The organism is Amycolatopsis sp. CA-161197, assembly GCF_050942255.1.
In the GTDB taxonomy this organism is placed as follows: Bacteria; Actinomycetota; Actinomycetes; order Mycobacteriales; family Pseudonocardiaceae; genus Amycolatopsis.
Genome location: NZ_CP192059.1, coordinates 8,387,952 through 8,498,526, shown reverse-complemented (window position 1 = coordinate 8,498,526; position 110,575 = coordinate 8,387,952). Strand labels below are relative to the sequence as shown.

At 70.8% G+C, this 110,575-nt stretch carries 112 protein-coding genes and 1 tRNA gene (2 of these 113 only partly in view); 61 read left to right on the top strand and 52 right to left on the bottom strand.

Features of this window, described 5'->3' with window-relative positions:
• On the top strand, positions 1–18 hold the end of the coding sequence (locus tag ACQPXB_RS40090; protein ID WP_432846979.1) for a hypothetical protein. 540 nt of this gene lie to the left of the window's left edge; the window shows 18 of its 558 coding nt (coding positions 541–558); its start codon lies off the left edge, out of view; the stop codon is at positions 16–18.
• A gap of 208 nt (positions 19–226) precedes the next feature.
• Here the strand turns inward: ACQPXB_RS40090 and ACQPXB_RS40085 are convergent, their stop codons facing one another.
• Positions 227–805 (bottom strand): TetR/AcrR family transcriptional regulator, encoded by a 579-nt coding sequence (locus ACQPXB_RS40085; protein WP_432846977.1) that lies wholly within the window; start codon positions 803–805, stop codon positions 227–229.
• 90 nt (positions 806–895) lie between these two features.
• On the opposite strand from ACQPXB_RS40085, the gene ACQPXB_RS40080 reads away from it, so the two are divergent.
• Both ACQPXB_RS40080 and ACQPXB_RS40075 read left to right on the top strand, forming a co-directional pair.
• Entirely contained in the window at positions 896–1,342 is a 447-nt protein-coding gene (locus ACQPXB_RS40080; protein WP_432846975.1) for an anthrone oxygenase family protein, read from the top strand.
• A gap of 82 nt (positions 1,343–1,424) precedes the next feature.
• The gene (locus ACQPXB_RS40075) at positions 1,425–1,775 is read left to right on the top strand and encodes an antibiotic biosynthesis monooxygenase family protein (protein WP_432846973.1); all 351 of its coding nucleotides are present in this window, start codon (positions 1,425–1,427) and stop codon (positions 1,773–1,775) included.
• A 324-nt stretch (positions 1,776–2,099) separates the two neighbouring features.
• On the opposite strand, the gene ACQPXB_RS40070 is transcribed toward ACQPXB_RS40075, so the two are convergent.
• Positions 2,100–2,576: a DIP1984 family protein gene (locus ACQPXB_RS40070; RefSeq protein WP_432846971.1), complete on the bottom strand. Its 477-nt coding sequence runs from the start codon at positions 2,574–2,576 to the stop codon at positions 2,100–2,102.
• A gap of 24 nt (positions 2,577–2,600) precedes the next feature.
• On the opposite strand from ACQPXB_RS40070, the gene ACQPXB_RS40065 reads away from it, so the two are divergent.
• Together ACQPXB_RS40065 and ACQPXB_RS40060 are read left to right on the top strand one after the other, a co-directional pair.
• A complete protein-coding gene (locus tag ACQPXB_RS40065) occupies positions 2,601–2,786 on the top strand; it encodes a hypothetical protein (RefSeq protein WP_432846969.1) in 186 nt (61 codons plus the stop codon).
• Between the two features lie 9 nt (positions 2,787–2,795).
• Complete coding sequence (locus tag ACQPXB_RS40060) at positions 2,796–4,025, top strand: FG-GAP repeat domain-containing protein (RefSeq protein ID WP_432856978.1); 1,230 nt, start codon at positions 2,796–2,798, stop codon at positions 4,023–4,025.
• On the opposite strand, the gene ACQPXB_RS40055 is transcribed toward ACQPXB_RS40060, so the two are convergent.
• Positions 3,985–4,058: transfer RNA gene (locus ACQPXB_RS40055), tRNA-Leu, on the bottom strand. The two genes, ACQPXB_RS40060 and ACQPXB_RS40055, sit on opposite strands and share 41 nt — an antisense overlap.
• 122 nt (positions 4,059–4,180) lie before the next feature.
• On the opposite strand from ACQPXB_RS40055, the gene ACQPXB_RS40050 reads away from it, so the two are divergent.
• Positions 4,181–4,402: a DUF3618 domain-containing protein gene (locus ACQPXB_RS40050; protein WP_285972933.1), complete on the top strand. Its 222-nt coding sequence runs from the start codon at positions 4,181–4,183 to the stop codon at positions 4,400–4,402.
• A gap of 68 nt (positions 4,403–4,470) precedes the next feature.
• Here the strand turns inward: ACQPXB_RS40050 and ACQPXB_RS40045 are convergent, their stop codons facing one another.
• Positions 4,471–4,905, bottom strand: a complete 435-nt coding sequence (locus tag ACQPXB_RS40045; protein ID WP_432846967.1) for a hypothetical protein — start codon at positions 4,903–4,905, stop codon at positions 4,471–4,473.
• 220 nt (positions 4,906–5,125) lie between these two features.
• Positions 5,126–5,719, bottom strand: a complete 594-nt coding sequence (locus ACQPXB_RS40040; protein WP_386946990.1) for a TetR/AcrR family transcriptional regulator — start codon at positions 5,717–5,719, stop codon at positions 5,126–5,128.
• Between the two features lie 70 nt (positions 5,720–5,789).
• On the opposite strand from ACQPXB_RS40040, the gene ACQPXB_RS40035 reads away from it, so the two are divergent.
• Positions 5,790–7,250, top strand: a complete 1,461-nt coding sequence (locus ACQPXB_RS40035) for a flavin-containing monooxygenase (protein ID WP_432846965.1) — start codon at positions 5,790–5,792, stop codon at positions 7,248–7,250.
• Between the two features lie 223 nt (positions 7,251–7,473).
• On the opposite strand, the gene ACQPXB_RS40030 is transcribed toward ACQPXB_RS40035, so the two are convergent.
• The 5 genes from ACQPXB_RS40030 to ACQPXB_RS40010 all read right to left on the bottom strand — a co-directional run bounded on the left by ACQPXB_RS40030 (position 7,474) and on the right by ACQPXB_RS40010 (position 15,657).
• The gene (locus ACQPXB_RS40030) at positions 7,474–7,968 is read right to left on the bottom strand and encodes a helix-turn-helix transcriptional regulator (protein ID WP_432856975.1); all 495 of its coding nucleotides are present in this window, start codon (positions 7,966–7,968) and stop codon (positions 7,474–7,476) included.
• A gap of 183 nt (positions 7,969–8,151) precedes the next feature.
• A complete protein-coding gene (locus ACQPXB_RS40025) occupies positions 8,152–9,579 on the bottom strand; it encodes an LCP family protein (RefSeq protein WP_432856972.1) in 1,428 nt (475 codons plus the stop codon).
• Between the two features lie 452 nt (positions 9,580–10,031).
• Positions 10,032–12,191 (bottom strand): phospholipase A2, encoded by a 2,160-nt coding sequence (locus tag ACQPXB_RS40020; protein ID WP_432846963.1) that lies wholly within the window; start codon positions 12,189–12,191, stop codon positions 10,032–10,034.
• A gap of 238 nt (positions 12,192–12,429) precedes the next feature.
• Positions 12,430–13,656: a GGDEF domain-containing protein gene (locus tag ACQPXB_RS40015; protein WP_366588222.1), complete on the bottom strand. Its 1,227-nt coding sequence runs from the start codon at positions 13,654–13,656 to the stop codon at positions 12,430–12,432.
• 786 nt (positions 13,657–14,442) lie between these two features.
• Positions 14,443–15,657, bottom strand: a complete 1,215-nt coding sequence (locus ACQPXB_RS40010) for an MFS transporter (RefSeq protein ID WP_366588225.1) — start codon at positions 15,655–15,657, stop codon at positions 14,443–14,445.
• 390 nt (positions 15,658–16,047) lie between these two features.
• Here ACQPXB_RS40010 and ACQPXB_RS40005 point away from each other — a divergent pair, with 390 nt between their 5' ends.
• On the top strand, positions 16,048–16,941 hold the full coding sequence (locus tag ACQPXB_RS40005; protein ID WP_366588227.1) for an SDR family NAD(P)-dependent oxidoreductase: 894 nt from the start codon (positions 16,048–16,050) through the stop codon (positions 16,939–16,941).
• A gap of 46 nt (positions 16,942–16,987) precedes the next feature.
• Here the strand turns inward: ACQPXB_RS40005 and ACQPXB_RS40000 are convergent, their stop codons facing one another.
• A complete protein-coding gene (locus tag ACQPXB_RS40000) occupies positions 16,988–18,835 on the bottom strand; it encodes an AMP-dependent synthetase/ligase (protein ID WP_432846960.1) in 1,848 nt (615 codons plus the stop codon).
• A gap of 199 nt (positions 18,836–19,034) precedes the next feature.
• Between ACQPXB_RS40000 and ACQPXB_RS39995 the strand changes: the two genes are divergently transcribed.
• The 7 genes from ACQPXB_RS39995 to ACQPXB_RS39965 all read left to right on the top strand — a co-directional run bounded on the left by ACQPXB_RS39995 (position 19,035) and on the right by ACQPXB_RS39965 (position 25,662).
• On the top strand, positions 19,035–19,700 hold the full coding sequence (locus ACQPXB_RS39995) for a transcriptional regulator (RefSeq protein WP_432846958.1): 666 nt from the start codon (positions 19,035–19,037) through the stop codon (positions 19,698–19,700).
• Complete coding sequence (gene kynU, locus ACQPXB_RS39990; protein WP_432846956.1) at positions 19,697–20,878, top strand: kynureninase; 1,182 nt, start codon at positions 19,697–19,699, stop codon at positions 20,876–20,878. The genes ACQPXB_RS39995 and kynU overlap by 4 nt, the downstream gene beginning before the upstream one ends.
• A 217-nt stretch (positions 20,879–21,095) precedes the next feature.
• Positions 21,096–21,419 (top strand): hypothetical protein, encoded by a 324-nt coding sequence (locus tag ACQPXB_RS39985; RefSeq protein WP_366588239.1) that lies wholly within the window; start codon positions 21,096–21,098, stop codon positions 21,417–21,419.
• A 461-nt stretch (positions 21,420–21,880) separates the two neighbouring features.
• Positions 21,881–24,301, top strand: coding sequence for a nitrate- and nitrite sensing domain-containing protein (locus ACQPXB_RS39980; RefSeq protein ID WP_432846954.1), 2,421 nt, complete (start codon positions 21,881–21,883; stop codon positions 24,299–24,301).
• Complete coding sequence (locus ACQPXB_RS39975) at positions 24,301–24,717, top strand: roadblock/LC7 domain-containing protein (RefSeq protein WP_220243702.1); 417 nt, start codon at positions 24,301–24,303, stop codon at positions 24,715–24,717. The genes ACQPXB_RS39980 and ACQPXB_RS39975 overlap by 1 nt, the downstream gene beginning before the upstream one ends.
• Entirely contained in the window at positions 24,714–25,085 is a 372-nt protein-coding gene (locus ACQPXB_RS39970; protein ID WP_432846952.1) for a DUF742 domain-containing protein, read from the top strand. Before ACQPXB_RS39975 ends, ACQPXB_RS39970 begins: the two co-directional genes overlap by 4 nt.
• Positions 25,066–25,662, top strand: a complete 597-nt coding sequence (locus tag ACQPXB_RS39965; protein WP_366588243.1) for a GTP-binding protein — start codon at positions 25,066–25,068, stop codon at positions 25,660–25,662. Before ACQPXB_RS39970 ends, ACQPXB_RS39965 begins: the two co-directional genes overlap by 20 nt.
• Here ACQPXB_RS39965 and ACQPXB_RS39960 read toward each other — a convergent pair.
• A complete protein-coding gene (locus tag ACQPXB_RS39960; protein WP_432846950.1) occupies positions 25,656–26,123 on the bottom strand; it encodes a DoxX family protein in 468 nt (155 codons plus the stop codon). The genes ACQPXB_RS39965 and ACQPXB_RS39960 overlap by 7 nt on opposite strands.
• 124 nt (positions 26,124–26,247) lie before the next feature.
• Here ACQPXB_RS39960 and ACQPXB_RS39955 point away from each other — a divergent pair, with 124 nt between their 5' ends.
• Positions 26,248–26,703, top strand: a complete 456-nt coding sequence (locus tag ACQPXB_RS39955) for an NUDIX domain-containing protein (RefSeq protein WP_366588247.1) — start codon at positions 26,248–26,250, stop codon at positions 26,701–26,703.
• Here ACQPXB_RS39955 and ACQPXB_RS39950 read toward each other — a convergent pair.
• From ACQPXB_RS39950 to ACQPXB_RS39935, 4 genes are all read right to left on the bottom strand, one after another.
• Entirely contained in the window at positions 26,700–27,353 is a 654-nt protein-coding gene (locus tag ACQPXB_RS39950) for an HAD family hydrolase (protein ID WP_432846948.1), read from the bottom strand. The genes ACQPXB_RS39955 and ACQPXB_RS39950 overlap by 4 nt on opposite strands.
• A gap of 32 nt (positions 27,354–27,385) precedes the next feature.
• A complete protein-coding gene (locus ACQPXB_RS39945; protein ID WP_432846947.1) occupies positions 27,386–28,186 on the bottom strand; it encodes an alpha/beta fold hydrolase in 801 nt (266 codons plus the stop codon).
• 16 nt (positions 28,187–28,202) lie between these two features.
• Positions 28,203–28,772 (bottom strand): DUF998 domain-containing protein, encoded by a 570-nt coding sequence (locus ACQPXB_RS39940; protein WP_432846945.1) that lies wholly within the window; start codon positions 28,770–28,772, stop codon positions 28,203–28,205.
• Between the two features lie 1,004 nt (positions 28,773–29,776).
• The gene (locus tag ACQPXB_RS39935) at positions 29,777–30,910 is read right to left on the bottom strand and encodes a metallophosphoesterase (protein WP_432846944.1); all 1,134 of its coding nucleotides are present in this window, start codon (positions 30,908–30,910) and stop codon (positions 29,777–29,779) included.
• Positions 30,911–31,103: 193 nt separating this feature from the next.
• Here ACQPXB_RS39935 and ACQPXB_RS39930 point away from each other — a divergent pair, with 193 nt between their 5' ends.
• The gene (locus ACQPXB_RS39930; protein ID WP_432846942.1) at positions 31,104–31,367 is read left to right on the top strand and encodes a hypothetical protein; all 264 of its coding nucleotides are present in this window, start codon (positions 31,104–31,106) and stop codon (positions 31,365–31,367) included.
• Between the two features lie 1,011 nt (positions 31,368–32,378).
• Here ACQPXB_RS39930 and ACQPXB_RS39925 read toward each other — a convergent pair.
• From ACQPXB_RS39925 to ACQPXB_RS39900, 6 genes are read right to left on the bottom strand one after another with little or no spacing between them, the layout of a single operon-like run.
• Entirely contained in the window at positions 32,379–33,740 is a 1,362-nt protein-coding gene (locus tag ACQPXB_RS39925) for an FAD-dependent oxidoreductase (RefSeq protein ID WP_432846940.1), read from the bottom strand.
• Positions 33,737–34,426 carry an isochorismatase family protein gene (locus tag ACQPXB_RS39920; RefSeq protein WP_366588262.1) on the bottom strand — a complete coding sequence of 230 codons (690 nt, stop codon included), beginning with the start codon at positions 34,424–34,426 and terminating at the stop codon, positions 33,737–33,739. Before ACQPXB_RS39920 ends, ACQPXB_RS39925 begins: the two co-directional genes overlap by 4 nt.
• The gene (locus ACQPXB_RS39915) at positions 34,423–35,835 is read right to left on the bottom strand and encodes a dihydroorotase (protein WP_386947015.1); all 1,413 of its coding nucleotides are present in this window, start codon (positions 35,833–35,835) and stop codon (positions 34,423–34,425) included. The genes ACQPXB_RS39920 and ACQPXB_RS39915 overlap by 4 nt, the downstream gene beginning before the upstream one ends.
• Entirely contained in the window at positions 35,832–36,719 is an 888-nt protein-coding gene (locus ACQPXB_RS39910) for an isocitrate lyase/PEP mutase family protein (protein WP_432846938.1), read from the bottom strand. Before ACQPXB_RS39910 ends, ACQPXB_RS39915 begins: the two co-directional genes overlap by 4 nt.
• 5 nt (positions 36,720–36,724) lie before the next feature.
• Positions 36,725–37,441 carry a GntR family transcriptional regulator gene (locus tag ACQPXB_RS39905; protein WP_386947018.1) on the bottom strand — a complete coding sequence of 239 codons (717 nt, stop codon included), beginning with the start codon at positions 37,439–37,441 and terminating at the stop codon, positions 36,725–36,727.
• Positions 37,442–37,467: 26 nt separating this feature from the next.
• On the bottom strand, positions 37,468–38,787 hold the full coding sequence (locus ACQPXB_RS39900; protein ID WP_366588272.1) for an MFS transporter: 1,320 nt from the start codon (positions 38,785–38,787) through the stop codon (positions 37,468–37,470).
• Positions 38,788–39,039: 252 nt separating this feature from the next.
• Between ACQPXB_RS39900 and ACQPXB_RS39895 the strand changes: the two genes are divergently transcribed.
• A complete protein-coding gene (locus tag ACQPXB_RS39895; RefSeq protein ID WP_432846935.1) occupies positions 39,040–40,902 on the top strand; it encodes a CocE/NonD family hydrolase in 1,863 nt (620 codons plus the stop codon).
• Here ACQPXB_RS39895 and ACQPXB_RS39890 read toward each other — a convergent pair.
• Positions 40,892–41,296, bottom strand: coding sequence for a DUF1992 domain-containing protein (locus tag ACQPXB_RS39890; protein ID WP_432846933.1), 405 nt, complete (start codon positions 41,294–41,296; stop codon positions 40,892–40,894). The genes ACQPXB_RS39895 and ACQPXB_RS39890 overlap by 11 nt on opposite strands.
• Positions 41,297–41,424: 128 nt before the next feature.
• On the opposite strand from ACQPXB_RS39890, the gene ACQPXB_RS39885 reads away from it, so the two are divergent.
• Entirely contained in the window at positions 41,425–42,243 is an 819-nt protein-coding gene (locus ACQPXB_RS39885) for a TetR/AcrR family transcriptional regulator (protein ID WP_366588279.1), read from the top strand.
• On the opposite strand, the gene ACQPXB_RS39880 is transcribed toward ACQPXB_RS39885, so the two are convergent.
• Together ACQPXB_RS39880 and ACQPXB_RS39875 are read right to left on the bottom strand one after the other, a co-directional pair.
• Positions 42,209–43,366: an acyl-CoA dehydrogenase family protein gene (locus tag ACQPXB_RS39880; protein ID WP_432846931.1), complete on the bottom strand. Its 1,158-nt coding sequence runs from the start codon at positions 43,364–43,366 to the stop codon at positions 42,209–42,211. The genes ACQPXB_RS39885 and ACQPXB_RS39880 overlap by 35 nt on opposite strands.
• On the bottom strand, positions 43,366–44,424 hold the full coding sequence (locus ACQPXB_RS39875) for an alcohol dehydrogenase catalytic domain-containing protein (RefSeq protein WP_432846929.1): 1,059 nt from the start codon (positions 44,422–44,424) through the stop codon (positions 43,366–43,368). Before ACQPXB_RS39875 ends, ACQPXB_RS39880 begins: the two co-directional genes overlap by 1 nt.
• A 115-nt stretch (positions 44,425–44,539) precedes the next feature.
• Here ACQPXB_RS39875 and ACQPXB_RS39870 point away from each other — a divergent pair, with 115 nt between their 5' ends.
• Entirely contained in the window at positions 44,540–46,528 is a 1,989-nt protein-coding gene (locus ACQPXB_RS39870; protein ID WP_432846927.1) for an alpha-ketoacid dehydrogenase subunit alpha/beta, read from the top strand.
• 13 nt (positions 46,529–46,541) lie between these two features.
• Entirely contained in the window at positions 46,542–47,102 is a 561-nt protein-coding gene (locus ACQPXB_RS39865; protein ID WP_366588291.1) for a hypothetical protein, read from the top strand.
• 18 nt (positions 47,103–47,120) lie between these two features.
• On the opposite strand, the gene ACQPXB_RS39860 is transcribed toward ACQPXB_RS39865, so the two are convergent.
• Positions 47,121–47,780: a TetR/AcrR family transcriptional regulator gene (locus tag ACQPXB_RS39860; protein WP_366588293.1), complete on the bottom strand. Its 660-nt coding sequence runs from the start codon at positions 47,778–47,780 to the stop codon at positions 47,121–47,123.
• A gap of 32 nt (positions 47,781–47,812) precedes the next feature.
• Entirely contained in the window at positions 47,813–48,589 is a 777-nt protein-coding gene (locus ACQPXB_RS39855) for an enoyl-CoA hydratase/isomerase family protein (protein WP_432846924.1), read from the bottom strand.
• A gap of 136 nt (positions 48,590–48,725) precedes the next feature.
• On the opposite strand from ACQPXB_RS39855, the gene ACQPXB_RS39850 reads away from it, so the two are divergent.
• Genes ACQPXB_RS39850 through ACQPXB_RS39815 form a run of 8 tightly spaced genes read left to right on the top strand, consistent with a single transcriptional unit; the run spans position 48,726 to position 57,201 of the window.
• Positions 48,726–48,992 carry a hypothetical protein gene (locus ACQPXB_RS39850; RefSeq protein ID WP_366588297.1) on the top strand — a complete coding sequence of 89 codons (267 nt, stop codon included), beginning with the start codon at positions 48,726–48,728 and terminating at the stop codon, positions 48,990–48,992.
• A 29-nt stretch (positions 48,993–49,021) separates the two neighbouring features.
• Positions 49,022–51,052, top strand: coding sequence for a hydantoinase/oxoprolinase family protein (locus tag ACQPXB_RS39845; protein WP_366588299.1), 2,031 nt, complete (start codon positions 49,022–49,024; stop codon positions 51,050–51,052).
• Positions 51,053–51,055: 3 nt separating this feature from the next.
• Complete coding sequence (locus tag ACQPXB_RS39840; RefSeq protein ID WP_366588301.1) at positions 51,056–52,984, top strand: hydantoinase B/oxoprolinase family protein; 1,929 nt, start codon at positions 51,056–51,058, stop codon at positions 52,982–52,984.
• A gap of 9 nt (positions 52,985–52,993) precedes the next feature.
• Positions 52,994–53,389 carry a carboxymuconolactone decarboxylase family protein gene (locus ACQPXB_RS39835; RefSeq protein ID WP_220243675.1) on the top strand — a complete coding sequence of 132 codons (396 nt, stop codon included), beginning with the start codon at positions 52,994–52,996 and terminating at the stop codon, positions 53,387–53,389.
• Positions 53,386–54,144 carry an SDR family NAD(P)-dependent oxidoreductase gene (locus tag ACQPXB_RS39830; protein WP_432846921.1) on the top strand — a complete coding sequence of 253 codons (759 nt, stop codon included), beginning with the start codon at positions 53,386–53,388 and terminating at the stop codon, positions 54,142–54,144. The genes ACQPXB_RS39835 and ACQPXB_RS39830 overlap by 4 nt, the downstream gene beginning before the upstream one ends.
• 23 nt (positions 54,145–54,167) lie before the next feature.
• Positions 54,168–54,956, top strand: coding sequence for an SDR family NAD(P)-dependent oxidoreductase (locus tag ACQPXB_RS39825; RefSeq protein WP_432846919.1), 789 nt, complete (start codon positions 54,168–54,170; stop codon positions 54,954–54,956).
• Positions 54,956–56,461, top strand: coding sequence for an acyl-CoA synthetase (locus ACQPXB_RS39820; protein ID WP_432846917.1), 1,506 nt, complete (start codon positions 54,956–54,958; stop codon positions 56,459–56,461). Before ACQPXB_RS39825 ends, ACQPXB_RS39820 begins: the two co-directional genes overlap by 1 nt.
• Positions 56,458–57,201 carry an SDR family NAD(P)-dependent oxidoreductase gene (locus ACQPXB_RS39815; protein ID WP_432846915.1) on the top strand — a complete coding sequence of 248 codons (744 nt, stop codon included), beginning with the start codon at positions 56,458–56,460 and terminating at the stop codon, positions 57,199–57,201. The genes ACQPXB_RS39820 and ACQPXB_RS39815 overlap by 4 nt, the downstream gene beginning before the upstream one ends.
• Here the strand turns inward: ACQPXB_RS39815 and ACQPXB_RS39810 are convergent.
• On the bottom strand, positions 57,173–58,507 hold the full coding sequence (locus ACQPXB_RS39810) for a carboxypeptidase regulatory-like domain-containing protein (RefSeq protein ID WP_432846913.1): 1,335 nt from the start codon (positions 58,505–58,507) through the stop codon (positions 57,173–57,175). The genes ACQPXB_RS39815 and ACQPXB_RS39810 overlap by 29 nt on opposite strands.
• A 50-nt stretch (positions 58,508–58,557) precedes the next feature.
• Here ACQPXB_RS39810 and ACQPXB_RS39805 point away from each other — a divergent pair, with 50 nt between their 5' ends.
• Complete coding sequence (locus ACQPXB_RS39805) at positions 58,558–59,145, top strand: TetR family transcriptional regulator (RefSeq protein WP_386947041.1); 588 nt, start codon at positions 58,558–58,560, stop codon at positions 59,143–59,145.
• A gap of 160 nt (positions 59,146–59,305) precedes the next feature.
• Here ACQPXB_RS39805 and ACQPXB_RS39800 read toward each other — a convergent pair whose 3' ends face one another.
• Entirely contained in the window at positions 59,306–60,214 is a 909-nt protein-coding gene (locus ACQPXB_RS39800; protein WP_432846911.1) for an SDR family NAD(P)-dependent oxidoreductase, read from the bottom strand.
• A gap of 163 nt (positions 60,215–60,377) precedes the next feature.
• The gene (locus ACQPXB_RS39795; RefSeq protein ID WP_366583001.1) at positions 60,378–61,229 is read right to left on the bottom strand and encodes an NAD(P)H-binding protein; all 852 of its coding nucleotides are present in this window, start codon (positions 61,227–61,229) and stop codon (positions 60,378–60,380) included.
• A 114-nt stretch (positions 61,230–61,343) separates the two neighbouring features.
• Here ACQPXB_RS39795 and ACQPXB_RS39790 point away from each other — a divergent pair, with 114 nt between their 5' ends.
• Positions 61,344–61,724 (top strand): winged helix-turn-helix transcriptional regulator, encoded by a 381-nt coding sequence (locus ACQPXB_RS39790; protein WP_386947046.1) that lies wholly within the window; start codon positions 61,344–61,346, stop codon positions 61,722–61,724.
• Between the two features lie 577 nt (positions 61,725–62,301).
• Here ACQPXB_RS39790 and ACQPXB_RS39785 read toward each other — a convergent pair.
• Positions 62,302–63,549 carry a lytic transglycosylase domain-containing protein gene (locus ACQPXB_RS39785; RefSeq protein ID WP_432846908.1) on the bottom strand — a complete coding sequence of 416 codons (1,248 nt, stop codon included), beginning with the start codon at positions 63,547–63,549 and terminating at the stop codon, positions 62,302–62,304.
• 147 nt (positions 63,550–63,696) lie between these two features.
• Positions 63,697–64,203, bottom strand: coding sequence for a GNAT family N-acetyltransferase (locus ACQPXB_RS39780; RefSeq protein WP_432846906.1), 507 nt, complete (start codon positions 64,201–64,203; stop codon positions 63,697–63,699).
• A gap of 68 nt (positions 64,204–64,271) precedes the next feature.
• Here ACQPXB_RS39780 and ACQPXB_RS39775 point away from each other — a divergent pair, with 68 nt between their 5' ends.
• A complete protein-coding gene (locus ACQPXB_RS39775; protein WP_432846904.1) occupies positions 64,272–64,856 on the top strand; it encodes a TetR/AcrR family transcriptional regulator in 585 nt (194 codons plus the stop codon).
• 405 nt (positions 64,857–65,261) lie between these two features.
• Here ACQPXB_RS39775 and ACQPXB_RS39770 read toward each other — a convergent pair whose 3' ends face one another.
• Complete coding sequence (locus ACQPXB_RS39770) at positions 65,262–66,227, bottom strand: helix-turn-helix domain-containing protein (RefSeq protein ID WP_432846902.1); 966 nt, start codon at positions 66,225–66,227, stop codon at positions 65,262–65,264.
• A gap of 52 nt (positions 66,228–66,279) precedes the next feature.
• On the opposite strand from ACQPXB_RS39770, the gene ACQPXB_RS39765 reads away from it, so the two are divergent.
• The 5 genes from ACQPXB_RS39765 (at position 66,280) to ACQPXB_RS39745 (ending at position 69,501) form a co-directional block, all read left to right on the top strand.
• On the top strand, positions 66,280–66,675 hold the full coding sequence (locus tag ACQPXB_RS39765; protein WP_366583007.1) for a cupin domain-containing protein: 396 nt from the start codon (positions 66,280–66,282) through the stop codon (positions 66,673–66,675).
• Between the two features lie 52 nt (positions 66,676–66,727).
• Positions 66,728–67,240 carry a winged helix-turn-helix transcriptional regulator gene (locus ACQPXB_RS39760; RefSeq protein ID WP_386947052.1) on the top strand — a complete coding sequence of 171 codons (513 nt, stop codon included), beginning with the start codon at positions 66,728–66,730 and terminating at the stop codon, positions 67,238–67,240.
• 89 nt (positions 67,241–67,329) lie between these two features.
• Positions 67,330–67,842, top strand: a complete 513-nt coding sequence (locus ACQPXB_RS39755; protein ID WP_366583009.1) for an SRPBCC family protein — start codon at positions 67,330–67,332, stop codon at positions 67,840–67,842.
• Entirely contained in the window at positions 67,842–68,879 is a 1,038-nt protein-coding gene (locus tag ACQPXB_RS39750; RefSeq protein ID WP_386947054.1) for an LLM class flavin-dependent oxidoreductase, read from the top strand. Before ACQPXB_RS39755 ends, ACQPXB_RS39750 begins: the two co-directional genes overlap by 1 nt.
• A gap of 70 nt (positions 68,880–68,949) precedes the next feature.
• A complete protein-coding gene (locus ACQPXB_RS39745; RefSeq protein ID WP_366583011.1) occupies positions 68,950–69,501 on the top strand; it encodes a dihydrofolate reductase family protein in 552 nt (183 codons plus the stop codon).
• Here the strand turns inward: ACQPXB_RS39745 and ACQPXB_RS39740 are convergent.
• Together ACQPXB_RS39740 and ACQPXB_RS39735 are read right to left on the bottom strand one after the other, a co-directional pair.
• The gene (locus tag ACQPXB_RS39740; protein ID WP_432846898.1) at positions 69,498–71,024 is read right to left on the bottom strand and encodes an AMP-binding protein; all 1,527 of its coding nucleotides are present in this window, start codon (positions 71,022–71,024) and stop codon (positions 69,498–69,500) included. The two genes, ACQPXB_RS39745 and ACQPXB_RS39740, sit on opposite strands and share 4 nt — an antisense overlap.
• 91 nt (positions 71,025–71,115) lie before the next feature.
• Positions 71,116–71,925: a response regulator transcription factor gene (locus ACQPXB_RS39735; protein WP_432846897.1), complete on the bottom strand. Its 810-nt coding sequence runs from the start codon at positions 71,923–71,925 to the stop codon at positions 71,116–71,118.
• Between the two features lie 110 nt (positions 71,926–72,035).
• Here ACQPXB_RS39735 and ACQPXB_RS39730 point away from each other — a divergent pair, with 110 nt between their 5' ends.
• Positions 72,036–72,932 (top strand): hypothetical protein, encoded by an 897-nt coding sequence (locus ACQPXB_RS39730; RefSeq protein ID WP_432846896.1) that lies wholly within the window; start codon positions 72,036–72,038, stop codon positions 72,930–72,932.
• Here the strand turns inward: ACQPXB_RS39730 and ACQPXB_RS39725 are convergent.
• On the bottom strand, positions 72,902–73,741 hold the full coding sequence (locus ACQPXB_RS39725; protein WP_432846894.1) for an LLM class F420-dependent oxidoreductase: 840 nt from the start codon (positions 73,739–73,741) through the stop codon (positions 72,902–72,904). The two genes, ACQPXB_RS39730 and ACQPXB_RS39725, sit on opposite strands and share 31 nt — an antisense overlap.
• Before the next feature lie 54 nt (positions 73,742–73,795).
• Positions 73,796–74,488, bottom strand: coding sequence for a TetR/AcrR family transcriptional regulator (locus ACQPXB_RS39720; protein WP_432846892.1), 693 nt, complete (start codon positions 74,486–74,488; stop codon positions 73,796–73,798).
• A gap of 36 nt (positions 74,489–74,524) precedes the next feature.
• Between ACQPXB_RS39720 and ACQPXB_RS39715 the strand changes: the two genes are divergently transcribed.
• Positions 74,525–75,622 carry a DNA alkylation repair protein gene (locus tag ACQPXB_RS39715; protein ID WP_432846890.1) on the top strand — a complete coding sequence of 366 codons (1,098 nt, stop codon included), beginning with the start codon at positions 74,525–74,527 and terminating at the stop codon, positions 75,620–75,622.
• Between the two features lie 25 nt (positions 75,623–75,647).
• Here ACQPXB_RS39715 and ACQPXB_RS39710 read toward each other — a convergent pair whose 3' ends face one another.
• The 3 genes from ACQPXB_RS39710 to ACQPXB_RS39700 form a co-directional block, all read right to left on the bottom strand.
• Positions 75,648–76,379, bottom strand: coding sequence for a pyrimidine reductase family protein (locus tag ACQPXB_RS39710; protein WP_432846889.1), 732 nt, complete (start codon positions 76,377–76,379; stop codon positions 75,648–75,650).
• A complete protein-coding gene (gene folP, locus ACQPXB_RS39705) occupies positions 76,379–77,248 on the bottom strand; it encodes a dihydropteroate synthase (protein WP_432846887.1) in 870 nt (289 codons plus the stop codon). The genes ACQPXB_RS39710 and folP overlap by 1 nt, the downstream gene beginning before the upstream one ends.
• 117 nt (positions 77,249–77,365) lie before the next feature.
• Positions 77,366–77,665, bottom strand: coding sequence for a YciI family protein (locus ACQPXB_RS39700; protein WP_432856969.1), 300 nt, complete (start codon positions 77,663–77,665; stop codon positions 77,366–77,368).
• Positions 77,666–77,879: 214 nt separating this feature from the next.
• Here ACQPXB_RS39700 and ACQPXB_RS39695 point away from each other — a divergent pair, with 214 nt between their 5' ends.
• Positions 77,880–78,773, top strand: a complete 894-nt coding sequence (locus ACQPXB_RS39695) for a hypothetical protein (RefSeq protein WP_432856966.1) — start codon at positions 77,880–77,882, stop codon at positions 78,771–78,773.
• Here ACQPXB_RS39695 and ACQPXB_RS39690 read toward each other — a convergent pair.
• Complete coding sequence (locus tag ACQPXB_RS39690; protein ID WP_432846885.1) at positions 78,749–79,312, bottom strand: TetR family transcriptional regulator; 564 nt, start codon at positions 79,310–79,312, stop codon at positions 78,749–78,751. The genes ACQPXB_RS39695 and ACQPXB_RS39690 overlap by 25 nt on opposite strands.
• A gap of 72 nt (positions 79,313–79,384) precedes the next feature.
• Here ACQPXB_RS39690 and ACQPXB_RS39685 point away from each other — a divergent pair, with 72 nt between their 5' ends.
• Positions 79,385–80,008 carry an SDR family NAD(P)-dependent oxidoreductase gene (locus ACQPXB_RS39685; RefSeq protein ID WP_386947067.1) on the top strand — a complete coding sequence of 208 codons (624 nt, stop codon included), beginning with the start codon at positions 79,385–79,387 and terminating at the stop codon, positions 80,006–80,008.
• Here ACQPXB_RS39685 and ACQPXB_RS39680 read toward each other — a convergent pair.
• On the bottom strand, positions 79,983–81,533 hold the full coding sequence (locus ACQPXB_RS39680; protein WP_432846883.1) for a helix-turn-helix domain-containing protein: 1,551 nt from the start codon (positions 81,531–81,533) through the stop codon (positions 79,983–79,985). The genes ACQPXB_RS39685 and ACQPXB_RS39680 overlap by 26 nt on opposite strands.
• Positions 81,534–81,699: 166 nt before the next feature.
• Between ACQPXB_RS39680 and pucL the strand changes: the two genes are divergently transcribed.
• The 8 genes from pucL (at position 81,700) to ACQPXB_RS39640 (ending at position 90,022) form a co-directional block, all read left to right on the top strand.
• Complete coding sequence (pucL, locus tag ACQPXB_RS39675; protein WP_432846882.1) at positions 81,700–82,572, top strand: factor-independent urate hydroxylase; 873 nt, start codon at positions 81,700–81,702, stop codon at positions 82,570–82,572.
• 14 nt (positions 82,573–82,586) lie between these two features.
• On the top strand, positions 82,587–83,471 hold the full coding sequence (locus ACQPXB_RS39670; protein ID WP_432846880.1) for an FAD binding domain-containing protein: 885 nt from the start codon (positions 82,587–82,589) through the stop codon (positions 83,469–83,471).
• On the top strand, positions 83,462–83,932 hold the full coding sequence (locus ACQPXB_RS39665) for a (2Fe-2S)-binding protein (RefSeq protein ID WP_366583026.1): 471 nt from the start codon (positions 83,462–83,464) through the stop codon (positions 83,930–83,932). The genes ACQPXB_RS39670 and ACQPXB_RS39665 overlap by 10 nt, the downstream gene beginning before the upstream one ends.
• Positions 83,929–86,238, top strand: a complete 2,310-nt coding sequence (pucD, locus tag ACQPXB_RS39660) for a xanthine dehydrogenase subunit D (protein ID WP_432846878.1) — start codon at positions 83,929–83,931, stop codon at positions 86,236–86,238. Before ACQPXB_RS39665 ends, pucD begins: the two co-directional genes overlap by 4 nt.
• A 22-nt stretch (positions 86,239–86,260) precedes the next feature.
• Complete coding sequence (locus ACQPXB_RS39655; RefSeq protein ID WP_366583028.1) at positions 86,261–86,743, top strand: nucleoside deaminase; 483 nt, start codon at positions 86,261–86,263, stop codon at positions 86,741–86,743.
• A gap of 179 nt (positions 86,744–86,922) precedes the next feature.
• The gene (locus tag ACQPXB_RS39650) at positions 86,923–88,365 is read left to right on the top strand and encodes an NCS2 family permease (protein ID WP_432846877.1); all 1,443 of its coding nucleotides are present in this window, start codon (positions 86,923–86,925) and stop codon (positions 88,363–88,365) included.
• 35 nt (positions 88,366–88,400) lie between these two features.
• The gene (locus ACQPXB_RS39645) at positions 88,401–88,778 is read left to right on the top strand and encodes an allophanate hydrolase-related protein (RefSeq protein WP_432846875.1); all 378 of its coding nucleotides are present in this window, start codon (positions 88,401–88,403) and stop codon (positions 88,776–88,778) included.
• Positions 88,775–90,022 (top strand): glycerate kinase, encoded by a 1,248-nt coding sequence (locus tag ACQPXB_RS39640; protein ID WP_432846873.1) that lies wholly within the window; start codon positions 88,775–88,777, stop codon positions 90,020–90,022. Before ACQPXB_RS39645 ends, ACQPXB_RS39640 begins: the two co-directional genes overlap by 4 nt.
• Before the next feature lie 553 nt (positions 90,023–90,575).
• Here the strand turns inward: ACQPXB_RS39640 and ACQPXB_RS39635 are convergent.
• The 5 genes from ACQPXB_RS39635 to ACQPXB_RS39615 form a co-directional block, all read right to left on the bottom strand.
• On the bottom strand, positions 90,576–90,965 hold the full coding sequence (locus tag ACQPXB_RS39635) for an NUDIX hydrolase (protein ID WP_432846871.1): 390 nt from the start codon (positions 90,963–90,965) through the stop codon (positions 90,576–90,578).
• Positions 90,966–91,037: 72 nt separating this feature from the next.
• Positions 91,038–91,760 (bottom strand): SDR family oxidoreductase, encoded by a 723-nt coding sequence (locus ACQPXB_RS39630; protein WP_432846869.1) that lies wholly within the window; start codon positions 91,758–91,760, stop codon positions 91,038–91,040.
• Positions 91,750–92,454, bottom strand: a complete 705-nt coding sequence (locus ACQPXB_RS39625; RefSeq protein ID WP_432846867.1) for an RraA family protein — start codon at positions 92,452–92,454, stop codon at positions 91,750–91,752. Before ACQPXB_RS39625 ends, ACQPXB_RS39630 begins: the two co-directional genes overlap by 11 nt.
• Positions 92,455–92,459: 5 nt before the next feature.
• Positions 92,460–92,816 (bottom strand): VOC family protein, encoded by a 357-nt coding sequence (locus ACQPXB_RS39620; RefSeq protein WP_432846866.1) that lies wholly within the window; start codon positions 92,814–92,816, stop codon positions 92,460–92,462.
• 375 nt (positions 92,817–93,191) lie between these two features.
• Positions 93,192–93,488, bottom strand: a complete 297-nt coding sequence (locus ACQPXB_RS39615; protein WP_432846864.1) for a hypothetical protein — start codon at positions 93,486–93,488, stop codon at positions 93,192–93,194.
• Positions 93,489–93,534: 46 nt separating this feature from the next.
• Between ACQPXB_RS39615 and ACQPXB_RS39610 the strand changes: the two genes are divergently transcribed.
• From ACQPXB_RS39610 to ACQPXB_RS39565, 10 genes are all read left to right on the top strand, one after another.
• Positions 93,535–94,710: an EfeM/EfeO family lipoprotein gene (locus tag ACQPXB_RS39610; protein WP_432846862.1), complete on the top strand. Its 1,176-nt coding sequence runs from the start codon at positions 93,535–93,537 to the stop codon at positions 94,708–94,710.
• Positions 94,707–95,945: a Dyp-type peroxidase gene (locus tag ACQPXB_RS39605; protein WP_432846860.1), complete on the top strand. Its 1,239-nt coding sequence runs from the start codon at positions 94,707–94,709 to the stop codon at positions 95,943–95,945. The genes ACQPXB_RS39610 and ACQPXB_RS39605 overlap by 4 nt, the downstream gene beginning before the upstream one ends.
• Positions 95,946–96,004: 59 nt before the next feature.
• On the top strand, positions 96,005–97,645 hold the full coding sequence (locus ACQPXB_RS39600) for a phospholipase C (protein WP_432846858.1): 1,641 nt from the start codon (positions 96,005–96,007) through the stop codon (positions 97,643–97,645).
• A gap of 172 nt (positions 97,646–97,817) precedes the next feature.
• Complete coding sequence (locus ACQPXB_RS39595) at positions 97,818–98,201, top strand: hypothetical protein (protein WP_386947094.1); 384 nt, start codon at positions 97,818–97,820, stop codon at positions 98,199–98,201.
• A gap of 89 nt (positions 98,202–98,290) precedes the next feature.
• Positions 98,291–98,869 carry a GNAT family N-acetyltransferase gene (locus tag ACQPXB_RS39590; RefSeq protein ID WP_432846856.1) on the top strand — a complete coding sequence of 193 codons (579 nt, stop codon included), beginning with the start codon at positions 98,291–98,293 and terminating at the stop codon, positions 98,867–98,869.
• A gap of 57 nt (positions 98,870–98,926) precedes the next feature.
• Positions 98,927–99,346: a histone-like nucleoid-structuring protein Lsr2 gene (locus ACQPXB_RS39585; protein WP_432846854.1), complete on the top strand. Its 420-nt coding sequence runs from the start codon at positions 98,927–98,929 to the stop codon at positions 99,344–99,346.
• A 205-nt stretch (positions 99,347–99,551) separates the two neighbouring features.
• Positions 99,552–100,571, top strand: a complete 1,020-nt coding sequence (locus tag ACQPXB_RS39580; RefSeq protein WP_432846852.1) for a FecCD family ABC transporter permease — start codon at positions 99,552–99,554, stop codon at positions 100,569–100,571.
• Positions 100,568–101,614, top strand: a complete 1,047-nt coding sequence (locus ACQPXB_RS39575) for a FecCD family ABC transporter permease (protein ID WP_386947098.1) — start codon at positions 100,568–100,570, stop codon at positions 101,612–101,614. Before ACQPXB_RS39580 ends, ACQPXB_RS39575 begins: the two co-directional genes overlap by 4 nt.
• A 12-nt stretch (positions 101,615–101,626) precedes the next feature.
• On the top strand, positions 101,627–102,448 hold the full coding sequence (locus ACQPXB_RS39570) for an ABC transporter ATP-binding protein (RefSeq protein ID WP_386947100.1): 822 nt from the start codon (positions 101,627–101,629) through the stop codon (positions 102,446–102,448).
• 16 nt (positions 102,449–102,464) lie between these two features.
• Positions 102,465–103,469, top strand: coding sequence for an ABC transporter substrate-binding protein (locus ACQPXB_RS39565; RefSeq protein ID WP_432846850.1), 1,005 nt, complete (start codon positions 102,465–102,467; stop codon positions 103,467–103,469).
• Positions 103,470–103,536: 67 nt separating this feature from the next.
• On the opposite strand, the gene ACQPXB_RS39560 is transcribed toward ACQPXB_RS39565, so the two are convergent.
• Positions 103,537–104,982, bottom strand: a complete 1,446-nt coding sequence (locus ACQPXB_RS39560; RefSeq protein ID WP_432846848.1) for an aldehyde dehydrogenase — start codon at positions 104,980–104,982, stop codon at positions 103,537–103,539.
• Between the two features lie 155 nt (positions 104,983–105,137).
• Here ACQPXB_RS39560 and ACQPXB_RS39555 point away from each other — a divergent pair, with 155 nt between their 5' ends.
• The gene (locus ACQPXB_RS39555; protein ID WP_432846846.1) at positions 105,138–106,058 is read left to right on the top strand and encodes a helix-turn-helix domain-containing protein; all 921 of its coding nucleotides are present in this window, start codon (positions 105,138–105,140) and stop codon (positions 106,056–106,058) included.
• A gap of 20 nt (positions 106,059–106,078) precedes the next feature.
• On the opposite strand, the gene ACQPXB_RS39550 is transcribed toward ACQPXB_RS39555, so the two are convergent.
• The gene (locus ACQPXB_RS39550; RefSeq protein ID WP_366583048.1) at positions 106,079–107,011 is read right to left on the bottom strand and encodes an MBL fold metallo-hydrolase; all 933 of its coding nucleotides are present in this window, start codon (positions 107,009–107,011) and stop codon (positions 106,079–106,081) included.
• Between the two features lie 268 nt (positions 107,012–107,279).
• Complete coding sequence (locus tag ACQPXB_RS39545; RefSeq protein ID WP_432846844.1) at positions 107,280–108,266, bottom strand: GlxA family transcriptional regulator; 987 nt, start codon at positions 108,264–108,266, stop codon at positions 107,280–107,282.
• Positions 108,267–108,352: 86 nt separating this feature from the next.
• Here ACQPXB_RS39545 and ACQPXB_RS39540 point away from each other — a divergent pair, with 86 nt between their 5' ends.
• Complete coding sequence (locus tag ACQPXB_RS39540) at positions 108,353–109,102, top strand: MBL fold metallo-hydrolase (protein WP_432846842.1); 750 nt, start codon at positions 108,353–108,355, stop codon at positions 109,100–109,102.
• Here ACQPXB_RS39540 and ACQPXB_RS39535 read toward each other — a convergent pair.
• Together ACQPXB_RS39535 and ACQPXB_RS39530 are read right to left on the bottom strand one after the other, a co-directional pair.
• A complete protein-coding gene (locus ACQPXB_RS39535) occupies positions 109,095–109,982 on the bottom strand; it encodes an ROK family protein (RefSeq protein ID WP_432846840.1) in 888 nt (295 codons plus the stop codon). The two genes, ACQPXB_RS39540 and ACQPXB_RS39535, sit on opposite strands and share 8 nt — an antisense overlap.
• Positions 109,979–110,575 carry the 3' end of a dipeptide ABC transporter ATP-binding protein gene (locus tag ACQPXB_RS39530; RefSeq protein ID WP_432846838.1) on the bottom strand. The gene runs 1,029 nt beyond the window's last position, so 597 of the gene's 1,626 nt are visible here — the last part of the coding sequence; its start codon lies beyond the right edge, outside the window — the gene reads right to left on this strand; it ends in the stop codon at positions 109,979–109,981. Before ACQPXB_RS39530 ends, ACQPXB_RS39535 begins: the two co-directional genes overlap by 4 nt.

Below are 110,575 nucleotides of genomic sequence, written 5' to 3'. Positions count from 1 at the left end.
GCCGCCGGTTCGCGATGAGTTCGGGTAACCCGGCAGGCCACCGTGATCATGGGGTGCGGCGGTTCAGGAAGACAATCGCCGTCTTCGACGCTCGGTGGGCGTGCGCAATGACCAATGTGGACTGAGGTGTGACCGCCCTGGCTCCCGCAGAATCGGGAACCACGCAGCGAAAAACGGGCATGGTGCGCATGAGTAACCCGAAGCGGGAACCGAGTCGCACGGTCCGTCAGAGCACGGCGAGCCGGTCCACCAGCAGTTCCACCCGCTGCTCGGTGTGTTCCGGTGGCAGCCGTCCCGCTCGGGTCAGGGTGGCCAGTCCGTGCAGGGCCGCCCAGAACACCTCGGTGAACAGTCCCGGGTGGACACCGGGGCCGGCGACCTCGCCGAGACACTCCAGCAGGGCGGCGAAGGCGTCCTTCAGGGGCTCGGGGGTGTCGTCTTTCGCGAACGTCAGGCCGCCGTCGAGCTGGAACATGGCGTCGTAGACCGCGGGGTTGTGCTCGGCGAAGGTGAGGTAGGCGCGGGCGAGGGCGGTGACCCGGGCGCGGGGGCCGTCGGCGGACGAGGTCGCGGCCCGCAGCGTCGCGGCCATCTCGGTGGCGCCCTCGAGGGCCACGGCGCCGATGATCTCGCGCTTGCCCCGGAAGTGGCTGTAGAGGACCGGCTGGCTGTACTCGATGCGCTGGGCGAGCAGGCGGGTGGTGACCGCGTCCCAGCCCTGCTGCTCGGCGACCTCGCGGGCCGTCGCCACGATGAGGCGTTCGCGGTCCGCCCGTTCCCGTTGCTTGCGTTCCTGTACCGACATGGGTTGAGCCTAGCACCGCTAGACAAACGAGCGGCAGTAGTACTAGCGTTGCTCCATCATCTAGCAACACTAGATTCCCGGAAGGTCACCATGCTCAGCGCACTCGAGGTCTTCACCACCGTGGTCGTCGGCCTGATGGTGGGGGTGGAGTTCTCCGTCGCCTTCGTCATCAACCGCATCCTCGACGGACTCCCCGACGACAGCGGCCAGCTCGGCCGCGCCCACGGGGGCCGGATGCTCGGCGCCCTCATGCCGTTCTGGTACATCGGCTCGCTCGTCCTGAGCGCCGTCTGGGCCGTCGCCGGCTGGCAGCACCCGGGCACCGGCCTCGTCGTCATCGGCGCCGCGCTGCTGATCGTCAGCGTGCTCATGTCGGTCCTGCTGCTCGTCCCGATCAACAACCGGGGCAAGACCTGGACCCCCGAGAACCGGCCCGCGGACTGGAAGGAGCAGATGAACCGCTGGGACCGCTTCCACTACGCCCGCGTCGGCGTTCTCGTCGCCGCCTTCGCCGTGCTGGTCACCGCCCTCACTTGAGCCCGCGGGGCCCACCGGCCCGGTCGTCAAGACACGGGCGCCAGCGATACCCACTGACCGATAGCGAGAGGAAGTGCCGAGAATGGCCAACCTGCAGAGCCTGGACCCGAATACGCCGATGTTCGCGCAGTTCAAGGAGAAGACCGGACCCATCGTCCTGGTCAACACCTTCTTCGTTCCGAAGGAGGGGGCTGAAGCGTTCCTGGCCCTCTTTCGGAGGCAGGCGGAGTTCATGAAGGCTCAGCCGGGATTCGTCTCCCTGCAGATGCACAAGGGAACGGCGGACAGTCGACTTCTGATGAACGTCGCGGTCTGGGAGTCGACCGCGGCTCTCGCCACGGCGTTCGGCAGCCCCGAATTCCAGCGCATGGCGGCGGAGTTCCCAGACGACATCGTGTCGTACCCGCACATCTTCGAGCAGATCGACGTATGACACGGCGGTTGTAGCCGGGGAGGGCAGCCGGAGAAGCCCTGCCTTCCCCCGGTCAGTCACGCATCCATGCGCCATGCCGGCTCGCCCACCGCCTGGCACTGTCCTGACACGGAAAACCCCTTACCCGCCCTCACCTTCCCGGGGAACCAGCACGTGGTGGTGAGGTGTGCCGCGTGCGCGGTCACCTGTGCGCGGTGCTGGGCTGCGCTGTCCAACGGGGAATTGAACCCCTGCGTTGCCCGCCACGCGCCAGGTGCCGGATTGGCCGCCGGCTCGGCTTGTGCTCGCTTTCCCCGGGGCGGTTACCTGCTTCCGTGCCGCCGGTCAGTGGAGGAGGTCGGCCTCCCAGTTGATGCGCTGGATGTCGATGTCGAGGTGGCGCAGTTCGAGGGCGACGCGGTCGGCCTGCTCGCGCAGGTCGGCCACCGGGAGGGCGGCCAGCTGCCTCAGCTCGGACCGCAGCTGGCGCCCCATAGCCTGCCCGCGCCCAGCCGCGGCGTCGGCCGCTGCGGTGAGCACGGAGTGGCGCAGGCGCAGCACGTCGCGGCGGGCGAGGGCGTCGGTGACGGTGCCGTCGCCGAACGGGGTCTGCGCGTTGGTCCGGTTGATGCGGCGGATCAACGTCTCCAGTTCGGTGAGGACGTTCCCGGCCTCGGTGAGCAGCTCGGCCGCGTCCTCGGACGGTGGCTCGCCTTCCTGGTAGCGGGCGCTCGCGACGATCCGTGTGCGCAGCTGCTCGATCCGCTTTGCCGCGTCAGCACGCAGCGCCAGTGCCTCCGCGAGCTTCATCTCCTCGCTCATGCCGCGAGAGTAACGGCGATCAACTTGGGTTCCTACTTTGGCCTGGCGCACCTCGACTGCGGCCAGAGCCGCGACGTCTTTGCCGAAGTGACAGCCGCGGCCCAGTGCGGACCACACGACGTGATCGCGCTCTGGCACGACCTCGACCACCTGGCCGGAGTCCTGCGGCTGCTGGCATTCCTCGACCTACCCACCAGGTCTGCTCGGTGAGTCGGCCCCGTGGACGTGTCCGTAGGCGATCCGCATGGTCCAGACCGAATCGTGGGTGTCGCCGGTCTGCTGCCCTTGATCCTCACCACGCCGGCGGTGGCGTCCGCCGTGCCGGAGCAGTGGTCGACCGGACCGTTCACCGCGCAGGTCGCGGTCAGGGCCGGGGACGTCAACGGCGACGGCAAGGACGACCTCGCCGGCTTCAACGCCTTCCAGAACGCGTGCTACGTGAAGCTGTCGACCGGCTCGGGCTTCCAGCCGCAGCAGGATTGGAGCCTGTGCGCGAACAGCCTCGACGACAGTCCGTACTACGGACACTTCCTCGGCGACGTGGACAACGACGGCCGCGCGGACGCCATCACGGTCCGGCCGCACACGATTGCGACCCCGAGCGTGCGGGGCATCTTCGTGGCGAGGTCGCGCATCTACTACCCCGGCGACGAACGGTTCGAGTTCCCCACACAGTGGCTGGACAACAACATCGCCGGCGACCAGGCGAACCTGACGGCGGACCTGGACGGCGACGGGGACACCGACGTGATCGGCTTGTCCGCCGGGACCCCAGCACTGGCGGCCAGGTCGAACGGCACCACGATGCTGCCATTGACAGCGTGGGGTCCGGACACCCTCCGCGGAGAGAAGGCGACACTGGCGGCGGACGCGACCGGTGACGGCCTCGCCGATTGCATCCTCGTCGACTCGGGCGGTACGCGCGTGGTGCCCGCCACCACGGAGACCCGCCGGCACGTCACCCTGCCGCAGCAGTGGTCGACCACGCCGTTCCACAGCACCAAGAAAACCTTCACCGGGGACATCGACGCCGACGGCAAGGCCGACCTCATCGCCGTCAACGACACCGACGTGCGGGTCATGCGCTCCACCGGCACGGGCTATTCCGCGCCCGAAGTGTGGTACGCGGGCTCGTTCTCCGGCACGAGGGACACCCTCACGGCCGATGTGGACGGTGACGGCGATACCGACCTCGTCGCGGTGAACGACACCGACATCTGGGTGTTGCGCTCGCAGTGGGACTCAGGCGTCCAGCACGACATCCCACGCCTGTGCCGTGGGCCGAGCCAGGCTTGCCGGGTGTGGCGTTCGTGTCGTGTCACCCTTCGCGAGTTTCGATCGGTAACCCCTTCGAGCCGTAAATCCGCAGGTCAAGAGGCTCGAAGCGGCTACCGATGCTTCAGGGTTGTGGGGCCGGAGAGACTCGAACTCTCACTGGCACGGACCTAAACCGTGTGCCTCTGCCAATTGGGCTACGGCCCCGGGAAAGCCGGGAGAATCGTAGCGCGCGCCACGTTCGGGGTGGCTCGGCGTGGTCAGTGGCGGTGGTGGGGGTGTCGTCCTCTAACGTGGGCGCCTACAGTCCGACGCGGCGAGGAGGGCACGTGGCTCGCGACCCCGAGACCATCGAGCGTGAGATCGAGCAGGCCAGGACGGCGCTGGCGGCGACGCTCGACCAGCTGGGCACCAAGGCCAACCCCCAGAAGCTCGCGGACCAGGCCAAGAACGGCATCCGCGCGAAGCTGGACGACCCCAAGGTCAAGTACCCGCTCATCGGCGTGGGGGCGTTGATCCTGGCGCTGCTGGTCCGCAAGCTGTTCCGCTGATCCACCCACACGTTTGAGCGGGCCCGGGGAACCGGGCCCGCTCAAACGTATCGACGAAGCGGCGAGTGTCAGGCGCGCGGGGAGACCGTCGGCTTCGAGGTGGGGACGGCGGGCGTCTCCTCGGCCTTGCGGTCTTCGACTTCCTTCGGCAGCTGCTTGCTCGGCGGGAGCTGAGGCTTGGCCGCAGCGGGAGCGGCAGGAGCAGCAGGAGTGGCGGCAGCCGGCTTCGAAGACCCCGACGGCGGCACCTCCAGCGGCTCGATGTCCGGGAGGGTGAGCCGCGCGGCCATGTACGAGCTCGTGAACTCCAGGGCGCTCCCGTTGAGCAGGTGCACGACCGTGGGTCGCCCGTCCGGGGCGAGCTCGTCGACGAGCTGGTCCGCGCGGTCACGCGCGGCGATGATGCCCGGCGCCTTCGCGGTCCGTTCCCCGCCACGGCCGCTGACGGTGATCGTCCAGTCGTCGTTCTCGTGCGCGTACGTCGCTGTGATCGTCTCCACCACTACCTCACCCCTCTCGCCATCAGCATGCGTCACTGGCCGAGACTCGGCCACCGCACACTCATGACGCGATTTCTGCGCCCCCGCGCAACCCGCGACTGTCCATCAGTCTTTCTACAGGGTTCTCGATACCGTAAAGAAACTCTGTGTCACAAGACACGAGAGGGGATTCGCACTGAGTGACGACCGAATGGCCTAGTGCGCGTGCATGTTCACGCGCACGTCAGCGGGCGCGTCGTGACAGTCCGGACCAGAGCATGTCCATTGCGTAGTCGGTCGCTATGTCGGGAGTCACGTCCGGGAACCGCTCGCACCAGATCGCGAGACGCTCGCACGCGCCGACCACGAACTCGGCCGACGCCTCGGCGCGGAGCTCGTCGTCGAAGTACTCGCTCATCACCGCCACGATCAGGTCCGTCTGCTGCCGCCGCGTCTGCTCGATCTCGTCGGCCGCCGGCGTGCCGATCAACGCCATCTCGTGCCGCAGCAGCGACCAGGCCTCCCGGCGCTCGCGGATGAAGACGAAAAACGCCAGTAGCCCGCGCCGCAGCGCGTCCTCGGCGGAAACCGCGCCCACCGTCGCCTGCTCGGTCGCCTCGCGCAGCGCCGCCCGCGACTGGCGGATGCACGCCAGCAGCAGGCCTTCCTTGGAGTGGAAGTACTCGTACAGCATCGGCTTCGACACGCCCACGAGCTCGGCGATCTCGTCCATCGACGCCGCGCCGTAGCCGCGCTCGGTGAACACCCGCTCGGCGACCTCGATCATCTGCCGTTCGCGCTCGGCCCGGGGCACGCGCTTGCGTTTCGCGGTGGTCACGGCAACACTCTACCGCCGGTAACCTACTCCAAGTAGGATGGACTTCGGGTAACACTAAACGGGAGGGCGCATGGGCAACCGCACCGAGACCGGGGTGATCGTGGTCGGGACCGGGTTCTCCGGCCTGGGCATGGCCATCCAGCTGCGCAAGGACGGCCGCGAGGACTTCGTGATCCTCGAGAAGGCCGACGACGTCGGCGGGACCTGGCGCGACAACAGCTACCCCGGCTGCGCCTGCGACATCCCGTCGCACATGTACTCGTTCTCCTTCGAGCAGAACCCCGGCTGGTCGCGCGCCTACTCGCCGCAGCCCGAGATCTGGAGCTACCTGCGCGGCGTCACGGAGAAGTACGGCCTGCGCCGCTTCCTGCGCTTCGGCCAGGAGATGACCGGCGCGCGCTGGGACGCCGACGAGAACCGCTGGCACGTCACCACCAAGTCGGGCGACGAGTTCGTCGCCAAGGCCCTGGTCGCGGGCGTCGGCGCGCTGCACCGGCCGCAGATCCCGCACCTGCCCGGCATCGAGGACTTCGCCGGCCCGGCCTTCCACTCCGCGCAGTGGGACCACGGCGTCGACCTCGCCGGCAAGCGCGTCGCCGTGATCGGCACGGGCGCGAGCGCGGTGCAGTTCGTGCCGCAGATCGTGGGCCAGGTCGAGCAGCTCACGCTCTTCCAGCGCACCCCGCCGTGGGTCATGCCGAAGGCCGACCACGACATGCCCGGCTGGGCCCGCGGCCTCTTCAAAGCCGTACCGCTCGCGCAACGCGCCTACCGCGACGTCCTCTACTGGATGCTCGAAGCCCGGGCCATCGGCTTCAACGGCCAGCCGTGGGTGATGCAGCTCGGCCAGCGGATCGCCAAGCGCAACATCGACCAGGCCGTGGCCGATCCGGCCCTGCGCGCCAAGCTGACGCCCGACTACACCATGGGCTGCAAGCGCGTGCTGATCTCCAACGACTACTACCCGGCCCTGGCCAGGGACAACGTCGACGTGGTCACCGAAGGCGTCGCCGAGGTCCGTGAGCACAGCGTGGTCGACGCGGCCGGCGTGGAGCACGAGGTCGACGTGATCATCTACGGGACCGGCTTCCACGTCACCGACGCGTTCGACACGCTCGAGATCGTCGGGCGCGAGGGGCGCAACCTGGCCAAGGAGTGGGCGACGGAGGGGATGCGCACGCACCTCGGCATCACCGTCAACGGCTTCCCGAACCTGTTCTTCCTGCTCGGTCCGAACACCGGCCTCGGCCACAACTCCGTGGTGTTCATGATCGAGTCCCAGATCTCCTACATCGCCCAGGCGCTGCGGCTGGCTGGCGACCGCGCGATCGACCCGCGGCCGCAGGTGCAGGAAGCGTTCAACACCGACGTACAGCGCAAGCTCGCGAAGGGCATCTGGACGCGGGGCGGCTGCAAGAGCTGGTACCTCGACGCGAAGGGCGTGAACCGCACCATCTGGCCCGGCTTCACGTGGCGGTACTGGCTCGACACCCGCACGGTCCGGCGGGAGGACTACGAACTGCTGGGCTGACGAACGAGGGGTACGAAGGGGACTTTCGCGGCAGGGGAGGAGGCGCGAAAGTCCCCTTCGTAGCTTGTGGGGAGGGCAGGAGGGCGCGCCGAACAAGCCCACGGACGACGGTGGGCGTGCTCGGGTCAGGGATGAGGGGTGGCGGGGGCTTTCGCGACCCTCGACAACGCGAAAGCCCCCGGCCTGGACCGGCGAAACGGTCCGGGTCGGCTCCGCCCGCGGCTCAGGCGGGCGCGAGTTTGCGCAGGTGGCTGATCAGGTCGACGACCGGCAGGTCGCACAGCTCGGCCATCCGCTCGAGCGCGGGCAGGTCGAGCGACACTTCGGCCGGGCTCGAGCTCAACGTGGTCGCGCCGGCTCCCGGGTCGCCGCGGCGCAGCCGGTCCTCGGCCCAGCGGCGCAGCGGCAGCAGTTCGGGCGAGGCCTCGGCCACCACTCGCCGCAGGTCCACCCGCACGCGTCCCGGCTCTTCCACGAACACCCGCCGGTGCACCTTGGCCAGCAGGTCCTGGGGCAGCTCGTCCATCGCGACGCACAGCTCGACCAGGCGCACCACGGAACACTGCCGTGTGCCCAGCTCGTACGTCGCCAGCGTCTGCAGGGAGATCTCACTCTGCAGACGCGTGTTCAGCTCCTTGCGCGTCCACCCTCGCCTGCGCCGGAGCTTGCGGAGCTCGTCACCGAGTATCCGCTGGTAGTGCTCAGCGTCGATCACCACTTCCTCGTCCCCTGCCCTGCTCACGCTCTCACACGCGGCGTCCGCTCTCGTGACTGCGAACGCGTGCGCGTCTCACGTGTATGAAAGTGGGCAGTGCGCTTTTCCTTACGCGGTTTCGGCCAAGTCTTTGGTGACGATTTCGCAGACTGCTCCGAACGGAGGAACCGCAGTGCGCTGAACAGGTCAGTTGACGCAGGGAACGCCGTTGGCGGTGATCGGTTTCTGGTCGTCACCGGCGGCCGGCGGGGACGCCGCGGGCGAAGACGCGGGCGCGTTGGCCGAGCCGGCCGGTGCGCCGGAGCCGGCGTTGTCGGTGCTCGGCTGGTAGTCCGAGCCGAGGAACACCATCACGTGACCGGCGTCGACGCTCTTGTCCTCCTGCACCGTGGCCTTGGTGCCGAGGGCGTCGGCCACGGCGTTGCCGGAGTCCTCGCCGCCGGAGGGCACCCAGATCACGGTGGTCTTGCGCGAGGTCGCGTTGGCCGTGTCGCCCGCGGTGAAGCCCTTGCCGCTGAGCTGCTTCGACACGCTCGCCGCCAGGCCCGTGCGGCCCGAGGCGTTGCGGACGTCGACCGTGATGCCCTTGTTCGCGTCGTTCGCCGGCGGTGCCGCGGCTTGCTGCCCGGGCTGCGGACCAGCGAGGCCCTGCACGAACTTCTTCACGGCCTGCGGGTCGACCTTGATGGCGTCGCCGTCGCTGGGCGTCTTGTACGCGACGTCCTCGACCGGGATCGTGCGGAACTCGAGCTGCCCGCCGGTGAGGCCCTTCATCTGCTGGGCGAAGCTGAAGATGTCCCAGTTCTGGTTGAGGACCACCGACTTCTTGATGGCGTCGATGAGCGCGTTGAGCTTGCCCGGGTCGGTGAGCGTGCCGGCCGAGAGCACCTTGCGCGCCATGCCGGCCATGAACACCTGCTGGCGCACCACCCGGTCGAGGTCGCCGCGCGGCAGGCCGTGGCGCTGCCGGACGAACTCCAGCGCCTGCACCCCGGAGATCGTGTGCACGCCCTTGGTGAACTTCGCGCCGGAGTAGGAGTCGTCGACGTTGTTGTTGAGGCACACGTCGACGCCGCCGATGGCCTGCGTGATATCGCTGAAGCCGAGCAGGTTGATGGCCGCGTAGTTGTCGATCGTCGAGCCGGTGAGCGCCTCGACGGTGCTGATCAGCTCTTTCGCGCCGGCCTGGTTGGCCTTGACGTCGAGCTCCTTCGGGTCCGTCACGCCCTGCTGCTGCAGGTCCTTGCGGGCCTGGAGCATCGCGCGGGCGTACGCGGAGTTGATCTTGTGCTCGCCGTAGCCGGGGATGTTCACGTAGGAGTCGCGCGGCAGCGAGATCGCGACGGCCTTGCTGCCGTCGTTCGGGATGTGCACGAAGATCAGCGAGTCGGTGTTGAGCTCGCCGTCGGCCTCGCCCGCGCGCAGCTGGGCGAGCAGCTGCGGGGAGAGCGGGTTGCCCTGCGCGTCGGTGCGGCTGTCGAGGCCGACCAGGAGGATGTCGCGTGCGCCGTCGGCGGGCTGGTCGCCGCCCGACTGCGGGTTGATCACGTCGGCGTAGTTGAGGCCGTTGACCAGGCCCTGCAGCGACGCCCACGCGTAGCCGGTGAAGGCCATGACCAGCAGCGACACCACGGCGAGGGTGATCTTCGCGCCCCGGTGCGAGCCCCGCCGGCTCGAGCGCCGCGGCGGCGGCCCGGACCGGCGCTGCGGCGGACGCGACGGCCGGTGCTCGGCGTCTCGGGGGCCGCGCGGTTCAGCCCGGTCGCGCGCAGGTGGCGGCATCCGGCGTCCGCTCGCGCTCCCCGGCGGGTCCTGCCAGGGGCGGGCGGGGCGTCGGCCACCTTGCCCGTTCCGAGGCGGGTGATCCACGCGGTCCGCTCCTTCTTCTTCTCGTCCTTCTGCCCATCACTGTCCGGTTCCCCGGACCTTGAAGACGCATGGTGCCGGGGCGGGGTTGCGGCGGGTCCGCACCTCCCCCGGCTGGCGTGGCCTGCACCACCCATGGTCCGCCACTCCGGCCAGGTTCGCCCGACCGGCGGTGTGCGTGTCCCCGTTCGAGTTTCTCGTCAAGAAGTCACGCTCGCAGCGCGGCGTGCGGGAATCAGACACGAAACGGCCGCGACCAGCGCGAACACCGCCGTCGCCGCGTGCAGGACCACGGTCGGCGCGCCGGCCGCCGAGACCATCAGCGCCGGCGCGCACGCGAGCGCGCACACGAACCACGTGCCGGCCGACGCGGTGGCGCCCGTGCGGACGGTGTGCAGCAGGAGCACGCCGAGCAGCAGGTGCACGAGGCTCTGCACGGGGTCGAGGTGCAGGCCGAGGAAGTCGGCGTCGGCGGCGACGTCGCCGAAGCGCGCCAGCGCGAGCCCGAACACGCCCAGCGTCGCGTAGCCGATGCCGAGCGCGGCGGCCGCTCTGGTGAGCAGCACCGGCCGCCAGCCGGTGGCCGTGCGCGGTCTCGGCGGGGGCGGCGCGGGTTCGCCGTGGCCGCGGGGGTGGCGCTCGAACCACCAGAACACCAGGCCCGCCGGCACGAGCAGCAGCGCGATCGCCATCGCGGTGCGCGGTTTCACGAGCCAGCTCAGCCCGTCGGCGATCGGTCCGGGCAGGTAGACGACGGCGACGAGCAGCAGCATCGCCGCCAGGAACGCCAGGTACAGGCTCATCGGCGCCCGCAGCACGAACCCGGCGGCGCGGCTGACCCGCGGCCGCGCCGCGACGCGCACCATCCGTCCGCCGAGCAGCCCCGCCAGACCGAGCTGGGTCACGCCGAGCAGCAGGACCTCCCAGGGCGGCGCCGACAACGCGGCCGGCGCACCCGGGCTGCCCAGCAGGATCGGCGACGCGCCGAGCGCGAAGGTGGCCACGGCCAGCCCGCCCACCCCGGCCACGGCGGCACCGGCCAGCGCCGGCCGGGGCAGGCGCACGCCGTCGGCGTGGGCGAACGCGACCTGCTGGGCCAGCAGCGCGAGCGCCAGCGTCGCGCCGTAACCCGGCAGCGGCGAGCCGGACCACGCCGCGGTGGCCTCGCCCGCGACGACGAGCGCCAGCAGCCCGGCCACCGACCACAGGCGCGTGCGCCGGTAGAGCGCGAGCAGCGCGGGCGCGCAGACGATCGTCAGCAGGTAAACGCCCAGCAGCCACAGCGGGTGCAGCGCGATCCGCATGACCGTCGCGTTCGTGCCGGCGGGGATGCCGAGCAGCTCCAGCGCGAGCGGGACGAGCAGGGCGACCACGGCGAAGATCAACGCGGGCCGCAGCAGCGGGCTCGCGCGTTCGGCGAGGTAGTGGCGGTAGCCCCGGTCGCGTTCGGCCGGCCAGCCGGTGGCGTTCGCGTAGCCGCCCGCGAAGAACAGCAGTGGTGTGAGCTGCGCGAGCCAGGTCAGCGGCCACCACGCGGACTCGGGCGCGCCCGCCCAGTCGGCCAGTGCCGTGGCCGATTCGCCGAGCACGAGCAGCACGGCCGAGGCGGCGCCGAGCACGGCCCAGCGCGTCGGGGGACCGGTGGCGGCGCGAGCGGGCCGCGGCGTGGTGCGCCGGGCCGTGTGCCAGCCGCGCAGCCGGAACACGAGCAGGCAGCCGATCACCAGGACGCCGGCGACCATCGGCCCGATCGGGTCGGCGACCGGCGGTCCCCAGCGCTGGTGCCACGAGTTCACGACGAGCCCGGCCGAGTAGAGAGTGGCGACGACCTGGCAGGTGCCCGCCGAGCCCATCGGGTTCACCACGCACGCGTGGTGCATGTCCTGCGACAGCCGTGCGTCGAGCGAGGCCCGCACGCTCTGGTCGAGCGGGTGGCCCTTTTTGTCCGCGTAACGCAGGAGGTCGTAGCCCAGGTCGTGGGCCTTGCACGGCACCGCGTAGTCCCACTTGGTGTTGTCGTCGCCCCACGGGGTGGAGCACCCGCCGTCGACGTGGACGGCGCGAACGGTCCCGTCGCGCGCCTGCATCGCGAGGGGCGTCACGCCGCTTACGGCGGTGAAGTCCTTCGGCAGGAGCGCGAGCGCGGTCGGCTGCGGGCCGGGGTGGGTCAGCGCGGCGATGGCGTTCTGCGCGGCCAGCACGTCGCCCGTCGGCGGCCCCTGGTCCGGCGGTGACGCCGGGCGCGAGGCGATGAGCCCGAAGCCGAAGACGACGAAGAGCACCAGCAGCAGCCAGCCCGACGTCGACCAGGGACGGCGGACGCGCGCGGCGGCCGGAGGACGCTCGTCGGTGGCGGGCATGCGCTCAAGGGTGCCAGCCCCGCCCGGGCGGCGGCATGGGGATGACCCCCGGAAGGGGCGGGGGATCTCCCGGGGTTCGGGCCGCGCACCATATTTCAGGGGGTGGTGAATTGCATCACAGACCCTTTTTCGCGACTTCCGGTCACGGAGTGCGAGCTGAGGGTGAATTCACCCGTCCGTTTCCGGGAACCGTTCGTCGAACGCGATTAATCGAAATTGGGGGCGGCGATGATTTCACTCAGGCCACGCGGGGTGGTGGATCCGCGTCGGCGAACCGGACTTGATTCCGGCCGCCTTCCTTGGCGGCATACACCGCGGCGTCGGCCGCGTGCAGCAACTGTTCCACCGTCGCTCCGTTCGGCCCCAGCAGCGCTACTCCGATCGAGGTGGTCCGACCGGTGATGCGGGCGCGACCGCCGCGTTTGTCGGTGGTCACGATCTGCTGGTCGGCGATCGCGGTCCGGATCCGTTCGGCCGTCACCTTGGCGGCCGTTTGGTCCACGTCCGGCAGCAGGATCAGGAATTCCTCGCCGCCGAAGCGGCCGATGATGTCCTTGGGGCGCGTGATGTCGTCGAGGGTCTGCGCCACCGTGCGCAGGACGTCGTCGCCGGCGGGGTGGCCGTAGGTGTCGTTGACCCACTTGAAGTGGTCGAGGTCGATCATCAGCAGCGCCACCATTTCGTTGCCGCGCGCGGCGCGGGCGAGGGCGCGATCGGCTGATTCGGACCACCCGCGCACGTTGAAGATGCCGGTCTTCGGGTCGGTGCGGGCCTCGGACTGCAGTTGGTTGATCTCGGCGAGCCGGTTGCCGAGCACGGTGATGAGCACCAGGATCACGATCGCCGGCGGGAAGTTCACCAGCAGGATCGTGGCGATGGTGCCGAGCCCGATGGTCGAGAGCTCCAGCAGGTTGTCGTCCTTCGTGCCCAGCACGTTGCTCAGCGTCGGCGCGGAAGTTCCGCCCAGTGCGAGCAGGCTGCCGATGACGATCGCCTGCAGTGCCGCGTAGCAGAAGCCGACCAGCATGAGGATGCCGAAGAGCTTCAGCGAGTTGTTCGGCGTGAGGTTCTCCAGCTCCGCCGAGGCGAACGTCTGGTAGAGCTCGTGCGCCGCCAAGGCCGAAACGGCGTGCGTGAACGAGGTGAACACGAACTTGTGCGGCGGCCGCCGCGAGTTGAACCACCGCTGCACCCGGACGATGACGATCAGCAGCAGTGTCAAGTGGATCGGCAGCAGCAGCGCGCCGGGGAACACCCAGATCCCCGACAGGTCGATGTGGACGGCCGTCACGCGGTTGCGCCGCCGCTCCTCCTGCCGGCGCGTGAGCTGGATGTGCACCGTGGCGCACACGGCGAGGATGCCGAACCGGGCCCAGTCCAGGGCCGTGGTGGGCCCGCCGGTGATGATCCCGAACGTCAGCAGGCCGACGGCAAGCGCTTCCCAGGAAAACAGGAAAACGATCATCGCCCGCGGCTTGGTCCACAGATCCCACGACCGCACGGGATTGCCGGAAATCAACTGACCGAGCCGTTTGCCGACACCCTGCGACCGGGTGGTCGCGTTTTGTGAAACACCGCGGGTATCCCCGGAAGAATCTTGGAACTTCGGCGCGTGATCATGAGAGGGTGTGGGTACCCCGCGATTGGAGTCCGTCGGTTCACCGTGCGCGTGTCCGTTGTCGGGCATCGGGCTCGGCCTCCTCCGGTCTCTCGGGTCGTTCGGGTCTGGTGGTATCCGCTGTGGTGCTGTTATCGCTTACCGGTATCATCGCACTCACCGACTTCCCGGCGGTGAGCCCTCCACGAGGGCTGAATTCGTGTTCCGTCCAACCGTGTGCCTCTTACCCGGAGGTGCCTTCCCCCGATGGCTGGTGAACCCTGAATGCGAATTGCAACGCCAGTCTCTGAGCTGTGCCGTCCAGGAGGTGTTTTCCCGATGCGCGACCGCGAAGCCTGAATCGTTCTTGTCTGTTTGCCCGGAAATTGTCAGTGCGCTCAGTTCGAGGAGGTGGCCCACCGTGCGTGACCGCGAGGCGTGATTCCGGTGACCGGCAGCCAAGAGTTCGTGACCGTGTGAGCAGAGGAGAGCCGCGATGCGTGACCGCGAAGCCTGAGAACGCGAAGCCCGACAGCACTGAGCCTGGCAACACCGAGCCTGACAACACAGGGCCTCACAACGCAGGGCACCCCGAGACTTCGATCCGGATCCCAGAACCGGATCGCCCCGGCCGGTGAACGAGCCGGCCACGACTCAGAGCCCGGTGTCGGCCGCGACCGCGTGCCGCACCCGGGTCCACGAGAAGGCGGTGGGGATGGCCAGCGCCACGCCGAGCAGACCGGCGAGCGCGATGGCGGTGACCGCGGACCCGGTCACCTGGGCGACCACCCCACCCAGCGCGACCCCGACTCCCTGCGCGACCCGCAGCCCCGTGCGGTAGAGCCCGCCGGCGCCGCCGCGCAGCTCGTTCGGCACCCAGGTGGCGAACGTCGCGGTGACCGTGATGATGTACGCGCCCATCGCACCCGCCAGTGCGAGGAGCACGAGAGCCAGCGCCAGGTTCGGCTGGAGCAGGAACAGCGCGAGCAGGGCCAGCGACGTCGTCGCGAGGATGCCCAGCAGGCGCAGCCTGACCTGGGCGGACGCGAACTTCGAAAGCAAGTAGGCACCGGCCACGAACCCCAGCGGGTCGGCTGCCAGCAGCCAGCCCACGGCCGCGGACGACGCGCCGAGCTGCTGCGCCAGCGGAGCCGCGAGTCCCTCGGGGACCACCGCGAGCCCGACCAGCCACGACAGCGCGATCAGCACCCGCAGCCTGCGCTGCCCGAACACGAACCGCGTGGCCCCGAACCACGTCGTCTGCTCGCCACCCGCGGCCGGGCGATCGTGCACCCACACGCGCACGATGAGCGAGGCGACGGCAAAGCTCACGGCGTCGATCGCCAGCGCCCACGACGTGCCCACGAACGTCACGAGCAGGCCGCCGCCCGCGAGCCCCAGCAGCATCACCGTGTTGGTCGTGATCCCACGCAGGTCCTGGCTGCGCAGGTAGATCTCGTCGTCGGTGAACACTTCTCGGGTGATGGCGTTCTGCGCGGCGTTGGCGGGTGACGCGGCGAGCTGCACGGCCACGAGCAGGCTGCACAGCACGACGAGCGGCATGCCCGGCAGGCTCATGAGCCCCACGAGCACCGCCTGCACCGCGGCGCTCGCGCTCAGCACCGCGCGCCGCGGGTAGCGGTCGGCGAGGAAGGACAGCCCGAGCCCACCCGCCAGCGCGGGGAGGAACGTGAGGGCGTAGACGACGGCGGCCCAGAGGGCCGAGCCGGTGCGGTTGTAGACGAGGATGGCGAGCGCAACCTTCGCCAGCTGGTCGCCCGCGCTCGAGATGGCCTCGGCCGCCCACAGAACGCGGTACTCGACGTTCCGTAGTGGCGCCGTCAGCCGTGGCGTGGCGTGGGTCGTCACAGGGTGACCACTTCCCCCTCCCCGATCGGGTGAACGTGTCCGGTGGGCATTCTGCCTGGGCTGTGACGGCGACCCCGAGGGAGTCACAGTTCCCGGGCGGCGGGACAACAATCAGTATGCCGCTGATTACGGTCGGGCGAACAGCAGATACGCGCGTTATCTCCGGCTGGGCCGTTCAGGGGACCGCGGGGCCGGCGGCGGGACCCACTCCCGGTCGGTGCTGACCTGTCCGGAGGTACCGGTGGGCTGGTCGACCTTCACTCGCTCGGCGCAGCACGGCCACCGTTCGTCGCGGTCGCCCTGCTTGCCGCACCGAATGGCCCAACACTGAAAAGGAGCCCGGTGGAGCGGTCCTTCGCCCCGCCGGCGCCGGCCAGTGGGGAGAGGGTTATGGACAGGCTCATGCAGGACAAGGCCGTGGTCGTCACCGGCGCAGGACGCGGACTCGGCGAGGCGTTCGCCGTGCACGTGGCCCGCGCGGGTGGGGCCGTGGTGGTCAACGACGTCGACGCCGGCCTAGCCGAGCGCACGGCGGAGAACATCCGGCAGCACGGCGGCCGGGCCGTCGCGAGTGGACACAGCGTTTCCGACCCGGCGCAGGCCCAGGCCATCGTGGACCTGTGCGTGGGCGAGTTCGGCCGGATCGACGGCCTGGTCAACAACGCCGGGCTCAACTACGAGGCCCTGCCGTGGGACGACAACGTCGACCAAGCCAAGGAGCTGGTCGAGGTCAACGTCCTGGGCGTGATGTACACGGGCCTGGCCGCGATCAAGGCGATGGTCGCCGGCGGGGTGCACGGGTCGATCGTGAATATTTCGTCCGGCGCTTCGCTGGGGCAGCGGAAGCTGGGGGTGTACGCCGCTTCGAAGGGCGCCGTCGCTTCGCTGACGTATTCGTGGGCCCTGGACCTGGAGGAGCACGGGATCCGGGCCAACGCCGTGTGCCCGGTGGCGCACACGCGGATGGTGTGGAAGTCGGAGCGGGCGTTGCGCGCTTGCCCGCCGGAGCGGACGCCGTCCCGGATCGCGCCGGTGGTGCTGTTCCTGCTCGGCGACGGGTCGGCGGGGATCACCGGGCAGATGATCCGGTGCAACGGGCCGCAGCTGCACGTGATGGGTCAGCCGTTCCTGAAGCAGCCGATCCTCGAGCGGCAGGCGTGGGACACGGAGACGGTGCAGAACGCCTTCGACGAGGTGTTCTCGGCGCACCTCGAGAACTACGGGCTCGAGAAGCGGGTGCCGCCACGCCTTCGCAAGTGGACGGACAGCAGCCGGATCGCGTGAGGTCCCCAGGGCGGCCTGGACCCGCGCCGCCCCGGGGGTTCACGGGTCAGGACGCCGGCCTGGCGGCGGCGTAGAGGTCCTTGATCGCGGCGTCGTAGCGCTCGTTGATGACGCGGCGCTTGAGCTTCAGCGTGGGCGTCAGCTCGCCGGTTTCGGGAGTCCACGCCTGCGTGATCAGGTGGTAGCGCTTGATCTGCTCGATACGGGCCAGCCGGCTGTTGGCCGACTCCACCGCGCGCTCGATCTCCGCCAGCACGTTCTCGTGGGCGGCCAGCTCGTCGATGCCGGCCGCCTCGATGCCGTTGGCCGCTGCCCAGCCGGGAGCGATCTCGTCGTCGAGGACGATGAGCGCGGTGACGTACGGGCGGTCGTCGCCGATCGCGACGGCCTGGCCGATGAGCGGGTGCTCCTTGAGCAGACCCTCGATGCGGGTGGGGGCGATGTTCTTGCCGCTCGAGGTGATGATCAGTTCCTTCTTGCGGTCGGTGATCCGCACGAAACCGTCTTCGCCGATGGTGCCGATGTCGCCGGTGGCGTACCAGCCGTCGGCGTCGGTGGCGTCGGCGATCGAGCCGTCTTCCTGCAGGTAACCGAGGAACACGATGGGGCCGCGCACGAGCAGCTCACCGTCTTCGGCCACCTTCACCTCGACGCCCTCGAGCGGCTTGCCGACGGTGCCCGCGCGGAAGCCGCCGGCGCTGTTCGACGTGGCCGCGCCGGTCGTCTCGGACAGGCCCCAGACCTCCTGGATCTCCACGCCCAGGCCGGCGATGAAGTACAGGACCTCCACCGGCAGGGCCGCGGCGCCGCTGGAGGCGACGAGCACCTTGTCCAGACCGAGCAGCGCGCGCACGGGGGCGAGCACGGCTTCGTCCGTCTTCGCGATGCGCTCGGCGAGCTCGGCCGGCACTTCCTTGCCGGCGGAGCGCAGCTTGTAGCCCTCCTGCAGCAGGGCGTTGGCCGAGAGCAGCGCCTCGCGCCGGTCCTCGGGGACGCCGCCGAGCATGTTCTTCATGCCCGCCACCATCTTTTCCCACACGCGCGGCACGCCGAAGAAGCTCTCCGGGTGCACCTGCCCGAGCGCGGCGACGACCCCGGCGGCGTCGGCGACGGTGTGCACGTGGCCCGCCCACAGCAGCGGCAGGTAGATCGACAGCTCGCGCTCGGCGATGTGCGCCAGCGGCAGGTAGGCGATGTTCTTGGCGTGCATGGGCGCGTCGTGCAGGTTCTGCACCGCGAGTCCTTCGTGGACGGCGTTGCGGTGCGACAGCACGACACCCTTGGGATCGCCGGTGGTGCCGGAGGTGTAGATCATCGCGAGCGGGTCGTCCGGCTGGATGCCCTGCCACGCGGCTTCGAACGCGTCGGGGTCCTCGGCCAGCGCCGCGCGTCCGGCTTCGCGCACTTCGGCGAACGAAACGAACCGCTCGTCGCCGGCCGGGATCGCGGCCGCGTCCATCACGACGACGTGGCGCAGTGCGGGCAGATCGTCGAGCACCGGCAGCCAGCGTTCCAGCTCGCCTGCGCCGCCGAGGACGACGACGGGTGCGGCGCTGTGGCGGGCGACGTAGCGGATCTGGTCCGGGCTCAGCGTCGCGTAGGCGGTGCACGGGATCGCGGCCAGGTGCACGGCGGCGAGGTCGGCGACCAGGTGGTCGGGACTGCTCGCGGCCATGATCAGCATGCGGTCGCGCTTGCCGAGGCCGAGCCCGGCCAGGCCGCGCGAGAACTCGGCGATCGCGGTGCGGAACTCACTCCAGCTCAGCGTCGGGTGACCCTCGAGGTCGAGCGAGGTGACGGCGGGGTGCTCGCCGTACTCGGTGGCGTTGCGGTGCAGCAGGCGGGGGATCGTCTGACCCTCGGCCTGTGCGGCTGCGGACTGCGGGGTGGTCAACGCTGGCCCTCCTCCGGTGGTGCTGGTGAGCGACCACTGTAGGGGCTCCCGGCCGGTGTGGATAGAGAATCGCGGCCACTCCGCTTGCCTGCGTGGACCTGACCGTGAACTACGCAAAACGGTCTATTCCCCACTGGCCGGAGAAAAGATCCACTTCAGCGGATCCTGCTTGAATGGAAGCCCCGCCGAAGGAGAGCCCGTGCCCGCTCGTGATCAGTCCGCTCGTGAACTGCTGGCCGCGATCCGGCGCGAGCTCGCGCCGCGCGACGACGGCAACCGGCTCGTGCCGCTCGTCGCGTCCGGCTCCGCGCCGCGGGCGGTGTTCGCCGCGATCGCCGCCGAGGAACGGTGGATCGTGCGCAGCGACTGGCGCAGCTTCCACGCGCTGGCCGCCGGCGCCGACGAACCGCGGGCGCGCGAGTTCTTCGGCGGCCTCGCGCCGGGGGAGCGGCTCGCGCTGGACAAGCTCGACGCGCTGGCGGCCGCGGCCGGCGACGATCCGGGGACGGAGCTGCCGCGCGCGGGTTGTCAGGCCTATCCGGCGTATTTCGCGTGGCTGGCGCTGAACGGCGAAGCGGCTGAAGTCGCTGTTGCGATCTTCGCGAACTTCGCCGCGTGGGGCCGGTACTACGCTGCCCTCGCCGCGGGGATGCGTGAGCACTACGGCTTCGACGACGACGCGTGCGCGTTCTTCGACTTCTTCGCCGCCGACGTCCCGGAAATCGAAGAACAAGCGCTCGCCGCGATCCAGGCCGGACTCGACGCCGGCCGGCTCGACGCCGGCACCGCGCGGACGTACGCCCGGCTGTTCCAGAGCTACGAGCTGATGTTCTGGAACACCCTGGCCGACGAGTTCGCCGCATGACCCTCACCGGCAGGGAACTCAGCGCAGAAGCCGCCGCCCTCGACGCCGCCGACCCACTGGCCGCCAAGCGTGCGGAGTTCGACCTCGACCCGGCCGTCGCGTACTTCGACGGCAACTCCCTCGGCGCCCCGCCGCGGCACGTCGCGCAGCGGCTCGCCGACGTGGTCCGCGAGCAGTGGGGCGGCCGGCTGATCCGCTCGTGGACCGACGGCTGGTGGGACGCGCCGGAGCGGGTCGGCGAGCGGATCGCGCCGCTCGTCGGCGCGGCGCCCGGGCAGGTCGTGGTCGCCGACTCGACGAGCGTCGACCTGTTCAAGGTGCTCGTCGCCGCCGTGCGCGCGAACCCGGGCCGGGCCGAAATCCTGCTCGACGCCGCGACCTTCCCCACCGACGGCTACGTCGCCGAACAGGTCGGGCGGCTCACCGGACACGCCGTGCGGCGCGTGCCGGTCGCCGAGCTGCCCGCCGCGTGCGGCGAGGCGACGGCCGCGGTGCTGGTGAACCACGTGGACTACGTGTCGGGCCGGCTGCACGACATGGGCGCGATCACCGCCGCCGCGCACGCGGCCGGCGCCGCCGTGGTCTGGGACCTCTGCCACAGCGTCGGCGCGATCGAGGTGCGGCTCGACGAGCACGAGGTCGACTACGCGGTGGGCTGCACCTACAAGTTCCTCAACGGCGGGCCGGGCGCGCCCGCGTTCGTCTACGTCGCGAGCCGGCGGCAGGAGTCGTTCGATCAGCCGCTCGCGGGCTGGGCCGGGCACGCCGACCCGTTCGCGATGGAGGCCGGCTACCGCGCGGGCGCCGGGATTTCGCGGGCGCGCGCGGGTACCCCGGACATCCTGTCGCTGCTCGCGCTCGACGCCGCGCTGGACGTGTGGGACGACGTCGACCTCGCCGTGTTGCGGGCGAAAGGCTTGGCACTGGGCGATTTCTTCCTGCACTGCCTCGACGAGCTGCTGCCCGGCGCCGACGTCCCGACGCCGCGTGACCACGCCCGCGGCCACCAGATCTCGGTGCGCGTGCCGGACGCGCAACGGACGATGTCGGCATTGCACGAACGCGGCGTGCTCGGCGATTTCCGCCCGCCCGACGTGCTGCGGTTCGGGCTCGCGCCGCTCTACACGCGATACGCGGAAGTGCTGCGCGCCGTCACGGCCTTGCATGAGCTGAGCTGAACGAAAAGGCGAACCGAATTCACGGAAAATCGTGGTTTTCACGGCTGAATGCATCCCGGCATAGCCCCTTCGGGTGAGCGACCGCGACAGTTCCGCGTGGTTGCCCGCTATGATCGGACCCTGCTTTTCCGCTGGTGGGCGCACCGCGGACCGGCGCGATCCCGGGCACGTGCGGCAAGGGAAACGTCGGCGCGGTTGCCGGGCGAAAGGGGCGGCGATGGCCGGCGCACGGGTTCGCGAGGTGTCGCTTTCGTATGTCGGCACGCTCCTGATCGGGGTGGTCATCGGAATTCTGCTCGCCGAATTCGGTGGCCTGTTCGTGCGTTTCCCGGTGGAATCCGTGCTCGTGCTGGTGCTGGTCTGCTCCGTGGCCGTGCTCGGCTGGGCGTGCCGGGAGATGCTGCACGATCTCGTCCGCCGCGGCCGGCGCGGCGGCTCGGCTCGTGAGGCCGGCCACGAAGACGACCTCGACTGGCCCGCCGTGCCGCGCTTGGTCCTGCACCGCGACGGCGACTCGCGTCCGAACGGCGTTCGGCGCTGAAAAGTGGTAATCGCGCCGGTTCGACCGGCGATTCCGCGGCCGGTGTAGTCCATTTCACGCCTTTTCGTCCTCGCGTGGAGTCCGGGGCCGCGCGTAAGGTGATCGTCACGGACCGTCCGCGTGTTCCGTGATCGACCTCACCGATGAATTCGGCGTTCCTCACACGCCGTTCACGTCGCTGATAGCGCGCCGCAGGTCACGACGGCACCGCCGTCCGGCCCATTCCTCCTGCGACCAAGCTCACCCTTCCGGTGGTGGATTTTCCAAAGCCCCGCAGGGAGTTGTGAGTGGATCACGGGAACATGACCTTGATTCGCATCCGGACTTGACGTTGGTGCCCGGCCTGCCTAACGTCGTCGCGGGCGATGGACCACGGTGAGTTGATCCGGCTGGTCGGAACCGGGTGGGAAAACCCTGGGCGACCCGATTACCTTGTACTGCCGGAAGGAAAACGGACCACGGTGAAGCAGAATTCTGTTCGTCGCAGCCGCGGCTCGTCGATTCGATCACGCGTGCTCGCGATCGCGTTGATTCCGAGTCTCGCTCTCCTGCTCGTCGGCGTCGCGCTCGCCGGCTACCTGATCACCGACGCCCTGCAGGCGCGGGACTACGCGCAGAAGATCCGCAGTTCGGAAGGCCCGGGCATCCCGTTCATCCTTGCCGCCGAGCAGGAACGGCAGCTGTCGATGAGCCTGCTGGCCGGACAGTCGGACGCGCGGCAGGCGCTGCAGGCCGCGCGGCCCAAGACCGACGCGGCGGCCGCGCAGATCAGCTCGATCCTCGAAGGCAACTTCGCCGACGACAACACCGTGCCCGCGAGCGTGAAGCAGAACATCGCCACGTTCGCCGGGCTGTACTCGAAGGTGCCGCAGGTGCGCCAGCAGGTGGACGCGGGGCAGCTGCCGCTGCTGCAGACGTTCACCTTCTACGACCAGATCATCGACCAGTTCACGCAGGGCGTCGCCGGGCTCGCGCAGGCCGCGCGCGGTGCCGAGAACGCGTTCGCGCGGCTGTCGGCGATCCCGATCTTCAACGCCGCCGAGGAAATGCAGCGCAGCGACGCCCTGTCGGCCGCCGGTCTCGCCTCGGGCGGTCTGAGCGGCGACGAGCAGCGCGCGTACATCGGGCAGATCGGCGCGTACCACGCGCAGCTGGAACAGTCCGTGCCGCAGATGCTGCCGCAGGTGCGCGCGAGCTACGACAAGCTCGTGGCCGGCGCGGACTGGCGCACCGTCACCCAGGTCGAAAACGCGTTCCTGGCAGGCGAAAAGCAGCTGCCGGTGCCGCAGCAGCAGTGGCGCGACGCCGCGCACCAGGTCGCCACGACGTTGATGACGATGTTCGTGACGCAGAGCTCCGCGGCCACCAACGCGGCGATCGCCGACGCCGACACCACGCTCACCAACTCGATCATCGCCGGCGCCGCCGCGCTGCTGATCGCGATCATCGTGGTGCTGATCGCGCTGCGCCTGTCGCGCCGGTTCATCGCGCGCCTCGCGCGGCTGCGGGAGGACACGCTCGACGCGGCCGAGGTCCGGCTGCCGGAGCTGGTGGAGCGCGTGCGGGCGGGCGAGCCCGTGGACCTCGAAGAGGGCGGGCACTTCCTCGACCACGGTGACGACGAGATCGGCGAGGTCGCCGAGGCGTTCAACAAGGCGCAGCAGGCGGCCATCGCCGCGGCCGTCGAAGAGGCGAAGACGAGGGAGGGCACCAAGACGGTGTTCCTCAACATCGCCCACCGCAGCCAGGTCATCGTGCACCGGCAGCTGAAGGTGCTCGACGCGGCCGAGCGCAAGCAGGAGGACCCGGACCAGCTGGACACGCTGTTCCAGCTCGACCACCTCTCGACGCGGGCCCGCCGCAACGCGGAGAACCTGATCATCCTCGGCGGCGGCCAGCCCGGCCGGCAGTGGCGCAACCCCGTCAGCCTGGCGGAACTGGTGCGGGGCGCGGCAGCCGAGACGGAGGACTTCTCGCGCGTGAAGACGGCGGCGCTGCCTTCGGTCGCCGTGCGTGGCCCGGTGGTCGGCGACCTCGTGCACCTGCTGGCGGAGCTGATCGACAACGCGACGTCGTTCTCGCCGCCGGAGGCGCGCGTCGAGCTGCGCGGCAACGTCGTCGGCAAGGGCGTGGTGATCGAGGTCGAGGACCAGGGCCTCGGCCTGGAGAAGGAGCAGGCCGACGAGTTCAACGCGATGCTCGCCGACCCGCCGGACTTCGGGATCATGGCGCTGTCGGACGAGCCGCGGCTGGGCCTGTTCGTGGTCGCCCGGCTCGCGTCGCGCCACGGCATCTCCGTGCACCTGCGGGAATCGGCCTACGGCGGCACGCGTGCGATCGTGCTGGTGCGCCGGGATCTGCTCGCGCCGGTGGCCGACGCGACGCCGGACGTTCCCGAAGAAGAAGCCCCGGTGCCGGTGCCCGCGCAGCCGGTGCAGGACCCGGTGCGCATGAGCCGCGTCGGCCGGCGGGCGGCGCGGTTGCGTCCCGAAGCGGCTCCGGTCGCGGCGGTGGAACCGCCCGCGTACGAACCGCCGGCGCCGCCGGTCGAGCAGCCCGCTCCGCCGCGTGCCGCCCGGCCGCCGCGCCCACCGCAGCCGGCGTGGCCCGCGCACGAGCCGCGGCCGGCGCCCGAGAACGGCCGCCCCCAGCAGCCGTACCGGCCGGAAGCGCCCGGACGTCCGCCGCTGCCCCAGCGCCGGCGTCAGCAGAACCTCGTGCCCCAGCTGCGCGAGGACCGTCCGGCGCACGAGCTGCAGGAGACCCGGGAGGACACGCCGGAACTGGCCCGCAACCGGCTCACGGCGTTCCAGCAGGGCACCCGGCGCGCCCGGGAGACGGAAGTCGACTACGACGACAACAGGTACGGAGATCGCGACTGATGGCCAACAACGGCGTCAACGAGCTCGACTGGTTGCTCGACGACCTCGTCAAGCGGGTCGCCGGTGCCGAGCGGGCAGTGGTGCTCTCGTCCGACGGGCTGCTGATCGGCCGGTCGAGCAATCTGTCCGAAGAGGACGGTGAGCACCTTTCGGCCGTCGCTTCGGCGTTCCAGAGCCTCGCGAGGGGCACCGGGCGCCACTTCGGCGGCGGCAACGTGCGGCAGACGATGGTGGAGATGGACCACGCGTTCCTCTTCGTGACGGCCGCCGGCCGCGGGGCGTGCCTCGCGCTGCTGGCGAGCGCCGACGCGGACATGGGGCTCGTGGCGTACGAGATGAACCTGATGGTCAAGCGGGTCGGCGCGGTGCTCACGGCGGCACCGCGGGCCGGAGTGGTCCAGCGGACCTCGCCATGAGCGGCCGGCACGAGTCCTGGTTCGACGACGAGGCCGGGCCGCTGGTCCGCTCCTACGCCGTCACGGGCGGACGCACCCGCTCGGACACGCTCGGGCTGGACCTGATCACGCTCGTGGTCGCCATGCGCACCGCGCGCGAGGTGGCCGCGATGGAGCCGGAGTACGCGCAGATCCTGAGCCTGTGCCAGAAACCGACGTCCGTCGCCGAGGTGGCCGCGCGCGTGGACTTGCCCCTGCCTGTGGTGAAGGTTCTGCTGAGTGATCTGATCGAGCAGAACCTGGTGCTGTTCCGTACCGCGGCACCACCGACCGAAGCCCCGAACAAACACGTACTCCAGGCGGTTCTCGATGGCATCCGGAAACTCTGAACCCCGGCGCGCACTGACCGCGACGGCGGTCAAAGTGCTGATCGCCGGCGGGTTCGGGGTCGGCAAGACCACGATGGTCGGGTCGGTCAGCGAGGTCCCCCCGCTGCGCACGGAAGAGGTGATCACCACCGCGTCCGAAGGCGTCGACGACCTGTCGGGTGTGGAGCAGAAGACCACCACCACCGTCGCGCTGGACTTCGGCCGCATCACGATCAACCCCGAGCTGATCCTGTACCTGTTCGGCACGCCCGGGCAGGACCGGTTCTGGTTCATGTGGGACGAGCTGTCCGAGGGCGCGCTGGGCGCCGTGGTGCTGGCCGACACGCGGCGGCTGGAATCGTGCTTCGCCGCCGTGGACTTCTTCGAGCGGCGTGGCCTGCCGTTCATCGTGGGCGTGAACTGCTTCGACGGCGCGTACCGCTATGGCACAGAAGAGGTCCGGGCCGCGTTGGACCTCGACCCGGACGTTCCCCTGTTGCTGTGCGACGCCCGTGATCGGGAGTCCACCAAGCAGGTGCTGACGATCCTCATGGAGCACGTGATGAAGCACAACGACCTGGCGGCCGCGGGCTACTGACGGGCGTTCTTGACCCGGCGGCGCAGGTTGCCCAGCGCGAAGGCGCCCGGGCCGGTGAAGGCGATCGTCAGGAAGATCCACGAGTACAGCGCGGCGGGCTCGCCCATGTTCTGCATCGGCAGCAGGCTCATCGGCGCGTGGACGGTGAAGTAGGCGTAGGCCATCACGCCGGACAGCACGATCGCGGCCGGTCGCGTCGCCGCGCCCAGCAGGATCAGGACGGCGCCGACGACCTCGATCACGCTGGCCCAGAAGCCGGGGAAGCTGCCGAACGGCAGAGCCCCGCCCTGGCCGTCGATGCCGCCGAAGAAGCCGAAGCCGGCCAGGCCGTGGATCAGGAACAGGGTCGAGGTGACGACCCGGAACAGGGCCAGCACGATCGGGCGGGCCCGCTCGACGAGCTGCGGCTTCGTGGCCGACGCGGTGGACGAGGTGGCCTGGGTGCGGGTGATGGTGGTCATTTCCGGTTCCCTCCGAGTGTTTTTCCCTTTTGCCGATGCGTCGAGCGGGCTCGCCGCGGATCGACACGGGCGCGGAAACTTTTTTCGGACGGGTTTTCCGGGCGGGTTCCGGCAGACTGTCGCGATGGCTGCCAAACACAGCGCCGGGCTGCTGCTCTTCCGCCGGCGCGACGAGGTCGAGGTGCTGCTCGCGCACATGGGCGGGCCGTTCTGGGCGAAGAAGGACGAGGCCGCGTGGTCGCTGCCCAAGGGTGAGCTCGAGGAGGGCGAGGAGCCCGTGGCCGCCGCGCGGCGCGAGTTCGCGGAGGAGCTCGGCCTGCCTGCACCAGACGGTGCGTGGCTTCCTCTGGGCGACGTCCGCCAGTCGGGCAAGGTCGTCACGGCGTGGGCCGTGGAGGCGGACCTGGACCCGGCGGCGGTCGTGCCGGGGACGTTCGAGCTGGAGTGGCCGCCGCGCTCGGGGCGCAAGCAGGAGTTCCCGGAGGTGGACCGCGTCGAGTGGTTCGGGCTCGACGCCGCACGGGTGAAGCTCGTGAAGGGGCAGCGGGCGTTTCTCGACCGGCTGTCCGAAGTGGTCTAGCCCAGCAGGTCGAGGACCTCGGCCAGCGGTTTGGCCGTGAACGACGGCAGCACCAGGTCGGCGTGGCCGAAGTCGAGCACGGTGGTGATGGCGTTCGGCACGGCGACCGTGGGGATGCCGGCGGCCTTGGCGGCGCTGACGCCGTGGGGCGAGTCCTCGAAGGCGATCGCCTCCTCGGCCGGGACGTCGAGCGTGGCCAGCGCGGCGAGGTAGGTGTCGGGGCGCGGTTTGGCGGCGTGGCGGTCGCCGGTCTCGACGGAGCCGAACCGTTCGGCGAGGCCGAGGCGGGCCAGCTGGCCGTGGACCCAGGCGCCGGACGAGCTGGACGCGACGCCGAGCTTGAGGTTCCGGCTCGCGGCTTCGTCGAGGTAGCCGAGCACGCCATCGCGCGGGCCTTCGGCTTCCAGCAGCTGGTGGACCCGGGCGCGCATCGCCGGGCGCAGCTGCTCGGGGTCGATGTTCGCCACGCGTCCGGCGAGCAGCTCGAACATCGTGGCGGCGGTGTTCTGCGTGCCGATCACGGTGTGCCAGACCTCCAGCGGGAGCTCCGTGCCGTGGTCGCGGAACATCTCCTGCCACGACTGCAGCACCGCGGCTTCGGTGTCGGCCAGCGTTCCGTCGAAGTCGAAGATCAGCGCTCGCGTGGCCACCCGGTCAGCTTGCCGTACGGGTTGTCGTGGTGTCAGCGAGGTGTGAAGAACTCCGCAAGCACGGGGGCGAGGGCCGTGGCCTTCACGAGGTGGGTCTGACCCGGGAGCGTGCGGTAGGTGGCGCCCGGCAGCGTCTGGGCGAGCTGGGCCACGCCGGTCCGCATCCACTGGGGACTCTTGCCGCCGTCGATGGCGAGCGTCGGCGCGGTGATGCCCGACCAGCGTCCTTCGGGGAGTGGTTCGCCGGCTTGGTTTCCGTCCATCAAGGCGTTGTCGTAGGGGAGCGTGTGGGCGACGCGCTTGAGCTTCGGCCACGCGGGCATGAGGCGCATCATCGCGACCATGGGGGCGGGCAGTTCGATGCCGACGCGCATGAACAGGCGCACGGCTTCCGCCCGGTTGTCGTCCTTGACGGCCTGCTCGAGCTTCGCGGTGTAGTCGGCTTTGAGCGGCTTTCGCGACCCGTCGACGACGAACGGCGGCTCGTACACGGCGAGTTTGCTCGTCGGCACGCCGCGGTGGGCCGCTTCGAGCGCGAGCACGGCGCCCGAGGAGATCCCGAAGAGCCCGGCTTCGCCACCCGCTTCCTTGACGACGGCGGCGACGTCTTCCACCTCGCGCTCCACGTCGTACGGCAGCGTGTCCCCACTCTCGCCCCGGCCGCGGCGGTCGAACGTGAAGACGGTGAAGGCGCCGGCGAGTTCCTTCGCGATGGCGTCGTTGGGCGTCGAGCCGCGGTAACACATCGCCCCGTCGACGAGCACCAGCGAAGGCCCGGTGCCGACGCGGGTGTAGCCGAGGGTGGTGCCGTCGGCGGAAGTGGTGGTGGGCATGGGTTTTGCCTCTCTTTCAGTGGTTGATGGTGCGCGTGGCGCGGACCGCTGTCACGCCGAGCCACCCGAACGCGAGCGCGACGGCCACCCAGAACCCGATCACGACCACGGGGTTGGCGGACCCGCTGGCGACCCCGCCGAACGCGGCGAGGAACACGATCCCGGTGGCCCGGGAGTAGCCGGATTTTTGGACCAGGCACGCCGCGGTGAAGGCCAGGAACCCGATGCCGGCGGCGACGATGTGAAGCGCTCCGTGCCAGGAGATCGCGGCGCCGGCGGGGTCGGCTGTGAAGACCCCGGCCGCGATCAGGCCGGCGCCGAAGATGGCGATCAGCGTGCTCCTGAGCCCCTTTGCGCAGGCGAGGACGAGCAGCCCGGTGACGACGAAGTTGGCCACCTGGATCCACCCGTGCGGCCCGATGGCGAGCAGGCTGACGTCGTTCCTTGCGAGGTCGAACCCCGGCCGGGTGAGTGCTTGGGCGAGGGCCGTCCCGAGGTAGACGGGTCCGGCGGCGATTCCTGCGGTGAGCAGGGCTTTGTCCGTGCTGCGTGGCCGGTTTTTCGGTCTCTGTTCGACGGTGGTCATGGCGAGTCTTCTCTCGGGACCGGTGAGGTGTTGTGGAGAACGTTGTCACCGATGGTTTATATTGTCAAGACAAAAAAATTAGTCGGTAGGTCAGTGGGGGGGGGGGGGGGGGGGGGGGGGGGGGGGGGGGGGGGGGGGGCGTCGGCCGAGGCCACACGATGCGGTTGAGCGCGGCGGACCGAAGCACTCGCCGGACCTGCTCGAGTCACGGCGGTCGATGCTGCTTGGCAGGGTTGAGATCGGCGAATTCACGACCGATCGAGGTGCGCGACGGATCGCTGGATCGCACCGACGCCTTCGCCTGACCTGGCGTTGCTCAAGTCAGGCCAGGCGATCGCGGGTCGGTCGTGCCCAGGTCGGGCATGCTCGCCAGGCCGGGGACCAGCGAAGGCTGCCCTGCCGAGCGAACCCACGGCCGCTGTTCCAGCCCGAATCGCTCGCCCGCCCGGGCGGCCGACAGTCGCTGCACTCAGGCCTGGCCCCGAGACAAACTCGGCGGGGCGGGCCGCTGCGCCGCGCCGCGACACTTGCCCGGCCGGGCGGCGGGGCGTGGCTGTGCTCGGGCGGGGCCTGGTGCTGGGGCAAGGTGTGCGGGGCGGGCCGCTGTGCCGCGCCGGAGCGCTCGCCCGACCGGGCGGCCGAGAATCACGGTGCCCAGACCGGTCCCGGCGGCTGGGTTGAGATCGGGGCGGGCGGGGAGGGTCAGGCAGGCGCGGTTGGCGGTGTCAGGGTGGGCGGACGAGGGGCTGTGGTGCCTCGGTCAGGCGTGCTCGCCGGTGCAGGGGCGGCGAAGGCGAGCCAGTCGGGTGGCGTAGGAGCCCTTCGGTCGTGCCGAGGCACTTGTCTGACCCGATGTTGCTCGTGCCAGGTCTTGGTGGCCGGCGGTGCTCAGGCCGGATCTGGTGGCCGGGTTGTGGTCGGCGCCGCCCAGGTCGCTGGCGTCGCGCCGGAGTGCTCGCCCCGCCCGGCGTCGCTCGCGTCAGGCGGGGCGGTCTTGCGCCAGGTCAGGCGGCGCGGCGGAGGGTGAGGAGGCTGATCTCGTTGGGTGCGAACACGCGGAACGGCGGGCCCCAGAAGCCGGAGCCTCGGCTGTTGTACAGCTGGGTGGGGCCGTGGCGGGTGAGGCCCGACAGGGTGGGCTGGTCGAGGCGGACGAGGAGGTGGAAGGGCCAGATCTGGCCGCCGTGGGTGTGGCCGGAGATTTGCAGGTCGATGCCGGCCTCGCGGGCCTCGTTGACCTGCTTGGGCTGGTGGGCGAGGAGGACGACGGGGACGTCGGGATCCGCGCCGGCGAGGGCGGCGGGGAGGTCGGGGCCGTGGCCGGGCAGCCCGGAGGCCGCGCCGGTGGGGTCGTCGATGCCGGCGAAGAGGATGCGGTCACCGCCGCGCTCGACGAGGGTGCTGCGGTTGTGGAGGGTGTCCCAGCCGAGGCTCGCCATGTGGTCGAGCCAGGCCTGCGCTTCGCCGAAGTACTCGTGGTTGCCGGTGATGTAGAACCGCCCGAGGCCGGCCTGGACGCCGCCCAGTGGGTCGACCTGCTTGCGCCGCTTGGCGACCGACCCGTCGGCGAGGTCGCCTGCGTGGCAGACGACGTCGGCCTGCAGCCGGTTTACCTCGGCGACCAGCTTTTCCGACCACTTGGTGCGGTCGAGGGGGCCGTAGTGCGTGTCGGTGATGACCGCGATGCGCAGGCCGTCGACGCCCGCGCCCAGCCGCGGGATCACCACGTCCGTTTCCTTCACCGGCGGCACCCGCATCGCGACCCGGTTGCCGACCACGAGCAGCACCACCGACACCGCCAGGCTCGCCGCCGCCACGATCCGCGGCCGCGCGGGGTCGTCGACGCCCGCGGCCAGCAGCGCCAGCCTCAACACGTGTCCGAGGACGCTCCACGTGAACAGCACCCAGATCGTGCCGAGCATGACATCCCCGGCCCGCGCCGCCGCGTCACTCTGCCGCGGCCCGTGCCCTTGGAACATCAGCACCGGGAACGCCACCATCGCGCCCGCGAACACCACCGTCCCCACGACGGTCCCCGCCACCGGCCACCCCGGCAGCAACACGAACACCGACCAGGGCTCCCCGAACAACAACAGCAACGCAACAACCAGGGCGGCCGCCCGACGAACCCGACGCATCACGGTCGTCCCTTCGACATGGTCTACCCAGAGTAGCCGGACTCGGGGGCTAACGGCCCAATGGGCTGTTAGGGCTGCTTCGAGCCGGGTGAGTCGGGTCGGTCGTGGTGCCGCCGCTGAGCCGGCGGACCACTCCGAGACCACCCGATTCAGTGACTGCGTTGTCGATCAGGTGTTCGATACAGTTTTCGACATGAAGTCCTCCACTGCTCACACAGCCACCGAGATCTCCCGACGTCTGGCCCTGTCCCACGCCGAAACCGAAGCTGTCACGGCTCTTCACGCTGCCCTTGCATCCCACCTGCCGACCACCCTCACCGCCCTCCGCAACGGCACCATCGACATCATCACCGCCGCCGGGATGGCCTACCTCGCCGGTTTCCTGTCGGCCGGCCAAGCCCACCTCGCCACGGAAATCCTCACGCCTGGCCGCCATGAATGGAGGTGGGTCACGTAGCGTGGACGCTCTCTTGTGGACAGTGCAGCCGGCCGCACTGTCCACGTAGGAGTATCCCGCGAGTCTTGGACAATCGCCCGCTCCGGACGGCCGCAACCAACCTCGCCTTGTGTTGCGCGAATTCTGCGGCGACGAACGTAGGTGAGAAAGGAGCTGTCGAGAATGTCATCAACAAAGGTGCCAACGACCTGGACGGAGGTGGCGCACACAGAGAACCGGCACGACGGGTGAAACGCCCCGGAGGTCTCCACACCCTTGAGGCGAGGCTCGCCGTGGCCTGGCCACGCCATCGCCCGGCCGGTCAGCGGTAGGGAGGAACCACGAGGCGCCTCATGCCTGCAAGGTTACTCCTGGCGACGGGAAAACTCCCGGCCGCGGGGCGATTCCTGCCTGCGGGGCGCTATTCACGGCGGGGAGCTCCTGGCTGCAGGGTGATTCCTGCCTGCGGGGCGACTCGTTGCGGCAGGGAAACTCCCCGCCGCGGGGCGGCTCCTGCCTGCTGGGCGTTCCTCATGACAGGGAAACTCCTGGCTGCGGGGCGATTCCTGCCTGTGAGGCGACTCGTCGCGATGGGGAACTCCTGGCCGCCGGGCGGCTCCTGCCTGCAGGGCGTTCCTCACGACAGGGAAACTCCCGGCCGCAGAGCGATTCCTGCCTGCGGGGCGGCTCCTCGCGACGGGGGAACTCCCCGCCGCGGGGTCGGCTAGCTCCTGGCTGCAGGGTGATTCCTGCCTGCGGCGTGACTCCTCGCGGCAGGGAAACTCCTGGCCGCAGGACGACTGCGCCTGCAAGGCGGCTCCTCACCACCGGGGAACTCCTCGCCGCACGGCAACTTCTCGCCACAGGGGACCCCTGCACGCAGGGGAACCCCTCCCCACGCGGAAACCCCTCCCCACGCGGAAACCCCTCACCACGCGGAAACCCCTCACCGCAGGGACCCCTCCACGGAGGGAACCCCTCACCACACGGCAACCCCTCCCCGCACGGAACTCCCCACCACAGCGAAACCCCTCACCGCAGGGCGGAGCCGGCGTGGGTGCCGGCCAGGTGGCCGAGGCCGAGGGCGGACAGGAGGCCGTTGCCGGAGCTGTAGCCGGCGCCGCCGGTCAGGCCGCTGATGCCGGTGGCGGTGCCGCCGACGGCGTAGAGGCCGGGGAGGGGGCCGGTGGCGGTAGTGGGGCGGGCGTGGGCGTCGACGAGGAGGCCGCCCTGGGTGTGGAAGAGGCCGGGGACGGAGCGGACGGCGACGTAAGGCGGCTGGAGCGGGCCGAAGCCCCAGTCGGTGCGGTCCCAGGGGTCCTGGGCGGTGCCGGAGGCGGCCGACGCGGCGGAGGCCAGAGTCGTGGAGAGGGAGGAAGGGGAGACGCCGCAGAAGGTGGCCAGGTCCGTGACCGTCGCGCATTCGCGGGCGCCGCCCAGGGCGACGAGTTCCGCGAACTCCTGTTCGTGGCTCGCCACGTAGTCGCGGATCTTCGTGTCGAACACGACGTGCCACGGACCGGGCGTCCCGAGCACGGCGTCGGCGTAGCCGGAGTAGCCGCGGGTTTCGTCGCCGAAGCGTTGGCCGGCGCCGTTGACCAGGACGCCGCCCATTTCGACCGTGGTCCACGACGTGATGGAGCCGTGGGGGTAGGCGACGGCCGCGTATCCCTGGTAGGCCGTGGCGTTACCCAGGCGGGCGCCGAGCGCGAGGGCCCACTGCAGTGACTCGCCCGTGCTGCCGTGGGAGCCGAAGTACTCGAAGCCGGCGATGTCCGGGGCCCACTCGCGCAGCAGGTCGCGGTTGGCCGCGAAACCGTTGCCGGCCAACACGACGGCGTGCGAGGTGATCTCGTACGTGCCACTGCGCGGGCCGGAGACGCGCACGCCGGTGACGCGGCCGTCGTCGTCGTGGAGCAACGCGGCCACGGGCGTGTGCACGAGCACCTCGGTGTCCGTCGCCCGTACGGCGCGCAGCAGGTCGGCGACGAGGTCGCGGCCCTTGCGTGACGGTGGGGCGTGCAGGCGCGGCACGGAGTGGCCGACGTGTTTGTAGTCGGTGATCAAGCGCAGGTCGACGCCGTGTGTGTCGATCAGCCACTCCACCAGCGCGGCCGACCCCGCGGCGAGCAGGCGGGCGAGGTCGTCGGCGTCGTGGCTGCCCGACTGGGCCAGCAGGTCCGTCGCGAGGCGATCGGCGGAGTCGCCGATGCCCGCCGCGGCCTGGAAGCGCGTGCCGGCGCCGGGGACGGAGCCCGTGGACAACGCGGTGTTCCCGCCCGCGTGCTCCGCCTTCTCCAGCACGACCACACTGGCGCCGGCGTCGTGGGCCGCCAGGGCGGCGGTGAGGCCACCACCGCCGGCCCCGACCACGATCACGTCGACGTCGGTCATGCCGAGACCTCCGAAAGGGCCGCGAGGATCCGGTCCGTGCTGGCGACGTCCGCGTACTTCTGCGCCATGTCGAACAAGTTGGCCTGGTGCACCGTCGGCGTGCGGTCGTACACGGCGTCGTGCGGCACGGCGACGCGGAAGTTGTACGCGAACGCGTCGACCACACTGGACCGCACACACCCGCTGGTGGTACAGCCGGTGACCACCAAAGTGTCCACGGCCCGGTCGATCAGGTAGCTCACCAGCGGCGTCCCGAAGAACGCGCTCGGGTGCCGCTTCGGCAGCAGCACGTCACCCTCGGCCGGCGCGACCTCGGCGACGAACTCGTACCCCTGCGAAGGAACGTCCATGATGGACGGCACCTTCGCGCCCAGCCGGCCCGAGTCGTACGAAGCTTTCGGGGCCACATAAGGGTAGAGCACCGGCCAGCCGGCAGCCCGGAACGTCGTGAGCAACCGGCTGATGTTCGCCACCGCGTCCCAGCCGGCCTGGCCGCAGCTCGTGCGGTAGTCCTCGGCCACCGACTCGAAGAACGGCTTCGGCGAGTTTCCCACAGTGCGGTACTGCACGTCGATGATCAGCAACGCCGGCCGCTCGCCCAAACCCGCGGGCTTGCCGAACCCCGCGGCCTCGTAGCGGGCCTCGTCGTCGGCGGTGATCACGTCGGACCACGGACGGTCGCTCACGCCGAAACCTCCTGCTTCGCACCGAAACCCAGCGCGGCACGGCCACTGTTTCGCCGCGCCAGGAACTGCCCACGCGGGCCCTGCACCGCGCCGTCGCGCACGGTGAACTCACCGCCGAGAATGGTGTGCTGCACGCTCACCTTCGACTCCCAGCCCTCCCACACCGAATACGCGGCACCGGAATGCTGCGTCGCCGCCGCGACGGTGCTCGGCCGGTTCGGGTCCACCACGGCGAAATCGGCGTCCGCACCGATCCGGATCGCGCCCTTGCGCGGCCACAGGCCGAACAGCTGCGCCGGACGCGTGGCCGTGAGGTCGACGAGCCGCTCCACCGGAATCCCCCGGTTGAAGTGCCCTTCGCTCAACAGCAGGGGCAACAGCGTTCCGGTACCGGGGAAACCGGCCGACGCGCTCCACAGATCCTTGTCCTTCGCGCTGAAATGCCGCGGCACGTGGTCGGAGCCGATCACGTCGACGCGCCCGTCGGCCACGGCCTCCCACAACGCTTCCCGGTCGTCACGCGTCCGCAGCGGCGGATTGACCTTGCCGCGCGAACCGAGCCCGGAGTCAATGCCGAGCGTGAGGTAGTGCGGGCACGTCTCCACGAACACGTCGGGGTACTCCGCACGCTGGCGTTCCAAGGCCGAAAGCGCTTCCCGGCTCGTCACGTGCACCGCGTAGCTCGACGCGCCCACCACGCTCGCCAAGTACGCGACCCGGCCCTCGGCTTCCGCCTCCACATACGGCGGACGCACGGCGTGCCAAGCGTCCAGGCCGGCGTCGGGGTCCTTGCTCAGCCGCTCGCGCAGCCGCCACACGAGCTCGATGTTCTCGGCGTGCTGGGCGATCATCGCGCCCGAGTCGGCGGCGGCCTGCAGCGCGTCGAACAGGAACGAGTCGTCGTTGCCGGGCAGGTTGAGGTACGCGCCCTCGTTGCCGCGGAAGTTGGTGAACACCTTGAAGCTCGACACGCCGAGGTCACGCGCGTAGTGGCCGATGTTCTCGACGTGCTCGGGCGTCACCACGCAGAAGTGGAAGCCGAAGTCGGTGTGCGCGTGCTCGGCCATCAGGTCGCGCGCGGCCGGGAACAGCTCGTCGTAGGGCTGCGGGCTCATGAGGTACGCCAGCATCGTGGTGACGCCGCCGGCCGCGGCCGAAGCCGTCTCCAGCGCGGCGTCCTCGACGGTCTTGGGCACGGAGAGGTCCTGGCCCAGGTGCACGTGGGCGTCGATGGCGCCGGGCAGCACCCAGCGGCCGGTGACGTCGACGGTCTCGGTGGCGGGCAGCTCGTCGGACGGCGCGCAGATCGCGGCGATCTTCCCGTCGCGCACGCACACGTCGACCTCGCTCAGGCCGGTGCCGGGCAGCACGACCGAGCCGCCGTGGAGTCGCAGATCGTAGGGCTTCATTCGGTGGTCCTTCCCGCGTACTTCTCGTCGAGGGCGTCGAACAGCGGCTTGCGCACCAGGTTCTGCCGGTCGGCCCAGTTGATGATCTTGTCGCCGATCTCGGTGGTGTCGCCGTGGTCCATGAGGTGGCGCAACGCGATCCGCATCCCGGCGACGGCGCCGCGCATGGCCGTGTTGGCGTAGAGGGCGACCGAGAAACCCAGTGCGCGCAGCTCTTCCAGCGGCAGGATGGGGGTGAGGCCGCCCTCGACCATGTTGGCGATGTGCGGGCCGGGCACGGTCCGCGTGATCTCGGCCAGCTCCTCCGGCGAACCGGGCGCCTCGACGAACAGGATGTCGGCGCCGGCTTCGCGGTAGAGGTTCGCCCGCTCGCACGCGGCGGTCAGCCCCACCACGGCGCGGGCGTCGGTGCGCGCCACGATCAGGAAGTCCTCGGTGGCGCGCGCGTCGACCGCGGCCTGGATCTTCCCGACCATCTCGGACGCCTCGATCACCTCTTTGCCGGTGAAGTGGCCGCACCGCTTGGGGGAGACCTGGTCCTCGATCTGGATCGCCGTGGCGCCCGCGCGTTCGAGCGTGCGCACGGTGCGCTGCACGCCGAGCGCGTTGCCGAACCCGGTGTCGGCGTCGACCACGAGCGGCAGGGACACCGCGTCGCGCGTCGCCTCGACGTGGCCGGCCAGCTCCGGCAGCGAGAGCAGGCCGACGTCGGGGGCACCGAGGTAGGTGTTGGTGATCCCGGCACCGGAGAGGTAGACGGCTTCGAACCCGGTCTCTTCCGCGACCCGGGCGGTGAGCGCGTTGGGCGCACCCGCCAGGAGCAACGGCGCCTGGTCGCGCGCCGCCACCCGCTCGCGCAACCGGGCACCCAGAGAACTAGTCACAGGGCTTACAACTCCTCGTCTTCCAGCCGTCCCGCGAGCCCCTTCGGGCTGTCGGGCACGGTGTTCTCGAACAGGGACAGGGCGTTTTCGAGCGAGTGCTGCAGGTGCTCGTCCATCAGCCGCGCGGCCACGTCGGCGTCGCCCGCGGCCAGGGCGCGCAGGACCTCGCGGTGCTCCTTGAACGCGTCGCGGGCCCGGCGCGGCTGGCGCCCGGATCGGGACCGGGCCAGCTGGATCTGGTTGTTGGCGTCGCCGAAGGCCCGCAGGATGGACTGGTTGCCCGACAGCGCGACCACGCGGTGGTGGAAGTCGAGCTCGCCCGGGTACGCGGTGTCCACATCGGACTCCAGGACCTCCTCGGTGGCCCGCAGCAGGTCGTCGAGGTCCCGCAGGTCCTCGTTGTCCGCGCGCCGGGCCGCGAGCCGCACGGCGTGGGTCTCCAGCGCGGTGCGCAGCTCGTAGAGGTCACGAAGCTCGTCGGCGTCGAACGTGCGCACGTACGCACCGCGGTGGGGGACGACGTTGAGCAGGCCCTCACTGGCCAGCCGCTGGATCGCCTCGCGCAGCGGGCCCCGGCTGATGCCGAGCGCGCGGGCGAGCTCGACCTCGTTGAGCCGCTGCCCGGGCTGCAGCTGCCCGTCGCGCACCATGCCGCGCAGCACGTCGAGGCTGCGGCCGGCGTAGGTGTCGGTGCGTCGTTCCAGTGGGGGCGGTGTCGCCATGTCCTGCCTTCTTCGGTTGTCGTGGTTCAGCTGTCGCGCAGCGCGGTGCCGCGGGTTTCCTTCATCCGCACCGCTGCCGCAAGTGTGATCAACGCTGTCACGAGCAGGAAACCGGCCGGAGCCAGGCTGCTGCCCGTGCGGGCGATCAGCCAGGTGCAGATGTAGGGCGCGGTGCCGCCCACGGCCGTGCTGGCCAGGTTGAACCCGAGCGCGATGCCGCTGTAGCGCACGCGGGTGGTGAACAGCTCCGCGAACGTCGAGAACGCCACCGCCATCAGCGCGGATTCGGGCAGCCCCAGCACGATCTGGGCGAGCAGTGCCGGCACGTAGTGACCTGCGTTCATCACCATGAACACCGGCACGGTGAGGATTAGCGTCGCGATCGTGGCGCCGAGGAACACCGGCCGGCGCCCGACGCGGTCGGACAGCGCGCCGAAGAACGGCATGGCCGCGCACGAGACGATCAGCGTGACCGTGGTCGACCAGAACGCCTGCTTCGGGCTGAACCCGCCCACGCGCTGCAGGTGGATCGACGCGTACACGTAGACCACGTAGTACAGCGCGAACAGCAGGATCGACAGGCCGAGCGTGCGCACCAGCGCCCCGCGGTGCGACGTGAACAGCTCCCGCACCGGCGCCTTCGCGACCTCACCCTGGGCGGCCAGGTTGTGGAACTGCTTCGAGTCTTCGAGCTTGAGCCGGATCCACACGCCGACGGCGCCCAGCGGCAGGCTGAGCAGGAACGGCAGGCGCCAGCCCCAGTCGGTCATCTGCTGCTTGGTGAGCACGGTCGTCAGCGTCGTGACCACGGCCGACGCGAGCAGCGCCCCACCGAGCGCGCCGAACTGGACGGTGGAGCAGAGGAAGCCGCGGCGGTGCGCCGGGGCGTATTCGGCGACGTACGACGCGGCACCGCCGACTTCGCCGCCGGCCGCGACACCCTGCACACACCGGGCCGTGACCAGCAGGAACGCGGCCGCGCTGCCGATCGCCGCGTACGTGGGGAGCACGCCGACGGCGAACGTCGCGGCGCACATGGCGAGCACCGTGGTGGCCAGCATGCGCTTGCGGCCCAGCCGGTCGCCGAGGTGACCGAAGATCAGGCCGCCCAGCGGACGCAGCGCGAACGCGGCGGCGAAGGTGGCCAGCGTGGCCAGCAGGGACGCGGTGGGGTCGACACCGGAGGCGAAGAAGACGACGGCGAGCACGGTCGCGAGGTAGCCGTAGATGCCGAAGTCGAAGTACTCGACGATCGAGCCGACCAGACCGGCGGCCACGACCCGGCGGTCGACGCCCGCCGGGCCGGCGGTGACGGTGTCACCGACCGCTGACGTGCGGTTTTTCATGATTTCCGCCTTCCAGGCAGAACCGGGGGGACTCGGATGCGAGAACGATAGGTAGCTCCCTGTCTGCTGTCAACAGTTTGCAGCCGACAGGCGGTGGCTCGATCGGTGCCGGACGACCGCCGAGGAGTGCCGGCGTCACGAAAGACATCGAATCCGTTGTCCTGGCGGGAAAACTGCCGCCCACGATCGGTCGACGGCGGCTCACCCCGGCGGCGGTGCCCCGGCCGGGAGCCCCGGCGTTGACTGAGGCGCATGCGGCGTTCGACGGCGTTCTTCGGCCTGCTCGTCCTCTTCCTGACCCAGCTCGTCTCCCCGGCACAGGCGGCCGCCTGGTCCCCAGGCCCGGCCCAGTACGCCGTGACCGAGACGAACGACGTGCCCGTCACGATGGCCGACGGCACCGTGATCAAGGCCGACGTTCTGCGGCCCGACGCGCCCGGCGCCTATCCCGTGCTGCTTGCCCAGACGCCGTACGGCCGCGCCGACCTGCACGAAGACCTCTCCTACTTCGTCCAGCGCGGGTACCTCGCGGTGATCACCGACGTCCGCGGCACCGGCGGCTCGGGCGGGCAGTGGGTGCCGTTCGCGCCGATCGAACGACAGGACGGCGCCGCCCTGGTCCGGTGGGCGGCGGCGCTGCCCGGCAGCGACGGGTACGTCGGCCTCAACGGCGGCTCCTACGTCGGCATCAACCAGCTGACCACCGCGGCCGCCGTCGGCCCGAACTCCCCGCTGAAGGCGATCTTCCCCGTGGTCGCGGGCAACGACCTCTACCGCGACCTCGCCGCGATGGGCGGGCTGCCCAACGCCGAGTTCATGCCGCTGTGGGAGCTGCTCACCGGGCTGCGCACGGTCACCCAGCCCGTGCTCGACGCGCTGAACAGCGGCTCACCCGCCGCGCTGCTGGCGGCGCTGACCACCGAGCTGCAACACCTCGGCGGGCTCGGCGCGGGCACGTTGCCCCTGCTCACGGGCGAGTTCACCGGCGGCGAGCAGGCCTTCGACGAGGACTACTGGCAGTCGCGCAACCCCGCCAACGTGCTGGGCGACGTCGTGGCGAACGGCATCCCCGCGTACCTCGTCGGCGGCTGGAACGACCTCTTCCAGCGCGGCGCCCTCATGAACTACGCGGCGCTGCAGAACGCGTGGGCCGGCCGGCCCGTGACCGCGCCGATGGCCGCCGGGCAGACGGCGACCAGTCGCTACCAGCTTTTGATGGGCCCTTGGTACCACGACCCGACCGGCGACATCGACCTGCACCCGATCGAGCTGGCCTGGTACGACCACTGGCTCAAGGGTGTCGACACCGGGATCACCGACACCACGAAACCCTTGCACGCCAACGTGTTCGGCACCGACACCTGGGTGGACACCACGACGTACCCGTTCACCGGCGCCCAAGCCACCACCTACTACCTCGGTGGCGGACGCACCGGCACCGCACCGCGCTCGGCCAACGACGGCACGCTGTCGACCAGCCCGGGCTCGGGCGGCGGCACGGACTGGATCACCTGGACGCCGACGTCGAGCACCTGCACGCGGTCCACCGCCCAGTGGCTGGGCGGATTCCTGCCCAACCCCGCGTGCGACACCACGAACCTCGACCGCGAACACGGCCCCGGCTCGCTCGTCTACACGTCCGCGCCGCTGACACAGCCGAGCGTGCTCGCCGGGCCGATCACCGCATCGATCTCCGCGCAGGCCAACACGCTCGACACGACGTGGGTGGTGACCGTGACCGACGTCGGCCCGGACGGTTCGTCCAAGCCGCTCACCGAAGGCGCGCTGATCGGTTCGCAGCGGGAGACCGACTCGGCCCGCAGCTGGTACAGCTCCGACGGAAAACTCCTGATGCCCTACCACCCCTACACCCGGCAGTCGGAGAAATGGGTGGTACCCAACGAAATCACGCGTTACGACGTCGAGGTGTTCCCCACGTTCGCGCAGCTCGCGGCCGGACACCGGATCCGCGTGGTGCTGACGACGGCCGACACCCCGCACCTCACGCCGACGCTCACCCAGCTGCCCCGCCTGCTCGGCGGCATCTACCAGGTGAAGACGCCCGCGTCTTCGATCACGCTGCCGCTGGCGCCGCTCTCGGCGTTCACCGGGTGACGCGCCAGCTCTCCACGATCTCGTCGACGTCCAGCGGCATCGCGCGCAGCGGCGGGCCTTCCTGCGGCCGGCGGTGGGTTTCCCGGATGCGCTCGTTGAGGTCTTCCACGATCTCGCGCACGCGCTTCTCGGTGCGCACCTTCGCCAGTTTCGCCGGCAGGTCCTGGATCTCGCGCGGGATCGCGAGTGACGGCGGCAGGAACGAGCCCGGGTCCAGGTCGCCTTCGCGGGCGCGGCGCAGGGCCCAGTCCGTGGCGGCGTCGCGGCCCGTCGGGGGCGGCAAGGGCTTGCCGGCGCCGGGCAGGTCGTCGAACTCGCCGCGCGACTGGGCGGCGGAGATCAGGCGGTCGACCCAAGATCCGAAGGACACGCCGGGGGGTTTGCGCTCGGTCACTCGAACACCTCCGATCCCCACCCAGCGTAGCCGGGCCGGGAGCGTCGCGGATGGGTCGAAGGTCCCGAACCGGCAGGTAGGATCCCCGGCAACCGATCAGCGCCGGGGCAGGGGAGGGGGCTGCGACGATGACCGTCGAGCAGAACAGCGACAACCGCGCCGCGGAGGCTGAGCAGATCGACCGGACGCTGGCGTTGCTGTGGCGCGAACGGTCCACGCCCGCCGCCGAACCCGCGCGCGGGCGCCGGCCGACGCTCACCGTCGGGCAGATCGTGGCCGCGGCCATCACGGTCGCCGACGCCGACGGGCTCGTGGCCACGTCGATGCACCGCGTCGCCAAGGAGCTCGGCGCCGGGACCATGACGCTCTACACCTACGTGCCCGGCAAGACCGAGCTCGTCGACCTGATGGTGGACGACGTGCTCGTCGAGCGCGGCCTGCCCGGCCCTGGCCAGCCCCGGACGGGTGACTGGCGCGCGCAGATCCGGCTGTACTCCGAGCGCACGCGCGAAGCCCACCGCCGCCACCCGTGGCTTCGCGAGATGTCGCGCGTACGCCCGGCGCTCGGCCCGGGCCAGCTCGCCGGCCAGGAGTACGTGCTGTCCACCGTGGACGGTCTGGGACTCGCGCCACGCGAAACCGTGGCCGCCGCCAACAGCATCACGGCCTACGTGGACGCCAACGCGGCGCTCGAGGCCGAGAGCATCCACCTCGAACGCAGCACCGGCCAGTCGAACGACGCGTGGTGGGACCAGCGATCTTCCTTCTGGGGCAAGTACTTCGACCTCACCGCGCACCCGGCGATGAACCGCGCGTGGCTCGGTGGCGGCTTCGACCAGGGCGCGGGCGAGCAGGCGGCCGAGGCCTGGGAGTTCGGCCTCGACCGGCTGCTCGACGGCATCGAGCTGCAGGTCAAGCGGTGCCGCGCGCCAGAGCCCGGGCGATGACGTTGCGCTGCACCTCGCTCGTGCCCTCGCCGATTTCGAGGATCTTCGCGTCGGCGTAGAACCGTGAGATGGTGGACTCGCGGATGAAGCCGTAGCCGCCGTGGATCTGCACGCTCTGGCTGGCCGCGCGATTCGCGACCTCCGACGCGTACAGCTTCGCCATCGCCGCCGCGGTGCTGAACGGGCGGCCCTGGTCGCCGAGCCACGCCGCGTTGTACACGAGCCAGCGCGCCGCCGCGATCTCCGTGGCCATGTCCGCGAGCTTGTGCCCCACGGCCTGGAACCGGGTGAGCGGCTGGCCGAACTGCTCGCGTTCGCCGGCGTGGCGCACCGCGAGGTCGAGGGCCTTCTGCGCCAGCGACAACGACAGCGCGGCCACGCTGATGCGCCCGCCGTCGAGGACTTCGAGGAACTGGCGCAGGCCGTTGCCCTCCTCGCCGATCAGGTGGTCGTCGGGCACCCAGCACCCGGAGAACACCAGCTCGCGCGTGTCGAGCGCGTGCCAGCCGAGCTTCTTCAGCGGCTGGCCCTTGGTGTAGCCCGGGGTGCCGTCGGGGACGAAGAAGGTGCCGTAGCGTTTCGCGCCGCCGTCGTTCTCGCCGGTCAGGGCCAGCACGGTGACGCCGAGGCTCATCTCGGTGCCGGCGTTGCTGATGAACATCTTGGTGCCGTCGAGCAACCAGCCGCCGTCGGCGCGCCGGGCGCGGGTGCGGATGCCGGCCGCGTCCGAGCCCGCCGTGGGTTCGGTGAGGCCGAAGGCGCCGATCGCTTCGCCGGACGCGAGCGGCCGCAGCCAGCGTTCCTTCTGTTCGTGGGTGCCGAACGTGGCGAGCGGCAGGCTGGCGATCGTCGAGTGCGCGTTCCAGGCCGACGCGATCGACTGGTCGGCCGCGCCCAGCTCCTCCATCGCGGCCACATAGGACACGAAGCCGGCGTTGGCGCCGCCGTACTTCTCGTCCACGAGCATGCCCATGAGCCCGAGCTTGCCCAGGTCGTGGAACACCTCCGTGGGGAAGTGGCTGCGCTCGGACCAATCGGCGGCGTGGGGCGCGATCTCCTTCGCGGCGAAGTCCCGGCAGAGCTGCTTCAGCGCGACAGTTTCCTCGGGCAGGTCGAAGTCCATCAGTGCTCCTCGGGCTTCAGCAGGATCTTGAGGTGGCTGCCGCGGTCGGCTTCGAGCTCGGCGAACGCGTCGCGCCCGGCCGAGAGCGGCCGCACCCCGGTGAGCATCGGCGTGGCGTCGAGCCGGCCCGTGGCCATGAGGTCGAGCACGCGCGGGATGTCGAAGTTGTAGCCCAGCGAGCCCAGCACCGTGCGCTCGAACGGGACGATCTGCGTGATCGGCAGCGCCGCGCTGGCACCGCTGATCCCGCACAGCACCGCGCGCCCGCCCCGGCGCACGGTGCTCACGGCCAGCTCCACCAGGTCCGGACGGCCGGTCGCCTCCACCACCACGTCGGGCCCGACGCGGCCGGTGCGCAGGAAGACTTCGCGTCGCACATCGGTCTTCGCCGGGTCGTACACCTCGGTCGCGCCGATCTCGGCGGCCTTGCGCGCGCGGTCGGGCACGGGCTCGCTCACGTAGAGGCCCGCCGCGCCCGCGAGCTTCGCGGCCAGCAGCGCGGCGATCCCGATCGGACCGGCACCGAGCAGGAGGACGTTGTCACCCGGTTGGACGTTCGCGCGCCGGACGGCGTGCAGGCCCACGGCGAGCGGCTCGGCCAGGGTCGCCAGCTCGTCGGAGACGCCGTCGGGGATCGGCACGAGGCCCTCGACGGGCACGGTGACCTTCGACGCGAACCCGCCGTCGGCGGCGAGGCCGATCGAGCCGCCCTTGGCGCAGATGTGGTATTCGCCGTGGGTGCACCAGCGGCACACGCCGCAGCGCAGGCACGGGTCGACGGCCACGCGCGTGCCGACCGTCACCCCGGGCACGGCCGAGCCGAGCGCCACGACCGTGCCGCTCATCTCGTGGCCGAGGGTGAACGGCGGTTCGAGGCCGGTCAACGGGTGCGGCCCGGTGCGGATGAGGTTGGGGCCGTGCGCGAACTCGTGCAGGTCGGTGCCGCAGATCCCGCAGTACGACACGGCGATCACCGCTTGACCCGGCGCCGGCGCCGTCGGTTCCGGCACGTCGTCGAGGCGCAGCTCGCCCTTGGCGTGCCAGCGCAGCGCGTGCACGCGACCACCTCCGAACTGGAGTTGTTTTTTCGAACAGTCGGTACAAGAATCGTGGTTCCCGGCGTGATGTCAAGGGCCGGGGCGAAAACCGGTGAACGGCAAGGGCAGGAGCGTGATGACTTCCACCCGGGTGAGCGACCTGGCAACGGCATTCGACGGCGACCCGAGCGCATTGGCCGAGATGTACCGGCGGATGCGGCTGATCCGGCAGTTCGAGGACCGCGCGTCGAGGCTGTACCGGAACAACGAGATCCCCGGCTTCCTGCACCTGTCCATCGGGCAGGAAGCCTCGGCGGTCGGCGCGTGCCGGCCGCTGGACGATCGGGACGTGATCACGTCCACCCATCGCGGGCACGGCCACTGCATCGCGAAAGGACTCGACGTCGAGGGCATGTTCGCGGAGCTGATGGGCAAGGAGACCGGCACGTGCCGGGGCCGCGGCGGGTCGATGCACATCGCGGATCCGCGCAAAGGGATCTTCGGAGCCAACGGGATCGTCGCGGCGGGACTGCCGATCGCCGTCGGCGCGGGCACGGCCGCGCAGTTGCGGGCTCAGGGCGGCGTGGTGCTGGCGTTCTTCGGCGACGGCGCCGTGGCCCAGGGCATGTTCCACGAAGCGGCGAACCTCGCCTCGGTGTGGCGGCTTCCGGTCATCTTCTTCTGCGAGAACAACAAGTACGCCGAGTTCTCGCCGATCGCGACGCAGACGCGCGCGTCGCTCGCCGACCGCGCGCCGGGGTATGCGATGGACTACCACCACGTGGACGGCAACGACGTCGCCGCCGTCGCCTCGCTCGTCGACGGCTTGGTGCGCGAGCTGCGCGAGGGCGGCGGGCCCGTGCTGGTCGAGGCCGACACGTACCGCTGGCACGGCCACTACGAAGGCGACCCGGAGAAGTACCGGGAGCCGGAGGAGCTGGCGGAGTGGAAGGAACGCGACCCGCTGGTGCGGCTGGCCGCGCGGCTGCGCGAGCTGGGCACGGACGTCGCCCCGATCGATTCCGAGGTGGACGCCCGGGTCGAGGCGGCGGTCGAGGCCGCGCGTGCCGCAGACGAGCCGTCGCCGGACACGCTGCACCACTTCGTCGGCGTGCCGCGTGAGCCCGTGCCCGAGCCGGCCGAGGCGACGGGCGAGATCTTCCGGACCATGGACGCGATCCGCGGCGCGCTGGAGTACGAGCTGGCGCACGACGAATCCGTGTTCCTGGCCGGCATCGACGTCGGCGCCGGCGGCAACGTCTTCGGCCTGACCAGGGGGCTCGCCGACAAGTACCCCGGCCGCGTGCGCGACACCCCGATCTCGGAAAGCGCGATCATCGGCGCCGGCGTGGGCGCCGCGATGGCCGGGCTGCGGCCCGTGGTGGAGCTGATGTACTTCGACTTCGTCGGCGTGTGCCTCGACCAGCTCATGAACCAGGCCGCGAAGCTCCGCTTCATGACCGGCGGCGCCGTCAGCCTGCCCATGGTCGTGCGCACGCAGTTCGGCGCCGGGAAGTCTTCGGGGAGCCAGCACTCGCAGAGCCTCGAAGCGCTGCTCGCCCACATTCCCGGCCTGACCGTGGTGATGCCGTCGACGCCCGCCGACACCTACGGCCTCCTGCGGGCCGCCATTCGCGATCCGAATCCGGTGGTGTTCGTGGAAAACCGCCTGATGTACGGGCGAAAGGGGCCGCAGCCGCCGCCCACGCACCTGGTGCCGCTGGGCCGCGCCGCCATCCGCCGGCCGGGCACGGACGTGACGCTGGTGTCGTACTCGAAGCTGGTGCACGACTGCGTCGACGTCGCCGAGGAGCTGGCAGCCGAGGGCATCAGCGTCGAGGTGATCGACCTGCGGACCATCGCGCCGCTGGACACCGCGACGGTCCTGCAGTCGCTGGCCAAGACCGGCCGGCTGGTCGTGGCGCACCAGGCGGTGGGCGACTTCGGCGTGGGCGCCGAGCTGGCCGCCGTGGCCGCCCGCGAGGGCTTCTGGACGCTGGACGCGCCGGTGATCCGCGTGGGTGCGCAGGGGACGCCGGCGCCGTATGCGCCTTCGCTGGAACGGGTGTGGCTGCCGTCGAAGGAACGGATCGCCGCCGCCGTACGGGAATCCGCCCGCGCGTGACTACGCTGCCCGCATGGAGTCCGGCCAGGTCTCGGTGTGGGTCCCGATCGTCGTCGCGGTGCTCGGCATTCTGGGGGTGGTGAGTGGCCAGCTGATCAACGTCTGGCGCGAGGAACGCCGGTGGGCGCGCGAAGCCGTGCGGGAGGACCAGCGCTGGGCGCGGGAACGCCGGCGCGACATCGACGCCCACTGGCGTGAGAAGCGCTTCGACGTGCACATCGCGGTGCTCGCGGCCTTCCGCGACTGGGAGCGCGCGCTGGAGAAACCCGTCGCGGCGCGCGAGGCCGGCCACGAGCCCGGCGGCCTCGACGAGCTGCGCGCGCTCGACGACCGGGTGCAGGAGGTGTTGTCCAGCCTGATGATCTTCGGACCCCGGGTGCTCGCGGTCGCGGCCGACGAGGTCTACCTCGAGTTCCGCCAGAGTCACGACTACGCGCTCGGCCTGCGGGATCTCGGGGCGCCGGTGAAGAAGCAGCGCTACCTCGGCGTGCTGCTGCTCGGCCTGCGCCAGCAGGTCCGCGAGGCCCTGCAGATCACGGCGGGGCCGGACGAGGAAACCCCGGCCCGCGCTTGACTGCGGTACACGAGCAGGTCAGGCGGGGACCCGAGCGCGGAAGGCCGCCACCCGCTGCTCGAGATCCGCCACGTCGTACCCCGGGCTGCAGAACCCCGAGATCAACGTCGCGCAGTACTCGCGCGACAGGAACGCCGCGTCCCACGGACCGTCGGGACGGGCCCACTGATACGTGTGGTTGTGCAGGTTCAGGAACTGCAGCATCGCCAGCCGCGGGTCCAGCCGCCGGAACGCGCCGGAGTCCATGGCCGCCGTCAGCAGGTCCAGCACGATGCGCTCGAACTCACGGCGCTGGCGCAGCAGGCGGGCGCGGTTGGCGCCGCGCAGGTGGCGGTAGTCGTGTTCGTACACCCAGATGTGGTCGAGGCGCGCGAGGATGATGTCGAGCAGCGTCTCGGACAGCAGGCGCAGCCGCAGGACCGGGTCCTCGTCGAGGGTGGCGATGCGGCGGGCGGCGGTGAGCAGCGGGCGCAGCACGCGGTCCTGGATCTCGACCAGGAGGTTCTCCTTGGACCCGATGTAGTAGTACAGCGCGCCCTTCGCGAGGCCGGCGACCTGACCGATCTCGGCGATGCCGGTGGCGGCGTACCCCTGTTTGGCGAACAGCGCGGCGGCCTGGTCGATGATCTCCTGGCGCTTGACCTCGTAGCCGGGGCCGTGTCCCGGTGGTCTCGGCATGCTTCCCCTCCGCTGCTGGCAGACACACCACTCTAGGCGTCACGGTCGAACGTGGCCTTGCCCGGTCCGTCGCGCAGGAACGACGCCATGCCGGTGTCGCGGTCGCGCGTGGCGAACAGGCCGGCGATGAGCGAGCGTTCCAGGGCCAGGCCCGCGGCGATCGGGGAATCCAGCCCGTGGTCCACGGCCTCCTTCACCGCCTGGATCGCGAACCGGGGCCCGGCCGCGAGAACCTGCGCGTACTCCAGAGCCGCGGCGAGCGGATCCGGCGCGATCCGATCCACGAGCCCGAGGGAGAGTGCTTCCGGAGCCGCCACGCGCCGTCCGCTCATCAGCAGCTCCTTCGCCCGGGACGGACCGATGAGGCGCGCCAGCCGTTGCGTGCCGCCGGAACCCGGGATGATGCCGAGCAGCACCTCGGGCTGGCCGAGCACCGCGGTTTCCGAAGCCACGCGGTAGTCGGCCGTCAGCGCGAGCTCCATGCCGCCGCCGAGTGCGTAGCCGTTGACGGCCGCGACGACCGGCATCGGGAGTTCGGCGAACCGCGTGAACGCCTTCTGCAGTGCGCGGTTCCAGCCGAGCACCTCTTCGAACGAGAACCCCGCCAGCTGCTTGATGTCCGCTCCGGCCGCGAACACCTTCTCGCCGCCGTAGAGCACCACCGCGTGCACCTCGTCGGAGTCCGCCAGGCGCGCCGCGGTGTCGGCCAGCGCGTGGCGCATCCCGGTGTCGAAGGCGTTGAGGGGCGGGTGGTCCAGGCGGACCGTCGCGACCCTGCCGGTGATTTCGACGTGTAGCCGTTCCGTCATCACTGAAGCTCCTCACCTCACCCGGTCCGGGCTTGTCAGGCCGCGATCAGGGTCCTACAGTGCTTCCCATCACGGTTTCTTAGACCGATTGGTACACGAAACTCGGCAGCGGCACAACACACCGGAGTGATGGCCCATGGACGCAGTCGAATCATCCGTCCCCGAAGGACTTTCGGTAACTCGCGAAGAGGTCACCGACGCCGATCTGCAGGCGCTCGGCGTGAACCTCGAGCGCGATTTCCCCGGTTCCACCGCAGCGGACTTCCGCCGCTACCCGGTGCTCTCGGAAGGCGGTTGGTTCACCGTCGTCAAGCACCAGAAAACGCTCGAATCGGTGAGCCGCGAAACCGGCCCGCTGCTCGGCCCCATCGTCCTCACCTCCGACGGCCTCGACGTCAACTGACCACGAATCACCGAAAGGCGGGTAGTTCCATGATCGGAGTAGACGTCGGCGGCACGTTCACGGACGTGGTGGCGATCGCCGATGGCGAGATCAAGACCGTCAAGGTCGCCACGGACGTGCGCACCACCGAACGCGGTGTGCTGCGCGGTGCCGAAGAGGTCGGCGTGAGCGCGTCCGAGGTCTTCAACCACGCCAGCACCCACGGCCTCAACGCGATCATCACGCGGCGGCTGCCGAAGATCGCTTTCCTGACCACGCTGGGACACCGGGACATCCTCGACATCGGCCGCACCTGGCGTCCGGTCGAAGGCCTGACGAACCCCGCGTGGCGCCGCTCCTACGGCGACGCGAACCGGCCGCTCGTGCCCCGGTACCTCCGGCGGGGCATCCGCGAGCGGCTCACCGCCGACGGCGGCATCCTGATCCAGCTCGACGAGGACAACGCCCGCGAAGAGCTGGCCGTGCTGCGCAAGTGCGGCGTCGAAGGCGTGGCGATCTGCCTCATCAACGCATACGTGAACAACCATCACGAAGAGCGCCTGCGCCAGCTCGTGCACGAGGAGCTCGGCGACATCCCGGTGTCGATCTCCAGCGAGGTCTCCCCGCTCGCCAAGGAGTTCGCGCGCGCGTCGACCACGGTCATCGACGTCTTCATGCGCCTGACCTACGACGCCTACACCAAGCGCCTCGACGCCGGCCTGCGCGACCTCGGCTTCACCGGCGACCTCAACTTCGCCGACTGCGCCGCGCAGCTCGTGCGTTCCGACGTCGCGATGGAGCACCCGTTCCGGATCGTGTTCGCCGGTCCCGCGGCGGGAACCGTGTCCAGCGCCCACTTCGGCGGCCTGATCGGCGCCGGGAACCTGCTGTGCGCGGACGTCGGCGGCACCTCATGCGACATCAGCATGGTCAGCGACGGCAAGCCGTTCGTGAACACGACGTTCGAACTCGAACACGACCTGATCGTGAACGCACTGTCCAACGAGGTCTCCAGCATCGGTGCCGGCGGCGGCAGCCTCGTCACGATCAACCCGGCCGGTGAGCTGAAGGTCGGCCCCGGCAGCGCGGGCGCCGACCCCGGCCCGGCGTGTTACGGCCTCGGCGGGCAGCAGCCGACGACCACCGACACCTGCCTGCTGATGGGCATCATCGACCCCGACGGGTTCGCCGGCGGCCGCATGAAGCTCGACCCGGACCTGTCCCGGCAGGCGTTCGAGGCGCTCGACTCGAAGCTGTCGTTCGAGCAGCGCGTGAGCTACGCGTTCAACATCGGCGTGAACAACATCGCCGAGGGCGTCGTGAACATCGCCATCCAGCACGGTGTCGACCCCCGCGACTACAGCCTGGTGGCCTACGGCGCGGCCGGCCCGATGCTGCTGCCCGCCGTGCTCGACCTCGTGCACGCGGCCGAGGTCATCGTGCCGCCGCACCCGGGCCTGTTCTCCGCACTGGGCCTCGTCAGCTCCGACCTCGTCTACGCCGACAGCCGCAGCGCGTACACGCTGCTCACGTCGGAGGCGGCCGAGCAGGTCGACAAGGTCTACCACTCCATGGAAGAGCGGCTGCGCGAACGCTTGCAGGAGAAGGACCGCGACAACGTCGAATTCGTCCGCAGCTTCGACGGCCGGCTCGCCGGCCAGACGTGGGAGACGCCGTTCATCGGGGTGCCCGCCGGCACGATCGACGCGGAGGCCGTCGCCACGATGGTCGCGAACTTCCACGAGGCCTACGCCGAGCGCTCGGGCAACAAGTTCGAGGCGCTGCCCGTGCAGGGCGTGACCTACCGCGTCCAGGCCGTCGCGAAGGCCGACAAGGTCGAGTACCCGAAGATCCCGGAGCGCGCCGCGGGCGAGACCCTGCAGCCCACGCGCACGCTGAAGATCCGCTACCTCACCGAAGACGTCCTCGACGCCGGTGAGTACCAGCGCGCCGACCTGCGGGTCGGCGACCAGGTTCCCGGCCCCGCGGTCGTCCGCGAACCGCTGTCCACCACGTTCCTCGTCCCGGGTCAGGTCGCGACCGTCGGGACCTACGGCGAGCTGCGCATCCGGAAGGCGTGAACCATGACCTCTCTGAAGGACCTCGACGACGCTCAGTTCGCCGAGCTGTACGGCTCCGACCGCTTCACCGCGTCGGTCCTGTCGAGCCGCATGCGCTACATCGTGCAGCACATGTGCACCGGCCTGCTCAACAACGCGTTCTCGCTCATCCTGCGCGACTGGTACGACTTCGCGGCGACGATCTCCGGCCCGCCGGAGCAGAACTACCCGATGTCCTCGGTGAGCAACAGCCTCGCGATGTTCCTCGGCACCATGTCCGAGGCGGTGCGCAACACCATCGAGGAGTACGGCCCGGAGAACCTCGAGCCGGGTGACGTGATCATCTGCAACGACCCGTACCGCGCGGGCAACCACGTCAACGACATCTGTTTCATCCGCCCGGTCTTCCACGAGGGCAAGCTGATCTCGCTCGTCACGCTGCGCGCGCACCAGCTCGACATGGGCGGCGTGATCCCGGCGGGCTTCTCCGGCACGAAGCGCAACGTGTACGAGAACGGCCTCGTGATCGCGCCGATGCAGCTGTACCGCAACGACAAGCCGGTGAAGTCGGCCTTCAACCTGATCTTCGACAACGCCCGCTACTGCGCGCTGCTGCTGCCCGACATCAAGACGATCTACCAGAACCTGCTGCTGGGCGAGAAGCTGATCAACGAGAGCGTGGAGCGCTACGGTGTCGACGCGTACCTCGGCGCGATCCGCTACTCCACCGACGTGTCGGCCGAGTCCATGAGCAGCGCGCTCGCCGAGCTGCCCGACGGCGTGTACGAGGCCGAGGAAGGCATCGACTGCGACGGCGTCGACGACAGCGTCGAGTACAAGATCCGGCTGAAGATCACCAAGGCCGCCGACCGGATGGAACTCGACTTCTCGGGCACCTCACCGCAGGCGCGCACGTCGATCAACGCCGGCATCCTCGACACGAAGACCGCCGTCGGCGTCGCGCTGAAGTTCCTCATCGACCCGGCCACGCCGTTCACCTCGGGCGCGTACCGGCCGATCGACATCGTGCTGCCGGCGGGCACGTTCATCAGCGCCACCCCGCCCGACGGTGCGGTGTTCCTGTACTGGGAAAGCACCGGACCGGTGCTGCTCGCGGTGTTCCGCGCACTGGAGAAGGCGCTGGGGCGCAAGGCCGTCGGCGGCGACTACGGCTCGCTGAACATCCACAACGCCAACGGTGTGCTCGCCGACGGCACGCCGTGGGTCACCACCGCGCAGTGCGGCGGCGAGCACGGGCCGTGGGGTGCGACCGAAGCGGGCGACGCGGACAGCTACTCCGTGGTCTACCAGGCCAACAACCTGGACCCGGCCACGGAAGCCATCGAGTCCGAGCTGCCGGCCGTGGTGCTGCGCAAGGAGTACGCGCCCGACAGCGGCGGCGCGGGCGACAACCGCGGTGGCGCGGCGGTGCTCAAGGACACGCTGTACCTGACGGACGCGGAACACTGGTCGAGCCCGCTGCACACCAAGACCGCGAGCGGGGTCGGCGTCTACGGCGGTGAGGCCGGCGCGCTCGGCGCGACCTGGGTGTTCCACCCGGACTACAAGAACGTCACCAAGGACAAGGACCTCATCGGCACCGAGCCCGAGGTCTACGCGGGTGCCACGCCGGTCGCCGGGATGCTCGACCCGAAGACCAAGACCGTGGATCCGAACGGCGAGTACTTCTACTTCGCCAGCACGCCGGTGTGGCACACCAAGCCCAACGCGGTGTTCCGCTACCTCACCAACGGCGGTGGCGGCTGGGGTTCGCCGCTTCAGCGCGACCCCGAGCGCGTGTGCCGCGACGTGCGCGACGAGTACGTGACCATCGAGGGCGCGTACCGCGACTACGGCGTGGTGATCTCCGGTGACCCGCACGGCGACCCGGAGAACCTGAAGATCGACCTGGAAGCCACCGCCAAGCGCCGCGCCGAGCTGGCCGCGAAGTAGGGAGGACCGTTGTCCGAGAACGGGACGGACGTCGACCGGCAGAACAAGCTCAGGGAGACCTTCCTCGCCGAGCGCGGGTACTGGAACACGTTCTGGGAAGGGCTGCTGAGCCTCGACCCGGACTTCTTCGAGGCGTACCTGAACTTCTCGGCCGTGCCGTGGCGCAAGGGGGTGCTGGAGCCGAAGGTCAAGGAGCTGATCTACACCGCGATCGACGCCTCCACCACGCACCTCTACGAGCCCGGGCTGCGTCAGCACATCCGCAACGCGCTGGGCTACGGGGCCACCAAGGAGGAGATCATGGAGGTGCTGGAGCTCACGAGCGTGCTCGGGATCCACACCTGCACCCTCGGGGTCCCCGTGCTGATGGAGGAACTGGCGGCGCACGAGCAGAAGTCCGCGTGAGCCACGGAGTACTCGACCCGCGCGGCCCGGCTTCCCTGGCCGGGGCGCGCGCGGTCGTGACCGGCGCGGCGCGCGGGATCGGCAGCCGGATCGCGGTCGAGCTCGCGCTCGCCGGGGCCCACGTCACGGTGCTCGACGCCCGCGATCCTGCCGCGACCGTCGCCGAGATCACCGAGGCCGGCGGTTCCGCCGCCGGCTTGGTGGTCGACGTCACCGACCGCACCGCCGCCGCCTCGGCCATGGCCGAGGCGGCGGGGCCGGGCCAACGGCTCGACGCGCTGGTGACGTGCGCGGCCATCTACGGCGAGACGATGCGCCTCGACGAGCTGCCGGAGTCCGAAGTGGACGCGGTGCTCGGCGTGAACGTCAAGGGCACGCTGTGGTGCATCGGCGGCGCGCTGCCGTTCCTGCGGGGCCACGACGCGCGGGTCGTCTGCATCGGGTCCGTGGCGGGCAAGGTCGGCGGCGTGCTCGCCGGCCCGCACTACGTGGCCAGCAAGGGCGCCGTCCACGCGGTGGTGAAGTGGCTCGCGAAAACCGAGGCCCGCAACGGGATCGTCGCCAACGCCGTGGCGCCGGGCGTGGTGGACACGGACATGATCGTGGGCAAGGGGTATTCCGACGACTACAACCCGCTCGGCCGGCTCGCCCGGCCCGAGGAGATCGCGCGCGTCGCGGCCTTCCTGGCTTCGCCGGCGGCGAGCTACATGACGGGTGCGGTGGTCGACGTCAACGGGGGTTACGCGATGGGCTGACGCCCCGCGGAAGGAGGTCCACTGTGGACAAGACAGGCTGCGCGGTCGTCACCGGGGCGGGCTCCGGGATCGGCCGCGCCTGCGCGCTGCGCCTGGCCGAGGACGGCCGCGCGCTCGTGCTGCTCGACTCCGACGGCACGGCGGCCGAGCGCACGGCCAAGGAACTCTCCGTTCCTGTGGCCGCGTTCGCGGTCGACGTCACCGACGAGGAGGCCGTGGCCGACGCGGTGCGCCAGGCCGTCGACGGGTTCGGCCCGCCGAAGGTGCTGGTGAACGCGGCGGGGATCATCATCCGCAAGAAGCTGCTGGAGTCCACCGTGGGCGAGTGGCGGCGGGTGCTCGACGTGAACCTCACCGGGTACTTCATCCTGCTCAAGCAGGTGATCCCGGCGATGGCCGCGGGGGGCGGCGGCTCGATCGTGCAGATCGCGTCGATCGCCGGGCACACGGGCTACGGCTTTTCGTCCTACACGGCGGCGAAAGGCGGCGTGCTGGCATTGACGAAACAGCTGGCCGCCGAGCTGGCCGCGGACGGGATCCGCATCAACTCCGTGAGCCCCGGCGTCGTCCACAGCGGACTGAACCGGGACACGCTGGGCAACGAGAACATCCGCGCGGCCACGGTGGCCAACACGCCGCTGGGCCGCATCGGCGAGCCGGACGACATCGCGCGCGTGGTGGCGTTCCTGGCCGGGCCGGGCGCCGACTACGTCACGGGCACCGACCTGGTCGCCGACGGCGGCATGATCAGCACCATCCACTGGGGATCGGCCGGGGGCGAGCTGCACAGCTTCCACGCACAGGAGCGCTGATGTCGAACTTCGCCACGATCCTCGACCACAACACCGGCCGCTACCCGGACAAAGTGGTGCTCAGCCAGGGTTCGCGGTCCTTGACCAACCGCGAGCTGCTCACCCGGGTCGACGCGCTGGCGGCCGGCCTCACGGAGCTGGGCATCGGCCGCGGGGACATCGTCGGGCTGCTGCTCTACAACCACCTCGAGTTCCTGGAGGCGGTGTTCGCGGTGAACCGGATCGGGGCGGCGTTCCTCCCGCTCAACTACCGGCTCTCGCCCGAGGAGTGGCGCTACATCCTGGAGCACTCTGGTGCGGTGGCGCTGCTGACGGAGCCGGAGTTCCAGTCTGCTGTGGACACTCTGCCGTTGCCCGGCCTGAAACAGCGGCTGCTGCTGGGTGGCAGTGCTTCAGGCTGGACGTCGTACGACGATCTCGTGGGTTCGCACCTCGGCCGCACGGTGACGCCGGCGTCGGTCGGCGCCGACGACCTGCAGCGGCTGATGTACACGTCCGGCACGACCTCGCGCCCCAAGGGCGTGCAGATCACGCACGGGAACCTGGCGTGGAAGAACCTCGGCCACCTCGTCGAGTTCGGCATCACCGCCGACGACGTGACGCTGGTGTGCGGGCCGCTCTACCACGTCGGCGGGTTCGACCTGCCCGGCGTCGGCACGCTGCACGCGGGAGGTTCGCTGATCGTGCTGCGGAAGTTCGACGCGGCCGAGGTCGTGGACACGATAGAACGCGAGCGCCCGACCAACATCTGGCTGGCGCCGTCGATGATGAACGCGATTCTGCAGCTGCCCGACATTCTGGAACGTGACACGTCGTCGATCCGGTTCATCATCGGCGGCGGGGAGAAGATGCCGGTGCCGCTGGTGGAGAAGATCCTCGCCGCGTTCCCGAAAGCGTGGTTCTCCGACGCGTACGGCCTCACCGAGACCGTGTCGGGCGACACCTTCAACGACCCCGAGCACATGCTGGCCAAGGTCGGTTCGGTCGGGCGGCCGGTGGTGCACCTGGAGGTCCGGATCGTGGACGAGGCCGGTGCGCCGCTGCCCACCGGCTCGATGGGGGAGATCGCGTTGCGCGGGCCCAAGGTGAGCATCGGGTACTGGCGCGACGAGGCTGCGACGGCCAAGGCGTTCCGCCACGGCTGGTTCCACACGGGCGACGTCGGGCGGCTCGACGAGGACGGCTACCTGTACGTCGAGGACCGCAAGAAGGACATGATCGTGTCCGGCGGCGAGAACATCGCGACGCCCGAGGTGGAGCGGGTGCTGTACGAGCACCCGGACGTCGTCGAGGCCGCGGTGGTCGGCATGGGCCACCCGCGGTGGGGTGAGGTGCCGCAGGCGTTCGTCGTGCTGCGCCCGGGTGCGGTCCGGGACTCGGCCGCCTTGGTGGCGTTCTGCCGCGAGCGGCTGGCGAAGTTCAAGGTGCCGGCGGAGCTGGTGTTCCTCGACGAGCTGCCGCGGACGCCGTCGGGCAAGGTGCTGAAGAGGGATCTGCGCGGATGAACGAGTTCGACCTGACGGGCAAGGTCGCCTGGGTCACGGGCGCGGGCAAGGGGCTGGGCCGGGCCATCGCGGTGGCGTTGGCCGCGGCCGGGGCGACGCTGGCCGTGACGTCGCGGACCGAGGACGACCTGACGTCGCTGGCGGCGGAGGTCGGTGGCGCGCTGGTGCTGCCGGGTTCGGTGTCGGATCCGTCCTTTGCGGACAGTGCGGTCTCGCGGATCGTCTCCGGCCACGGGCGGTTGGACGTCTGCGTGACCGCGGCCGGGATCAGCCCGACGTTCCGGCGCAGCGAGCAGGGCAGCGACGACGACTGGGCGCACGTGCTCGACGTGAACCTGTCGGGCACCTACTACTGCGCCCGCGCGGCCGGACGGCAGATGCTCACGCAGGGCGGGGGGTCGATCATCACGGTGTCGTCGGTGCACGCGCGCACCGGGTTCGACCGCATCGCCGCGTATGCCGCGAGCAAAGGTGGAGTCGAGGCGTTGTCGCGCGTGCTCGCCGTGGAGTGGGCGCCGAAGGGTGTCCGGGTGAACGTGCTGGCGCCGGGCTACTTCCACACCGATCTGTCGGAGGGACTCGTCACGAGCAAGTGGGGCGAGCGGATCCTGGCGAACATCCCGCAGAACCGCGTGGCCTCGCCGCCGGAACTCGGTGGTGCGGCGGTGTATCTGGCGTCAGACACTTCTTCGTACACGACCGGCTCGACACTCACCGTGGACGGTGGCTGGACGGCGTAAGCGTCGGCTCCGGGGCGAGCACGAAGTCTTCGCGGCGGAAGACGCCCTCTCGGAAGAAGGTCCGGCGTGCGGTGGGCTGGCGGCCGGGCGCGGTCACCACGAGGTCCACGAACTGCTCCGGCAGCCCGCCGACGGCGAAGGCACCCTCGTCGTCGGCGGTGGTCCGCACGAGCTGGCGGCCTTTTCCGTCGGTGACGGTGAGGATCGCGCCGCCGACGCGTTCGCCGGTGGTGGCGCGGACGGTGCCGATCAGCATGGGCACGAGCTCACCGAAGCGGTGGCCATGCGTCGGGAGGGCCGTGGGCCGCGGCATCTCGAGCACGGGATCCTCCACAGGTGGCTCGGTTTCCTGCCTGGTCTTTCGCCGCACCCACAGCGCGTGGCCCACGTTCAGGGCGATGCCGAGCGCGAGCCAGGCGCACAGCACCAGGACGTGCCCGGCGACGCCGGCGCCGTGGAAGTAGAAGACGCCGCGCAGTGCGTCGTTGAGATTGCCCATCGGCAGGATCGGGTGCAGCGCGCGGTACAGCGCGGGCTGCATCTGCGGCGGGATGATGCCGCCGCTGGACGCCGAACTCAGGATGACGAACAGCGTGACCGCGACGCCGGGGAAGAACTGCTTGAAGATCGGCACAAGTCCTTGGGAGACCAGGGAAACCACGAGGCTCGACAGGAACGCGAGCGGAATCGCGACCGGGTCGCCCGGGATCACGTCCATGGCGCGGGCGATGAGGAAACCCGCCACCGACAGGAACGCGGCCCAGCCGACGAACGTCGCCATCCGTGCGCGACGGCTGAGCCCGACCGCCCGCAGCAGCATCATGACGACGAAGTAGCTCGGCAGGCCCCACGCGATCAGCAGGTAGAACAGCCCGTTGCCCAGCGGGTCGCCGGCCACGGTGGGGGCGAGGTCGACGACGGTGAGCTTTCCGCCGGTCAGCGGGGTGAAGGTCTGGATCAGCAGGGACTGGAGGGTGAAGCCGTTGGCTTTGGCGACGTAGAGCACGGGGTGCTGTGGGTCCGGCGCGAAGGCCCCGCTCGTGGCGCGGTCGAGCACGGCTCGGCGGGCCGCCTGCGCGTCCGGGACCGCGACGACGTGGAACCCGCCGGGACTCATCTTGTCGAGCTGGCTTTGGACCCGAGTCGCGGCGGGTGGGCCGGCGACGGCCACCGGCACCTCGTGCGGCTGTGGCCGGTGGAAGGCGGCCAGGTAGACCACGGCAAAACCGAGAAAAAGGACAACAGGGAACCAAAGGTTCTCGGCGAGGGTGCGGGTGATCGAGGGTTTGGCCAGTTCTTCCGCCATGGCCAGTACGTTATCTTGCAGTACTGCAAAAGTGCAGTAGTGTAAGAAAGATGACAGAGGCGGGACTCCGCGAGCGCAAGAAGGAAGCAACACGCCAGGCGATCCGCGCGGCGGCCGTCGCGCTGTACCGCTCGCGCGGGCCGCACGAGGTGACCGTCGACCAGATCTGCACCAAGGCCGGCGTCTCGGCGCGCACGTTCTTCAACTACTTCGACAGCAAGGAAGCCGCGGTCTTCTCCCTGGCGCTCACCCCCGACGGTGTCCGCTCGGGCGTTGCCGCGCGGCCCGCCTCGGAACGTCCACTCACGACCCTGCGCGCGGTCTTCACGGAACGCTTCACCGAGGCCTCCGCCGACCCCACCTTCGGCGAGCGGGCTCTGATGCTGCGCGAATACCCGGAGCTGTGGGGCCGGCTGGCGCACGTCAACAAGCTCGTCGAGCAAGCCGCCCTCGAGTCCATCGCCTCGCGCACGGGCCTGCCCGCCGACGACCTCTACGTGCGGCTCACGGTGGAGACGGCGTTCGCGGCGAACCGGGCGGCGTTCAAGTGCTGGTACCCGGGGAGCGACCCGGACCTGGTGGCGCTGCTGAACCAGGCGATGGACGCACTGGACTCGGGGCTCGAACCGCCGCGTTGATCAGCCGGAGCTGGGGTTTCTCCGGCCCGACCCTTTGTTGCTGAGCCAACGGTGATGCGCCTGCGCGCCGCCGGACCGGTCAGGCCTGCGATCCGAGACCGTTCGCAATGCTGCGCCAGGTGGTTGGATGTCGGTGCCGAGGCTTGAGCGGCCCCGTTGATCAGCCGACGTCGAAGGTCGTGCCCGTCAGTTTTTCCGACCACGTCCACAGTTTGGCCGCGCGTTCGGGGTCCCGGTCGACCTTGACGGCCGTCTTCGGCACGGGGCGGCCGACGCCGCCGCGGGAGGGGCCGTAGAACTGGCCGCCGGTGGCTTGCGGGTCGACGGCGGCGCGGACGGCGGGCCAGGCGCCGCGGTCCTTGCCCTGGGTGATGGGGGCGAACAGGCGCATCAGGGGCTTCGGGTCGGTGATGCCGTCGCGGCGCGGGCTGGCGCTGCCGAGGCTGAAGCCGGGGTGGGCCGGCACGCAGGAGACCTTCGAACCGGCGGCGCGCAGCCGGCGGTCGAGTTCGAAGCCGAAGGACTGCACGGCGTGCTTGGACTGGGCGTAGGCGCGGAACTCGGAGTACTTGCGTTCGGTCTGCAGGTCGTCGAGGTCGAACGGCTGCAGCCGGGTGATCAGGCTGCCCATCGGGACGACGCGGGCGCCGGACGCCGTGAGCACCGGCATCGCGAGCGCGGTGAGGGCGAAGTGGCCGAGGTGGTTGGTGCCGACCGCGAGTTCGAAGCCCTGTCGCGTCGTCCGGCGTTTGCGGCCGGGGGAGGTGGAGCCGGCGTTCTCGATCAGCCCGTCCACGCGGCCCAGCCGGTTGAGTTCCTCGGCGGCCTCCGCGACGGACTCCAGGTCGGCCAGATCCAGGCGGATCGTGCTGATTTCGGCGTGGGCGTGGTGGTTCTTGATCGCCTCGGCCGCCGTTGCCAGCCGCGCCGGGGTGCGGCCGAGGATCACGACGTGCGCGCCGGCGCCGGCGAGCTGTTCGGAGATGAAGTAGCCGATCCCCGCGTTCCCGCCTGTCACGGCATAGGTGCGACCGGACAGATCGGGCAGCGCTTGGGGGTTCCAGGACACGTTCGCTCCTCGGGCTCGGGCCGCGTGCAGCTTAGCCCGGTTGATCGGGTCCGAGAGCTGCGTGGCCGGGCTTGGTACGGGCGCGGATGCCGGGAACTCCCGGTGCCCGGCATCCGATCGCCCGTCTGTGCGGCGCCGGGATCGCCGCCGAACCGAACGGTACTCAGCCGAGGAGCTTCGCGATCGTCTCGGTGATCGGTGTCGTCGGGCGGCCCAGGAGCTTCGCCAGGTCGCCCGGGGTGCCGGCGAGGCGGCCGCGGGTGATGGCGGCGTCGACGTCGACCAGGATCGTCGCCAGGAACGCCGGCACGCCGGCGCCGGTGAGGATCGCTTCGAACTCCCCACCGGGGACGGTGGTATGGACCACCGGGCGGCCGCCGAGCCGCGCGAGCTCTGCGGCGAACTCGCCGTAGCTCCACGCGGTGTCGCCGCTGAGCTCGTAGGCGGCGCCGAGGTGGCCGTCGGTGCTCAGGACCGCGGCGGCGGCCCCGGCGTAGTCCTCGCGCGCCGCGGTGGCGATGCGCCCGTCGGCGGGGACGCTGTTCGCGACGGCGCCACGGGCGAGCGAGCCGGCGACGTCGGGGACCGCCATCTCGGAGTACCAGTTGTTGCGCAGGAACGTGTACGGCAGCCCCGAGTCGAGGATGCGCTGCTCGGTCGCGCGGTGGTCGTCGGCGAGGGTGAAGTCGGCGTCCGGGCCGCCGAAGACACCCGTGTACGCGATCTGCGCGACGTCGGCGGCCTTCGCGGCCTCGATGACGGCGGCGTGCTGGCCGACGCGCTTGCCCAGCTCCGTGCCGGACACCAGCAGCACGCGGTCCCCGGCGCCGAACGCCCCGGCCAGCGTCTCGGGCCGGTCGTAGTCGCCGACGTGCACCCGCACACCCAGGTCGGCCGCCTTCTCCGCGCTGCGCGCCACGGCCGTGATCTCACCCGCGGGCACACCGGCCGCGAGGAGGTCGGCGACGACCTGCCGGCCCAGCAGCCCGGTGGCGCCGGTGATGACGATGCTCATGTTCTTCCTTCGGGTCGGTGGAACTTCCAACGCTCACCGTAGGACCGTTACTCTCTCACGGAAAGTACCCACTTCAGAGTAAGGTACTGGTGTTCGAGTAACCAGGAGGGTGACATGACCGAAGCACTGCCCGAGGCGCCCAACGTCAACCGCGCGACCTGCCCGTCGCGCATCGTGCTGGAACACGTGACGAGCCGCTGGGGCATCCTCGTGCTCGGCGCCCTTCTCGAACGCTCGTACCGCTTCAGCGAGCTCCGCCGCGAAATCGGCGGCGTGAGTGAAAAAATGCTCGCCCAGACCCTCCAAACCCTCGAACGCGACGGCTTCCTCAACCGCGACGCCAAGCCCGTCATCCCACCCCGCGTCGACTACTCCCTCACCCCGATGGGCCACGAGGCCGCCGAACAGGTCCGCAGCCTGGCCCGCTGGGTCGAACGCCGGCTCCCGGCCGTCACGGACGCCCGCGACGCCTACGACGAGGCCCACGCTTCCTGACCCACGCGGCGACCGGTCGGCTCGCCGAGGTGCGGCGGTGAGCTGCGCGCCGGCCGGCTGGGTGCCCTCAGCCACTGCGCTGGTGCGGTGTGCTGCTGCGGTATTGGGAGGCTAGCGCGCGGGGCAGGGTTACCCGCATTTCTTGACGCGTGAGGACTCGCGCGGCGAACGGTCGCTTCGCCGGGGCACAACGGTGCGAGCTGCGCGCTGGCCGGCTGGGTGCGCTCAGCCACCGCGCTGGTGTGGTGAGTTGCTGCGGCGCTGGGAGACCACCACGTGGTGCCGAGTCGCCCGCGCTTCGTGGCGCGTGAGGACTTGGCCGGGCGAACGGCCCCTTCACCGAGGTGTAGCGGTGCGCAGGTCGGCTGGGTGCGTTCAGCCATTGAGCAGGGGCGTGAGCTGTTGCGGGTGTCGGAAGGCCACCGCGCGCCGGATTGCTCGCGTATCTCGGGCATGAGGACCTGCCCGGCGAAGGGTCGGCGTCGCGAGGCCGCTTCACGCGACGCGGCTCCGGGTTGTCTGCGCTGTCCTGGCTCGTGAGCGCCGGAGCTTGGCCCCGGCGCTCAGGCGACGAGAGTCAGCTGGTCGGCGTGGTGCTCGTCGTGTCCGGGGGCGGCGTGGTGGTGGTGTCCGAGCCCGTCGAGGCGGACGAGTCCGAGGACGAGGGCGACGGCGTGGTGGTGGTCGTCGTCGAGCTGGACGGTGGGGTCGAGTCGGCCGGAGGTGTCGAGCTGCCGGGAGGCGGGGTGGAGCTGTCCGAAGACGGCGGGGTGGAGCTGTTGGCCGGTGGTGTCTGGCTGGAGTCCGACGGCGACGTGGTGCTGGTGGCCGGCGGAGTCGTCGTGGGGGAGCCCGGCGTCGTGGACGGCGGGAGCTGCGAGGGGGAGCCCGGCGGGATGACCACCGGGGGCGGCGGCGGGGCCGGGTCGCCGAGGGGGCTGCCGGCGGCGGCCGCGATGGCGTCCGGGCCGGGGGGTGCGCCGATGGGGACCTGGCTGTCCGGCAGTGGCGAGACGCCGCCGCGGTAGGCGGCCGCGTAGGCCATGACCGTGTCCACATAGGACTGTGAGTTGTTGTAGCGCCGCACGGCCACGCGCTGCATCGCGTCGCTGGAGAGGTCCAGGCCGCCGGAGCACAGGTAGCGCGCCGTGGCGAGGGTTTCGTCGTAGATGTTGTTCGGGTTGGACACGCCGTCGCCGTTGCCGTCTGAGGCGTAGCCCGCCCAGGTCGACGGGATGAACTGCGTGGCACCCACGGCGCGGTCCCACAGCGCGTTGCCGTCGTACCTGCCGCCGTCGGTGTCGCGGATGGCGGCGAACGGGCCTGAACCGTCGAGCACCGGGCCGAGGATCGGCTCGAGCGTGTTGCCCTGCGCGTCGACGTAACCCCCGCGCGCGTGGTTGGACTCGATGCGCCCGATGGCCGCGATGAGCTGCCAGTCGAGGTGGCAGCCGGGCTGCTCGCGGGACATGATGTCGGCCGCGTTCTGGTACGCCTTCAGCATGCTGCCCGGAATCCCCAGTGGACCGGACGGCGTGGCCGAACCCGTGCTCACGTGGAAGCCCGGCACGGTCAGCGGCATCGGGGTCGGCGGCTGCGGCAGGCTGCCGTCCACGGCGACCGGCGGAAGCACGATGTTCGGCGGGAGCCAGGGCGAGGCCACCGGCGGCAGCGAGGTGCCCTCGGCCGTGGGAGCCGGGGCGGCGGCGAGCGGAGTGGGCAGACCCGACGCGGCCATCGTCGGCAGCACCACGAGCGCGCCACCCGCGAGGGCGGCCGCCGCCTTGCCGCGCACAGACTTCCGGCGTGGCCGGTGTTTCGCCATCGTCGCTCCCCGTATCGCCTTTCGGACCCTCTCTTCCGTCAAGCTAGTCGAAGACGGCCGCCTTTTGTGAGTGCCTGCGCCAAATCTGTCGGGACGGCGAGGTCTTGTCCATCCACGCTAAATCCGTAGTTGGCCGATCGGACATTTTCACCGGGGTTTAACAGGAGGTGCGGATCGGTTTTTTGCCGACTGCGCCGAATGGAGTAATCGCGCGAAGCACCGAGCCAGTGGATCACTGCCGTACGCGCCGAACGCCGGGATCGGTTCGTAGCCTTCCCGCTGGTAGAAACGGATCGCGTCCGGCTGGCGGACACCGGTTTCCAGCAGCAGCCGCGTGATGCCGTGCGACACGGCTTCCTCTTCGAGCGCCCGCAACAACGCCGTCGACACGCCGGTGCCGCGCGAGGCCGGCACCACGTACATCCGTTTGATCTCCGCCTCGTCCGGCCCGAGGAACCGCAGGCCACCGCAGGCGACCGCGGTGCGGTCGGACCACGCGATGACAAAAACGGCCATACTTTCGGCGGTGGGCGCCGGACCGGCTTCGTGGTCGCTGGTCGCGTACCGGGTGTCCAATTCGGCCCGTTGTGCCGCCCGCAGCGCCACCGCCTCCGGCGCGTCCCACTCCGAACGCAGGATCTCGATCACCGGCACCCCCAAAATTTCACGCGTGGTTTCGGAACAAGTGTTACCGTAACCGATGTTACGGAAAGGAGGCCCGCGTGCCAAGACAGCGTGACGTCGATGCCCAGCGCGAGCTGCTCTCCGGCGCGGTGTGGCAGGTGCTGGCCGCCGACGGGCTGCCCGGCCTCACCGTGCGCGCCGTCGCCGAGCGCGCGGGCTGCACCACGGGCCTGGTCATGCACGCGTTCCCGACCAAGCGCGCCCTGCTCCTGCACGCCCGCGACCTGCTGCACCAGCGCACCGCCGAACGCGCCGACGCCACCGAAGCCACCGGCGGCCCACCCACCACGGTGCTGCGCGACGTCCTCTGCCACGCCGCCACCCTCACCGACGAAGCCGCCGACGAGGCCCGCGTCTGGGTCGGCTTCCTCGCCGCCGCCCTGGCCGACCCCGAACTGGCCGACCGCCACCGCGCGCACAACCGCTCGTTCGTCACGCGCGTGACGCGCCTCGTGGGCGCCTGCCGCCCCCGCTGGGCCCACCCCCGCCGCGAACGCACCGCGAAACGCCTCATCGCCCTGGTCGAAGGCCTCAACGCCCTCACCGCCGCCGACCCCACCACCTACCCCCCGCCCATCCACCGCGACGCGATCGCCGCCGCACTGCGCGAACTCGACAACTGACCGGGGCGCGGGCCGAGCCGCTGCCGCGTTGCGCGAGCTGGAAGCCGGCTGGTCAGGCCGTCGGCCCGAGCTGCGTGGGGTTGGGGGTCCGAACCGCTGCCGGGTTGGATGCGGCCGCCCGCTCGAATCACCACCGTGCCGCGCGAGCTCGAAAACCGATCAGGCCATGGACATTGCCGTTGCCGGGTTGCGCGAGGCCGCGGGTTCGAACCACCGCCGTGTTTCGTGTGCTGGAAATTGCTGGTCAGCCGCTCAGCCGAGCCGCCGCCGCGGTGAGGCCGCCCGCTCGACCCGCCGCCGCGCTGCGCGAGCGCGATCACTGATCACGCCGCGGGCCGAGCCGGCACAGGGGTGAGGCTGCCAGGCCGAGCCGCTGCCGCGTTGCGCGAGTCGGAAACCAGTGGGTCAGGCCGCCGGCCCGAATCGCCGCCGGTATTGCGACGGGCTCAGTCCCGTGTGGCGCCGCAGCTGGGCTCGCAGGTTGGCCGCCGTGCCGAAGCCGCAGTCGGTGGCGACGCGGTCGAGGCGCAGTTCGCCGCGTTCGAGCAGGCGGCAGGCGAGGCTCACGCGTTCCGTCGTCAGCCAGGCCAGGGGTGTCGTGCCCAGTTCGCCGCGGAATCGTCGGTGCAGTGTCGCCTGGCTGGTCGCGGCGTGTGCGGCCAGGTCCGCGACGGTCAGGGCCCGGTCGAGGTTTCCGCGGGCCCACTCCAGCACCGGCGCGAGTGAGGCGTCCGGCACGACGGGCACCGGCCGTTCCACGAACTGCTGCTGGCCGCCGTCGCGGTGGCCGGGGAAGACGAGCCGCCGGCTGACGGCGTTGGCGATCTCGGCGCCGTGGTCGCGCTGGATCACGTACAGGCCCAGGTCCATCGCCGCCGCGCTGCCCGCCGCCGTCAGAACCGTGCCTTCGTCGACGAACAGGACGTCGGGCTCCAGCCGCACGTCGGGGTAGCGCGCGGTGAACTCGGCCGCCCAGCGCCAGTGCGTCGTCGCGCGCAGCCCGTCGAGCACGCCCGCCTCGGCCAGCGTGAACGCGCCCGTGCAGAAGCTCATCAGCCGCGCCCCGCGCGCGTGCGCCCGCCGGATCGCGGACAGCACCGCGGCGTCCGCCGGCACGTGCGGGTCCGGCCGGTTCGGCACGATCACCGTGTCCGCCTCGTCGACCGCGTCGAGCCCCGCGACGCCCGAGAGTGTGAACATCCCCAGGTGCATGCCCACGCGCTCGTGCGCCGAGGCGAGCGTGAACTCGTACCACTCCCGCCCGAGCTCCGGGCGGCGCAGACCGAACAGCTCCGTCGCGACGCCCATCTCGAACGGGTTCGAGCCGTCGTCCACCACCATCACCACACGGTGCGAGGATCCTTGCGACATGTGCTATTCCTAGCACTCCCGGCGCCCGGGCGACAGGACGACGATCGATCGCATGAACCAGCCCATCGATCTGCAGACCGTGCTCGACGGCTTCGACGCCGTGTGGAGCCCGCGCATCGTCGCGAACATCAACGACTACGACGTCCGCCTCGCCCGCTTCTCCGGCGAGCACGTGTGGCACGTCCACGAGAACACCGACGAGTTCTTCCTGGTCCTCGACGGCGAGATCGCGATCGGCCTGCGCGAACCCGCCGGCGAGCGCGTGGTCACGCTGGGCCGGGGCGAGGTGTTCGTGGTGCCGCGCGGGACGTTCCACAAGCCGTCTTCGAAGGAGGGCGCGGCCGTGCTGCTGGTGGAGCCCGCGGGCACGCTCTCGGTCGGCGACGAGCACGACGAGGTGCCCGCCCATGTGGACGTGACCGTCGGCCACCGCGTGGAAATCGCCTGATCACAGCTTCCAACAGCTGAGTTTCAGACTGAGACGGCGTACTCTCCCGTCCATGAAACGGACTTCCTTCGCGCAGTGGCCGTGCTCCATCGCGCGGACCATGGATCTGCTCGGGGACTGGTGGACGCCGCTCGTGCTGCGCGACGCGTTCTACGGCGTCACGCGCTTCGACGAGTTCCAGCAGGCGCTCGGCATCGCGCGCAACACCCTCGCCGACCGGCTGCGCCGGCTGGTCGACGAGGGCCTGCTGGAGAAGGTGGCCTACCAGACCGAGCCGGTGCGGTACGACTACCTGCTCACCGACAAGGGCAAGGACTTCTTCGGGGTCCTGATCGCGATGACGGCGTGGGGGGACCGCTGGCTCGCCGGTGAGGCCGGCCCGCCGATCACGACGCACCACGAGAAGTGCGGCCACGACACGCACGCCGAGGTCGTCTGCGCGCACTGCGGCGAGCCGCTCACGGCCGAGGAAACGCGGATGCGCCGCGGCCCCGGCTTCCCCGAGAAGATCGCGCACCGGCCCGACGTCGAGGCGCGCTTCGCGAAGCAGGAAGCCGCGGGCTGACGCGCCCCTCGCGTTGACATGAGGGTCTCACTACGAAACTATCGTGGTCAGAGGCACCTTGACGGTCGAAGCTGAGGAGGCGCACCACGATGGAGTGGACCGGCGCGCGGTACGCGGACAAGCCCACGGCCGAGGCGGCCACGTGGATCGACGGCACTCCCGAGGCGGTGTGGCCGTTCGTGTCCGACGTGCAGCGCATGCCCGAGATGAGCTCGGAGCTCCAGCGCGTCGAGTGGTGCGGCGGGGCGACCGGCCCGAAGCTCGGCGGCTCCTTCGTCGGCTACAGCAAGCACGACGCGCTCGGCGAGTGGTCGACGACGTCGTTCATCGTCGAGTACGAGGAGCCACGCGTGTTCGCGTGGGCGGTGGCGGACCCGGAGACGCCCACGGCGACCTGGCGCTTCACGCTCGAACCCGAGAACGGCGGCACGAAGCTCACGCAGTGGATGCAGATGGGGCCGGCGCGGTCGGGCCTGTCGTTCGCCATCGACCGCATGCCGGACAAGGAGCAGAAGATCGTTTTCGTGCGCATGCGCGAGTTCGAGAACGCGATGATCGCCACCGTCGCGGCGATCAAGGACCGCGTCGAGGCGGCGCGCTGATGCGCACCGCGACCACGATCGAAGGCTCCGGCGGCTGGGCGGAGACGCTGGAGTTCGTGCTGGAGGCTGAAAAACTCGGCCTCGACGTGTGCTGGGTCGCGGAAGCGTGGGGTTCCGACGCGCCGTCGGTGCTCGGCTTCCTTGCCGGGCGCACTTCGCGGCTGCAGCTCGGCTCCGGGATCATGCAGGTCGGCGTGCGCACGCCCGTCGCGGTGGCGCAGGCGGCGCTGACGCTCGCCGACATGTCCGGCGGCCGGTTCTCCCTCGGCCTCGGCCCCAGCGGGCCGCAGGTGATGGAGGGGCTGCACGGCGTGCCGTTCGCGAAACCGCTCACGCGGATGCGCGAGACGGTGGAAATCGTGCGCAGCGCGTTCGCGGGGGAGAAGATTTCGTTCTCCGGCAAGGCTTTCGAGATCCCACTGCCGGGCGAGGCGCGGCCGATGCGGCTGTCGTCCAAGCCCAACGAGGACATCCCCATCTACCTGGCGACGCTGTCGCCGAAGATGCTGGAGCTCACCGGCGAAGTCGCCGACGGCTGGCTCGGCACCAGCTTCGTGCCCGAAGGTGCTTCGGCGTACTTCAGCCACCTCGATGCCGGTCTCGCGAAGTCCGGCCGCGTGCGCGGTGACCTCGACGTGTGCCAGGGTGCGGAAGTCGCGTTCGCTTCCGACGAGGACGAGCTGCGCACGATGGTGGGCTCTCGGAAGAAGGAACTCGCGTTTTCCTTGGGCGGCATGGGTTCCGCGAGCACCAACTTCTACAACGACGCCTACAGCCGCCAGGGTTGGGCCGACGTCGCCGCAGAGGTCCGCGACCGCTGGCAGTCCGGCGACCGCGACGGCGCCGCGTCCCTGGTGACGGACGAGATGGTGCTGGGCACCACGCTCATCGGCACCGAGGACATGGTCCGCGCCCGGCTGCGCGTCTGGCGCGACGCCGGCGTCGACACGGTCCGCCTCTACCCGTCAGGCGATTCGCTCGACGCTCGGTTGTCGACGCTCGGCCGTGCGCTGGACCTGGTGCGGCAAGTGGGTTGATCGTCCGGTTCGTCTGCGCGACCCCGGCCGTCTCCGGGATAGTGGGGCTCCCCGAACGAGGAGCCCTCCGATGCGCAAGATCGTGTCCACGTTGTTCGTGTCACTCGACGGCGTCGTCGAGGCGCCGGACCGCTGGTCGCTGTCGCACTGGACACCCGAGCTCGAACGCGTCGTCGGTGCCGGCCTGTCCGATGCCGACGCGATGCTGCTGGGCCGCGTGACCTACGAGGGCTTCGCCGAAGCGTGGCCCGGCCGCACGGACGACCCGGGCGCGGAGTTCATGAACAACGTCCGCAAATACGTCGCGTCCACCACCCTCACCGCCGTGGGCTGGCAGCACAGCACGCTCCTGCCACGCGACCTCGAACCCGCGCTCCGCGACCTCAAAGCCGGCACCGGCGGCACCATCCTCACCAGCGGCAGCGCGACACTCGTGCGCTGGCTGCTCACCCGCGGCCTCGTCGACGAGCTGGTCCTGCTGCAACACCCCGTCGTCGTCGGCGCCGGCCGCCGGCTGTTCCCGGCCGACGGCCCGCGCCTGGACTTCGCGCTGGAACGGTCGAAGGTGTTCGGCAACGGCGTGGTGCAGCTCGTCTACCGTCCTGCCGAGCCCCGCGGCTAGTTCACCTGGCGGTCCTGGCCTTCCCAGAACGGCTTGCGCAGCTTGAACTTCTGGATCTTGCCCGTCGCGGTGCGGGGGAGCTCGTCGAGGAAGTCCACGCGCTTCGGGCATTTGTAACCGGCCAGGTGCCCGCGGCAGTGCGTGATCAGGTCCTCGGCGGTCACGGGGGTGCCGTCGGTGACGACGAGGGCCGTGACGAGCTCGCCCCACTTCGTGTCCGGGATGCCGATCACGGCGGCCTCGCGCACGGCCGGGTGGGAGTTCAGGGCGTCTTCCACCTCGATGGACGACACGTTCTCGCCGCCGGTGATGATCACGTCCTTCTTGCGGTCGGCGATGGAGAGGTAACCGTCTTCGAAGCGGCCGCCGTCGCCGGTGTGGAACCAGTTGCCCTCCTGCACGCGGGCGGTTTCGTCCGGGTTCTCCCAGTAGCCGTCGAGGTTCATGTTCGACTGGACGAGCACCTCGCCGTCGGTGTCGATCGACACGCGCACGCCCAGCGCCGGCGCGCCCGCGCGGCCCAGGAGCTTGGCCTGCTCGTGGGCGTCGAGGTCCGCCCACTCGGAGCGGAAGCGGTTGACCGTGAGCAGCGGCGACGTCTCGGTGAGGCCGTAGATCTGGATGAACTCCCAGCCCAGCTCGGCGCGCACGCGTTCGATCGTGCGGGTGGGCGGCGGCGCGCCCGCCACGACGATCCGCACGCGGTCGCGGCCGGGGATCTCGCCGTCCCACTTCGCGGCGCCGTCGAGCGCCGCGGTGACCACGGCGGGCGCGGCGCACATGATCGTGACGCCGTGTTCCTCGACGCGGCGGAGGATCTCGGTGCCGTCGACCTTGCGCAGCACGATGTGGCGCGCGCCGAGGCCGGTGACTCCGTAGGGCATGCCCCACCCGTTGGCGTGGAACATCGGGAGGGTGTGCAGCAGCACGTCGTTGTCGTTCAGCGTGGTGTGCAAGGCGAACGTGGTGGCGTTGAGCCAGAGGTTGCGGTGGGTCAGCTGCACGCCCTTGGGCCGCGCCGTGGTGCCCGAGGTGTAGTTGAGCGTGGCGGTGGCCGATTCGTCGGGTGTCCACGGCCGCGGTTCGCCGTCGCCGCCGAAGATCTGCTCGTCGTGCTCGCCGAGCACGAACACGTGCTTCGCGGTGACGGAGTCCAGCAGCGGTTTGAGCTCCGGGTCGATCATCACGACGTCGGCGCCCGAGTGCTCCACGATGTAGCGCACCTCCGCCGGCGCGAGGCGGAAGTTCACCGGCACCAGGATGCGGCCCCAGCCGGAAACCCCGAAGAACGACGTGAGCAGCCGCGCCGAGTTGTGCGAGACGATCGCGACCCGGCCGCCGACGGGCACGCCGAGCGCGTCGAGGTTCGCGGCCTGCGCACGGGCGCGGCGGGCCAGCTCGCGGTAGGTGATCGCGCCCCACGAGGCCGCGGGCTGGTCGGGTTCGTCCACCACCGCGATCCGGTCCGGGTACACCGTTTCCGCGCGGTCGAGGAAATCGCGGACAGCGAGGTCGTAGAACACGTGCCGATCCCTTCGCGTCGAACGGGCAGCGCTGCCCGTGCGGCGATGATGCCTTCGCGGTGACCACCCGGCCACCCCACAAAGAGGGTGCTCAGCCGAGCAGGCCGGCCGCGCGGGCCCGGTTCACCGCCTGGATCCGGTTGCTGACGTCGAGCTTGCGCATGGCGTGCTTGAGGTACGACTTGACCGTGTTGGGCAGCAGCCCGAGCCGCTCGGAGATCTCGTCGTTGGTGCAGCCTTCGGCCACGAGCCGCAGCACGTCGAGCTCGCGCGGCGACAGCGTGATCCCCGGCGGTGCTTCGGCCGGACGCAGGCGTTCGCACACTTCGAGCAGCCGCGCGCGGGCCTCGTCGTCGTGCATCGAACCGGCGATCGCGAGGAGCTCGGCGTGCAGGTCGTGGTGCTCGCCCGCCGGCGGCGTCGCCACACGGCGCCGGACTTCCTCCTCCACCTCGATGTCCAGCTCCAGCCGCGCGACGACGGCGCTCGCCGCGCGCAGGATCCGGTCGCCGAAGGTGATCGAGTCGCGCGTCGCCGCGTACAGCACCGCGCGTGTCGACGCGCCCACGCGCACCGGCAGCGCGACCATCGCCCGCAGCTGCTCCGGCGCGACGGCGCGGTCGTACTTGTGCGTGATGCCCTGCGCGTTGAGGTAGTCGATGACCGTCGACGGCCGCCCGAGCGCGACGGCCTTGCCGCCCAGCCCGGCGCCGGTGTCGACGCGCAGGTGCTGCAGCGAGCCCGTGGCCGTGCCGCGCAGCTGGTCGATCACGAGCGTCCGCGACCCCGCCGACACGGGCCCGCCCATCGTGACCGGCAGCCCGGTCACGCGCTGGAGCGCCTGCAGTGCGCCGGCGACCAGGGGGCTGGCCGCCAGCGCGAGCCTGCCCGATGGCGTCATGGGCACCGTCCCTGGACCTGTCTCGCGTGACCTGCGGCTTTCGGCTTTGCCGAGGCGTCCACCGTACGTGATGCGTCGCGTTCGGACTACCGGTGTGGTTCCGTGGTGCGGTGGATTTCGACACCGTCGCCGATGACCTCTACGCGGGCGAGCCCGCGTCCTTCGTCGCGTCCCGCACCGCCGCGGCCCGGGCGGCCAAGAGCGAGGGCGACGCCGCGCTCGCCCGCCGCATCCAGGCGCTGCGCAAGCCGACGACCGCCGCCTTCTTCGTCAACCGCTTGGCCCGCGACGGCTCTCCGGCGCTTGCCGAGCTGTCCGACCTGGGCGACCGGCTGCGCGCCGCCCACGCAAGCCTCGCCGGCGACCAGCTGCGCGAGCTGGCGCAACGGCGGGCCGAACTGGTGCGCTCCGTGCTGCGCGACGCGCCGGACCTGAGCGACTCCGTCTCGCGCGAGGTCGAGGAGACCCTGGAGACGGTCGTGGCGGACCCGGCCGTCGCACGGCTCGTCCTCGCCGGACGGCTGACGTCGGTGGCGCACCAGGATGCGGACCAGTGGCTGTCGTTGCCGGCTTCTTCGTCGGCCTCGGCGAAGAAGAAGCCCGCTGCGGCGCTGGTTCCGGCTCCGTCTCCGTCTCGCGCGAAAAAACCCGCTCCGGCAAAGGAAAACCCCCGCCGCAAACAGGCCGACGAAAAGGCCGCCCGCGAAAAGTCCGAAAAGGACCGCGCCACGCAGGAACGCGAACGCGCCGCCCGCGAAGAATGGCAACGCAAGGCCTCCGCCGCCACCCGCGAACGCGCCGAAGCCTCCCGCACCCTCGTCCGCACCGAACGCATCGCCGAACAGGCCGACGCCCGCCTGTCCGAACTACGCGCCCGCCTGGCCGACGCCGAAGACCGCGCCGCCCGCGCCGCCGCCGACCTCACGGCCGCCCGCGCCGCCTTCGACAAGGCCGACGAGGCCGTGCAGCAGTTCACTCACAAGAGCACTTCGGCGAGCCGCCGGTAGCCGGTCAACGGGTCCGGCCCCAGCACGTGGACCCCGACGTGGTCGGCGCCGGCGTTGAGGTGTTCGGCCAGCCGGGTGTGGATGGCGGCGGGGGTGCCGTGGAGGACGAGGTCGTCGATGAGGCGGTCGCTGCCCTCGCCGGCCACGTCGGCGTCGGTGTAGCCGAGGCGGCGCAGGTTGTTCACGTAGTTGCGCAGGCCGAGGTAGGGCTTGTGCACGAACGGGCGCCCGACCGCGCGCGCCGCCACGGGGTCGTCGTCGACCACGACCTTGTGCTCGGGTGCCAGCAGTGCGTTCGGGCCGAGGATCGCCCGCGCGTGCTCGGTGTGCTGGGGCACGACGAGGTACGGGTGCGCGCCGCGCGTGCGCGTGGCGGCGAGTTCGAGCGAACGGTCCCCCAACGCCGCGAGCACGCGGGCTTCGGCGGGCACACCCTCGGCGTCGAGCCGGTCGAGATAAGTGATCATCTTCTGGTGCGGGCTCTGGTACGTCGTGATCGACTCGGGGTGCCCGACTCCGACGCCGAGCAGGAACCGCTCCCCGTGGCGTTCGGCGAGGCGGTGGTAGGACTCGGCGATACGGCCGGCGTCGTTGGTCCACATGTTCACGATCGCGGTGGCGACGGTGATCCGGTCGGTGGCATCCAGGACTTCCTCGAAATAGGCCAAGTCCTCGACGGAGCTCGCGCCGATGCCGAACCACACCGTGGTGTAGCCCAGTTTTTCGGCTTCCACGGCCAGTTTCTTGCGGGTCTCGTCGTCGGTGGCGGGGCTCATCCACGCGCCGTACCTGCCGAGTGCTGCGGGCATGCCGGATCCTCCTCTACGTTTGTTATGTAGAGGACTGTAGCAAATATAGCGATCTCAGGACGCCAGGCGGCCCAGCCACTCACGCAGCATGGTCTGCTCGACAGGCGTCAGCTGGTCGCTCTGCTCGTCCAGCGCCGTCGAGAGAGCGAGAGCAAGCACACCGACACTCGACCCCGGGTCGGCGGGCGCGTCGGTGATCAGCCTGGTCAGCAGGGCTTCGCGGACTTGGTGGGACATCACCAGGTCGCGGGCGTCTTCGGGCTGGGCGATGAGGCTGAGCGTGACGCCGGAGTTGGCGGCCGCGATCTGCCGCGCGGCCTCGGCGGGGGCCACGCGCAGGCGGCCCTGGCGGGCGGCGCGCGTGAGCAGCTCCAGCAGCATCGCCTCGGCGCTGGAGGTGAGGGTGCAGGGGACACCGGGCTCGATCTGGCCGTAGAGCAGCACGTAGAAGGCGGGGTGGGCGAGGCCGTAATCCACGTGGCGGTCCCAGCCCTCGCGGATCTGCTCGACCGGATCGGCGTCCGCGCGGTTTTTGTCGGTGCTCTCCACATACTGGGTGAAGCCGAAGTTGACCACCGCGTCGAGCAGTCCCTGTTTGCTGCCGAAGTGGTGGTACAGCGTCGGCGCCTGCACGCCGGCCCGCTCGCAGATCGCGCGGGTCGACACCGGTCCGCCGGCCGCCGCGTCGAGGAGCTGGGCCGCTGCCAGGAGCAGCCGGTCCTTGGCGCTGGTGTTCTGGATGGGCATGTAACGAATGTAGCGCTTGACGAAGGGGAGAAGCGGATGCCGCTGGCCGACGAGATGCTCAACGACGGCGTCGTCACGGGGTTGGTCGCCTCGATGGAGGCGGCGGCGCCCGGTGTCGCCTTCGGGGAGCTTCGCCGGGTCCGCCTGGGTGGGCTCGGGCTGCGGCAGCGCACGGACGCCGTGCGCGACGCACTGCTGGCCGACCTGCCGGGCGGCTACCCCGAGCTCGAAGACGTGGTGCAGCGGGCGCTGGCTGACGAGTCCTTCTCCGGCTGGATGATCTGGCCCGTCTCGGAGGCGGCTTCGGCGCGGGCTCTGCAGGACGGTGGGCCGGAAGCCTTCGACGCCGCGCTGGATCTGCTCGCGGCCCTGACACCACGGCTCACGGCGGAGTTCGCCATCCGCCCGCTGCTCGACGCCGATCTCGACCGCGCCCTGCCGAAGGTGCTGGCCTGGACCTCCGACCCGTCCGAGCACGTCCGCCGCCTGGCGTCGGAGGGCACGCGGCCGCTGCTGCCGTGGGCGCGCCGGGTGGGGGCGATCACCGCCCGGCCGGGCGTCACGGCGCCGATCCTCGACGCGCTGCACGGCGACTCGTCGGCGTACGTGCGGCGCTCGGTCGCCAACCACCTCAACGACGTGAGCCGCGCGCGCCCCGAGGTCGCGGTGGCGGCCGCGGGCCGGTGGCTGGGCGATTCCGGTGGCAAGCAGACGCAGCAGCTCGTCCGCCACGGCCTGCGCACCCTGATCAAACAGGGCGACCCGGGTGCGCTGGCGCTCCTCGGCTTCGGTCCTCCTGACGGCATCACCTTCGAAGGCCCGCTGTTGTCGGCGCCCTCGGTGTCCATCGGCGACGAACTGGGCTTCACCGGCACCCTGCGCAACACCGGCGACTCACCGGCGAACCTGGTCGTCGACTACGTCGTGCACCACCGCAAAGCCAACGGCACCACCACGCCGAAGGTCTTCAAGCTCACCACCCGCGTCCTCGACCCGGGTGCCGAGCTGCTCCTGGACCGCACCCACTCGTTCCGCGTCATCACCACCCGCGTCTACCACCCGGGCCCGCACGCGCTGGAGATCCAGGTGAACGGAACCTCGTTGGGAAAGGCGGATTTCGAATTGCTGACGTGAAGCGAAAGCTCCACTGTGGACTGACTCAGTGGAGCAGATACCGCAGCATCAACGTCCCGTCGTCCTCCAGGACCGAGGCCAGCCGGAGCCGCGCGGGATCGATGGTGTCGCCGAAGGCCGCGCGGGTGGCGTGGCCCGCGACGAGAAAGGGCGAGATCGTCAGGCGGAGCTCGTCGACGGCGTCGGCGGCCAGGAGGGACGCGAAGAGGCGCGGGCCGCCCTCGCAGTCGATGCGGGTCAGCCCGCGGGAAGCGAGGGTGGCGACGGCGGCATCGAGGTCGACGGCGTCCGTGCCGGCGACGAGCACGTCGGCGCCCGCGGCGGTCCAGGCGGCGCGCAGGTCGGGGTCGGTGCCGGCGTGCGTGATGACGATGGTGGGCACGAGCGCTTGGGTGATCACCGGGGCGTCCGGGCGCAGCGAGCCGCCGCCGGTGACGACGGCGATCGGCGGGATCGGCGCGAGGCCATGGCGGCGGCGCCGGTCGGCGGAGTGCTCGTCGGGGCGCAAGCCCTGAAAGCCCTCGATCAGGGCGGTGCCCGCGCCGACGAGGACGACATCGGCGAGGTCGTTGCCGAGGCGGTAGATCACGCGGTCGGCCGGCGTGGACAGCGAGGCCGAACGACCTTCGACGGTCACGGCACCGTCGGCGCTCGACACGAAGTTCACCGCGAGCCACTTTTCGGGCGCCGGGTACGCGTACAGCGCCTCCAGGTCGGCCTCGGCCAGGTCGCGCACGCCCGGGAAGATCTCGCGCATCAAACCGACCGCACCACGTGCGCGGGCGCGCGCGTGCCCACGATGCTGGCCACCATCTCCGCCACCTGCCGCGTCTCGGTGACCTGGTGGGCCCGGAACATCGCGGCCCCGTGCAGCGCCGCGACGGCCGTGGCCGCGAGCGTGCCGATCACGCGCTCGCCGACGGGCACGTCGAGCGTCTCGCCGATCACGTCCTTGTTCGACAGCGCCATCAGCACCGGCCAGCCCGTGTCCACGAGCGCCTGCGTGTGCCGCATCAGCTCCAGCGACTGGTAGGAGTTCTTGCCGAAGTCGATGCAGGGGTCGATCATGATCCCCTCGCGCGGCACCCCGCGCTCCAGCGCGCGCTTCGCGAGGTCCGTGGTGCCGTCGATCACGGCGCCCACCACGTCGTCGTAGTGCGGCTTCGCGGCTTCGGTGCGTGGCGTGAGGCCGTTGGTGTGGGAGCAGATGTACCCCGCGCCGTGCTGGGCCGCGACGTCGAGGATCTCGGGCTCGAAGGCCGCCCAGTTGTCGTTCACGATGTCGGCGCCGGCGCGGCAGACGGCGTCCGCGACCTCGGCGCGATAGGTGTCGACACTGATCACGAGGTCCGGGAACGTCTCGCGCGCCCACTCGACGGTCGGCACCACGCGGGCGATCTCCTCCGCCGTGGTGACCTCGGGGCCCTTGCCGGCCGGCACGCCGCCGATGTCGATGAGGTCCGCGCCCTCGGCGCACGCGCGGCGGATGGCGTCCTGCGCGCGGGTCTCGAGGTAGGTCGCACCGTTGTCGTAGAACGAATCGGGGGTGCGGTTGACGATGGCCATCACCAGCGCGCGATCGCTGGTGAGGCGGCGGCCTCGGAAGACGAGGTCGGGCGTGTGCATGGCTTCTCCCGTACCGGAACGTCGGTTGCCGCGATCATAGGCGAGCGCACGACGGTGATACGGCGGGCAGGTGGCGGGCAACACCGCCGAAGGCCACCTGCTCCCGGGCCGGCGACTTCAGGAGGCGAGCGCCTCGTTGATGGCGTGGAATTCGTGGGAGGTGCGAGTGGCGGAGAATTCGATCACGGTGTAATGCGCGAGGTGCTGGACGACGAGCGGGTCGGTGGCGAGCACGGCGTCCAGCTTGCCGCGCACGCACGGGCGGGTCAGGATGACCTGGTCGTGCTCGGTGTCCGCTTTTCCGGAAACCAGGAACAATCCGCGGGAGAAGTGCGTGCGCAACCACTCCGCGTGTTCTGCCAGTGCGTAGTCGACTTCGTTTCGAGGCGCCGTGTAGGCGAGCAAGGCTATGTACATGTCTTCAGGGTAGAACTCACCCAGGGCAATCGCATCCTCCTGCCGAGTGGCGACGCCCACGCGTTATCCCGGAATTGCAATGGGTTCTTTACGTGCTCTTTTTTCGCGTTTTCCCAGTGGACGGCGTACGTAAATCTGCGTACGCGGGTGTCGACACCGAGCCGACGACGAAACGTTGTCACAGCACCAAACTGACGTCATGACTCAGCCGGTGATGGACGCAGTGAGCCGCATCTGGCGGGACGGCAGGCGCGTGGAACGCGTCGCGTACGTGGTGGGGGCGGCGCTCTTCGCGAGCGGCGTCGTGAACGCGGTGGTGCTGCTCGCCAGCGGCGGCACGTGGCTCGGGCCGGTGTCGCTGCGCAAGGCGGTCACGTTCGGGTTGTCGTTCGGTCTCACGCTGGCGTCGGTGGCGTGGGCGACGTCGTACCTCACGCTGCGGCCGCGGGCGCGCGCCGGCTTGCTGGGTGCGTTCCTCGTGGCGTGCGTGGCGGAGGTCGTGCTCGTCACCATGCAGGCGTGGCGAGGGGTCCCGTCGCACTTCAACTTCGAGACCGGCTTCGACACGGTGGTGTCGATGTCGCTCGCGGCCGGCGGCGGCGTGATCGTGCTGACGGCGCTGGGCTTCACGGCCGCGGCTTTCCGTTCGCCGGGCAGCATGGCGCCGAGCATGCTGGTCACCGTGCGCTTCGGCCTGCTGGTGCTGATGGTCGCCCTCGCCACCGGCGCGGTGATGATCGCCCGCGGCGTCGTCGAGGCCAGGGGCGGGTCACCCGAGCTGGCCTACACGACCGCGGGTTCCCTGAAACCCCTGCACGCCGTGGCGATGCACGCGATCCTCGTGCTGCCCGGGCTGGCGTGGCTGCTGCGCTTCACCGCGTTGCCCGAGGCGGCTCGCCTGCGCGTCGTCTGGCTCGCCGTGGCCGCCGACGCCGTGCTCACCGCGGTGATCGGCATCGAGGCCTTCGCGGGAATTCCGCCCTTCGGCGCGCCTTGGTTCTTACTGGCGCTCTCGGCCTCGGCCTCTCTCGTTCTGGCCGGCAGCGTTGTTTTTTCGTTAATTCGCGCGAAAAGCACTGCCGGCTATTTCAGTGCGAGTAATCCCTGAACCGCGTCGACGAGCGTCCGCCGCCTCCCCGCGCGGGCGCTCGGCAGGTGCGGCCCGAGTTCCGGGTTGGTGCTGTGCCACGCCGCGGAAAGCGCTTGGATCAGCACGAGCAGCTGCACGGGCGAAAAGTGCCCGGGGATCTCGCCTTCGCGTTGCGCCCGCCCGATTTCCCCCAGCCGGACGTCGTTGGCCTCGGTGATGGCCGCGAGGTGCTCGGCCTCCGACCGCTCGAGCCGGTACCAGGTCGAGAGCCGCAACGTCTCCGGATGCTCGTCGAAGTAGTCGAACGCCCGCCCGGTGTACCCCGCGAGATCCCCGGCGTCGAACGGCACCGCCTCGAAGAACGCTCCCGTCCGCTCGTCGAACGCGGCGTCGAACAGTCCCTCCTTGCTGCCGAAGTACGAGTAGATCATCGCCTTGTTGCACCCGGCCGCGGCGGCGATCCGGTCCACCCGCGCCCCCGCGATCCCGTACTGCGCGAACTCGCTGATGGCGGCTTCGAGCAGCCGTTGCTTGGTCTGTTCCGCGTCGCGCGCCATTCGGCGAGGATACCAACCAACTGGTCGGTGGGTTGGGAGTTGGTCGGCCATGTCACGCGCTACCGTCGACTCATGGCAGGAATCGTCGTGATCGGGGCGGGGCCGGGAATCGGGGCGGCGGTCGCGCGGCGGTTCGCGCGGGAGGGGTTCGCCGTGGCGGCGGTGGCGCGGCGGCGCAAGGACCTGGGGATCGACGCCGTGACCCACCTGGCCGACGTGGGGGACGAGGAGTCCCTGCGCCACGCGCTCGACGCGGTGACCGAGGACCAGGGGCTGCCCGACGTCGTGGTCTACAACGCCGCGGCCATCCGCAGGGACACGCCGGGGGAGCTCGACGCGGAAGAGCACCTCGGGCTGTGGCGAGTCAACGTCGTCGGCGCCTACACCGCCGCCGCCCACCTCGCGCCGAAGATGGCCGCGCGCGGCCACGGAACGTTCCTCACCACCGGCGGCATGCCCGAGCCGAAAGCGGCCTACACCAGCCTCTCGCTGGGCAAAGCCGGCCTCCGCGCGGTGACGGCGCTGTTCGCCGAGCAGTACCCCACGCTGCACTTCGCCACGGTCACCGTCGGCGGCACCGTGGCGAAGGGCACGGCCTTCGATCCGGACGTCGTCGCCGAGCACTACTGGCGGCTGCACACCCAGCGCGTCTGGGAGAGGGAAGTGCTGATCACGACCAACCCCAGTCCTGCGTGAAGCAGCCCGCCAGATAAAGATCCACCCGGTCCGCGAACCGCCCCAGATCCCGCCCGGTCAGTTCCGAAATGCGCGAGATCCGGTACCGCAGCGTGTTCACGTGCAGGTGCAGCGCCCCGGAGGTCTGGGTCCACGAGCCGGAATGCTCCAGAAAAGCCTTCAACGTCGCCAGAAGTTCCGAGTCGTGGGCGGCGTCGTACGCCAGCACCGGGCCCAGCACCTTCTCGCCGAAAGAGCGCCGCAGGTCATCGGGCACGGCGGCGAGCAGCAGGAGGTGTGACGCCACCTCGTCGCCCGCCAGTACGGCGGCGCGGCCCGGCGAGAGGGCGGCCAGCGTGCGGGCGTGGCGCGCCTCCTGGAGGCCGGAGCGCAGGCCGCCCGCGTCGGGCGCGCGGCTGAGGCCCACGGACAGGCGGGCGGAGCCCAGCGCCGGTTCGACCGCGCGGACGGACTCGCGCAGCGTCTCGGCGAGGCGGCCGAGGCGGTCGTGCGCCGGGAACAGGCCGAAGGTCTCGCCGTCGACGGTGGCCACCAGCGTGGGGGCGGGGACCGAAGCCAGCAGCTCCTCCACGAGCACCTGGGTGAGGCCCGGGCCGCCGCCGTCGACTGCGGCCGAGAGGGTCACGACCTGGGCGGACGGGGGGAACTCCAGCGCCGCGAGCCGCGCGGACAGCGAAGCCGGAGAAGCGTCGTCGGAGAGGGCCAAGCGCAGCAGCGGCTCGGCCGCCCGGTTCTCGATGCGTTTGGCCTCGTCGACGCGGGAACGCTCCAGCCCGATCAACGGCGCCAGTTCCAAAGCGAGGTCACGTCGCGCAGGAGCCCAACGGCCGATGTCGCCGGAAGCCACCAGGAACCAGCTCGCCACGCGGTGGCCCGAGCGGCTGGCGGCGGCCAGGAGCGTGACGGGACCGTCGTCGCCGGGCACGGTCAGCGGGAGGCGTTCCGCGCGCAGGAACCGGCGGGCCAAGGCGGCCCGGCGCGCGTCGGAGGGCGGCGAACCCGTGCCGGCGATCAGCCGCCCGGTCGCGCTCAGCACCCAGCAGTCCACGCCGAGCTCAGCAGCGCCCGCGGAAACCAACGCCGGCAGCCCGTCACCGCTGGTCACGGCTGCGACGAGGCGCCGGTGCGAGTCGTGTGCGGGCGCGGAGCGTTCGGCGGCCAGGCCCAGGATCACGCGCTCGGTCACCGTCGCGAAGGACACCGACAGCGGCACTTCGAACAGCGGCAGCCCGACCCGCCGGCACGACTCAACGAGGTGCTCGGGCACGGGCCCGCCGACCTCCGCCGTCCCGGCACCCAGCGCGACGACGCCGGCCGCCGCGAGCACACCGACGAACTCCTCGGCCTCGGCGGGCCCGGGCAGCCAGCGCATGCCGCACAGCACGATCTCGCCGCCGCTGAGGTAGCGCGTCGGGTCCTGCAGCGTCGCCTGGAAAACGCGCCCGAACTCGCGGTCCAGCGCCGACTCGCCGGTGAGCAGGGTCAGCCCGAGCTCCGGCGTGTCCAGCAGCGCACCCAGCCGCACGCGGCACCTCCTTCCCGGCTCAAGTAGCGCACACGCCGGGGCCGCCGTCGTTTGGAGGAACCTACGAAAAACCACCCTCGACGCCCACCCCGTTTCGGTGGATCTGCCGTGGTCCGCGCCACGTCACGGCGTGTGTACTGGCCGACGAGCGAAGGGAAGGAACACCATGGCGATCGTTCTGGGCGACAACCGCTACGGAAAGGCGGAGAACCGGGTCGTGCGCGTCGACCGCGACGGCGACGAGCACCGGATCACCGACCTCAACGTCAGCGTTTCGCTGTCCGGCGACATGAGCGACACCCACCTCACCGGCGCCAACGACAAGGTGCTGGCCACCGACACGCAGAAGAACACCGTGTTCGCGTTCGCCCGCGACGGCGTCGGCGAGATCGAGGACTACGCGCTGCGCCTCGCGCGCCACTTCGTCTCCACGCAGGAGAGCATCCACGGCGCCCGCGTGCGCGTGGAGTCGTACCCGTGGCAGCGGCTGACGGTCGGCGGGCAGCCCGCCCACCACTCGTTCGCGCGCTCGGGCGGCGGCACGCGCACCACGACCGTGCACTACGACGGCGAGCGGGCCTGGGTGCTCGGCGGCGTCGAGGACCTCACGGTGCTCAACACCACCGGCTCGGAGTTCTGGGGCTTCCCGCGCGACGGCTACACCACGCTGCCGGAGACCAAGGACCGCATCCTCGCCACGGCCGTCAACGCGAGCTGGCGCTTCGCCGGCGAAGACGCGGACTGGGCCGGCGCGTACGACACGGCCCTGGCCTCGCTGCTCGACGCTTTCGGCGGAACGCACAGCCAGTCGCTGCAGCAGACGCTCTACGCGATGGGGTCGCGCGTGCTCGAGACCGTGCCCGAGATCGTGGAGGTACGGCTGTCGCTGCCGAACAAGCACCACTTCCTCACCGACCTGTCGCCGTTCGGCCTCGACAACCCCGGTGAGGTCTTCCACGCCGCCGACCGGCCCTATGGGCTGATCGAGGGCACCGTGCTGCGCGACGACGCGCCGCCCGCCGGGCCGGCCTGGTCCTGAGACGGAGGCTCACCGTGGAGTTCCTGCGCCCGACCACGCTCGCCGAGGCCCTCGAGGCCAAGGCGGCGCACCCCGACGCCGTGCCGATCGCGGGCGGCACCGACGTGATGGTGGAGATCAACTTCGACCACCGCCGCCCTCCGGCTCTGCTCGACCTCAACGGCGTCCGCGAGCTGTCCGGCTACGACGTCGAGGAAGGCCGCATCCGCATCGCCGCCGCGACGCCGTACACGCGGATCATCGCGGAGCTGGGCGACCGGCTGCCCGGCCTCGCGATGGCGGCCCGCACGGTCGGCTCGCCGCAGATCCGCAACCGCGGCAGCGTCGGCGGAAACCTCGGTGCTGCGTCGCCCGCCGGTGACTCGCACCCGGCGCTGCTCGCGGCCGACGCGGAGGTCGAGATCGCGTCCACGCGTGGCACCCGGCGGGTGGCGGCGAAGGACTTCTACGTCGGTGTGAAGCGGAATGTGCTCGAACCCGACGAGCTGATCACGGCCGTCCACTTGGCACCCGCGAGCGGGCCGCAGCAGTTCAGCAAGGTCGGGACCCGCAACGCGATGGTGATCGCGGTCTGCGCGTTCGGCCTCGCGGTGCACCCGGCCGAACGCCGCGTGGGCACGGGCGTCGGCTCGGCCGCCCCGACGCCGCGCCGCGCGTTCGACGCCGAGGAGTTCCTCGCGGGCGAGCTGGCGGCCGACGACCAGTGGGATCGCCCGCGCGCGCTCGCCGACTCGGTGAAACGCCGCTTCGGCGAGCTGGTGGCCGCCGCGGCCGCGCCGATCGACGACGTGCGCGGCAGCGCCGACTACCGCCGGCACGCGCTGTCGGTGCTGGCGCGCCGGACGCTCGGCTGGGCCTGGACCGAATACTGCGGAGGGAGGCGCACGGAATGCGCGTGAACGTGATCGTCAACGGCGAGCGGCGGCAGGCGGACAACGTCTGGGAAGGCGAAAGCCTGCTCTACGTGCTGCGTGAACGGCTCGGCCTCGCCGGCTCGAAGAACGCGTGCGAGCAGGGTGAGTGCGGCTCGTGCACGGTGTACCTCGACGGCGTTCCGGCGTGCGCCTGCCTGGTCGCGGCCGGGCAGGCCGAGGGCCGCGAGGTGCGCACCGTCGAAGGTCTCGCCGACGGGGACAACCTGGACCCGATCCAGGAGTCCTTCGTGGAGTGTGGGGCCGTCCAATGTGGCTTCTGCACGCCCGGGCTCCTGGTGACCGCCCACGATCTCGTGGCGCGCACCGAGAACCCGAGCGACGCCGAGATCCGCGAAGCCCTGGCCGGGAACCTGTGCCGCTGCACCGGGTACGAGAAGATCCTCGACGCGGTCCGGCTCGCGGCCGCGCGGAAGGAGCACGCATGACGCGCCCGGCCCCGGCCCGGTCGCCGCAGGAGCTGGCCGACACCGTCAGCGGCGGCATCGGCACGAGCCCGCTGCGGCCCGACGGCACGCTCAAGGTGCGCGGCGAGTTCGCGTACTCCTCCGACCTGTGGCACGAGGACATGCTGTGGGGCGCCACGCTGCGCAGCCCGCACCCGCACGCGCGGATCGTGCGCCTCGACGTCTCCCGCGCGTTGGCGCAGCCCGGTGTCCACGCGGTGCTGACGCACGAGGACGTGCCCGGTGAGAACCTCTACGGCCTCAAGTACCAGGACACGCCGGCGCTGGCCGAGGACCGCGTGCGCTACCAGGGCGAGCCGGTGGCGATCCTCGCGGCCGACCACCCGGAGATCGCGCGCCAGGCGCTCAAGCACATCGTGGTCGAGTACGAGGTGCTCGAACCCGTCACCGACCCCGAGCGCGCGGCCCACGACGAGACCCTGCCGAAGCTGCACCCCGGCGGGAACCTCGTGCGCTACCAACGGATCGTCAAGGGCGATCCGGCCGCGCGGGCCGAAGTGGTCGTGTCCGGGGTGTACGAGATCGGCATGCAGGACCAGGCCTTCCTCGGCCCGGAGTCCGGCCTCGCCGTGCCCGACGACGACGGCGGCGTGGATCTCTACCTCGCCACGCAGTGGCTGCACGTGGACCAGAAGCAGACCGCGCGGGCCCTGGGCCTGCCGCCGGAGAAGGTGCGGTTGACGCTCAGCGGCGTCGGCGGCGCCTTCGGCGGGCGCGAGGACCTGTCGATGCAGATCCACTCGTGCCTGCTCGCGCTGCGCACCGGCCGGCCCGTGAAGATGGTCTACAACCGGGAGGAGTCGTTCTTCGGCCACGTGCACCGGCACCCGGCGAAGATGTACTACGAGCACGGGGCCACTCGCGAAGGCGATCTGGTCTACGTGCGCGCCCGGATGTACTTCGACGGCGGCGCCTACGCGTCCAAGACGCCGGTGGTGGTCGGCAACGGCACCACGCTGTCCGTCGGCCCGTACAACGTGCCCAACGCGAAGATCGAGGGCTGGGGCGTGTACAGCAACAACCCGACGTGCGGCGCGATGCGCGGCCTCGGCGCGGTGCAGCCGACGTACGCGTACGAGTCCCAAATGGACAAACTCGCCACGGCGCTCGGCATGGACCCCGCGGACCTGCGGATCCGCAACGCGATGAGCGAGGGATCCACCAATGTCACCGGTCAGCTCGTCGACTTCCCGGCTCCCGTGGCCGAGCTGATCCAGCGGCTGAAGGACATGCCGTTGCCGCCGGAACGTTCGGGCACTGTGGACATCCGCGACTTGCCCGGCGGAGCGTCCAATGTGACCCACGGCGAAGGCGTGGTGCGCGGGGTCGGTTACGGCGTGACCATCAAGAACATCTCCTACGCCGAGGGCCTCGACGACTACTCGACCGCCCGCGTGCGGTTGCAGGTGATCGGCGGCGAGCCGGTGGCGATGGTGCACACGGCCGCGGCCGAGGTAGGCCAAGGGCTTGTGACACTGCAGCAGCAGATCGCGCGCACGGAACTCGGCGTGCCACGCGTGACCGTGCACCCGGCCGACACGAGCGTCGGCGACGCGGGGTCGAGCTCGGCTTCGCGGCAGACGTACGTCACCGGCGGTGCCGTGCGCAACGCGTGCCGGGCGGTGGCCGACGCGGTGTACGCGCTGGCCGAACGCCGGCTGGGCCGTGACGCGACCGGCATGTCGCTGTCCGGCGGCAAGATCGTGGCCGGCGACGGCGAGGTCGTGGCGTCCCTGGTGGACATTCTCGGCGAGGAGATCGTCGAGGAGACGCGGGAGTTCCACCACCGCAAGACGTACCCGCTCGACCCGGAGACCGGCCAGGGCGACGCCCACGTGCAGTACGGCTTCTCCGCGCACCGCGCCGTGGTGGACGTCGACGTGGAGCTGGGCCTGGTCAAGGTCGTGCAGCTCGACTGCGCGCAGGACGTGGGCAAGGCCATGAACCCCGACGCCGTGATCGGCCAGATCCAGGGCGGTTCGGCGCAGGGCCTCGGCCTGGCCGTGATGGAGGAGATCCAGGTGGTGGACGGGAAGGTGCGCAACCCGTCGTTCACCGACTACCTCATCCCGACCGTGCTGGACATGCCGCCGATGCGCATCGACGTGCTGGAGCGGCCCGACCCGCACGCGCCCTACGGCGTGCGCGGTGTCGGCGAACCACCCACGATCTCCTCGACGCCGGCGGTCGCCAACGCCATCCGCGCGGCGACGGGCCTCGAACTGCCCCGGGTCCCGATCCGGCCCGAGCACATCACCGGAACCTGAACACGTTGGGAGAACTGGCGAAATGACTCTGTCCATCGACGCCGAACGCGAGTGGCTTCTGGAGAGCGTCCGCATCGCGACCCGCAACGTCGCCGACGGCGGCGGCCCGTTCGGGGCGCTGGTCGCCAAGGACGGCCACATCATCGCGACCGGGGTCAACCGCGTCACACCCTCACTCGACCCGACCGCCCACGCCGAGGTGGTCGCGATCCGCGCGGCCTGCCAGGCGCTCGGCACGTTCAAGCTCGAGGGCTGCGTGCTCGTGTCCTCGTGCGAGCCGTGCCCGATGTGCCTGGCCTCGGCGCTGTGGGCGCGGGTGGACCGCGTGGTCTTCGCGGCCGATCGCCACGACGCGGCCAAGGCCGGCTTCGACGACCGCGCGTTCTACGAACTGTTCGAAAAGTCCCGCGAAACCTGGGAAGTACCCGTTTCCCGGCTGTCGCTCAAGGACGGTTTCGCCCCGTTCGACGCCTGGCTGGACCGGCCGGACCGCGTCGACTACTAGGCGCGCGGGGCCGGCGGTTCTCCCCGGTCCGGCCCCGATTCGCGCCCGACACCGGAAGCCCGTACCCGGGCCCATCCCGGTGCTGACCGGAGCACCAGAAAAACCCAATCGTCAGGCTTCTTCACGCCCTCGTCCGAATGCGGCGTGAAGAAGCACACCCACCGGCAAGGGGACGACGCATGACCCAGGTACACATCGACGACGCTGTGACCCCGGCGCCAGGACCGGCTCGCAAGTCCGTAATGGACAGACTGTTCGACATCACGGCCCGCCGCACGACCGTGGGCCGCGAGGTGCGCGGCGGTATCACCACGTTCGTCGCGATGGCCTACATCGTGCTGCTCAACCCGCTCATCCTCGGCGCCTCCGCCGACATCACCGGCGCGAAACTCAGCGCCGCCCAGGTCACCACGGCCACCGCGCTGGCGGCCGCGGTGATGACCATCCTCATGGGACTCGTCGGCAACGCGCCGCTCGCGCTGGCCGCGGGTCTCGGGATCAACGGCATCGTCGCGTTCCAGATGGCGCCGGCGATGACGTGGCCGCAGGCCTTCGGGCTCGTGGTGCTCGAAGGCGTCTGCATCGTGCTGATGGCCGTGAGCGGGATCCGCGAACGGATCATGAACGCGATCCCGGCACCGCTCAAGATGGCGATCACAGTCGGCATCGGGCTCTACATCGCGCTCGTCGGCCTGGTCAGCGCCGGGTTCGTCACGCGGACGCCGGACTCGGCCGAGTCCACTGTGCCCGTTCGGCTCGGTTTCGACGGGCACCTCGACGGCTGGCCGATCGCGGTGTTCTGCTTCGGTCTGCTGCTGATGACGGTGCTGATGTCGCGGAAGGTGCCGGGCGCGGTGCTGATCAGCATCGCGGTGTCCACTGTGCTCGCCGTGGTGTTGCACGACGGTTTCCACGTGGGTGACTGGGGTCTGACCACCCCGACGCTGCCGAGCCACGTGGTGGCGGTACCCGATTTCGGGCTGCTGGGCCACATCGACCTGTTCGGCGGCTTCGCTTCGGCCGGTGCGTTGACCGCGACGATTTTCCTGTTCACTCTCGTGTTGTCAGGCTTCTTCGACGCGATGGGCACGATCACCAGCGTGTCGGCCGAGGCCGGGTTGTCGAAGGACGGCCGCGTGCCGCGGATGGGCCGGATCCTGTTCGTGGACGGCGCGGGCGCGATCGCCGGCGGGCTCTCGGGTTCGTCGCCCAACACCGTGTTCCTCGAATCGGCGGCCGGCGTGGGCGAGGGCGCGCGGACCGGGCTCGCGAGCGTGGTGACCGGCGCGTTGTTCGCGGCGACGCTGCTGTTCACGCCGATCGCGGGCATCGTCCCGGCGCAGGCCGCGGCGCCGGCGCTCGTGGTGATCGGCGGGATGATGGTTGCGCAGTGCCGCAACATCCCTTGGCAGGACAGTGATTACACGATCCCGGTGTTCCTCACGGTCGCGCTGATCCCGTTCACCTACTCCATCACCAACGGTGTCGGCGCGGGCCTGATCGCGTTCGTGCTCATCAAGACGTGCAAGGGCAAGTGGCGCGAGGCCGGCTGGATCCTGACGGTGCTGGCGCTGGTGTTCACCGTCTACTTCGGAATCGACGTCGTCAAGGCTGTGCTGTAGTCGTCGGTTTGTCGGTTGTCGGGAAAGGACTTGCTGTGACCCTGATGTTCCTCAACGGCAGCGCCATGCGCGGCGAGCCGCTGCACCACCTGCTCGACGGCGCCCCACTGGTGGCCTCGACGACCACCGCGCCGAAGTACCGCTTCTACTCCGTGGGCGGCCAGTGTCCGGCGCTGGTGCCGGTTGCTCACGGCGGCGGGGCGGTGGCGGGTGAGGTGTACGAGGTGTCCCTGGACGCGCTGCGGGATCGCGTGCTGCCGGCGGAACCGCCCGAGCTGGAGCTGGGCGTGATCGAGCTGGCGGACGGGAGCTCGGCGTTCGCGATGCTGCTGCGCCGGCCGCAGACTTCCCACGTGCAGCTGCGCGACATCACCGAGATCGGTGACTGGCGGGCGTTCCGGTCGCAGTCATGACGGTGCTGGTCGCGCCCGACAAGTTCAAGGGCTCGCTCACGGCGGCGCAGGTCGCGTCGGCGGTCGCTGCCGGCTTGCTCGCGGTGTCCCGCGACGAGCCCGTGGTCGAGCTCCCGGTCGCGGACGGCGGCGAGGGCACGGTGGCCGCCGCCGTCGCCGCCGGCTTCCGCCGGGTGCCGGCCCGCGTGTCCGGACCGACGGGGCGGCGCATCACGGCGTTCTTCGCACTGCGGGGCGAGGTTGCCGTGGTGGAGCTGGCGGAGGCCTCCGGCCTGCACCGACTGCCGGGCGGGCTGCCGGCACCGCTGACGGCGTCGAGCTACGGCACGGGCGAACTGATCGCGGCAGCACGGGCGGCCGGCGCTTCGCGGATCGTGCTGGGCGTCGGCGGGAGCGCGTGCACCGATGGCGGCGCCGGCATGCTGACCGCGCTGGGGGCTCGGGTGCTGGATTATTCCGGCGCCCCGGTGCCTCCGGGCGGAATCGGATTGTCCTCGGTGTCTACTGTGGACCTGTCTGGCGTGTCTGCTGTGGACCTCGAGCTGGCTTGCGATGTGGACAACCCACTGCTGGGCCCTTCGGGCGCGGCGGCGGTTTACGGGCCGCAAAAGGGTGCAAGCCCTTCGGACGTCGCCGTGCTGGAAGCCGGGTTGCGCCACTGGGCTTCGGTGCTGGGCCCTTCGTCCGCCTCGACCGCGGGCGCCGGCTCCGCCTCTGCCTCCGGCGCCAGCTCCGCCTCCTCTTCCGCCTCGGACGCTGGCTCCGCCGGCCGAGGCGCCGGCTCGGCCTCCGACTCCGGCGGCTCCGGGCCTGGCTCCGCCTCCGGCGGCTCCGCCTCGGCCGCCGGCGCCGGCGCGGCGGGCGGGGTGGGCTTCGCAGCCTTGGCCGCACTGGGCGCCCGCATGCGCCCGGGCATCTCGCTACTGCTCGACCTCCTGGGCTTTTCCGACGCGGTCCGCGACGCCCGCCTCGTCATCACCGGCGAGGGCTCCCTGGACACCCAGTCCCTGCACGGCAAGGCCCCCATCGGCGTCCTTCGCGCCGCCACAGCCGCCGGCGTCCCCACCATCGCTGTGACCGGCCGCTGCCTCCTCCCCCCAGCCGAATGGCGCGCCGCCGGCTTCACCGCCGTCCACACCCTCACCGACCTCGAACCGGACCCGGCAAGCTGCATGACGAACGCGGCGCCTTTGCTGCGCCGCCTCGCCGAACACCTGGCCCGCACCCACACCGCAGCCGCCTAGCTCCGCCGCCCCAACGCACCCCAAAGCGGCGTTGGTTGCGCTCAGCGCACCGAACGCCGCATTGGGGCGCTTGGGCGCGGCCTGGCCGAGCAGACGCCGGACGTGCGGTGAGAGGCGCAGTTCCGCGGCAATTTCCGGCGTGGCCCAGCTCCGCCCGCCAGCGCCCCAATGCGGCATTGGGTGCGCCCGATGCACCGAACGCTGCATTGGGTGCGCCCAGCGCACCGATCGCCACATTGGGGGCGCCGGGTCGCCGTGGCTTAGCCGAGCAGGCGTCGAACGTGCGATGAGAGGCGCAGGTTCGCAGTGATTTCCGACGTGGCCTAGCTGGCCGGGAGCGCCCCAATGCGGCATTGGTTGCGCTCAACGCACCGAACGCCGCGTTGGGGCGCCTCGGCCTTGTCGGGCAGGCGCCGGACGTGGGGTGACAGGGCCAGGTCCGGGGCGGTTTTCGGGGTGGGCCCAGCTCTGCCGGCTCGCTGTAGCGCCCCAACGCGGCGTTGGTTGCGGTCAACGCACCGAACGCCGCATTGGGGCGTTGGGGCGCTGTGGCTCAGCCGAACAGGCGTCGGACGTGGGGTGAGAGGAGCAGGTCCGCGGCGGTGTCCGGGGTGGCCCAGGTGAAGGCGTCGTGTTCGGCCGGGTTGAGGGTGACCGTGCCGGGGGTGGGTTCGGTGGCGTCGTAGATGTGGGCGTGGATCGTGAAGGGGCGGCCGTCGAGGTCCGGCCAGGTGAGGTGGGCGCGTTCGCCGAGGAGGTGGACGTGGAGGCCCGTTTCTTCGGCGACCTCGCGGACGGCGGTGGTCTCCGGGGGTTCGCCGGGTTCGGCGGTGCCGCCGGGGAGTTCCCAGTGTTCGCCGAGGAAGGTGCCGGGGGTGCGGCGTAGGAGCAGGACCGTGGCGCCGCGGGGGAGCCAGGCGTAGGCGAGGAGTTTGGTGGTCACGAGAGGCCGCCGTGGGAGGTGAGGGGGTTGGTGGTCAGGAGAGGCCGCCGTGGGAGGTGAGGGGGTTGGTGGTCAGGAGAGGCCGCCGTGGGAGGTGAGGAGCTGGCCGGTGACCCAGGCGCCGTCGGGGCCGCACAGGAAGGACACCAGATTGGCGCAGTCGCGTGGGGTGCCGAGGCGGCCGAGGGGGGTGCGGGTGCGGATGGTCGTCCGGAGGGGGCCGTCCATCCAGCCGGTGTCGGTGGGGCCGGGGTTGACGGCGTTGGCGGTGATGCCACGGGGGCCGAGTTCCGCCGCGGCGGCCACGACCAGGCGGTCGAGGGCGCCTTTGCTGGCGCCGTAGGGGACGTTGCCGACCACGGCGTCGCTGGTCAGGGCGACGATACGGCCGGTGCCGTGGGGGCCGGCGAACCGCAGGGCGAACTCGCGCATCAGCAGCCAGTTCGCGCGGGTGTTCACCGCGAAGTGCCGGTCGAAGCTGTCCAGAGAAGTGTCGAGGACACTGGAGTCGACGGATTCGCAGTGCGCCAGGACCAAGGCCGTCACGTTGCCCACAGCAGAAACCACGTGGTCGAACAACAAAGCCGGAGCCGAAGGATCGGCCAGGTCCGCTTCGACCGAGAAATCCCCCAGAGCAACAGGGTCCGGGCCCCACGGCATGCGGGCGTCGTAGGGCTGCCAGTGCGTGGATGCGACGAGCCAGCCGTCGGCGGAGAGGCGTTCGGCGATGGCCGCCCCGATGCCCGCGCGTCGGCCGACGCCGGTGACCAGGGCGACCGGGCGCTCACTCCTCAATGGCCCCGCCGACGGCGCGCAGGTGTTCGCGGAAGGTCAACGCGGGGTTGGCCTCGCGGGCGCGCAGGAACTCGGCGAAGCGCACCTGCTCGCGCAACGTCTTGCCACCGCGGATGAGCTCGGCCTGGCGGCGCTCGGTGTCGCGAATGGACTCCGCGAGGCGGAACACGTCGTCGGCCTCGGCGGCGGGCACGAAGACCACGCCGTCGTCGTCGCCGAAGACCAGGTCGTTCGTCGTCACCTCCCACTCGCCGACGCGGGCGGAGTCCAGCGCGTTCGCGGCGCGGTCGGTGAGCGTGAGCGGTCCGGTCGGCAGGGAGCCGAGGCTGAACACGGGCAGCCCGATCGCCCGCAGGTCGGCCGTGTCGCGGTGCAGGCCCCAGATGACGATGCCGGACGCGCCCGCTGTCGCGGCTTCGATCGCCACGAGGTCGCCGACGCAGCTCTCGTCGAGGCGCCCGCCGTTGTCCACCACCAGCACGTCGCCCTCCTCGGCGCTCATCAGCGCCTCCAGGAACACGTCGACGCTGCCCGCGTGCCGCGCCGGCAACACCCGCCCGGCCACCCGCCCACCGACGGAGGCCCGCGTCCCCGCCGGCGCGCACCGCACTTGCAGCCGCGCGCGGATGCAGCCGTCCGTGAGGTGCGCGGTGGTGAGCGTCTCGAAGCGGCGCCGCAGCTCGTCGTTCTTCATTTTCCTCAGGCCTTTCTCGCAGCGAGCTGGAAGACGTTACCGGACAGATCCCGCACCATGGCACGGAAATCGCCGTACGGGGTCTCGCGCGGCTCCTCCAGCGACCTGGCTCCCGCGGCCAGCGCCCGGGCGTACGTGCCGGCGACGTCGGCCACGTACACGTACAAGAACGCCGGGAACGCCTCCCGCTCCGCCGAAACGCCGGAGACCAGCACGAGCGCGTCGCCGAGCCGCACCTCCGCCGGCCCGGACGTGGGCGTGGTGGTGGCCGCGAAGACCGTGACCAGGAACTCCACCGCGGCGGCCGGATCCTCGACGATCATGCGCGGGATCACGGACGGCAAGCCGGGCGGAGGAGTCATCCCCCGAGCCAACCGCGTCAGCGACGCGTGCGCAACGAGTTTCAACGGTCCGCGCGCTTGCCCCTGGACAGCTCTGCGAACGCCCTGGCCCTGCCGCCGAATCGCGCAGCCGCCCCAGCCACGCCGCGACCACCCGGGCTAGGAACGGCTGGCGGCGGTGTTGCGGAAGATCTCCGAGCGCCGCAGCCAGAACTGCCAAGCACGCCCCCTGCCGACCCACCCGCGAGATCGCGCCGGTTCGGATTGTGCGATCGGCCCGGCCGATCCGACCGCACAATCCGGCAGTCGGCTCAAAGGCGATCTCGCCGCCCCGGCAGAGCCGGGGACCAAAAGACACAGCCCGAGCCAAAGACACAGAACCCGGCACGCGGGGCGCTATCCGATGAACTCGCGCCTCTCCGGCATCACCACGCCGATTCCGTCCTCACACAGCAGATTTGCCACCGCGAGGCCCGCCCGCCCCGCTCCGGCGACGACTGCCGCCGCCGTCTCGTGGCCAAGCTCGACCTCCCCGCCGCGCCCGCCCGAGAAAACCGTCAAACAAGCCGAAAAGGACTTAACGCAGCCCGGTGCTTTGATCCTTATATCCGATTTCATCGGTTTTTGGTTGAAGTCCTGGTGAATTCCCGGGCGGGAGGTGGTCTCGACCCCCTGTTTCTTCACGTTCCGCACGCATAATTCCCTCCCGGTAGTCCGAACGAGTGGCAGGAGTGTGCGCGTGCCGGGGTCTGTACGTGCCCGTTGGGTGGTGGGGGCCGCGGGTGTCGTGGTCGTCGCTGCTGCCGTGGGAATCGCCTTCGCGGTCTGGCCCGACGGGGCGTCCGCGCAGGATCCGGAGATCCAGATCTCCCGCTCCGCCTGTGGTCAGGGCTGGACCGACCCCAAGCCGGGTCCGCAAATCTTCAACCTTCACAACACCGGTGCCGTCACGTCGGAGGTCGATCTGATCGACCCGAAGACCGGGGTGATCTACGGCGAGGTCGAGGGACTCGGCACGGGGACGACCCGGCCGATGTCGGTGACGCTCGGTAACGGATCGTACGCCTTCCGGTGCCTTCCGGAGGACTCCTCCGCGATCGTGGGCCCGACGACGACCGTCAGTGGCGGCGCCGAGCGCGGCCCGGGTGTCGCGGCGGTGACGCAGAACGACCTCCTGCAGCCGCTGAAGGTCTACGAGGCCAAGGTGACCCAGGGCCTCGACACGCTGGTCACCGACGTCGGCGCGCTCAAGGACGCCGTGCACCGCGGCGACCGCGGCGCGAGCGAGTCCACCTGGCTCACCGCGCACCTGACCTACGAGCGCCTCGGCGCCGCGTACGACGCGTTCGGCGACTCCGACGGCGCCATCAACGGCACGACCGCCGGTCTGCCCGGCGGCACCTCCGACCCGGACTTCACCGGCTTCCACCGCCTCGAATACGGCCTCTGGCACAACGAGGACATGGGCTCGCTCGGCGGCGTCGTCGACAAGCTCGCCACGGACGTACAGGACTTGCGCACGGCCTTCCCGCAGAGCCAGGTGGACCCCAACGACCTCGGCCTGCGCGCCCACGAGATCGTGGAGAACGCCCTGCAGTTCGAGCTCACCGCCAAGACCGACTACGGCAGCGGCACCAACCTCGCCACCGCGCGGGCGAACCTCGACGGCGTGCAGACCGTGCTCGACGTCCTGAGCCCGGTGCTCGCCCCGCGCTACCCGCAGCTGTCCGATGTGGACAGCTGGATGAAGCGCACCGAAACCACCCTCGACGGCGCCCGCAAGCCCGACGGTTCGTGGACGCCCGTCTCGGCGCTCACCGCACCGCAACGCCAGAAGATCAACGCCGACGTCAGCGAGCTCACCGAGCGGCTCGCCCCGATCGCGGCCATCGCCGAACCCAGGAGGGTTTCGTGACCGCCAAGCCCGCCAAGCCCGCCCAGCCAGGGGAGTCCTCCCGCCGGACGTTCCTGCGCCGCACCGTCGTCGGCGCGGGCCTGACCGCCGCCGCGGGCGTGGGGGTCGGCTCGGTCGCCGCGAGCGCCGCCGACACCGGCTCCGGTTCCGTCTCGTTCCACGGCGACCGCCAGGCCGCGATCGTGCGCCGGCCGCCCGCGCAGAGCGTGGTGGCCTCGTTCGACGTCGTCGCCGACAACAAGGCCGAGCTGGCGGACCTGTTCAAGCAGATCACCGAGCGGGCGCGCTTCCTCACCGCCGGCGGCGCCCCCGCGGCGCTCGGCATCACCGCGCCGCCCGCCGATTCCGGCGTGCTCGGCCCGGTCGTGCCGGCGGGCAACCTCGGCGTGGTGCTCGGCGTGGGCTCGTCGCTGTTCGACGAGCGCTACGGCCTCGCGGCGCTCAAGCCGAAGAAGCTCAAGCCGATGACGATGTTCCCCAACGACGACCTCGACGCCGCCCAGTGCCACGGCGACCTGTCGCTCACACTTTCGGCCGACAACACCGACACCGTGCTCCACGCGCTGCGCGACATCACCCGCGCCACCCGCGGCGGCATGCAGCTGCGCTGGAAGATCAACGGCTTCTCCTCGCAGCCGCGGCCTTCGGGCACCCCGCGCAACCTCATGGGCTTCAAGGACGGCATCGCGAACCCGACCGAGGCCGAGTACGACAAGCTGGTCTGGCTCGGCGACGGCAGCGGCGAGCCGGCGTGGACCAAGGGCGGCACCTACCAGGTCGTGCGGCTGATCCGGATGCTCGTCGAGTTCTGGGATCGCGTGTCGCTGACCGAGCAGGAGAACATGTTCGGCCGCCGCCGCGACACCGGCGCGCCGCTCGACGGCGCCGACGAGCAGGACGTGCCGAAGTACGCCGACGACCCCGTCGGCACCGTCATCCCGCTCACGAGCCACATCCGCATGGCGAACCCCCGGAAGCCGGAGACGGATTCCAGCCGGATCCTGCGCCGCGCGGTCAACTACGACCGCGGCGTGGACACCAACGGCAACCTGGACATGGGCCTGATCTTCACCTGCTACCAGCAGGACCTCGAGCGTCAGTTCGAGGCGGTCCAGAAGCGGCTCGTCGACGAGCCGCTGGTCGATTACATCTCCCCGTTCGGCGGCGGGTACTTCCTGGCGCTGCCCGGGGTGACCGGTCCCGACGACCACTACGGCCGGGCGTTGCTCGCCTGACCGTTCTCCCGAAAGTGCAATTCCCACCACAAGGTCACCGAGATCAGGAGGATTCCCCAGTGGACAAAGGAATCGGCAGACGGCGTCGCCGTTCACGCCGGCTGATCGGCGCGGGCGCGCTCGCATCGGCCGCCGCGCTGGCGATCGTCACCGGCTCCGCGGCGTCGTCCGCAGACGCCCAGGCGCTCCACACGCTGCCGGCGTCGTGGCTGCCGACGCTCACCCCGATCAAGCACGTCGTGGTGATCTTCGGCGAGAACATCTCGTTCGACCACTACTTCGGCACCTACCCCAACGCGACCAACCAGGACGGCACGCCGTTCAAGGCCGCGCGCAACACCCCGAAGGTCAACGGCCTCGACAAGAAGCTGCTGAACAACAACCCCAACGCCTACGACCCGAAGCGCCTTTCCCCCGACCAGGCGCTGACCTGCGACCAGAACCACGCTTACGGTGCTGAGCAGGCCGCGTTCAACGGCGGCAAGATGGACAAGTTCGTCGAGAAGACCGAGACCGACAAGTGCACGGGGCAGCCGATCCTCTTCGGCGAGCCGGGCCTGGTCATGGACTACTACGACGGCAACACCGTCACGGGCCTGTGGAACTACGCTCAGAACTACGCGATGAGCGACAACTCCTACAACACGAACTTCGGCCCGTCGACCCCCGGTGCGCTCAACCTGATCTCCGGCCAGACCGGCGGGGCGCAGGCGCTCACCTCGGTGACGCACCAGCCGACGACCGACGCGTACGCCGTCGTTTCCCCCGACAAGAAGGGGATCGGCACGGTCATCAACGACCCGGACCCGGCGTACGACGACTGCTCGGACAAGAACCACACCGCCACCGAGAACCTCGCCTCGATGCAGGGCAAGAACATCGGTGACATGCTGAACCAGCGTCACGTGACCTGGGGCTGGTTCCAGGGTGGTTTCAAGCCGACCGGCACCCAGAACGGGTTCGCGGTCTGCGGTGCGCAGCACAACAACGTGGGCGGCATCCCCGTGGTGGACTACAGCCCCCACCACAACCCGTTCGCGTACTACAAGTCGACGGCGAACCCGAAGCACCTGCCGCCGTCCTCGGTGCAGGCCATCGGTCAGACCGACCAGGCCAACCACCAGTACGACATCAGCGACTTCGACGCTTCGCTGAAGGCCGGCTCGATGCCCGCCGTGAGCTACCTCAAGGCCCCGGCCTACGAGGACGCCCACGCGGCCAACTCCGACCCGCTGGACGAGCAGCAGTTCGTCGCCACCGAGATCAACAAGATCCAGCAGTCGCCGGAGTGGAAGTCCACCGCGATCGTTCTCGCCTACGACGACTCGGACGGCTGGTACGACCACCAGAAGTCCACGATCATCAACGGGTCGCAGGACGCCGCGAACGACTCTTCGGTCTGCACCGGCACCAAGACCAAGCTGGGCACGACCGCGGACCGCTGTGGTTACGGCCCGCGCCTGCCGATGCTGGTCATCTCGCCCTACAGCAAGGTGAACTTCGTCGACCACACCCGCACGGACCAGACCTCGGTTCTCCAGTTCATCGAGGACAACTGGTTCACCGGCCGGGTCGGCGGTTCGTCGTTCGACTCCCGCGCCGGCGGGCTGTGGAACATGTTCAACTTCTGGTACCCGCAGGCGGGCAAGCTGCCGCTGGACCCGAAGACGGGCGCGGTCGTCAAGAACGGCCACCACTGAACACCGCGTAGGACCGAACACCAGTAGTACCCCAGTTCCGAAGGCCACCGGGTTCCCGAACCCGGTGGCCTTCGGCCGTTTCCGGGTCCCGCCCTGGTGTGGCCGACGCGACGGCGGTCGCAGTGGCGCGATAAGTAACCAACTGGTTGGATAATGAACGGAGGTGGTCACCGTGACCGGACCGTTCGTCTTCATCGCCACCAACAGCGTGGTCCCCGGCAGGTTCGACGCCGAGAAGAGCCGCGCGCCCGGCTGGGCCCGGTTCGTCGACGGCCATGAGCCGCGGCTGATCGCGTTCCACGAGTACGCGAGCGCCGACGGCACCGAGGTCGAGTTCGTGCAGATCCACCCGGACACCGACTCGTTCGAGCACCACCTGCGCGTGCTCTCCGAGCACGCCGACCCGGAGTTCCGCGAGAACCTCACGGCCACCACGAGCATCCGCGTCCACGGCACGCCGACCGAGGCGATCCTGACGATGCTGCGGGACCTGGCCGGCGCGGGCGTGCCGATCACCTTCTTCCCGCACCACCTGGGCGGCTTCACGCGCCGCTGAGCGCATTTTCGCGGCGATTTTCCCGCGGGCGGCCACAGTTCGGAAATGCCTCTTGCGCTCGGGCAGTGCGCACTGGTCCAATCCCCGCCATGGCCACGTGGACCGAAACGCCGCGACTGCGGCTGCGCCGGTTCACGCCCGCCGACGGCGGCGCACTCGCCGATCTCCACGGTGATCCCGAGGTGATGCGCTTCGTCGACGACGGCCGTCCGGTGTCGCGTGAAGTCGTCGAGGGCACGACACTTCCGGGTTTCCTCGCGGAATACCGGGATCTGCCCGCGGGGTTCGGGTGTTTCGCCGCCGTGAATTCGGGGACGGACCAATTCGCCGGGTGGTTCTCGCTGCGGCCGGCCACGAGCCGCGGTCTCGAAGGCGGCGGTACCGAAGTCGGATACCGCCTGCTGCCCGCCGTGTGGGGGCGCGGGTTCGCGACGGAAGGGCTGCAAGCGGTGCTGGGCAAGGCATTCGCGGAACTCGGGGCCGAGCGGGTCGTCGCGACGACGATGACGGTCAACACCCGTTCCCGGCGGGTGCTCGAGAAGGCGGGCCTCGGGCTCGTGCGAACGTTCTTCCTCGAGTGGCCGGAATACCTGGAAGGCGCGGAACACGGCGATGTCGAGTACGCGCTGTCCAGAGAGGAATGGGTGTCCAGCACCGCGCGACATTAGTCGACACGATAGGGTTCCCCCAGGCACGTCCTGTAGAAGGTGAAGGAACGACGAACCATGGCGCAGAAGGTTCACGTCGAGATGGTGGACGACATCGACGGCAGCATTGCCGATCAGACCGTCCCCTTCAGCCTCGACGGTGTGAGTTACGAGATCGATCTGTCCGAAGACAACGCCGCCGCGCTTCGTGATGAGCTGGCCCGCTACGTCACCGCGTCCCGCCGCGTCGGGGGCCGCAAGGTGCGCATGGCCGCCGGGCAGGCGCCGCGGGCGACGTCGTCCGCCGCCGATCGGGAGCGCAACCGCCTCATGCGGGAGTGGGCCGAGGCCAACGGCTTCAAGGTGTCCGACCGGGGCCGACTCCCCGCGGAGATCGTGAAGGCCTACGAAGAGCGTGAAGAAGAGATCGACGAGGTCGACGAGGCTCCCGTCAAGCCGGCCCGCAAGCGTGCGCCGCGCAAGAAGGCCAACGCCTGAGCCGAGCTTCCGGAAAAGGGGTCCGTCACCGCCGTGACGGACCCCTTTCGGCGTTCACGGGGAAGTTCCGCCCAGCACGGCGAAATCACCGGCCGGTGTAGCAGGGATGACACGCGCGGACCGTGGTGATGGCCACACGACGACGGCGCCGCGCGCGGGGTAGGGTAGCCAAGCCTAAATGTCCTGTGAGTGAAGGTAACCGACTGTGGCCGAGAGAGCCCGCCCGAGAACACTCTCGCTGACGGCGGGGCTCGTGGTGCTCCTGGTGGCGCTCGTGCTCGCCGCCGTGCTGAGCATCGCCGTCGGATCACGCGGATTGTCGTTCGGCACCGTCCTCGACTCCTTGTTCCACTACAACGCTTCGAATCCCGATCACCTCGTGGTGCACGAGCTGCGCCTGCCGCGCACGCTCGTGGGTGTGCTCGCGGGTGTCGCACTGGGACTGTCCGGTGCCGTGATCCAAGGCGCCACCCGGAATCCGCTCGCAGACCCGGGCCTGCTGGGCGTGAACGCGGGCGCCGCGCTGTTCGTGGTGCTGGGCATCAGCACGCTCGGTATCACCACCGTCACCGGATACGTCTGGTTCGGTTTCGCCGGTGCGGCCGCCGCCGCGGTGGTCGTCTACGGGATCAGCGCGCTCGGCCGGGTCGGTGCCACGCCGGTGAAACTGGCGCTCGCCGGCGCGGCGGTGACGGCGGCGCTGCAGTCGGTGACGAGCGGCCTGCTGCTCACCGACACGACCACGTTCGACCAGTTCCGCTTCTGGCAGGTGGGCTCGCTGACCGGGCGCGACGCGTCGACGATCACGCAGGCCGTGCCGTTCATCGTAGTCGGCGTGGTGCTCGCACTGGTCGCGGCGCGGATGCTCAACGCGCTGGCGCTGGGCGAGGACGTCGCCCGTGCGCTCGGGCAGAACGTCGCCGTGGCGCGGGCGATCTGCGCGCTCGCCGTGGTCGTCCTCTGTGGATCGGCGACGGCCATCGCCGGCCCGATCGCCTTCGTCGGGCTGACCGTGCCGCACGTCGCGCGCCTGATCACCGGGCCCGACCACCGCTGGCTCCTGCCGTACTCCGCTTTGCTGGCGCCGTTGCTGCTGCTCGTGGCTGACGTGATCGGCCGCGTGATCGCGCGCCCGGCCGAGGTGCAGGTGGGCATCGTGACCGCCGTGATCGGCGCGCCCGTGTTCATCGTCCTGGTGCGGCGCCGGAAGCTGGTGAAGGTGTGAAGCCGCCGCTGGAGCTGGCGGACGCGCTGAAGGCGGTCTCGGCTGCCCGCCGCCAGGGCTCGGCGCGGGTGTGGCTCGTGTCGATCGTGCTCTTCGTGCTGCTGGTCTTGGTTTTCGCGCTGTCGCTGGCCGTCGGTGACTTCAACGTCCCCTTGGGACAGCTGCCCGGCATCCTCTTCGGCGACGGCACGGGCGGCGGCGCCTACGTGGTCACCCAGCTGCGGCTCCCGCGCGCCGTCGCGGCGGTGCTCGTCGGCGTCGCGTTCGGACTCGGCGGTGCGCTTTTCCAGCGCCTGCTGCGCAATCCGCTCGCGAGCCCCGACGTGATCGGCGTGACGCAGGGAGCCAGCGCCGCCGCGGTGATCTGCCTGGTCCTGTTCGGCGTGTCCGGTCCGGTGCTCTCGGCCGCCGCGTTCGTCGGTGCGCTGCTCACCGGCGTGATCATCTACGTGCTTTCGCGCCGCGGCGGCGTCAACGGCTACCGCCTCGTGCTCATCGGCGTCGGGGTCGGTGCGGTGCTCGCCAGCATCGTGTCGTACCTGATGACCTGGGCCGACGTGACGCTGGCGCAGCAGGCCCTGGTGTGGCTCACCGGCAACCTCAACGGCGCGAGCTGGGACAAGGTGGTGCCACTCGCGATCGCGCTGGCGGTGCTCGGCCCGGCCGCCGTGCTGCTGAGCCGCGCGCTCACCGGGCTGCAGCTGGGCGACGACACCGCGGCCGGGCTCGGCCTGCGCGTGGAACGCATGCGCCTGCTGCTGCTCCTCGTCGCCACCGCGCTCGCCGCATTCGCCACGGCGGCGGCCGGGCCGGTGAGTTTCGTGGCGTTCGTGGCGAACCCCGTGGCGACGCGGCTCGTGGGCGGCGCTCGCGTCGGCCTCGTCGCGCCTGCCCTCACCGGCGCGCTCGTGACGTTGCTCGGCGACTTCGTCGCGCAGCACCTGCTCGGCACGCAGCTGCCGGTGGGTGTCGTGACCGGGGCCGTCGGCGCGCCGTACCTGCTGTACCTCCTCGCCACGGCGAACCGGGCCGGCCGAGTCTGAGAGAGAAGGCGCGTGAAACCGACGACACCCACCCTGCACACCGAAGGTCTCGAGCTCGGCTACGGGCCCGTGACCGTGGTGAAGGACCTCTCGGTGCGCATCCCCGAGGGCAAGGTCACCATGATCGTGGGGACCAACGCGTGCGGTAAGTCGACGCTGCTGCGCGGCCTGGCTCGCCTGCTCGCCCCCTCGGCCGGCGCGGTGTACCTCGACGGCGAGCGCATTTCTTCGTTGCGCAGCAAGGACGTCGCCCGGGTGCTCGGCCTGCTGCCGCAGTCGCCGACGGCGCCGGAGGGCATCACGGTCGCCGACCTCGTCGGCCGCGGCCGCTACCCGCACCAGGGCGTGTTCCGCCGCTGGAACGACGAGGACGACGACGCCGTGGCGCGCGCGATGCTGGCCACCGACACCGTGGAGCTGGCCGGCCGGCCCGTCGACGAGCTGTCGGGCGGGCAGCGCCAGCGCGTGTGGATCGCGATGGCGCTCGCCCAGCGCACTCCGTTGCTGCTGCTCGACGAGCCCACGACGTTCCTCGACATCAGCCACCAGGTCGAGGTGCTCGACCTGCTCGCGGACCTCAACCACAACGACGGCACCACCGTCGTGATCGTGCTGCACGACCTCAACCTCGCGGCCCGCTACGGCGATCACCTCATCGCCATGAAAAACGGGTCGATCGCCGCCGAGGGCGCGCCCGGCGAAATCCTCACCGCCGAGCTCGTCGAGGACGTGTTCGGCATGCCCTGCCGGATCATCGCCGATCCCGTGTCCGGCACCCCCATGGTCGTCCCGATCGGCCGCCACCGCGCCGCCGCTCCCACCACACAGCCCTAGGAAGGAACACCCCACGATGGCCAGATGGACCAAGGTCGTCGGCGTCCTCGCCGCCGCCACACTCCTGGGCGCGTGCAGCCAGCCCGCCAACACGACCACCTCGGGCGTGGGGGACAAGGACGTCGCCACCGGCGGCCGCCTGTTCTCCACCGCCGACACCGAGACCGCCAAGCTGAAGGCCGACGTCGGCCCCGGCGTCTTCCCGCGCACGGTCACCCACGCCCTGGGCCAGACGAAGATCGAGAAGGCGCCCACCCGCGTGGTCGTGCTCGACAGCGGTGAGCTCGACGACGTGCTGGCGCTGGGCGTCACGCCCGTCGGCATGGCCACCACCGCCGGCCAGACCGGGGTGCCCAGCTACCTCGCCGACCGTGCCAAGGGCATCCCGACGATCGGCAACACCGACAACCTCAACCTCGAGAAGATCGCTTCGCTGCAGCCGGACCTGATCCTGGGCAGCAAGCTGCGCGCCAACGACATGTACCCGCAGCTGTCGAAGATCGCGCCGACGGTGTTCAGCATCCGCCCGGGTTTCCCGTGGAAGGAGAACCTGCTGCTGGTCGGCGCGGCGCTGGGCCAGGAGAACAAGGCCGTGGCGGCGCTGAACGCGTACCAGAAGAAGGCCGACGAGGTGAAGGCCGGGATCAAGGGCAACCCCAAGATCTCGTTGCTGCGCTTCCACTCCACGGGCATCCGGATCTACGGCGACCTGTCGTTCATCGGCGTGATCTTCAAGGACGTGGGCCTGCAGCGGCCGGACAACCAGCACATCAACGAGCTGGCCAAGCAGATCTCGCGTGAGCGCATCGACGAGGCCAACGGCGACTGGATCTTCTACTCCAGCTACGGCGCGGGCCCGAACGCCGACGAGAAGGCCGTGACGGGCAGCGGGCTGTGGGCCGGCCTGAGCGCGGTGAAGTCGCAGCACGCCATCCGCGTCTCCGACGAGGTGTGGTTCCTCGGCCTCGGCCCGATCGGCGCCGACCACGTGCTCGACGACTTGAAGAAGTACCTCGGCTGACGCGTTTCGCACTGACACCGAGCGGGCCTCCCCGGGCGATCCCGGGGAGGCCCGCTCGGTGGTGGCCTCAGGCGCGGTAGATCGTCTTGAACTGCTGGTAGTTGCCCAGCGCCTCCGGGCCCAGCTCGCGGCCGATGCCGCTGGCCTTCACGCCGCCGAACGGCGCGACGGGGTCGGGCAGGTAGGTGTTGACGCCGATCGTCCCCGTCTCGACGCGCCGGGCCACGGCCATGCCGCGTTCGGCGTCGGTGGTCCACACGGTGCCGCCGAGCCCGAAGTCGGAGTCGTTGGCGATGGCCACGGCGTCGGCTTCGTCGGCGTAAGGGATCACCGACAGCACGGGCCCGAAGATCTCTTCGCGCGAGATCGTGGCGGAGTTGTCCACGTCGGCGAAGATCGTCGGCTCCACGAACCAGCCGACGTCCCGGCCGTTCGGCCGGCCGCCGCCGGTGGTCACGCGGCCGCCTTCGGCCTTGCCCTTCGCGATGTAGCCCTCCACGCGGGTGCGGTGCGCGGAGCTGGCCATCGGGCCGATCGTGGTGGCCTCGTCGAGCGAATCGCCGACCACGGCACCGGAAGCCATGTCCGTGAGCACGTCCACGACCTCGGTGTAGCGGCTGCGCGGCGCGAGCACGCGGGTGCCGAGGAAACAGGTCTGGCCGTTGTTCATCATCGTGGCCACGAACAGGCCTTCGACGCTCCCGGCGACGTCCGCGTCGTCGAGGATGATCGCCGCCGACTTGCCGCCCAGCTCCAGCGTGACCGGGCGCAGCAGCTCCGCGCAGGCCGACGCGATCGCGCGGCCCGCCACCGTCGAGCCGGTGAACGTGACCTTGTCGACGCCGGGGTGCTTCACCAGGTACGCGCCGAGCTCGCGGCCACCCGGCACGATGCTCACGACCCCCGGCGGCAGGCCCAGGCCCGCGAGGACCTCGGCGAGCAGGAAGGCGTCGAGCACCGTCTCCGGCGAGGGCTTGACGACGACCGAGCAGCCGGCCGCCAGCGCCGGCGCAAGCTTGAAGAACAGCAGCGTCTGCGGGAAGTTCCACGGCACGATCGCCGCGACGACCCCGACCGGTTCGCGGCGGACGACGACGTTGCCGCCGAAGGCGCCCTGACGGATCTCCTCGACGGGCTGCTCGCGGACGATCCCGCCGTACATCTGCAGGAGCCCGGCCGGGTAGCCGGTCTCCGCCTGCATCGCGGGGCTCGCGATCGGCATGCCGTTCTGGGCGCTCACCAGCTGCGCGAACTCCGAGCTGCGCTCCGCCATCACCGCGGCGAAGCGGTCGAGGACGTCGGCGCGTTTCGCCGGCTCCCAGTGGGCCCAGCCCTGCGGGTCGCGCAGCGCCGCCCGAGCGGCGGCCACGGCCTTGTCGACGTCCGCGGGTCCCGCTTCCGGAACCTGCCCGATGGCTTCCTCCGTGCTCGCCGACAACACGGTGATGGTGGCGTCGGTGGATGGTGCGGTCCATTCGCCGCCGATGAACAGCGCGTCGTGTACGTGCTTCACCTGCAAAACTCCTCGGCCACTTGGGCGCCGCCGGAGTTGCGGCGCGAACACAGGGTGGACCGAAGCTCTACACAAGAGTTGTCGCAGCGCGCCAGACTTGTTGTTCCTCGGCGTATGCTGGCTCGACTGCACCCAGAACGACCTGGGAGATGCCGATGGGGCGAAGCCTTCAGGCCGACGCGTGGAGCCACGAGCTCGCGGGGGCGTTCGCCGGGTTGCACGCCGAACGGCACGACGGCCTGCTCCCGCTCGGCACCCTCGACGCGATGCAGCTGGGCGACGTCGGGGTCTACGACGTGCGCGGCACCACGCAGATCGTGCGCCGCACCGCCCGCGGCGTGCGCGCGGACCACGTGGAGCGGCTGAAGATCTGCCTGATCGAGCGGGGCGGTGCGCTCGTGGAGCAGGGCCGGCGGCGGGTGTCGCTGGAGGTCGGTGACTTCGCCCTCTACGACTTGCGGCGGCCGTACCAGCTGACGATGCGCGGGGCGTTCCGCTGCGCGGTGATGACGTTCCCGCGCGCCGCGCTCGGCCTGCCCGACTCCGCGCTCGAAGCGATGATGGAGCGCCGGTTCATCACCGGCAGCGGCGTGGGCCAGGTCTTCGCCTCTTGCCTGCGCAGCACGCTCGACCAGCGCGAGAAGCTGTCCGACGGCTCGCCGGTGCGCCTGCGCGAAGCCGCCGTGGCGCTGCTCGCGGCCACGCTCGGCAGCGGCGCCGACCTGCCGGCGGGCCACGCGAACCTGGCGCTGCGCGAGCGCGTGCTCGACCACGTCCGCGTGCACCTGGCCGACCCGCACCTGTCGCCGGCGACGGCGGCCGCCGCGCTGCACATGTCGCCGCGCTCGCTGCACCGCCTGTTCGAGGACTCCGGCGAAACGTTCGGCGGCACCGTCCGCAAGCTGCGGCTCGAGGCCGTGCGGCGTGATCTCACCGACCCGCTGCTGGCGGGGCGCAGCATCGCAGCCGTGGCGGCGCGCTGGGGGATCACCGACCAGCCGTGGCTTTCGCGGGCGTTCCGGGCGGAGTACGGGGTGACGCCTTCGGGGCTGCGGCGGAGGATGACCGGGTCTTAGCGCTCAGGGGCCGGGTCGTCTCAGAGGCCCAGTCGCGCGTCGAGGTCGATCTTGCCGCCCACGGCGTCGAGGATCGCGCGCAGAGCGGTCTTCTCCTGGAGCGGGCGGCCGTGCTGGTCGGCGTGGGCGCGCATGAGGTTGCCGACGTGGCGCTCGGGGTTGCTCCAGTTCGGCCAGCGGCGGCGGGCGATCGTGGCCAGCTCGTCGAAGTCGGGGGTTTCCGGGGTGGTCGCGTCGAGCAGCCAGTTGAGGTACGTGCGCAGCACGGCGACCGGGAAGCTGCCGGGGTGGCTGAGCGCGCCGTGGCCGGGCACGAACGTGCGGACGGTCGGGAAAGTCTTGTCCAGCCAGTAAAGCGCGTCGAGCCAGCCGGGGATCGAGCCGTGGATCGCCATCGGCGTGGAGCCGACCGACAGCAGGTCGCCGGTGAACAGCGTGCCGGTCTTCGGTTCGAACACCACCAGGTCGCCGTCGGTGTGCGCGACGCCGGGGAACGGCACGACCTCCACGACCACCCCGCCGAGGTCGACCTCGCGCGGCGTGGTGACGGCGTGCACGGCCTCGGGTTTCGGAGCTTCGAGCGTGCCCCAGTTCTTGCAGTCGAACGTGTCCTCGTACCGCTGCGGCCCCGCCCGCACCGCGGACACGGCCGACTCGGCGGCGAGGATGCGCCCGCCGTTGCGCAACGCCACGCCGGCGCCGTTGTGGTGCGCGCCGTGGGCGTGGGTGAGCACGAGCGTGAGCGGCATTTCGACGGTCGAGTACTTGCGGACGTCCTTGACCAGGTCGAGCGTGTCCCGCTCAGTGCCGCACGTGTCGACCAGCAGCACGCCCGACCGGCCGCGGATCCAGCCGCAGTTGGACACGAGCCAGTCGGTCGGGCTGCGGACGTAGGCGACCACGCTCGGGTCGGAGTACCTGAGCGGCACGATGTTTCGCCTGATGGCGGGCATGGGGTCCCCCTCGTGGGCTGCGCCGCCGTGATCCCGGACCACCGCATGGTAGTGGATCACTGACCTTCGAATGGTATAGACCAAGCGGGCGTATGTCAGCAGGCTGCGAGCCCACCGTGTGCTACGTCGCACAGCCCAGGCCGATACCTCCCTACGCCGACCGGCAGACCATACCTCCGGTTCGGCATTCCCTCAGTTCGGCGACTTGTGGTGACGGTGTGGTCACTTCTCGTGAAACGTCGCCCGAGTCGGGTGAGCCGGGGAAGATTTACGTCGTCCGATTTCCGGCGGAAGCCAGGGCGGGCCGGTCCGACGTCGTGGTCGAGGGCCGGAAGTCCGCGCGGTAGCGGCTGGGCGCGACCCCGACGTGGCGGGTGAAGTGCTGCCGGAACGACACCGGTGACCCGAACCCGCAACAGCCGGCGATCTCGGCGACGGGCAGGTCGGAGCTCTCCAGCAGCTGCTGCGCCCGGGCGATGCGCTGGTCCAGCAGCCAGCGCACGGGCGTGGTGCCCGTCTCGGCCACGAACCGGCGCGCGAAGGTGCGCTCGGACATCGACGCCCAGCCCGCCAGCTCGGCGACCGTCAGCGGCCGCCGCAGTTCCCGCAACGCGCGTTCCCGCACGGCGGCCAGCGGTTCCTCGTCGCGGGGCGGAGTCGGGACCGTGATGAACTGCGCTTGCCCACCCGAGCGGAACGGCGCCGTGACCATGGTCCGCGCGATTCCCGCCGCGACGTCCGCGCCCTGCGTGAGCCGCACGAGGTGCAGGCACAGGTCGATCCCGGCGGCGACGCCCGCCGACGTCCACACGCCGTCTCCGCCCGCGTACAGCACACCGGGGTCGACCTGGGCCGACGGATGCCGCCGCGCGAGCTCGCTCGTGAACCGCCAGTGCGTGGCGGCCGGTCGCCCGTCCAGCAGCCCGGCCGCGCCCAGCACGAACGCGCCCAGGCACAGGCCCGCGACCTGCGCGCCCGCCCGATGGGCCGCCCGCAACGCGGCGAGCAGCTCGGGTGCGGGCTTCGCATCGACGTTCGCCAGGCCCGGCACCACGACGACGTCCGCCGTGCGCACCCAGGCGAACGTCCGTTCCGGGGTGATGGTGGCGCCGCCCGTCAGCCGCACGGGGTCCTTCGTGGCCGCGCACTTGCGCAGCTCGGCTTCCGGCCCGCTGCGCGCGCCCCACACCTCGTCGACCACGGCCGTGTCGAACAGCCGAGCCCCGTCGAACAGCACCAGCGCGATCTTCTGCACGGCTCCACAGTAGCTGGCAGGATCTCATCGATGAACGACTTTACTGCCACTCACCGATCGCCGGTCCGTCGAGGCAGGATGGCGGCATGACCACTTTCTCGCTGCGCCACCTGGGCGGACCCACGTCGCTGATCACCTACGGCGGGGTGCGGTTCCTGACCGACCCGACGTTCGACCAGCCGGGGGAGTACCCGATCGGCAACCGGGTGCTCGTGAAGACAACCGGGCCCGTGGCGAGCCCGGCCGAGGTCGGCGCGGTGGACGCCGTGCTGCTCTCGCACGACCAGCACTCGGACAACCTCGACCACGGCGGCCGCGCGTACCTCGAGACGGCGCCGCTCGTTCTCACCACGACGTCCGGCGCCGGGCGTCTCGGCGGCACCGCCCAGGCGCTGCCGAACTGGGAACACGTCGAGGTCGGCGGTGTGCGCGTGACCGGGATGCCCGCGCTGCACGGGCCGGAAGGCTCCGAGCCCAAGGTCGGCGAGGTCACCGGCTTCCTGCTGTCCGCCGAAGGTCTGCCGTCGGTCTACGTCAGTGGCGACAACGCGTCGCTGGCGCTGGTGCGCGAGATCGCCGCCCGCGTCGGGCCGGTGCCGATCGCCGTGCTGTTCGCGGGCGGGGCCCGCACGCCGCTCATCGACGACTTCCTCACGCTCCCGAGCGCGGCCGCCGCCGAAGCCGCGGAGATCCTGGGGTCCGCCGACGTGGTGCCGCTGCACTTCCAGGGCTGGGGGCACTTCACCCAGGGCGCCGACACGCTGGCGGAGGCGTTCGCCGGCAAGGCGACGAAGCTGCACCTGCTCCAGCCGGGCGAGGAAGCCGCGGTCAGCTGAGGCCGCGCGCGAGTGCGACCGCGCCCAGCGCCACGGCCTTCGCACCGCCCCGGGCCAGCCGCACCTCGACGGGAGAACCCGACAGCAGGGGGTGCTCGGTGAGCGCCTCCTGCATCGGTTTCTCCAGCAGTGCCCACGAGTTCGTCACGGAACCGCCGACCACCGCCGTCGCGATGCCGAGCAGGCCGCACGCGTGCGTGATCGCCTCGCCGAGGAAACGCCCGGCGTCGGTGAACACCGTCAGCGCGGCCTCGTCGCCGGCGAACGCGGCGGCCGCGACGGCCTCGGCGGGCAGGGAAACGCCCGTCGCCTCGGTGTAGCGGCGGGCCAGGGACCGGCCCGACGCGTAGGCCTCCAGGTGCCCGGTCTGCCCGCAGGTGCACGGCGCCGGCCCGTAGGTGCCGACGTGGCCGATCTCGCCCGCGCCGGTGCCGCCGCCGTGCAGCAGGGTGCCGTCCACGTACAACGCGCCGCCGACACCCGTGCCCAGCGCGACGCCGAGTACGTGCCGATCCGTTGTGGACAGTTCGCCGAGGAGGAACGCGTTCACGTCGTTCTCGGTCGTCACCGGCACGCCGCCGAGCCGCGAGGACAGCCCCGCGTTGACGGCCGTGCCCGCCCAGCCGGTGAACGAGTCGCCGGTGACCACGATCGTCCCGGTCTCCGGCTCCACCACGCCGGCCGCACCGACGCCGACCCCGGCCAGCCGGCCCGGCGCGAGCGACAACACCAGCGCGGCCGCGCGGTCCAGGATCGCGGCACCTCCCAGGTGCGCACCCGAATCCGCCGACGCCGATGCCACCTCCCGGCCGTCGGAGTCGCACACGACCACGAGTGTTTTCGAACCGCCGATGTCGACCCCGGCCCACACTTGGCTCACGCCGCGGGATCCACGTCCGCCAGCCCGGCCCGTCGGCTGCGCTGCACCGCGGGGTCCGGCACGGGTGAGGACAGCAGCAACGCCTGCGTGTACGCGTGCGACGGCTCGCGCAGCACGCGCGCGGCCGGCCCCTGCTCCACCAGCTCGCCCCCGCGCAGCACGGCGACGCGGTCGCACAGGCTGTCGACCACCGCCAGGTCGTGGCTCACGAACAGGCAGCCGAACCCGAACTCCTCGTGCAGCCGCTTGAACACGTCCAGCACCACGGCCTGCACGGACACGTCGAGCGCGCTCGTCGGTTCGTCCGCGATCAGCAGCTTCGGCCCCAGCACCAAAGCCCGCGCGAGGCTCACGCGCTGGCGCTGCCCGCCCGACAGCTCGTGGCCGTAGCGGTCCATCAGCGACTCCGGCAGCTCCACGGCGTCGAGCAGCTCGCGCACGCGCCGCCGCCGCTCGGACCGGCCGGCGGAGGTGTGCATGACCAGCGGCTCGGCCACGGTCTGGCCCACGGTCATCCGCGGGTCCAGCGAAGACGCCGGATCCTGGAACACCGCGCCGATCTGCCGCCGCACCGCCCGCGCCGACCGCCCGGT

Excerpts from the sequence above, each read along its gene's own strand:
- ACQPXB_RS39625 (WP_432846867.1), bottom strand. The coding sequence starts at position 92,454 with ATGAAGAACGACGAGCTGCGGCGCCGCTTCGAGACGCTCACCACCGCG.
- ACQPXB_RS39565 (WP_432846850.1), top strand. The coding sequence starts at position 102,465 with ATGGCCAGATGGACCAAGGTCGTCGGCGTCCTCGCCGCCGCCACACTC.
- ACQPXB_RS39810 (WP_432846913.1), bottom strand. The coding sequence starts at position 58,507 with ATGGCGGAAGAACTGGCCAAACCCTCGATCACCCGCACCCTCGCCGAG.
- ACQPXB_RS39655 (WP_366583028.1), top strand. The coding sequence starts at position 86,261 with ATGACTCTGTCCATCGACGCCGAACGCGAGTGGCTTCTGGAGAGCGTC.
- ACQPXB_RS39715 (WP_432846890.1), top strand. The coding sequence starts at position 74,525 with ATGCCGCTGGCCGACGAGATGCTCAACGACGGCGTCGTCACGGGGTTG.
- ACQPXB_RS40080 (WP_432846975.1), top strand. The coding sequence starts at position 896 with ATGCTCAGCGCACTCGAGGTCTTCACCACCGTGGTCGTCGGCCTGATG.
- ACQPXB_RS39975 (WP_220243702.1), top strand. The coding sequence starts at position 24,301 with ATGGCCAACAACGGCGTCAACGAGCTCGACTGGTTGCTCGACGACCTC.
- ACQPXB_RS39905 (WP_386947018.1), bottom strand. The coding sequence starts at position 37,441 with ATGGCGACACCGCCCCCACTGGAACGACGCACCGACACCTACGCCGGC.
- ACQPXB_RS39790 (WP_386947046.1), top strand. The coding sequence starts at position 61,344 with ATGACCGAAGCACTGCCCGAGGCGCCCAACGTCAACCGCGCGACCTGC.
- ACQPXB_RS39850 (WP_366588297.1), top strand. The coding sequence starts at position 48,726 with ATGGACGCAGTCGAATCATCCGTCCCCGAAGGACTTTCGGTAACTCGC.
- ACQPXB_RS39935 (WP_432846944.1), bottom strand. The coding sequence starts at position 30,910 with ATGCGTCGGGTTCGTCGGGCGGCCGCCCTGGTTGTTGCGTTGCTGTTG.
- ACQPXB_RS40020 (WP_432846963.1), bottom strand. The coding sequence starts at position 12,191 with ATGCCCGCCACCGACGAGCGTCCTCCGGCCGCCGCGCGCGTCCGCCGT.
- ACQPXB_RS39815 (WP_432846915.1), top strand. The coding sequence starts at position 56,458 with ATGAACGAGTTCGACCTGACGGGCAAGGTCGCCTGGGTCACGGGCGCG.
- ACQPXB_RS39940 (WP_432846945.1), bottom strand. The coding sequence starts at position 28,772 with ATGACCACCGTCGAACAGAGACCGAAAAACCGGCCACGCAGCACGGAC.
- ACQPXB_RS40070 (WP_432846971.1), bottom strand. The coding sequence starts at position 2,576 with ATGAGCGAGGAGATGAAGCTCGCGGAGGCACTGGCGCTGCGTGCTGAC.
- folP (WP_432846887.1), bottom strand. The coding sequence starts at position 77,248 with ATGCACACGCCCGACCTCGTCTTCCGAGGCCGCCGCCTCACCAGCGAT.
- ACQPXB_RS39720 (WP_432846892.1), bottom strand. The coding sequence starts at position 74,488 with ATGCCCATCCAGAACACCAGCGCCAAGGACCGGCTGCTCCTGGCAGCG.
- ACQPXB_RS39650 (WP_432846877.1), top strand. The coding sequence starts at position 86,923 with ATGACCCAGGTACACATCGACGACGCTGTGACCCCGGCGCCAGGACCG.
- ACQPXB_RS39555 (WP_432846846.1), top strand. The coding sequence starts at position 105,138 with ATGGGGCGAAGCCTTCAGGCCGACGCGTGGAGCCACGAGCTCGCGGGG.
- ACQPXB_RS39760 (WP_386947052.1), top strand. The coding sequence starts at position 66,728 with ATGAAACGGACTTCCTTCGCGCAGTGGCCGTGCTCCATCGCGCGGACC.
- ACQPXB_RS39550 (WP_366583048.1), bottom strand. The coding sequence starts at position 107,011 with ATGCCCGCCATCAGGCGAAACATCGTGCCGCTCAGGTACTCCGACCCG.
- ACQPXB_RS39930 (WP_432846942.1), top strand. The coding sequence starts at position 31,104 with ATGAAGTCCTCCACTGCTCACACAGCCACCGAGATCTCCCGACGTCTG.
- ACQPXB_RS39665 (WP_366583026.1), top strand. The coding sequence starts at position 83,462 with ATGCGCGTGAACGTGATCGTCAACGGCGAGCGGCGGCAGGCGGACAAC.
- ACQPXB_RS40015 (WP_366588222.1), bottom strand. The coding sequence starts at position 13,656 with ATGATCGTTTTCCTGTTTTCCTGGGAAGCGCTTGCCGTCGGCCTGCTG.
- ACQPXB_RS39840 (WP_366588301.1), top strand. The coding sequence starts at position 51,056 with ATGACCTCTCTGAAGGACCTCGACGACGCTCAGTTCGCCGAGCTGTAC.
- ACQPXB_RS39845 (WP_366588299.1), top strand. The coding sequence starts at position 49,022 with ATGATCGGAGTAGACGTCGGCGGCACGTTCACGGACGTGGTGGCGATC.
- ACQPXB_RS39915 (WP_386947015.1), bottom strand. The coding sequence starts at position 35,835 with ATGAAGCCCTACGATCTGCGACTCCACGGCGGCTCGGTCGTGCTGCCC.
- ACQPXB_RS40085 (WP_432846977.1), bottom strand. The coding sequence starts at position 805 with ATGTCGGTACAGGAACGCAAGCAACGGGAACGGGCGGACCGCGAACGC.
- ACQPXB_RS39970 (WP_432846952.1), top strand. The coding sequence starts at position 24,714 with ATGAGCGGCCGGCACGAGTCCTGGTTCGACGACGAGGCCGGGCCGCTG.
- ACQPXB_RS39765 (WP_366583007.1), top strand. The coding sequence starts at position 66,280 with ATGAACCAGCCCATCGATCTGCAGACCGTGCTCGACGGCTTCGACGCC.
- ACQPXB_RS39735 (WP_432846897.1), bottom strand. The coding sequence starts at position 71,925 with ATGACGCCATCGGGCAGGCTCGCGCTGGCGGCCAGCCCCCTGGTCGCC.
- ACQPXB_RS39870 (WP_432846927.1), top strand. The coding sequence starts at position 44,540 with ATGACTTCCACCCGGGTGAGCGACCTGGCAACGGCATTCGACGGCGAC.
- ACQPXB_RS39785 (WP_432846908.1), bottom strand. The coding sequence starts at position 63,549 with ATGGCGAAACACCGGCCACGCCGGAAGTCTGTGCGCGGCAAGGCGGCG.
- ACQPXB_RS39770 (WP_432846902.1), bottom strand. The coding sequence starts at position 66,227 with ATGTCGCAAGGATCCTCGCACCGTGTGGTGATGGTGGTGGACGACGGC.
- ACQPXB_RS39965 (WP_366588243.1), top strand. The coding sequence starts at position 25,066 with ATGGCATCCGGAAACTCTGAACCCCGGCGCGCACTGACCGCGACGGCG.
- ACQPXB_RS39820 (WP_432846917.1), top strand. The coding sequence starts at position 54,956 with ATGTCGAACTTCGCCACGATCCTCGACCACAACACCGGCCGCTACCCG.
- ACQPXB_RS39755 (WP_366583009.1), top strand. The coding sequence starts at position 67,330 with ATGGAGTGGACCGGCGCGCGGTACGCGGACAAGCCCACGGCCGAGGCG.
- pucD (WP_432846878.1), top strand. The coding sequence starts at position 83,929 with ATGACGCGCCCGGCCCCGGCCCGGTCGCCGCAGGAGCTGGCCGACACC.
- kynU (WP_432846956.1), top strand. The coding sequence starts at position 19,697 with ATGACCCTCACCGGCAGGGAACTCAGCGCAGAAGCCGCCGCCCTCGAC.
- ACQPXB_RS39590 (WP_432846856.1), top strand. The coding sequence starts at position 98,291 with ATGGCCACGTGGACCGAAACGCCGCGACTGCGGCTGCGCCGGTTCACG.
- ACQPXB_RS39585 (WP_432846854.1), top strand. The coding sequence starts at position 98,927 with ATGGCGCAGAAGGTTCACGTCGAGATGGTGGACGACATCGACGGCAGC.
- ACQPXB_RS39695 (WP_432856966.1), top strand. The coding sequence starts at position 77,880 with ATGGACGCAGTGAGCCGCATCTGGCGGGACGGCAGGCGCGTGGAACGC.
- ACQPXB_RS39700 (WP_432856969.1), bottom strand. The coding sequence starts at position 77,665 with ATGTACATAGCCTTGCTCGCCTACACGGCGCCTCGAAACGAAGTCGAC.
- ACQPXB_RS40075 (WP_432846973.1), top strand. The coding sequence starts at position 1,425 with ATGGCCAACCTGCAGAGCCTGGACCCGAATACGCCGATGTTCGCGCAG.
- ACQPXB_RS39795 (WP_366583001.1), bottom strand. The coding sequence starts at position 61,229 with ATGAGCATCGTCATCACCGGCGCCACCGGGCTGCTGGGCCGGCAGGTC.
- ACQPXB_RS39955 (WP_366588247.1), top strand. The coding sequence starts at position 26,248 with ATGGCTGCCAAACACAGCGCCGGGCTGCTGCTCTTCCGCCGGCGCGAC.
- ACQPXB_RS39640 (WP_432846873.1), top strand. The coding sequence starts at position 88,775 with ATGACGGTGCTGGTCGCGCCCGACAAGTTCAAGGGCTCGCTCACGGCG.
- ACQPXB_RS39620 (WP_432846866.1), bottom strand. The coding sequence starts at position 92,816 with ATGACTCCTCCGCCCGGCTTGCCGTCCGTGATCCCGCGCATGATCGTC.
- ACQPXB_RS39885 (WP_366588279.1), top strand. The coding sequence starts at position 41,425 with ATGACCGTCGAGCAGAACAGCGACAACCGCGCCGCGGAGGCTGAGCAG.
- ACQPXB_RS39805 (WP_386947041.1), top strand. The coding sequence starts at position 58,558 with ATGACAGAGGCGGGACTCCGCGAGCGCAAGAAGGAAGCAACACGCCAG.
- ACQPXB_RS39960 (WP_432846950.1), bottom strand. The coding sequence starts at position 26,123 with ATGACCACCATCACCCGCACCCAGGCCACCTCGTCCACCGCGTCGGCC.
- ACQPXB_RS39900 (WP_366588272.1), bottom strand. The coding sequence starts at position 38,787 with ATGAAAAACCGCACGTCAGCGGTCGGTGACACCGTCACCGCCGGCCCG.
- ACQPXB_RS40025 (WP_432856972.1), bottom strand. The coding sequence starts at position 9,579 with ATGGCCTTCACCGGCTACGCGTGGGCGTCGCTGCAGGGCCTGGTCAAC.
- ACQPXB_RS39725 (WP_432846894.1), bottom strand. The coding sequence starts at position 73,741 with ATGCCCGCAGCACTCGGCAGGTACGGCGCGTGGATGAGCCCCGCCACC.
- ACQPXB_RS39855 (WP_432846924.1), bottom strand. The coding sequence starts at position 48,589 with ATGACGGAACGGCTACACGTCGAAATCACCGGCAGGGTCGCGACGGTC.
- ACQPXB_RS39690 (WP_432846885.1), bottom strand. The coding sequence starts at position 79,312 with ATGGCGCGCGACGCGGAACAGACCAAGCAACGGCTGCTCGAAGCCGCC.
- ACQPXB_RS39880 (WP_432846931.1), bottom strand. The coding sequence starts at position 43,366 with ATGGACTTCGACCTGCCCGAGGAAACTGTCGCGCTGAAGCAGCTCTGC.
- ACQPXB_RS39710 (WP_432846889.1), bottom strand. The coding sequence starts at position 76,379 with ATGCGCGAGATCTTCCCGGGCGTGCGCGACCTGGCCGAGGCCGACCTG.
- ACQPXB_RS39750 (WP_386947054.1), top strand. The coding sequence starts at position 67,842 with ATGCGCACCGCGACCACGATCGAAGGCTCCGGCGGCTGGGCGGAGACG.
- ACQPXB_RS39985 (WP_366588239.1), top strand. The coding sequence starts at position 21,096 with ATGGCCGGCGCACGGGTTCGCGAGGTGTCGCTTTCGTATGTCGGCACG.
- ACQPXB_RS39540 (WP_432846842.1), top strand. The coding sequence starts at position 108,353 with ATGACCACTTTCTCGCTGCGCCACCTGGGCGGACCCACGTCGCTGATC.
- ACQPXB_RS39685 (WP_386947067.1), top strand. The coding sequence starts at position 79,385 with ATGGCAGGAATCGTCGTGATCGGGGCGGGGCCGGGAATCGGGGCGGCG.
- ACQPXB_RS39860 (WP_366588293.1), bottom strand. The coding sequence starts at position 47,780 with ATGCCGAGACCACCGGGACACGGCCCCGGCTACGAGGTCAAGCGCCAG.
- ACQPXB_RS40035 (WP_432846965.1), top strand. The coding sequence starts at position 5,790 with ATGGGCAACCGCACCGAGACCGGGGTGATCGTGGTCGGGACCGGGTTC.
- ACQPXB_RS39895 (WP_432846935.1), top strand. The coding sequence starts at position 39,040 with ATGCGGCGTTCGACGGCGTTCTTCGGCCTGCTCGTCCTCTTCCTGACC.
- ACQPXB_RS39945 (WP_432846947.1), bottom strand. The coding sequence starts at position 28,186 with ATGCCCACCACCACTTCCGCCGACGGCACCACCCTCGGCTACACCCGC.
- pucL (WP_432846882.1), top strand. The coding sequence starts at position 81,700 with ATGGCGATCGTTCTGGGCGACAACCGCTACGGAAAGGCGGAGAACCGG.
- ACQPXB_RS39925 (WP_432846940.1), bottom strand. The coding sequence starts at position 33,740 with ATGACCGACGTCGACGTGATCGTGGTCGGGGCCGGCGGTGGTGGCCTC.
- ACQPXB_RS40005 (WP_366588227.1), top strand. The coding sequence starts at position 16,048 with ATGGACAGGCTCATGCAGGACAAGGCCGTGGTCGTCACCGGCGCAGGA.
- ACQPXB_RS39865 (WP_366588291.1), top strand. The coding sequence starts at position 46,542 with ATGGAGTCCGGCCAGGTCTCGGTGTGGGTCCCGATCGTCGTCGCGGTG.
- ACQPXB_RS39745 (WP_366583011.1), top strand. The coding sequence starts at position 68,950 with ATGCGCAAGATCGTGTCCACGTTGTTCGTGTCACTCGACGGCGTCGTC.